The sequence below is a fragment of the Sphingobium sp. GW456-12-10-14-TSB1 genome (assembly GCF_059424385.1).
In genome coordinates this window covers 1,186,374-1,298,341 of record NZ_JBWKZI010000001.1, presented here as the reverse complement: position 1 = coordinate 1,298,341, position 111,968 = coordinate 1,186,374, and the positions used below count along the sequence as shown (strand labels likewise).

Sequence of the window (111,968 nt, the reverse complement as noted above, 5' to 3'; positions counted from 1 at the left end):
GGCATCCTCGCCACCCGGCGCGGACAGGATGGACAATAGCTGGTCGGCCCTGGCCTGATAGGTCGCGTCCCTGGCTGCGCCAACGGTCGGCCACAGCGCCAGCCCCAGCAAGGCAAGCGCCGCGACGAGCATCTTCATGCGTCGATCGCTTCTTCGTCCACCGCCGCTGCATTTTCCTGAATGAAGGCGAAGCGGTGCGCCGGATTGGTGCCCATCAGCCGGTCGACCAGATCGCGCACGCTGGCGCGGTCCTCGACATCGGCGGGCAGGGTGATGCGGATCAGGCTGCGGGTGGCGGGGTCCATCGTGGTCTCGCGCAACTGCATCGGGTTCATTTCGCCCAGCCCCTTGAAGCGGCTGACCTCGACCTTCTTGCCCTTGAACTCCTTGCGCAACAGTTCCTCGCGATGCGCGTCATCCTTGGCATAGAGGCTCTTGCCGCCCGCCACGATCCGGTAGAGCGGCGGCTGCGCGAGATAGAGATGCCCGCGCCGCACCAGTTCCGGCATCTCCTGAAAAAAGAAGGTCATCAGCAGCGTTGCGATGTGTGCGCCATCGACGTCCGCGTCGGTCATGATGACGATGCGCTCATAGCGCAGATTGTCGGGGTTGCAGTCCTTGCGCGTGCCGCAGCCCAGCGCCAGGATCATGTCGGCAATTTCCTGATTGGCCAGGATCTTGGCAGTATTGGCGGATGCGACGTTCAAAATCTTGCCACGCAGGGGCAGGATCGCCTGCGTCTTGCGGTCGCGCGCCTGCTTGGCCGAGCCGCCCGCCGAATCGCCTTCGACCAGGAAAATCTCCGTGCCGTCGGGATTGTCGGTCGAACAGTCGGTCAGTTTGCCGGGCAGGCGCAGTTTGCGCGCGCTCGTCGCGGTCTTGCGCTTGACGTCCTTTTCCTGCTTGCGCCGCAGCCGATCATCCATCCGGTCGATGACATAGGCGAGCAGCGCCTTGCCGCGATCCATATGATCGGTGAGGAAATGGTCGAAATGGTCGCGCACCGCATTTTCCACCAGTCGCGCTGCGTCCGGGCTGGTCAGGCGGTCCTTGGTCTGGCTTTGAAATTGCGGTTCGCGAATGAATACCGACAGCATGATTTCCGATGACGTCATGATGTCGTCGGCGGTGATGTCCTTGGCCTTTTTCTGGCCGACCAGATCGCCAAAGGCGCGGATGCCCTTGACCAAAGCGGTGCGCAGCCCCGCTTCATGCGTACCGCCATCAGGCGTCGGGATGGTGTTACAGTACCAGCTATAGCTGCCATCCGACCAGAGCGGCCAGGCGACGGCCCATTCGACCCGGCCAGCAATGCCGGGAAAATCCTGGTTGCCGGTGAAAAACACACTGGTCGCGCATTCGCGATTGCCGACCTGTTCCTTCAGATGGTCGGCAAGGCCGCCGGGAAACTGGAACACGGCTTCCGCTGGCGTATCGTCGCTGATGAGCGAAGGATCGCATTTCCAGCGTATCTCGACACCCGCGAACAGATAGGCCTTTGACCGGGCGAGGCGATAGAGGCGCGCCGGTTTGAACTTCTGCTCGCCGAAAATGGCCGTGTCCGGCGTGAAGCTGACGGACGTGCCGCGCCGGTTGGGCGCAGCGCCCACCTTTTCCAGCGGGCCGAGTGGCAGGCCCTGCGAGAAGCTCTGGCGGAACAATTCCTTGTTGCGGGCGACCTCCACCACTGTTTCGGTCGACAGCGCGTTGACGACGCTGGCCCCCACGCCATGCAGGCCGCCCGACGTGGCATAGGCCTTGCCCTCAAACTTGCCGCCCGAATGGAGCGTCGTCATGATGACTTCCAGCGCCGACTTGCCGGGAAATTTCGGATGCTCGTCGATCGGCATGCCGCGGCCATTGTCGATGATGGTCAGGCGGTTGCCCGCCTCCAGCGTCACCTCAATCCGCGTGGCATGACCCGCCACCGCTTCGTCCATGCTGTTGTCCAGCACTTCGGACGCCAGATGGTGCAGCGCGCGCTCGTCCGTGCCGCCGATATACATGCCAGGGCGACGACGGACTGGTTCCAGTCCTTCGAGCACTTCAATGGCGGAGGCATCATAGCCGGAGGAGGATGTGGGCTGGGCTGCGAACAGGTCATCGGACATGATTGCAAGCTATAGGCAGGCGGGCGATCCGCGCAAGCACTGTGCTGAAATGGCAACAGCAACAAAATGTTGCATTGCGATGTGAAACAAAAGCGCCGTTCGATCCGTTAGCGGAGCGCAGTTGGGTTTCGATACCCGATCAGGCGAGGAGATTTTTTCAATGTTTTTCAACCGTATCGCGCCGCTTGGCGCCACCCTGGCGCTCGCTCTGGCGGCGGCCCCCGCCTTCGCACAGGATAGCGGCCCGGTCGATTGGACTGGCCCTTATGTGGGTGGGTCGTTCGGCTATAATTTCCAGAAGAGCGACGGCGCAGAGCATCTGCGCTTCGATACCAATGCCGACGGCAGCTACAATGACACGGTGACCACCATCACCGGCGCCAATGCCTTTTCGCCCGGCACTTGCGGCGGCGCAGCGCGCGGCCCCACCCCGGCGTCGGGTTGCGACGATGACAAGGATGCGATCGGCTGGATGGGCCATGTCGGTTATGACATGCAGTTCGGCGGCATCGTCGCCGGTGTCGTCGCCGAAGCGGGCAAGGCCTATATCAGCGACAGCGTGACCGAATATTCGACCACCCCGGCCTTCTACACCATGACGCGGCGGATCGACTGGAACGGCAATCTGCGCGCGCGCCTGGGCTACACCACGCCCAGCGGCATCATGCCCTACATCACCGGCGGTCTTGCCTATGCCAAGGTCAAGAACAGCTTTAGCACCAGCAATGGCGCGAACAGCTTTACCTCGGTCAATGCCAAGGAAGACGCATGGGGCTGGACCATGGGTGGCGGCCTTGAAGCGAAAGTGTCCGACAATTTCTCGATCGGCGCGCGCTATCTGTGGACCCGCTATAATGTCGACGATTATCGCGTCGATGTCGGTGCGGGGACTGCGCCCGCCACCAACCCGTTCCTGATCACCCCGTCGGGCGGCACGAGCATGAACCGTGGCGACAAGTTCGACACGCAGAGCGTGATGGTGACCACCAGCTTCCGCTTCTGATAGATGGCATGAAAAAGGGGCCGGTTCCTACGCAGGAACCGGCCCCTTTTTTATATCCGGATCAGATGGTCAACGCACCCTTGGGCCGCCGAAAGGCAGCGGCGGGGGCGGGCGGCGGGTGCCGCGCGGCAGTTGCGCCTGATAGGCGCGGCCGCAATGTTCGACGCAATAGGGAAAGCCGGGGTTCACCGGCTCGCCACAGAAATGGAAGTCGGGCTCGCCCGGATGCCCCATCGGCCATTTGCAGATCCGCTCAGTGAGGTCGAGCAACGACGTCTTGCCCGCGATTTCCGCGCTGGGCTTGGCCGGGACCAGGCGACGGGGCGGCGCGGGCGGGATCGGCGCCTGCTGATCGCCCGGACCCTGACGCAGGAAACCGCCCGGCCCGACCGACACGATGCGCGGCTGCGGTTTGGCGGCAGCATCTTCAGCAACGGGCGCTGGCGCAGGCGCGGCAGGCGCTGCGGCGGGCGTGAAGGCGCGGACGGGGGCAGGAGCTTCGGCCACCGGCGCGGGCGCAACCGGGCGCGGCGCGGCCTCTGCCTCGACCGCCGGAGCGGGGCTGGCTGGCTTGCGCGGCGGTGCGGGTGCCTTTTTGGGCGCGTCATTGGCCTTGACCGGCGAAGGACGCGATTGCAGGCCCAGGCGGTGGGCCTTGCCGATCACCGCATTACGGCTGACGCCGCCCAATTCCTCGGCAATCTGGCTGGCGGTCAGGCCGCGTTCCCACATACCCTTGAGCTGGTCGATACGCTCGTCGGTCCAGGACAATGAAACACTCCTCAAAATATCTGGCTGCGCCCCTATATGGGGAGCCGGTGCGCAGGTTCAAATCCGTGAACAGCGCCCTTGCAGCAAATCCTCTCAGCCGATAGTCGATCCATCCATGAACGACCAGCCCAAAATTAGCCCGACCGCGCCCGCCACGCCGCCATTCCCCGAACCGGGGGTGCCGGTGATTCGCAACATCAACTGGGCGGGCAGTTGGGCGCTGTATCTGAAGGAAGTGCGCCGCTTCATGAAGGTGCAGCTTCAGACGGTGTGGGGACCGGCCATCACCACCCTGCTGTTCCTGGTCATCTTCATCGTCGCGCTGGGCGGCAGCGGCCGCACCGTGATGCTGCGCGGGCAGGCGGTGCCGTTCGCCGATTTCGTCGCACCCGGCCTGATCATCATGGGCATGATCAACGCCTGCTTCGCCAATGCGAGCTTTCCGCTGATGGTGGGCAAGGTGCAGGGAACGCTGGTCGATTATCTGATGCCGCCTATTTCCGTGGGTGAATTGCTGGGCGCACTGGTGGCGTCATCGGTCACGCGCGCGCTGTTCGTGGGGTCCGCGCTGTGGGCGGCCATGGCGCTGTGGCCCGGTGTCCATGTCACCCCCGCGCATCTGTGGGCGGTGCTGTGGTTCGCCCTGATCGGCACCAGCTTCATCGCCTTTCTGGGCGTGCTGACGTCCATTTGGGCCGACAAGTTCGATCATAACGCCGCGGTCACCAACTTCGTCATCGGTCCGCTGGCGCTGCTGTCGGGTACTTTCTACTCGATCGACCGGCTGCCGCCCTTTTTTCAGGGGATCAGCCACGCCAACCCGTTCTTCTATATCATTTCGGGCTTCCGCTATGGCTTCGTCGCGGCGGCCGATACCAACATCGTGGTGGGCAGCAGCGTATTGCTGGCGCTCAATATCGGGCTTGGGACGCTCTGCTACACGCTGTTGAAGCGCGGCTGGAAGATCAAGGCGTAACCGTCAGGAAAAGGCGGCGAAGATCGGCATAAGCGCGCTGAGGACGATGAGCATCACGATCGCCAGCAGCCAGTGATGCCAGCGGGGCAGGGCGTCATCGCGATGGTCTTCGTCCCAGGGCCACATCAGCGGTTCGATCCGCCGGTCCGGGTGACCGCCTGGCCAGTCTCGATCATCGCAATCTGCATAAAATCATCATCACCCGCGGCAAGACCGACGCCCTAGCATGCGCCGGGGCGTTGCAAAAGCATCTGCGGAGCCGCCTGCGTTCAGGCGATGGTTACATTTCTCTGCCACAGCGGCTGCGATACCGCTTTGCAGCAAGAAAGATTGATGATGAAGATCGCCATAGTGTTCGGCACCCGCCCCGAAGCGATCAAGATGTTCCCGGTGATCCACGCCCTGCGCGCGCGGCCCGGCGTGGAAACCCGCGTCATCGTGACGGCCCAGCATCGCGGCCTGCTGGATCAGGTGCTGGAGATTGCCGGGATCGTGCCGGACGTCGACCTTGACGTCATGGTCCCGAACCAGACGCTCGACGGACTGACCGCCAAGCTGATCGTCGAACTGGGCAAGGCGTTCGACGCCGAAAAGCCAGATCGCATCGTCGTTCATGGCGACACGCTGACTACCATGGTCGCGAGTCTGGCGGCCTATTATCGCAAGATCCCGGTTGCCCATGTCGAGGCGGGATTGCGCAGCGGCGACATCCACCACCCATGGCCCGAAGAGGTGAACCGCCGCGTCGTCGCCTGCATCGCGGACATGAATTTCGCACCGACGCAGGCGGCTGCCGATGCGTTGTTGCGCGAAAGCCGGGACGCGGCGGGCATCCACATTACCGGCAATACCGTGATCGACGCGCTGCTCGCGACGCGCGACCGGGTGCTGGCCGATCCGTCGCTTGCCAGCGGTCTCGATGATCTTGCCGCGCGTTTCGCTGGCAAGCGGATCATCGCCGTCACCAGCCACAGGCGCGAAAATTTCGGCGGCGGCATGGAGGCGATCGCCCGCTCCATTGCCGACATCGCGGCGCGGCCTGACGTCGCGGTGATCTTCCCGGTCCATCCCAACCCCAATGTCCGCCCGATCATGGACGCAGTGCTGGGCGGCCTGCCCAATGTCGCGATGATCGAGCCGCTTGATTATCCGCATTTCGTGCGGCTGCTTGATCTCTGCACCCTCGTCCTGACCGATAGCGGCGGTGTGCAGGAAGAAGCGCCCTCGCTCGGCAAGCCGGTGCTGGTGATGCGGGAAACGACCGAACGGCCAGAAGGGGTGGAAGCCGGGACGGCGAAGCTGGTCGGAACCGACCGCGCGCTGATCGTGCGTGAAGTGCTGGAGTTGCTGGACGACAAGGACGTCTATGACGCCATGGCGCGGGCGCATAATCCGTTCGGTGACGGCCATGCGGCGGAGCGGATTGCCGGCGTTATCGCGGGATAGAGCGTCATAATCTCCTCTCCCGAAGGGGAGAGGCAACGAGACTTGGCAGCTTGCTGCCTTAGTCGCAGTGGTGAGGGCGTCCGCCCTGACGTTGGCGCACAGCCCCCTCATCCAACTGCGCCTAACCGATCCTCCGGATGCGGTAAGGCTCCATATCCTTCTCCCCCAGGGGGAGAAGGTCGATCTTGGTGCCACCGTTACCGAAATCTTCAGCATTTCCAGGCAGAAACTGCGGCAAATCTTAGCCTCATAAGGACTGCCTGTTCATGCCCGTCGACACCAAGCAGAAGGTTTCCGTCATCGGCCTTGGCTATATCGGCCTGCCGACCGCAGCCCTGATCGCCCGTGGCGGCGCGCAGGTGGTTGGCGTGGACGTGTCCGCCCATGTCGTGGAAACCGTCAATTCGGGCCGTGTGCATATCGAGGAAGTCGATCTTGACGGACTGGTGCAGGGCGTCGTCGCGCGCGGCAATCTGCGCGCCAGCCTGGAGGTCGAGGAAAGCGACGTGTTCATCATCGCCGTGCCGACCCCGGTGGCGGAAGATCGCGCGCCCGACATCAGCTATGTTCTGAAAGCCGCACGCACGATCGCCCCGGTGCTGAAGGCGGGCGACACGGTGATCCTGGAATCCACTTCGCCTGTCGGCACGACCGAAGCGATGCGCGACGTCATCGGCACGATGCGCCCCGACCTCAAAATGCCCGGCAAGGGCGTGCAGGGCGACATCGCCATCGCCTATTGCCCGGAGCGCGTTCTGCCCGGCCGTATTCTGGTCGAGCTGATCGACAATGATCGCTGCATTGGCGGCATCACGCCGCGTTGTGCGCGCAAGGCGCTGGGCTTCTATCGCCAGTTCGTGCGCGGCGCGTGCATCACCACGACGGCCCGCGCGGCGGAGATGGTCAAGCTGGTCGAAAACAGCTTTCGGGACGTCAACATCGCCTTTGCCAATGAATTGTCGGTGATCGCGGAGAATATGGACATCGACGTATGGGAAGTGATCCGGCTGGCCAACCGCCATCCGCGCGTCAATATCCTTTCCCCCGGTCCCGGCGTCGGCGGCCATTGCATCGCGGTCGATCCCTGGTTCATCGTCCATGGCGACCCGGAAAATGCCCGCATCATCCGCACCGCACGTGAAGTGAATGACGGCAAGACCGACTATGTTGTGGCCAAGGCGTCTGACATGATCGATGCCTTTGCTGGCGAGGATGTTGCCTGTCTGGGCCTGGCGTTCAAGGCGAATATCGACGATTTCCGCGAAAGCCCGGCGGTCAAGGTCGCCGCGCGGCTGGCCCGTCGCTATGGTCGCCGGATCAAGCTGGTCGAACCCTACGCCCAAGCCCTGCCGATGGAATTTGCCGGGACGGGCGCGGAACTGATCGATCTCGATACGGCTCTGGAACAATGTGGCGTGTTCGTCATTCTTGTCGATCATGACATGTTCAAATCTGTCCCCGTCGATGAACGTGTCGGCAAGGCCGTTTATGACACCCGCGGCATCTGGCCCGATCAGCCGCGCCGCTTCGCCGAACCGGCACCGGGGCGCATCGCCGTCTGACGACCGGCCATCGGGCGCGACCCGTCGCGCCTGTGGTTGCCTTCGTCGTGCCGCACCGCTACCCCCCGGCCTCAATCGGGCCATAAGGGGGCAGAAGTGCAGATGACCATCAGGCAGATCTATGCCGCGATGAGCGGTTGTGCGTTGCTGTCTGCCTGCGCGAGCGTCGAGCAGGCACCGCGCGGTGACGAGGCCTATGCGATCATTCCGCCAGCGCCCGCCATCGGCGCGGATTACCGCCTGTCCCCCGACGATGTGCTGCGCATTCAGGTCTATCATGAGCCGGACCTTTCGCTGGAGGATGCGCAGGTGAGCGCGGCTGGCATGGTGCGGATGCCGCTGATCGGGGATGTGCCGGTTGCCGGCCTGTCATCTGGCGACGCGGCCGACCGGATCGCCGATCGGCTGGGTCAGCGCTATCTGGTGTCGCCGCAAGTCACCATATTCGTGAAGAAGGCGGTTGGCCGCCGCATCACCGTGGACGGGGAAGTGCGGGAACCGGGCCTGTTCCCGGTCGACGGGCGCCTGACGCTTAGCCAGGCGGTGACGCTGGCCAAAGGGCCGACCCGGCTCGCCAGCCTCTCGCAAATCATTGTCGTGCGGCAGATTGACGGGGAACGGCAGGCCGCGATGTTCGATCTTGCCGCTATTCGCCGGGGCAAGGCGGCCGATCCCGAAATCCTGCCCGGCGACATGATCATTGTCGGCCTGTCGCGGGCGAAGGCGATATTGGGCGGCACCTTGCTGGCCGCGCCGGCGCTGGCCGCCGGGTTCATTGCCCTGGACGGGAAGAATTGATGAGCGGACCGGACACCATGGCGTCTGACGGAATCGGGCTGGGCGAGGGCCGCGCCGCCCGTTTCGCGGCCGCCACCCGCCACGGCTGGGCCGTGCTGCGCCGCCATCGCGTCATCCTGTTCGTCACCATGGCATTGTGCCTGCTGGCGGGCGCGCTGATCATCCTGATGTCCACCCCGGACTATCGTGCCACGGCATCCGTTGAGGTGCAGGACGTGCCAGCGGGGGCCGCCGGGTCAAATGCGCAGGCCGCGACCCATGGCGCGCCGGGCGACATCGAATCGCTGATGCAGACCGAACTGGAAGTGCTGCGCAGTCGCGCGCTGGCCGAAGAGGTCGCGCGCGATCTGGCGCTGGTCGGCACCCCTACATTTTTTGCGGGCATGGACCGCAAGCGCCCGACCGAAGGGGCAGGCAGCCTGACCCAGCGGCAGGTCGAACAGGATATGGTCGTGCGCCTGCTGCGCGATAATCTGGAGGTCGATCTTCCCGGCAAGTCGCGCGTTCTGCGCATCAGCTTCGTCAGTGCGGACCCGGTCCTGTCCGCGCGCGTCGCCAACAGCTATGCCGACAGCCTGATCCGCGCGGACCTGAAGCGCGGCTTTGAATCGGGCGTGCAGGCGCGCCGCTTCCTGCTGGGCGAACTGGACGGGGCGCGCAAGGATCTGGCGCGGGCCGAGCGCGATCTGGCGGTCTATGCCGCACGCACCAGCGGGGCGACGGACGATGGCGATGATACGCAGCGCCCGCCGCAAGGCACGATCGCCGCGCGTCTCGCCCAGTTGAACGCCTATCGCGCGCAGGCGCTGGCGGATCGGATCGCGGCGCAGAAGCGGTGGGAGGGCGCACGTCGCGCCAGTCCTGAAACGCTGCCCGAAGTGCTGGGCAATGGCGCGATGCAGAGCCTGATGACGAGCCGCGCCGAAGCGCGCGCCGCCATTGTCGAGGAACGGCAGTTCCGCAAGGATGCCCATCCCGACATGCGCGAGGCGCGCGCCCGTCTGGCGGCGCTGGACGATCAGGCGGAGGCGATGGCCAACACCATTCGCGCGTCGCTGCGCGAACAATATGAGGTTGCGGTGCATGGCGAAACCCAGATTGCGGCGGAAATCGCTGATCTGGAGCGGCAGGCGCAGGCCGAACGCGGGCGCGACGTGCAGACGGGCATATTGGAGCGGTCTGTCGATACCTACCGGATGCTGCACGACAGCCTGCTCCAGCGCTATCGCGACATGGCGTCGCAGGCGGGATTTCAGGCCGGTCGCATCCAGCCGCTCGATCGCGCAGCCGTGCCGACCCGGCCGTTTTCGCCCCGCATCGGCATGACATTGCTGCTGGCGTCGCTGGGCGGGATGGCATTGGGCCTGCTGCTGGTCGCGGCGCGGCACATGTTCGATGATGCTGTAACGTCCGCCGATACGCTGACCGAACGGGTCGGTCTGCCGCTGCTGGGGTCGGTGCCAGTGACAGGCGACGCCCCGCAGCCGGTCGATATTTTCACGCCGCTTGCGTCATCGCTGCTGCTGGCGTCGGCGGACGGCCTGCCGCGCTCGATCCTCGTCACCAGCGCGCAGGAGGGGGAGGGCAAGTCACTGACCCTGCATGCGCTGGCTCTCGCCTTGGCGGGCCTGGGCAAACGGGTGCTGGTGGTGGATGGCGACATGCGCCGCCCGGTCCAGCACAGCCTGTTCCGCCTGCCAGCCGGTCGCGGCATCAGCGCGTTGCTGACCGGGCAGGCCAGCGCCGAAGAGGTTATCGTGGAAACCGGCACGTCTGGCGTGGCGCTGCTCCCCTGTGGCGCGGTGCCGCCCAATCCGGCCGAACTGCTGGCGACCCCGGCATTCGAAGCGCTGCTACTGGCCGTGCGCGACAGTTATGACACGGTGCTGATAGACGCCCCGCCGATCCTGGGCGGGACCGATACGCTGCTGCTGGCGGGCAGGGTGCAGGCCAGCCTGCTCGTCGTCGAATGGGGGCGCAACCATCATGGTGGCCTGCGCGCCGCCGTGGACCGCCTGCGCCGGGCAGGCGGCACGATCATCGGCGCGATCCTGACCAAGCAGCAGGGGCGGGCAATGGAATATGATTATCACCGCGGCGGGTGAGGGAAATGCAAATATCCGTTCGAAACGAACGGAGGCTGTGTTAAATCGCCATCAGGCCCGCGCCATCAGCCCTTCGACCAAGCCGTCGAACAGGCGCTTGCCATCGGTCGCGCCATGGGCAGCCTCGATCACCCGTTCGGGGTGCGGCATCATGCCCAGCACATTGCCCCTGTCGTTCAATATCCCCGCAATGTTGCGCGCCGAACCGTTGACATTCTCCGCATAGCGCAACGCGACCCGGCCTTCGCCTTCCAGCCGGTCGAGCGTCGCGTCGTCGGCGAAATAATTGCCGTCATGATGCGCGACCGGATAGGAAATCGTTTCGCCCGCTGCGTAGCGGCTGGTGAAGGCACTCTGCGCATTGTCCACGGTCAGCGCGACGTCGCGACACACGAAATGCCCACCGGCATTGCGCAGCAGCGCGCCGGGCAGCAGGCCGCTTTCGGTCAGCACCTGAAAGCCGTTGCAGATGCCCAGCACGAACACGCCGCGATCGGCCGCCTGCGCCACCGCCTGCATCACCGGCGACCGCGCCGCCATGGCGCCGGACCGCAGATAGTCGCCATAGGAAAAGCCTCCCGGTACGCCGATCAGGTCGATGTCGTCGGGCAGTTCGGTATCGCGGTGCCACACCATGGCTGGCTTCGCGCCGGTCGCAGCCTCGAACGCCACTGCCAGGTCGCGGTCGCAATTGCTGCCCGGAAAGACGATGACGGCGCTCTTCATGGCTCAGGCGACCTTTTCGATGCGATAATTTTCGATCACTGTATTGGCAAGCAGCTTGCGGCACATGCCGTCAATATCCTCGTCACTGGTGCCATCGGCCAGGTCCAGTTCGATCAACTTGCCCGCGCGCACGTCATTGACGCCGTCAAAGCCCAGGCCTTCCAGCGCATGGTGGATCGCCCGGCCCTGCGGATCGAGGACACCGCCCTTGAGGGTGACGAAAATGCGGGCTTTCATGAGCGGCGAACTCCTTGAGACGGACAGGGCCGAACCGTGCGGTCCGGGGGATCGACTTTGCCGCTCCCCTAGTCCCGGTGTGGCGGGGTGGCAAGCCATTATGCTTTTGTTAGCATCTCATCCGATACTGTCATGGCGCAGAAATCCGGGGGGAGCATGGGGATGTCCGGGGTGGCGCTGGCGATGTTTGTCGGGCTGTTCGCTTGGGGGCAACAGATTGTGGGCTATGACGACCCGCAGGGAAAGGTGCAGCTTGCCCTGCTCGCGACCTTCAGCCTAGGCCTGACGATCGGCTATCGCGCCAGTCGCTGAGCGTCTTTTTCAATGCCAATTGCCTGTCCCTTGCGCTAGGCGATCGCTATGGACCCCGAATATCTCTATTACGCCTGCGCCTTCATCGCCGTGGCCATATCGGGCCTCGCCAAGGGCGGCTTTGCCGGGGTCGGCGCACTGGCCATGCCGATCATGGCGCTGGGCGTGGACCCGGTACGCGGCGCAGCCATAATGCTGCCCATCCTGATCGTGCAGGACGCCGTCAGCGTCTGGGCATTCCGGAAAAGCTGGGACGGCCATATCTTGCGGGTGATGCTGCCCGGCGCGGCGGTCGGCGTGACGCTTGGCTATCTGTTTGCCGCGCAAGTGCATGAAACCACAGTGCTGGGCGCATTGGGCGTGATTTCGATAGTGTTCGGGCTGCAACGGCTATGGGTCGAGCGGGGCGGGGCGATTGTGCTGCCGTCCACATCGCCCGATTGGGTGGGCATGCTGCTCGGCGTCGCCAGCGGCTTTTCCAGCCAGATCGCCCATGCCGGTTCGCCCCCGTTCCAGATGTGGGTGCTGCCCAGGCGCCTGCCGCGCGACATGCTGGTCGGGACTACGGCGGTCGCCTTCGCAGTCATGAACTGGATGAAGGTGCCCGCCTATGCCGCGCTGGGCCAATTCACGCGCGGCAATCTGACGGCGACCGCCATGCTGCTGCCGGTCGCGATCGTTGCGACGCTGGCGGGCGTCGCGCTGGTGCGGCGGGTGGATGCCGCCCGCTTCTACACGCTGATCTATGTGCTGATGGTGCTGCTGGGCATCAAGCTGGTCGCTGATGCGCTGATGGCGTAACCCATAACCGTCATGCCGGACTTGATCCGGCATCCAGGGCGGCTTTGCGCCAACTCTGGATCCTGACTTGCGTCAGGATGACGGCGGATCGAAGGACTTATTCCTTCTCGCGCTTCTTGCGATGCGTGTCGAGGTCGAGCACCGTGGTGTCCAGCCCTTCGGGCAGCAGGCCCAGGCGGCGCGCCACTTCCTGATAGGCTTCCACTTCGCCGCCCAGATCGCGGCGGAAACGGTCCTTGTCCAGCTTCTCGTTGGTCGCAGCGTCCCACAGGCGGCAGCCATCGGGGCTGATCTCGTCGGCCAGAATGATGCGGCTGTAATCGCCGTCATAGAGGCGACCGAACTCCAGCTTGAAGTCGATGAGGCGAATGCCGATCCCGGCGAACAGACCGCACATGAAGTCGTTGATGCGGATCGCCATGTCGGCAATGTCGTGCATCTCTTCCTGCGTCGCCCAGCCAAAGCAGGCGATATGCTCTTCGGAAATGAGCGGGTCGCCCAGCGCGTCATCCTTGTAGCAATATTCGATCAGCGTGCGGGGCAGCTGTGTGCCTTCCTCGATCCCCAGCTTCTTGCTGAGCGATCCGGCGGCGACGTTGCGCACGACGACTTCGATCGGCACGATCTCCACCTGACGCACCAGCTGCTCACGCATGTTGAGGCGGCGGATGAAGTGGGTCGGTACGCCGATCTGGCCGAGCAGCGTGAAGATATGCTCGGAAATCCGGTTGTTGAGCACGCCCTTGCCGGAAATCGTGCCCTTCTTCTGCGCGTTGAAGGCGGTTGCGTCATCCTTGAAATATTGGATGATCGTGCCCGGTTCCGGGCCTTCATAAAGGATCTTTGCCTTGCCTTCGTAAATCTGGCGGCGACGGGCCATGCGCGTTCCTGTCTGGTCAAAAATACTGCGCCCCGACAATCGCGAATCGAGAAGGATCAGCGGGTGCCGGGGCTGCTTGGGCCTCGCCCATAGAACAAAGCGGGCGGGGGTGCAATTGGTGCGGCCCTTACAGCACGTCGCCGAACATCGCCCATAGCAACGCCATCCACGCCACCATGCCGATCGCGCCGATGATGACGCCTGATCGGGCGCGCAGGGTTGCGGCCAAACCGCGCGGCTCATCATCATCATCGATCATGCGCCGTTGTTAGCCGTCCGCGGTCTCCGGCTCAACCCGCGCCGTATCGCGATCCACCGCCATCAGCCGCCCGGTAAAGCATTGCCGCCACCAGCTGATGTCCTGCTTTTCAACGCTATCCATCATGGCGCGCCAGCGACGCTTGCGTTCATCCAGCGGCATGGCGAGCGCGCGCAGGATAGCGTCGGACATTTCCTCCGGGCTGTAGGGATTGATCAGCAGCGCGTCCTTGAGCTGCATTGCGGCCCCGGCAAAGCGCGACAGGATCAGAACGCCCGGATCCTCCGGGTCTTGCGCCGCGACATATTCCTTGGCGACCAGATTCATGCCATCGCGCAGCGGCGTGACCAGCCCGATCTTGGCGCTGCGATATATGCCGGCGAGCTTGTCGCGCGGGTAGCCCTGATTGACGTAGCGGATGGGCGTCCAGTCCACATCGCTATATTCGCCATTGATCCGCCCGGCGAGGGAATCGAGCGCGGCGCGTATCTGCTGGTAGCTTTCGACTTCGCCGCGCGAAGGCGGCGCGATCTGGGTCAGCAAAACCTTGCGATGCTGGTCGGGATGGTCCTTCAGAAAGCGGGCATAGCCGTTGAAGCGCTCCTCCAGCCCCTTGCTGTAGTCCAGCCGATCGACGCCGACGATCATCGAGCGGTCCTGAAGCGATGCGCGTATCTGCCGGAGCATGTTCTGCGCAACCTCGCTTTCGGCTGCTTCGGCAAATTCCTTCGCGTTGATCCCGATCGGGCAAGCGACCGCCTGGATCGTCCGGTCGCCAACGGTGATGAAATCGCCGTTCACCGTACCACCCATCTCCCGCTCGGCATAATGACGGAAGGATTCGAGCCATTCTTCGGTATGGAACCCCACGACATCATAGGCGAACAAGGTGCTGACCAGCTTGCTGTGATGGGGCAGCGACACGAGCAGTCGCGTGGGTGGCCAGGGGATGTGCAGGAAAAAGCCCATCTTGTTGCGGTGGCCGCGGTCACGCAGCATCTGGCCCAGCGGGATCATGTGATAATCATGAACCCAGATGACGTCCTCCGGCTCGATCAGCGGCGCTGTGGTATCGGCAAAGCGCTGGTTGACCCGGTTATAGCCGCCCTCGAAATCGCGGGCATATTCGGCCAGATCGATGCGGAAGTGAAAGAGCGGCCACAGCGTCTTGTTGGCGTACCCGTTATAATATTCGTCGACATCCTGTTCTTCCAGGTCGATCGTCGCAGTCTTGACCCCGTCATCCTCGTAAAAGCCGATATGGCCGGTGAAATTATCGGTGATTTCGCCCGACCAACCGATCCATGTCCCCCGGCTTTCCCGCAACGCCTGCGCCAGCGCGACCGCAAGTCCGCCCTGATTGCCCGACTTGTTGGGTCGGGACACGCGGTTGGAAATGACAATCAGGCGACTCATCGCATCACGCTCCAGGGTTTGCTCAACAAGACGGCGCAGTTGATGATGCCGACGAGCGAATAGGTTTGAGGATAATTGCCCCACAATTCCCCGGTCACAGGATCAATATCCTCGGACAATAATCCTGCGGCGGTGCGTCGGCTCAGCATCTCTTCGAAAAGGGTGCGGGCTTCTTCCGTACGACCGGTGCGATGCAGCGCTTCGATCAGCCAGAAGGTGCAGACGTTGAACGCAGTCACCGGCTCGCCGAAATCATCGGGCGCGCTGTAGCGCAGCATGTCGTTGCCACGCCGCAAATCCGCCTCCAGCGCGGCCAATGTGCCGGTGAACATGGGATCATCCGCGCTCAGGAAACGCAGATCGAGCAGTTGCAGCAGCGATGCGTCGCGCGAATCATCCTCGAAATTCGCCGATATGGCCTGGCTGTCCTCTCGCCACGCCGCATCGATGATGCGCGCCTTCATCGTGTCGGCGCGGTTCTGCCAGTGCGCCGCGCGCAGGGGCAGGTCCAGCGCCAGCGCGGCATGGGCCAGCCGATCGCACGCCGCCCAGCACATCACCGCACTATAGCTGTGGACATGGGTGCGATTGCGCAGTTCCCACAAACCCGCATCCGGCTTGTCATAGACGCTCCAGGCCCGCTCGCCTACGGCCTCCAACGCCTCGAAATCGGCATGGCCCGCCATGCGCAGCAGTCGCCAGTCGATAAAGCCCTGCACCGACGACAGGACGATCTGGCCATAGGCGTCATGCTGGATCTGGCTGTAGGCGGCGTTGCCGACCCGCACCGGGCCCATGCCACGATAGCCGGGCAGTTCGTCCGCCTCCCACTCGGTCAGCGTGGCGTTGCCGCGCACGTCGTAAAGCGGCTGGATATGCCCGCCCTTTGCGCCATCGACGATGTTGCGCAGATAGACCAGATAGGTTTCCAGCACATCCAGAGCGCCCAGCCGGTTGAGTGCTTCGACGGTATAATAGGCGTCGCGCACCCAGCAGTAGCGATAGTCCCAGTTGCGACCCGAATCGGCATGTTCGGGGATGCTGGTCGTCAGCGCCGCGACGATCGCGCCGGTTTCTTCATGCTGGCACAGTTTGAGCGTGATCGCGGACCGGATGACCGCTTCCTGCCATTCCGCCGGGATGGCGAGGCCGCGCACCCACAGGCGCCATTCCTCCACCGTGTCGTCCAGCATCCGCTGGAGCGCCGGGCGCAGGGCGTCCGAAAATCCTTCGTCAGGCCCCATGAAGAAATGGGCGTCCTGCTCCAGCCGGAACCAGCTTTCCTGCGCGATCAGGCCGATCGGCGCGTCGGTCGACACCCGCATCGCCATGTAGGACAGGACCATGCGGATATGGTTGGAGCCGTAATTGATCGGTACCTTTTCCGCATTCCAGGCCGTCGTCGGGCGCAGGCGCACTCTTATGCGCGGCGATCCGGCCACCGGGCGCGCGATCCGGGCGAAGGCGACCGGGCGATACATGCGGCCCTTATGCTTGTGGCGGGGGCAGAAATCGAAAATTTCGATGACGTTGCCCTGCGTGTCGCTCTGCCGCGTGACCAGAACGGGGGTGTTGCGCAGATAATATTGCTCTACCGCAACGCAATTTTCCAGTTCGATCGCCCAGAAACCGATCGCGGCGTCATCATCCCAATCAGCATCGTCGAGCAGCGCGGAAAAGACCGGATCGCCATCGACCCTGGGAACGCAGGCCCACACCATCCGACCGGCCCGATCGATCAGCGCCGATGCCTGGCAATTGCCAATCGGCCAGAGGTCCAAATTGCGGGCGTTGCCGCCCAATATTGGGTGAGTATTGCTGTTTATCGCACTGCCCCTCATGCTTTTTGGCAAATTGAGGGGGCACGGATCATGCGAGCCGTGCAACCCCCTCTCGCAGATAATGCCTGACGGCGGCAACCTGTTCCAAATTATATGCCGCTCGCGTTTGTCGCACAGGTCCGACCAATATGCCAACCCCGCCCAGTTCGGCGGCCGCGGCAAAGCCTTCCTCGTCGGTCACGTCGTCGCCGATAAAGACCGGCACACCGCCCGCCATCGGCCCTTGCGCCATCAGCGCATGGACCGCGCTGCCCTTGTCCGCGCCACCGGGCCGCAATTCATAAAGCATCTTGCCCTGCTGAAGCGCCAGACCGTCCTGATCGGCCCATTGGCGGGCCAGCGCATGCGCGGCATCCTGCCAGGCAGGAGCGCCGCGATAGTGCAGCCCGACGCTGATCGATTTGCGTTCGACCAGCACGCCGGGCTTGTCGGCGGCAAAGGCGTTGAAGGCGGCTTCGGCATCATCGATTGCCGCGAGGCGCGTTGGCGCGGCGATGGCGCCGCCGGGACGGGCAAATTCCAGCCCATGGGTGCCCGCCAGCAGGAAGTCAGCAAAGCCAAGGGTGCGCAGCGTTTCGATCGACCGCCCGCTCACGATCGCCAGTCGCCCGTCCAGCCTTTCCCGCAGCGCCAGGAGCAACTGCACCAGTCCATCATCCACAATCACCCCGTCGGGGGTGTCGGTAATGGGCGTGAGCGTCCCGTCAAAATCCAGGAACAGCGCCGCGTCGGTCAACAAGGCGGGCGGGGGCGGGGGGAGGGGATGATCTGACACGGGCGCAAAGTGGCGCTTTACCGCCAATTCGCAACCCCTGTTGTGCAGCCCCTTGTCGTTTTTACGCGCCGCACCGGCTGTCATCGGACCAGGGGGCCGACCAATGGATCGAATGCAGCACGCGAAATGCCTGCATGATCCGTGCAATCAGCCGGTCGATCCCGGCGCTGGCTGCGCGATGATGGTCCGTCCACAACCGGGCGTCATACTGGTCGCGCATGGTCGCGATCCTTTCGATTGAAATGGTGCATGTGTGCGAAGCGACCAATGCGCCTGTTCCGTAACGACATCCAACAAAAGCATGGACAGTGATAATAAGCTCCCCTTATGGAAAGCCATGTCCGCCTTGCCTCCGCTTTCCGCCGTTCGGGTGTTCGAAGCCGCTGCCCGGCTCGAAAACTTTACAGCCGCCGCGCAGGAACTGGGCATGACCCAGGCGGCGGTCAGCTATCAGGTCAAGTTGCTGGAGGACCGGCTGGGGCTGAGCCTGTTCCAGCGCGCCGGCCGCCGGGTGCTTCTTACCGACAAGGGACGGGAAATCGCGCCGGTCATCATCCGCGCTTTCGACCAGATGCGACAGGGCTTTGCCGCTCTGGCGCAGGATCATTCGATGGTCCTTACCATCAGTTGCACCAATAGTTTCGCCCATCTCTGGCTCGCCCCCCGGATCGGCGCGTTCCAGATGCGTCATCCGGGGCTGGCGGTGCGCATCCAGGCCGAGGATGCGGTGGTCGATCTTGCCCGCACCGGCGTGGATCTGGCGATTCGCGGGGGGAAGGGCAATTGGCCGGGGCTGGAGGCGCGGCTGTTGACGCACAACCGCCTGGCGCCGATGTGCAGCCCGGACTGGCTGGCGCGCCATGGTCCGGTCGCCGATGCGCAGGCGCTTCATGCCCTGCCGCGCCTGTCGCCCGACGACATGTGGTGGCATGAATGGTTCGCGGCCATGGGGGTGGAGGCCGATCCGGCAGGCGGGCCGCCGGGCATCGCGCTCGACAGCCAGGTGATGGAAGGTCGTGCCGCGATCGGGGGGCAGGGGATCGCCATCCTGAACCTGTTTTTGTGGAAGGCGGAGGTAGAGGCGGGCCTGCTGGTCGAAGCCATGCCATCCTATGTCCGCGAGATCGCGAGCTACTGGATCGTCTATCCGCCCCATGCTCGCAATACGCCCAAGGTGAAGGCGTTTCGCGACTGGATCAGCGCCGAATTCGTCGCCGCCATCGCCGATGACCCGCAGGGACGCTACTTGCCCCGTGACGAATGATGCGTATGTTCATGCGCATGTTTTATGAAGGAGTTGGTTGTGACCAGGCATGAACGGATCGGGACGCGCAAGGCGACCAACCTGTCGCTGGATATGGCGCTTGTCGCAGAGGCGCGGGCGTTGGGAATCAACTTGTCCCGCACCTGTGAAGACGCGCTGGCCAAGCAAATCGCCGCCGAACGCGGACGCCGCTGGCAAGAGGAGAATGCCCAGGGCATTGCTGCTTCCAACGCCTATGTCGAAAAACATGGCCTGCCGCTCGAAAAATATCGCATGTTCTAATGGCAAGATTTAGCGCGCATCGCCTGTCCGACGGTAGTTGGGTTCTGGATTGCCAGGCCGATTTGCTCGATCATCTGACGACCCGATTCGTTGTACCGCTCATCCCTATTGCCGACGTTGGCACACCCATGGCGCGCCTTAATCCGTATTTTCAGATTGAAGGCGAAACGCTGGTCATGATGACCCAGTTTGCGGGGGCGGTTCCGGCCCGGTCGCTTGGGCAGCCGGCCTTGTCGCTGCACGATCATCAGGACGTGATAGCCGCCGCGCTGGATATGCTGCTGGTGGGATTTTAACGCTGCGGTTCGATCCCGGCCAAATCTCCGTTTCCGTTTCGTCCCCGTGCTGCTATCCCGCGCGTAATGACCGATTTTCGCGATCCTTTCGACAATATCAAGGACCATCCGTTCGACGCGGCGCTGTCGCAGCGTTATCTCGTCTATGCCCTGTCCACCATTACCGCGCGGTCCTTGCCGGATTTGCGCGACGGGTTGAAGCCGGTGCATCGCCGCCTGCTCTGGGCGATGCGGCTGCTCAGGATGGAGCCGTCCGGCGCGTCGGCCGACGTGCTGGTCGCCAACCCTGCCCGCAACGGCACAAGCTACAAGAAATGCGCCCGCGTCGTGGGCGACGTCATCGGCAAATATCACCCCCATGGCGACAGCAGCGTTTATGATGCCATGGTGCGGTTGGCGCAGGATTTCGTCCTGCGCACGCCATTGGTCGACGGGCAGGGCAATTTTGGCAATATCGACGGCGATAATGCCGCCGCGATGCGCTATACCGAAGCGCGCCTGACCCAGCCTGCCGCCGACCTGATGGCGGGGCTGGACGAAGGTACGGTCGATTTCCGCCCGACCTATAATGGCGAGGATGAAGAGCCGGAGGTGTTCCCCGGCCTTTTCCCCAACCTGCTTGCCAATGGTGCCAGCGGCATTGCGGTGGGCATGGCCACCAGCATTCCGCCGCATAATGTGACCGAAATACTCGATGCCGCCAGCTTGCTGATCGACAATCCCGATACGGATCATGCGGCGTTGATGGCAGTGGTGAAGGGGCCGGACTTCCCCACTGGCGGCGTGCTGGTGGATAGTCCCGCAATCATTGCCGAAGCCTATGCCACGGGACGTGGCGCGTTCCGTACCCGTGCGCGCTTTTCGACCGGCAAGGATGATCAGGGCGTCTGGGAACCGACCGGCATAGAGAAATTGAGCGGCGGCACCTGGCAGTTGATCGTCAGCGAAATTCCCTATCAGGTGCAGAAGGGCAAGCTGATCGAGCAGATCGCGGCCCTGATCAACGACAAGAAGCTGCCGATCCTGGAAGATGTGCGCGATGAAAGCGATGAGACGATCCGCATCGTCATCACGCCCAGGAACCGCAATGTCGATCCGCAGGTGCTCAAGGACAGTCTCTACCGGCTGACCGATCTGGAAAACCGCTTTCCGCTCAACCTGAACGTGCTGGACGCCACCCATACGCCGCGCGTCCTGGGGTTGCGTGCGGTGCTGATCGAATGGCTCAAGCACCAGATCGACGTGCTGGTCCGGCGCGCGCAGCATCGCCTTGCCAAGATCGCCGATCGGCTCGAACTGCTTGATGGCTATATCATCGCCTATCTCAACCTTGACCGGGTGATCGAGATCATCCGTACGGAGGATGAGCCGAAGCTGGTGATGATGGACGAATTTGCCCTGACCGACCGGCAGGCCGAAGCCATTCTCAACATGCGCCTGCGGTCCTTGCGCAAGCTGGAAGAGATGGAATTGCGCCGCGAACATGCCGATCTGGTGGCGGAGCAGGAGGATCTGCAAAAGCTGGTCGAAAGCCCGCAGCGCCAGCGGACCAAGCTGAAGCGCGACATTGCCGCGCTGCGCAAGCGCTACGGCCCCGACACGGCCCTGGGCCACCGCCGTACATTGGTGGAGGAAGCCGGGCCCGCACGGGACATCCCGCTGGAGGCGATGATCGAGCGCGAACCGATCACCGTCATTCTGTCCGAACGCGGCTGGATCAGGGCGATGAGCGGCCATCGCGATCTGGCTGCCGCCGATACGCTCAAGTTCAAGGAGGGCGACGGTCCCCAATTCGCGTTCCATGCCTACACCACCGACAAGCTGCTGCTCGCGACGTCCACCGGGCGCGTCTATACGCTGGGGTCGGACAAGCTGCCGGGCGGTCGCGGCTTTGGCGATCCGGTGCGATCGCTGGTCGATATGGACAATGAAGGCGCGATCGTCGCCTTCATGCCCGCACGGGCTGGCACGGAATTGTTGCTGGCGTCTTCCGACGGGCGTGGTTTCATTGCGGCGGTGGCGGAGATCATGGCGGAAACGCGCAAAGGGCGTCAGGTCGTCAATGTCCGCACCGGCGCCAGGCTGGCTGTCATCCGCCCGGTCGCGCCGGGGTCGGACAGCGTGGCCGTGATTGGCGAAAACCGCAAATTGCTCGTTTTCTCGCTCGACGAAATGCCCCGCATGGCGCGTGGGCAGGGCGTGCAGATGCAGCGCTATCGCGATGGTGGTCTGTCGGACGCCATCACTTTCCGCCTGGCCGACGGACTTAGCTGGGCGATGGGGGGCGAGACCGGGCGGATGCGAACCGAATCGGACATGACGCCGTGGAAAGTGGCGCGCGGTGCGGCTGGCCGCATGCCACCCACCGGGTTTCCGCGCGACAATCGCTTTTAATGACCATTTTTTACAATGATCGGCGCATCGTTTCCTGAAAATTTACCGCTTCCCGATATGGCCAAGGCATGGAATCCATTTCTGTGCGCAACTGGCCAGTCGGAAGGACCAGCAACGCCCCTGTTGCGGGGGACGCGGAGGCATATCCATCCTTCGTCATAGCGCCGAGCCAATGGCTGGCCGCCATGTCGCAGGCGGCAGCGATTTTATCCCATGATGACAATCTGTTGTCGGTGGTCGAAGCCAATGACCGTTTCTTGCAGGCGTTTCGCCAGCATCAGGAAAAGGACGGGGCCATCAGCCAGGCCGCGACCGTGTGGCGCGATCGCATCCTGAAATTCATTCAGACGAATCACGTTGCAGACAGTTTTGAAATTCGCCGCGATGGCAAATTGGGGCCGGAATATTTCATGTGCACCATCGGCCGCTTGCCTGCCGATGCGGACCATCCCGAACTTTACCTGTTCACCGCGACCGATCGTACCAGCGAAAGGACGGTCGAGAAGAATCTGCGCCGCGAACTTCTGTCCGACGGGTTGACCGCGCTGCCCAATCGCACCGGCTTTGGCGAAGAGATTGACGACCGGATCGCCAATTCGGTCTGGCCCGAAAATGCCCAATTCGGCATCATCGCGATCGACCTTAGCCGGTTCAGCCGGGTCAATGAATCGCTTGGCCCGATGGCTGGCGACGAATTGCTGATCACGGTCGCCAAGCGACTGAAATCCAGCCTGCGGCAGGGCGATGTGCTGGCGCGGATCGGCGGCAATGATTTTGCGATATTCGCCCGTCTGAACAATGGCCTGTCGGATGCTCTTCACATCGTCCAGCGGATCAAGGAAGCGCTGAGTTCGCCGATCCGGCTGAGCGACCTGCAAATCCGGGTGGATTGCGCGATCGGCTGTGCCCTTTCCACCAGCCTGAGCGATGACCCCGATGACATCGTTCGCAAGGCGCAGGCAGCGGTCAAGATCGCCAAATGCAGCGGCAAGGTCGAAATATATCGCAACGGTGTTCTCAAGGAAGCGCAGCGCCGCTTTTCGATCGAGAGCCGTCTGCGCGACGCATTGGCGCAGGGTGGCCTGTCGCTGGCCTATCAGCCGCTGATCCATCTCCATACCGGAGAGATTACGGGGTTCGAGGCGCTCGCCCGCTGGGACGATGCGGAATTGGGGCATGTGTCCCCGGTCGAATTCATCGCCGTGGCCGAAGAAAGCGGCCTCATCACGCCGTTGGGCCGATGGGCCGCCTATGAAGCGGCGCAGGCATTGTCGCGCTGGGACGCAAGGTTCGGCCAGCCCATGCCGGTCGGCGTCAACGTCAACCTCTCGCCGATCCAGATGGCGCGGGACGATGTCGCGTCGATGTTTGAAGAAGCGCTGCGCTATTCCGGCATTGCCGGGCATCGCCTGACCGCCGAAGTCACTGAAAGCGCAATCATCGCCGATCCCGACAAGGCCCGCAAATTGCTGTTCGCGCTCAAGGATTTGCAGATGCCGATCGCGATGGACGATTTCGGCACCGGCTTTTCCAACCTGGCCAGCCTGCACAGCCTGCCGATCGACATATTGAAGATCGACCGCAGTTTCGTGTCGAACATGCTGGAGGATCGCGACAAGACGGTCATCGTCCGCACGATCCTCTCGCTGGCGGAGTCGCTCAATCTCAAGGTCACGGCCGAAGGGATCGAGACGCAGGAACTTGCCCATGCGCTTCAGCAATTGGGATGCTGGCAGGGGCAGGGCTATTATTTCGCCAAGCCGATGGCCGAACAGGACGCCTTCGACTATTGGCGCGCACGCTGGAATTTCGAAACGGTCTGATCGGCAATAGCGTCAACCCGCGCGCCGTCCGGGAAACCTTCCGCGACCCACATATCCTGCACGACATTCAATGCCCTGGCGACATCGGGGCCGGGGGGCAGTCCGCGCGCGATCAACGCGCCACCGCCGATCGGCAGTTTGGGCGGCGTCCAGTCGTCCAGGGCGGAGAGAGGCGACAGATCAGCATCGGCATCCAGCAGCAACCTGTCGATCGCACCTTCGACCCCGATATGCCACGCGAGCGCCCGAATCGGCATATCGCCCAAGCCAGCCTCCAGCGCCGTCGTCAGTCGTTTGCGCGCCTTGTTCGACAGTTTGAGCCGCGCGCCGACCAGATCGGCCCGCGCCGCATCGGGCGGCAGCAAGGCCGCGAGCCGCCGCAGCGCCGATGGTGCAATGCCAGCCGCGGCCTCCCGCGCTATCAACCGCTCCAGCCGGTAGATCCCGGCGCGGTCGACTTCAGGCAAAACCGGCGTCAATATCCCGCCATCGACCATCAGCCGCAACGCATGGATCGGCGCGGCGACCCCCAGCAATTTGAGCAATTCATCGGCAATCCGCTCCCGCGACAGCGCCATCAGGCTGTTGGCCGCAGCGACGCAGGCGGCATAGGCCATATTGTCCAGCTCATCGTCGCCATAGCGCGCCAGAAAGCGGAAATAGCGCAGGATGCGCAGATGATCTTCGGCAATGCGTGCGTCGGCATCGCCTATGAAACGCAATCGCCGCGCTTCCAGATCGGCAACCCCGCCAAAATAGTCGGTGATCTCCCCGCTCAGCGGATCGGCATAAAGGGCGTTGATCGTGAAGTCCCGCCGCGCCGCATCCTCGCGCCAGTCATCCGTATAGGCGATGGTCGCGCGCCGCCCGTCGGTGCTGACGTCGCGGCGCAGTGTCGTAATCTCCACCGGCCAGCCGGCGATGACGGCGGTGATCGTGCCATGGTCGATACCGGTCGGTACCGCCTTTATCTCTGCCGCCTTCAGCCGGTCGAGCACGTCCTGGGGGGCAAGCGTGGTGGCAATATCCAGATCATTGACCGCAAGCCCCAACAAGCCGTCGCGCACCGCGCCGCCGACGTAGCGGGCCTTGCCGCCCGCCGCATCCAGCGCCGTCAGCAAATTATCGAGACCGGGACGATGCCGCCATGGCGCATCGGGCAGCACCACGCTCATAATGCGCCCAGCCGGTGTGACAGGTTTGCCAGGATGGCGGCGGTCACGCCCCATATCCGCCGTTCCTGCCACAATATCTCATAATAATGCCGCACCGCCCCTTCAAATTCGACGGCATGCCGGGTCCGGTTCGCCGGGGCCAGCGCATAGGCGAGGGGCAGTTCGAACCAGTCGGCCACTTCGCTTTCCTGCGGCTGCAAGGGCAGGTCGGGCGGAATGACCGCCAGTACCGGGATGATGTCGAACCCGGTAAAGGTATGATAGCGGTCGGACGTGCCGATGACCTGCGCCAGATGCGGCGGCAGGCCGATTTCCTCCTCCGCCTCGCGCAGCGCCCCGGCAATCTCATCGGCATCGCCGGGATCGACGCGGCCGCCGGGAAAGGCGACCTGTCCCGCATGCTTGCGCAGGCGTTCCGACCGCTGGGTCAGGATCAACCCCGGTTCGGGCCGGTCGGTGATGGCGACCAGTACGGCGGCGGGGGCGAGCGCGATGTGCCCGTCGATGCGGGGATCGCGCATGTCGGATGACAGGATGGTGCCATCGCGGCCATGACCTTCGGCCAACGCGGCGCGCAGCCGCTCGGCCAGGGTCATGCCCCGCCGTCCAGCGGAAAGAAAGCGCCGTTGCTCCACAGGCCGATCCGCTCGGCGCCCTCATCCAGCGCCATGTTCACCAGTTCATAATAGACGCTGCGCACGACCAGCGCCTCCAGCCCCGCGCGGACATGAAGATAGGGGTGTGGCCCGTCCGCCGTCTCACGGAGCAGCAGCGCATTGTCCGGCCCCGCCGCGACCAGATCGCCGGTGTTCAGCCGGAACGCCAGCGCCCGTTCGCGTCCTTCGCCTTCGCTCTTGAGTTCCACCGCGACAAAGGGGGCATCCTCGACTTCGATGCTCAGCTTTTCGACCGGGGTGACCAGCACATAGCTGCCGTCCGCTTCTCGCCGCAATATGGTGGAAAACAGGCGGACCATTGCCTCGCGCCCGATTGGCGATCCCTGGTGAAACCAGGTTCCGTCGCGCGCGATCCGCATGTCGCTGTCGCCGCAATGGTCGGGATTCCATTTCTCCACCGGCGGGAGTTTTTTTTCGGCAAGCAGGCGCGCAATGTCGCTGAGCGACAGGTCGGCAAGGTCGGGTAGCGGGTCCATCGGCATAGGCTATGCAGATAGGATCGCAGCGCCCCGATGGCAAAGGGGAATCAGGCGATGACGCTAATATCGGGACCAAGCATCCCCACGCCGCCCACAGCGCGGCCATCGACCGACAGCGCCAGCAGACGCCGTTGCTCGACCGGGCCGGGCGCACGCCATCCGCTCGTGTCCTGGGCACTAAAGCCCCAGAAGCGGCCATAATATTCCGGGTCGCCAATCATCATCAGCGGCGCTGTTCCCTGCGCCTTTGCAGCCGCCACGACAGCGTCCATCATCGCCCGGCCATGGCCGCCGCCCTGATGCGCGGGGGCGACCGCTACCGGCCCGACCATGATATAGGGGCATTGCGTGCCGTCATCCTGCGTCAGCACGACCGGCCAGCTTTGCAGCGATCCGATCAGCGCGCCTTGTCCATCCACCATCGCGAAGGAAAGAGCGGGAATCCAGGCGACCGTCCCGCGAATCAGATAGGCCGTCCGTGCATGCCGATCGACGCCGAACGCTTCGTCGAGCAGACGCTCGATCGCGTCTGGCCGCTGGCTTTCGAGAGGGACAATCATAGACACGTCTTGCCGATCCGCGATCAATGGCGCATGGACCGCGCCGGGAGCGGCGGGCTTTACCGCCCGCATCGCAAAATGAAAGACTAAACTGGCCCCGTCTGACAGCAGGGAAGGGCCGGATATGGCAGGCCATGCAGACTGGATTTGACGATTTTCTGACGCTGGAGGTCAATAACCTTCATGTCGACGTACTGACCGGCATTTATTCGGAGGAGACGCATCTCCCCCAGCCGCTGCGTATCTCCATCCGCGCGCGGCTGGCGATCGCCGATCATTATGATCCGGCGACCCCGCTGACGCAGTCCAAAAACTATATGGACCTCAAGCATGCCGCCTCGACCGCCTTGCCGGACGGTGTGCATTTTACCCTGATCGAAGCCGTGGCCGACCATATCATCGACACCATCTTCCTTCAGGGCGACAATGTGACCCATGTGGAAGTGAAGATCGTCAAGCTGGCCCTGTCCGAACGGGGCGAGGAAATCGGCATCACCTTGGGGCGCAGCCGGAAATAGACGCGGCGTGCTCCCGCGCAGGCGGGAGCCCAGTCGAAACGCCACAACTGGCCTCCCGCCGGCGCGGGAGTACGCCGTTTACCCCTTCTTGATCAGGCCGATCTCGATCAGCCGTTCGGTCAGATAGTCATGTGCGCTGATCGGCGGATCGCGGCGCGGATTGGCCTCGCTCACGCATTGCGGCAGCGCGTCGATCATCACGTCGGGGCGCAGGTGCAGGAAGAAGGGCATCGAATAGCGCGAATGGCCGCGCCGTTCCGGCGGCGGATTGACCACGCGATGGCTGGTCGATGGCAGCATATGGTTGGTCAGTCGCTGGAGCATGTCGCCGACATTGATCGCCAGCGCGCCGGGCGGGGGCACCACCGGCAGCCAGTTGCCGTTGCGGTCCTTGAGCTCCAGCCCGCCTTCCTCCGCCCCCAGTAGCAGGGTGATCAGGTTGATGTCCTCATGCGCGCCCGCGCGGATGCCGGGTGCTTCGGGCGAGACAGGTGGATAATGGAGCAGCCGCAGGATTGAATTGCCGCGGTCGATCGGCCCGTCGAACCAGCGTTCCTCCAGCCCCAGATAGATCGCGATGGCCGACAGCAATTCCGCCCCCACCCGGTCGAATTCGGCATAGAGTTTGGTAAAGACGGGGTGGAATGCGGGCAGTTCATCAGGCCAGACATTGGGCGGCATCGTTTCTGCCAGTGGATCGCCGGGGGGAAGATCGCGCCCGACATGCCAGAATTCCTTCAGGTCATTCTCGCTCGCGCCCTTGGCGATTTCCGTGCCGAACGCGGTATAGCCGCGCTGACCGCCATTATATTTGGCGTCATAGGCGCGCTTGGTCGCTTCAGGCAGGGCGAAAAAGTCGCGCGCCAGCATCCATCCCGCGTCGATCAGCGCCGGGTCCATGCCATGATCGCGCACCATCGCAAAGCCGAATCGCTGGAAGGAATCGCCGAACCCTTGCGCGAAATCCGCCTTGCTCAATTCCGCCATAGACAGGACGGGCACCTGATCCAGCACCGATTGCGACACTTTATTCTCTCCGAAATTAGGGGTCTGAAACTATGGGGACGGGGCGCGCAACATAAGGATGGTTAAGCGATATTCCCATCCTTGATCGCGGCGGAGCGGTGATGCAAGGAGGCAAAATGAACTATTGGCTGATGAAATCGGAACCCGATGTTTTTTCCTATGACGACCTGGTCGCCAAGGGGAAAGCGGAATGGGACGGCGTGCGCAATCACGCAGCCCAACTCAACATGAAGGCGATGCGCCGGGGCGATCTCGCGCTGTTCTACCACAGTAATATCGGGGTAGAGGCCGTGGGCATCATGGAGATTGTCGAGGAAGCGGCCCCCGACAGCACCGACGATAGCGGCAAATGGATTGCGGTCCATGTTCACGCCCGCGAAAAGCTGGCCAAGCCCGTCACGCTCAAGACGATGAAGGCCGATCCCGCGCTGGCCGGCATGGTTATGTTGCGGCAATCGCGCCTGTCAGTCTCGCCCGTGTCAAAGGCCGAATTTGATCATATCGTCGCCTTATCAAAGGCTTGATACTCAAAAAACGTTCCGGTTGCGTTACACGCAATTGCAGGGGCGCTTTTTGCGATTGCCGCTTTGCTGCGCTGCGACATAAAACCGTCCCAACAGAAAAGAACATTCAAGAGGTGTTTGATCGGCATTCACAAGGAGTTTACCCATGCGAATGCTGTCCAAATTTGTTGCCGCCAGCGCCCTCGGCGCTTTTGTTGCCATCGCTGCCCCCGCTCAGGCTGAAGACGCTGCCAAGCAGCGCTTTTCCCACGAAGGTTATACTTACGTCTATGACGTCAAGGAAACCAAGTCGGGCCGCGTCATTTCCGGCCGTCGTTTCCCCGACGCAGTTGCCTTCAATCTCTCTGTCAAGGACGGAAAGGTTTGGGGCATGTCGGGTGGCCAGCAGGTCAGGTTTTCGGTGGATGAAGCCCGCGGCGCTGCGTCGAACTAAGCTCTACAAGGCTTAAGCGAATGAAAGGGCCGCTTCCGACGGGAGGCGGCCCTTTTTCATAGGCTGGAGTTAACGGCAGCGACGCTTGCTGTCGACTTCCTTGCCCAGCAGGCCACCGCCCACCGCGCCCAATATAGTGCCGGTCGTGCGCTCACCGCGCGTGTCGATCGCCCGGCCCAGCAATGCGCCGCCAGCAGCGCCAATGATCAGGCCAGTCGTGCCGTCCGATTTACGGCAATAGGTCCGGCCATCGCGTCCGCGCCATTCCTTGTACCGATAATGTTTGCGTGCCTGCGCACCGTCGGTCGGGACGGCCATGGACATGGGGATGGCCAGCGATACAGCGGCCAGGGCGAGTAGGGCTTTACGCATAAGTTTCTCCTCCGAATGCGTGGATTTGCCGCTTGAACCCCTGCACCTTGACGCAGGTTGCATGAACAGGGCACAACGAGATAAGCCACTGTTTATCCATCGCTAAATTTTGAGGCGAACGGAAGCGGCGCAGGGACGAACCGGCGGTTCAGCCATCATTTGGTATGGTTATCCAACGCCCGGTCGGGCTGGCGGCCTTCAATTTGAAGAGAGCGAAAAAGTTATCCACAGCTTTATGACGCTTTGGCTACGGACCGTTGCCGATTCTGCTTTGCACGACTCGGTTTTGGTGAGACCTTCCTTGTATCGGAACAGTTGGGAACGGAGCGATCCGTTTCCGAGAATCCTTGGTAAAACAGGAATTTAACGCTGTACCGAAGGTCCGCTGGAAGATGTCTTTCGCGAGGGCGACATCAACCGACGGATCGGTCCAAAAGACCGTAGCCGGGTACGCGCGAAAGTGAACGTCGGGCTTCGGATATTGCGGACCAGAGCCAGCCTGGCTGCCCTTGGCCCAAGCTGGAGCAGTCCTTGGCAAACAGGCTTTCGGGCCAGTGCCAGGACAACGCCGGGCCGATGATCGCCTCTCGCCAGAGAAGCGGATCGCATGACCCGACGGCAGTGGGGACCGACAGCAATGTCGGCCCCCATTTTGCGTTTGGGGCTTCGCTTTCAACGCAAGGGGGATGGCCTGACTGGTGCCGGATGCAGGATTTGAACCCGCGACCTTCGGTTTACAAAACCGCTGCACTACCACTGTGCTAATCCGGCGCCTCAGTCAGGCGACACGCCCTTACTATCAGATGACGCCGAACGTCCAGCCCTCCGTTGCAGCAATTTTTGGATCGAGCGCGGCTGGCGCCCATAGCCCAGCCTGTCCCGCCACCGCCCGCATCCACGCCGCGGTCAATATGGCGTCTGCGCCATGGTCGTCCGGCATCGCGCCCTCATGCCGTTTCGACCCGATCGTCTCCAGCGCGTCGTTCAGCGCTGGCAGATCGCGCATCTTGGCTCGACCCTTGGCTCGCCCGGCGGCCGACGCGGCAAGGCTGGTATAGATTTCCACGACCAGCGATCCGTGCATGGGCAAGGGATCGAACGGCCATATGGGCACCGTGCCCCGCACCCGGTGCAGCAATCGCATGCCGGCAAAGCTTGCCTTGGCCACCTGCGCCGCGCCGATCGCGTCATAGACGGTCGAGGGTTTGCCGCCGCCGCCGGCCAGATACAGCGCCTCGCACGCGCGATTATGCATATAGTCGGCCTTTACCCCGTCCGCCTTGCCGAAATAGAAATGCCGCCGGTGCGCGACCTCCAGCAGGCTCGCCGCGCCCAGATCCTCGTCCGGGCAGAGCCGATCGACATAGGCCCAGAAGTCCGGCCCATTGTCGGGCACAGTGTCGCCCGGCAGATAGCCGCCGCGCGCAACGAAGGGCGGCGCAAAGCTGAAATCGAACCCGAACAGGGTAGGGGCCTCACCAGCTGTTGCGATCAGCCAGTCCACCACATCGGTTCGCGACCAGACCCCGCCGGGCGCGGGCACCAGTCGGGGCGCTTCCCGCCCCGTGTCGCACAGCGCGACCGCAATCCCCTTGTGCCGCGCGCCCTTGGCCCCGGACCAGTCGATCGCGGCAAAGCGCGTAAAGTCAGGCGTCACCCCGCGCCGCGCTCCGCCCGCAACCGCTCCCAATAGGCGATCCGCTCGGCAATCCGTGCCTCATAGCCCCGGTCCGTCGGCGCATAGAAGCGTTGCGGGGTCATGTCGTCCGGCCAGTAATTCGCCCCGGAAAATCCGTCCGCCGCGTCATGATCATATTGATAGCCCTTGCCATAGCCGACATCCTTCATCAGCTTGGTTGGCGCGTTCAATATATTCTGCGGCGGCATCAGCGATCCGGTATCGCGCGCTGATTTGAACGACGCCTTCATCGCCATGTAGGCGGCGTTGGATTTGGGCGCGGTCGCGCAATAGAGGCAGGCCTGGACGATGGCCACTTCGCCTTCGGGACTGCCCAGAAAATCATAGGCTTCCTTGGCTGCCAGGCACTGGACCAGCGCCTGCGGGTCGGCAAGGCCAATATCCTCCGCCGCAAAGCGCACCAGTCGGCGCAGGACGTAGAGCGGCTGCTCCCCGGCAACCAGCATCCGCGCCATATAGTAGAGCGCGGCCTGCGGATCCGATCCGCGCAGCGACTTATGCAGGGCGGAGATGAGGTTGTAATGCCCCTCCCGATCCTTGTCATATACGGCGACCCTGCGGTGGAGCAGGGCGGACAGTCCTGCCGGATCGAGCGGCTCTGCTATGTCGATCGCATAAAGCGTTTCGACCTGATTGAGCAAAAAGCGCCCGTCGCCATCGGCGCTGGCGACCAAAGCCTCGCGCGCATCGGCGTCCAGCGGCAGGGGACGCCCCGTCACCGCTTCTGCCCGGTCCAGCAATTGTTCCAGCGCCGCGGCATCCAGCCGCCGCAGGATCAACACCTGCGCCCGCGACAGAAGGGCTGCGTTCAGTTCGAAGCTTGGATTTTCGGTGGTCGCGCCCACCAAAGTCACCGTGCCATTTTCGACGAAGGGCAGGAATCCGTCCTGCTGCGCCCGGTTGAAGCGGTGGATTTCGTCCACGAACAAGAGGGTCTTGTCGCCGCGACGGCCATGTTCTTTGGCGGCGGCAAAAACCTTCTTGAGGTCGGCCACGCCCGAAAACACCGCCGAAATGGGTTCGAACCGCATGCCCACCGCATCGGCGAGCAGCCGCGCCGTCGTGGTCTTGCCAGTGCCCGGCGGTCCCCAAAGGATGATGGATGACAAACGTCCCGCCGCCACCATCCGACCGATCGCGCCATCAGGCCCGGTCAAATGCTCCTGTCCCACCACCTCCGCCAGGGTGCGCGGTCGCAAGCGGTCGGCAAGCGGCGCGGCATCGCTGACAGGCTCAGCGCCGGTCAGCATGTCATCGGAAGCGAAAAGATCGGCCATGCCGGTTGATATAGGGACGAAAGCCCGTTCAGGGAACCGGGCTGGATCGCGGCATCATGCCCTGCTCGCGCTGGCGGATGATGCGCAAATAAGTGTCGACCAGCGCCTGATTGACCTGATCCCACCCGTTACGCTCCGCCCGTGTCTGCGCCGCAGCACCTGCCTGCCCGCGCGCGTCGCCATTCAGGCAATAATCCTGCAGGGCGTCGGCAAAGGCGCCGATCGCGCCGGGACGGATCAACCGTCCGGTCACCCGGTCGCTCAGCAGGCTTTCGCTGCCCGTCGCCCGCGCCGCCACGGTAGGCACGCCGCACGCCATCGCCTCCAGCGTGACATTGCCGAAGGTTTCGGTCACGGACGGATTGAACAGCATATCCATGCTGGCGACCGCGCGGCCCAGGTCAGCGCCTTGCTGGAAGCCGGTGAAGATGGCACCGGGCAGGCGGTTCTGGAACCATTCGCGCGCCGGGCCTTCGCCGACCACCAGCACCTTGTGCGCCACTTGGCGCGCCGCAAGCTGATCGATCGTGTCGGAAAACACGTCCAGCCCCTTTTCCATCACCAGACGGCCGATGAAGCCAATGGCGGGTATGTCGTCATATATGCCGATCGAACGCCGCCAGCCCAGATCGCGCCGACCCGGGTTGAAAATCTCCCGGTCGATGCCGCGCGTCCATATGCCGACATCATAGCTCATCCGCTGTTCGCGCAGCAGTTGCGCCATCGATTCGGATGGCGCGACGATCGCGTCGCAGCGACGATAGAAGCGGCGCAATATCCCTTCGATGACCGGCTCCAGAAAGGCCAGGCCATAATAGCGCGGGTAGGTTTCGAACCTTGTATGCACCGATGCGACCGTCGGCAAACCATGCTGCCGCGCCCAGCTGAGCGCGCGGTGGCCCAGTGGGTCGGGACTGGACAAATGGACCAGATTGGGGGCGAACGCCTTGAGATCGCGGCGCACCCTGGAGGACATGGCGTAGGGAATCCGATATTCCTTGCGTCCCGGCACCGGCACGGACGGCGTGCTGATCAGATCGCCAGCGGGGGCAAAGGCGGGCGTATCGGTGGTGGGCGAATAGACCCGCACGGCCGCACCCTGCCGCAGCAGATAGCCCACGAAGCGATTGAGCGCCTGATTGGCCCCATCGCGCACATAATTATAATTGCCGCTGAACAGGGCAATGCGAAGGCCGCTAGCATCCATCGCGCCCCCTTAGCCGAAGAAAAGTGAAAACCCAAGGGAACCGGGTAACCCCTTGGGAATTATGCCCTTCGTTAGGTTTGGGACACCGGCTGACGCGGTTGCGCCCATGGGTAAGAGGATGCTCCTATGTCGCAGACATTCCGTAAAGGTGCGCGAGTCAGATGGAATTGGGGGCAGGGCGTCGGCCGGGGACATATAACGGAGCGGTTCGACCGTCCGGTGGAGCGCCATATCGAAGGCGTACCCGTCCGTCGCAACGGGTCGCCTGCGAACCCCGCCTATCTGATCCATGCCGACAATGGCGCGCAGGTGCTCAAGCTTAGTTCGGAAATCCAGACCGCCTGACGCCAATATGTTGCAGCCGGCATCTCGCATGAGCGGTACGGCCATGGCATGAAAGGGCATGGACACACCCTTCATGACCATCGACGCGCTGCTCGTCGGCACGCCCGTTCCCTTTCGCGACGGCGACTATAGCGCGATTGCCAAAACGCCGGTCGCAGGCCCGGTGCAGATTACATGGGACGGCTTCGTGGGTAATCAGGTTGCCGACCCGATCCATCATGGCGGCTGGGACAAGGCTGTCCATCTCTATCCGCAGGATCATTATGCCTGGTGGCGCGACCGCAAGGCCGGCCAGCCATTGCTCGACGCGCCTGGCGCCTTTGGCGAAAATATCGCATCGCGCGGGATGACAGAGCATCAGATTTGCCTGGGCGACCGCTTCACGCTGGGCAGCGCCATCGTCGAGGTCAGTCATGGTCGCCAGCCCTGCTGGAAGCTCGATCACCGATTCGCCGCGCGCGACGTGATGGCGACCATTGTGAAAACGGCCCGTTGCGGCCTCTATTTTCGCGTTATCGAGCAGGGGGAGGCGCAGGCTGGCGGCGTGATGACCCTGATCGAGCGCCCGCTGCCGGATTGGAGCATTGCCCGCGTCTTTGAACTGTTGATCGGCGGTGGTCACAAGAAAGACCCGTCAGCGGTTCTTACCCTTGCCAACACCCCCGTCCTTGCCGAAGCCTGGCGCGAGCGGGCGCGCAAGCTGGCGGCCTAGTGACCGAAATCTGAAGTCGACCACATTAGGGAAGCGGCGCTTCCACCCGGTCGCCATGGCTTTTCGGGGTCGAATTGACGAGGATGTCCACCGGCGCTGCGCTGCGGTTCTGCGCCTGATGCGGTACGCCGGGCGGAATTTCGATGCCTTGGCCCGTACGCAGCAAATGGGTGACGCCGTCTACCTCCATCGTCAGTTCGCCTGACAGGACATAGAAGAACTGGCGCGCGCGGACATGATAATGGCGCATCTCGCTCGATCCGGGCGCAATCCGTTCGGTAATCACCGACATGTCGTCGCGCTTGACCAGATGCCATCCGTCATTCACCTCGCCCCAGACATAATGGTCGGCGCTAGATCGGTCGATGGGGACGGGATGAGGCGCGGCGGCGGCGGCAGCAAGGGTGATGAGGATGTGCATGGCGCCTTGAACGAACCATTCAGGCAGGTCCGCCATGCCACTGGCGCAGGGCCAGCGGCCACCCTATAGCTATCCCATGACATCAAACGATAAGAAGGTTTCGTCCCCCAAGCGCCCGGCTCGCGACAAGGTGCGTCCCGCCGGTTTCCCCACCCGCAATGAGGTGATGGATTTCATCACCACGTCCGACCAGCCAGCGGGCAAGCGCGAGATCGCCAAGGCTTTCGGCCTTAAGGGCCAGGAAAAGATCGCCCTCAAAGCCTTGCTGAAGGATATGGCCGATGAAGGCTTGATTGACGTCGGCCCGGCGCGCGCGTTCCACAAGCTGGGCGGCGTGCCCAAGGTTACTGTGCTGCGCATCATCGATGTCGACGACACCACCCTGATCGCGACGCCCGAACGGTGGGAAGCCGAAGGCCAGCCGGCCCCCCGCCTGCGCGTGGTGGAGCGGGGCAAGCGCGGTGCGCTGACCATTGGCGACCGCATCCTTGCCCGCACCGAAGAAGCCGGGAAGGGCTGGATTGCCCATCCGATGAAGAAGCTGCCCAAGGCGACCGAGATGCTGCTGGGCGTGGTCGAGGAAATGGCCGACGGCAAGCTGTGGCTGCGCCCGGTCGACAAACGCATCCGCAAGGACATGCCGATCAGCGATGTCGGCACCGCCAAGCGCGGCGATCTGGTGCTGGCCGAACCAACCGGCCGTCCGCCCCGGATCAGCGCGCGCGTCACCGACATTCTGGGCGACCCCTTCGCGCCGCGCAGCTTCAGCATGATCGCCATTCACAAGCATGGTATCCCCCATGTTTTTCCCGACGCGGTAGAGGAAGAAGCCGTCACGGCCTCCGCCCTTCCGCTTCACGCGGAGAAGCGGGAGGATCTGCGGCATTTGCCGATCGTCGCCATTGATCCGTCCGACGCGCGCGACCATGACGATGCGGTCTGGGCCACCCCGGACGAGGATGAAGCCAATCCCGGCGGCTTCCGCGCGATCGTCGCCATCGCCGATGTCAGCTATTATGTCCGGCCTGGCAGCGCGCTCGACAAGGAAGCGCGCAAGCGCGGCAACAGTGTGTATTTCCCCGATCTGGTCGTACCGATGCTGCCGCACCAGCTTTCGTCGGACATGTGTTCGCTCCGCGCGGGTCAGGATCGTGCCGCCATGGCCTGCCATCTGGTCATCAACGCCGCTGGCAAGGTGACGTCATGGCGCTTCTCTCGCGCGATCATCCGCGTTGCCGCTGTGCTCGCCTATGAGGATGCGCAGGCCGCGATCGACGGCAAGGCCGATCATCCAATGCTCGACATCGCGCTCAGGCCGCTTTGGGCCTGCTGGGCGCTGCTGCACAGGGCGCGCGAGAAGCGCGAACCGTTGGCGCTTGACCTGCCCGAACGGCGCGTCGTGCTGGACGAATGGGGCAAGATCGTCAGCGTCGCTGTCCGCGAACGGCTCGATGCCCATATGCTGATCGAAGATTATATGATCGCGGCCAACGTCGCCGCGGCCAAGGCGCTGGAGCAGAAGAAAGCGCCGGTCATGTACCGCGTCCACGAGCCGCCCAGCCGCGACAAGCTGGTCGCGCTCAAGGATTATCTGGCGACGTTCGACATCGAATTCGCGCTTGGACAGGTGATCCGCCCCGCCACTTTCAACCAGTTGATCAAGCGGGTCGGGGAGGCGGAGGAAAAGCCGCTCATCATGGAGCAGATCCTGCGTAGCCAGACCCAGGCCTATTACAGCCCGGTCAATATGGGCCATTTCGGCCTGGCGCTCGGTTCCTACGGGCATTTTACCTCGCCCATTCGCCGCTATGCCGACTTGCTGGTCCATCGCGCGCTGGTGGGCGCCTATGGTCTGGAACTGCCCGCGCCCAAGGGCAGCAGCATCCCCGCCAAAACCGCGCTGAGTGTCGAGGATTACGAGAATATGGGGCGCGTCGGCGAGATGATCAGCCAGTTCGAGCGCCGCGCGATGGAGGCGGAGCGCGACACGGTCGATCGCTACGTCGCGGCTTTTCTGGCGGCCCATGTTGGTGAAACGGTTAAGGCGCGGATCACCGGCGTCCAGAATTTCGGATTTTTCGCGACGGTCGAGGAATTGGGCGGCGACGGGCTGGTGCCTGTATCGACCATGGGCAGCGAACGCTTTTTCTATGATGAGGCAGGCAAGGCGCTGGAAGGCGTGGAAAGCGGCGATCGTTATACGGTAGGCCAGCGGCTGGAACTGCGACTGGCGGAGGCCGACCCGATCAACGGTTCGCTCCGCTTCGAACTGCCCGATACGCCGCCTTCACGGGGCGGCCCGGTCAAGCGCGATCGTACCCGTCCGGGCAGCCGCACTCATCGCGGGCGGCCGGTCAATATCCGGCATATCGGCTCGAAGCGGGGCAAGCATAAGCGGTAGCCGTCATCCTTACGGGTACGCGGGACGATGAAGCGGTGGAGCGCGCTCGTCACCGCCTTGCCAGGGAGGATTGATCGGCAGGATCAGCTCAGCCGGTCGATCGCTTCGGCGTCGAGCCCGCCCGGAATGATCATGATGGGGCAGGGCATGCGTCCCGCGTCGGCCCCGGCAAAATGCGATACCAGCGTGCCGGGCGGGCCGCTGGCTGCCGCGCCCAGCACCAGGGCGGCGACATCCTCCATCTCGTCCAGCGTTTTGCGTACGACGGCCACCGCATCCCCCTGCCGCACGGTAATGCTGGGGCGGATGCCGGACTCGTCGGTCAGCGTGCCTGCCGCGCTCGTCACCAGCGCTTCGGCGCGTTGCAGCGCCTCATCCTCCATCGTCGCCTGCACGCCGCCCCACTGAACGAACTCGGCCGGGGGAATGAGGGCAAGGATACGGACCGCGCCACCCGTTTGCGCAGCGCGTCGCGCGGCAAAACGCAGGGCCGTTTCCGCTTCGGGCGATTCGTCCACGACAACCAGATATGTCCGCACTTCCATCGCCCCCCATGTCGCTTTGATGGCCCCGGCAGGGGGTCATTTTCGGTCCAACGAACCAGTGCGGTGAAATGTGGGCCATATTTGCCCCTTCCGCAAGCGCTCGCTTGACCGATCCGGCGAATGGGTGAAAACGGGCAGCCATTGGCGCGCGCCGTAGAGATAAGAAGAGGCCCCGAACGCATGAGCAAGACGATCCAGATGCCCGCTTTGTCCCCGACCATGGAGGAAGGGACTCTGGCCAAATGGCTGGTAAAGGAAGGGGATACGGTATCGTCCGGCGATCTGCTGGCGGAAATCGAAACCGACAAGGCGACGATGGAATTTGAAGCGGTGGATGAAGGCGTCATCGCCAAGATCCTCGTTTCCGAAGGTTCCGAAGGCGTCAAGGTTGGCACCGTCATCGCCATTATCGCTGAAGAGGGCGAGGATGTGGAGGCGGCGGCTGCCGGCGGCGGCAAGCCCGCGCCAAAGGCCGATCCTGTCCCCGCCAAGGCAGAGGCTGCGGCACCCGCCGCTGCCGCGCCGAAGGCTGACGCCGTGCCCGCTGCGCCAGCCTCCAGCGACAAGCGCGTCAAGGCCAGCCCGCTGGCGCGCCGCCTGGCGCAGAGCAAGGGGATCGATCTGGCTGTGGTTTCGGGGACTGGCACCAATGGCCGTATCGTCAAGAGCGATCTGGACGGCGCAAAGGAAGGCGTCGCCGCACCGGCTGCCGCGCCCGCGTCGGCTCCCGCCGCCAAGGCAGAGGCGGCAGCCCCGGCGCCCGCCGCTGCCAGCGGCGCGCAGGATTTCGGCATCCCGCACGAAGTGGTCAAACTCAGCGGCATGCGCAAGACGATCGCGCGCCGCCTGACCGAGTCCAAGCAGCAGGTGCCGCACATCTATCTGACCGTCGACATTCAGCTCGACAAGCTGCTCAAGCTGCGCAGCGAGCTCAATGCGGGCCTGGCCAGCCGCAAGGTCAAGCTGTCCGTCAACGACCTGCTGATCAAGGCGCTGGGCGTCGCGCTGATGGAAGTTCCCGAATGCAACGTGCAGTTTGCGGGCGACCAGATGCTGCAATTCAAGCGCGCCGACATCAGCGTCGCCGTGTCTATCCCCGGCGGTCTCATCACCCCGATCGTGACCGGCGCGGATGGCAAGGGCGTTGCCGCGATCTCGACCGAGATGAAGGATCTGGCCGATCGCGCCAAGGCAGGCAAATTGTCGCCCAACGAATATCAGGGCGGCACTGCATCGCTCTCCAACATGGGCATGTTCGGCATCAAGCAGTTTGAAGCCGTCATCAACCCGCCCCAGGGCATGATCATGGCGATCGGCGCAGGCGATAAGCGGCCCTATGTTGTCGACGACAGCCTTCAGATTGCGACGGTCATGTCGGCCACCGGCAGTTTCGACCATCGTGCCATTGACGGCGCCGATGGGGCGCGCCTGATGAAGGCGTTCAAGGAACTGATCGAGAATCCGATCGGCATGCTGGCCTGATGGGGCATATGGACGAACAACCGCCGGAAGCCAGTCCGGCGGTGCGCGTCATCGCCATGCCCGCCGATACCAATCCCTATGGGGACATATTCGGCGGCTGGTTGATGAGCCTGATGGATTCGGCCGCGGGATCGGTCGCGGCGCGCCACAGTCATGGCCGCGCCGTCACCATCGCGGTGGAAGGCATGACCTTCCTGCGCCCGGTCGTCGTGGGCGATGAAGTTTCGGTGTTCGCGTCCCTCAAGTCGGTCGGGCGCACGTCGATGAAGATCGACGTCGAAGCATGGCGTCGTACGCGCCACGACGATCGCAGTTATCGCGTTACCCGCGCGACCTTCACCTTCGTGGCGATTGGCGAGGATCGCCAGCCCCGTTCCGTTCCGCCGATTGCGGAAGCCTAATATACCAGAAGCGAGTGTGACCCATGGCTGATACCTACGATCTCATCGTCCTTGGCTCCGGCCCCGGCGGCTATGTCGCCGCGATCCGCGCCGCGCAGCTTGGCCTGAAAACCGCCATTGTCGAGCGTGAAAATCTGGGCGGCATCTGCCTCAACTGGGGCTGTATTCCCACCAAGGCGCTGCTGCGGTCGGCCGAGATTTTCCATTATATGCAGCACGCCAAGGATTATGGCCTGGCGGCGGAAAAGATCAGCGCCGACATCGAAGCGGTGGTGAAGCGCTCGCGCGGTGTCGCCAAGCAGCTTAATCAGGGCGTGACGCACCTGATGAAGAAGAACAAGATCGCCGTGCATATGGGCGATGGCAAGCTGACCGGAAAGGGCAAGCTGACCGTCACCAAGGACGGCAAGTCCGAAGAACTGACCGCCAAGCATATCATCATCGCGACGGGCGCCCGCGCCCGCGACCTGCCGCAGCTCAAGGCCGACGGCAAGCGCGTGTGGACCTATCGCCACGCCATGACGCCACCGGAAATGCCGACCAAGCTGCTCGTCATCGGTTCCGGCGCGATCGGCATCGAATTTGCCAGCTTCTATAACGACATGGGCGCTGACGTGACCGTCGTGGAGATGATGGACCGGATCGTCCCTGTCGAGGATGCCGACGTTTCCGCCTTCCTTGAAAAGGCAGTCAAGAAGCAGGGTATGACCGTGCTGACCGGCGCGAAGATCGAGAAGATCGCGACCAGCGACAAGGGCGTGACCGCGACGATCAAGGACAAGGCTGGCAAGGCGATAGAGGCCGAATATAGCCATGTCATCGTCGCCATCGGCATCGTCCCCAATGTCGAAAATCTGGGTCTGGAAGATGTCGGCGTCGAACCCGACCAGCGCTATCATATCAAGACCGATGCCTATGGCCGCACCAATGTCGAGGGTTTCTGGGCGATCGGCGATGTGACCGCTCCGCCATGGCTTGCGCACAAGGCGAGCCATGAGGGCGTGATCGTGGCCGAAGCCATCGCGCAGGCGCTGGGCAACAAGGATGTCCACCCCCATGCGATGGATGTGCGCAACATCCCCGGCTGCACCTATTGCCATCCGCAGATCGCCAGCGTCGGCCTGACCGAAGCAAAGGCCAAGGAAGCGGGTTACGAGGTCAAGGTCGGCATGTTCCCGTTCATCGGTAATGGCAAGGCAATCGCGCTTGGCGAAGCGGAAGGCTTCACCAAGACCGTGTTCGACGCCAAGACCGGCGAGTTGCTGGGCGCGCACATGATCGGCGCGGAAGTCACGGAGATGATCCAGGGCTATACGATCGGCAAGACGCTGGAAACGACCGAGGCGGAACTGATGCACACGGTATTCCCGCATCCGACCATTTCGGAATCGATGCATGAAAGCGTGCTGGCGGCCTATGGCCGTGCGCTCCATATCTGATCGCTGGACAGCGGTAAAAGGCGCGGGGGCTTTGGCTCTCGCGCTTTTTTGCGTCCTGGGCGTTGCGTTGATGCAGCGGGCGGGATGGCTCGACTGGCTGAATGTCGGGCTGATGGGCTGGGCGGGGACGGCGCGGGACGGCGATATTGGTCGCCATCTGACGCCGCTCATGCGGTTGGCGACTGCGATCGGCGATACGATCGGCAGGCTTGCGATATTGGCGCTGGTTCTGCCTGCGCTGCTCTGGTTGCGTCGCCGCGGCGATGCGCTGTGGCTTGCCCTGATGATGGCGGGCGGGACGGCGCTCAACCTGATACTCAAACAGATTTTCGCCGCACCGCGCCCGGACCTGCTGCCCCATCTCGACATCGTCCATAGCTATAGTTTTCCCAGCGGCCATGCGGCGGGCAACATGATGATGTTCGGCGCGCTGGCCATGCTGGCGCGGCGGCGGGGCGGCTATTGGGCGGCGGGCATGATGATCGCGTTGATCGGAGCCAGCCGGGTCTGGCTCGGCGTGCATTGGCCAAGCGACGTCACCGCCGGATGGATCGAGGGGCTGGGCTGGCTCGCGCTGTGCCGCGTCTGGCTACCAGCGCGGCGAGGGTAGCAACAACGCCCGCGTTACGCTGTCATGTGGCGGCATGCCGTCGCTGGTGACGAAACCATGGACCCAGAAACTGTCATAGGCACTGGCCGCCGCAATGAGCAGCAGCAGGCAGGCCGAGGCGGCAAACAGAGTGCGCGCGCCGCGCACGGCCCGGTCGGGGGAGAGCGCCAGCAGCACCAGCGGCAGGATCGGCAGGAAATAGCGCCCCTGCGTTCCCTGAATGAAGTCCGCGCCCGGCGGCGTGCCGGTCAAGTACATGGCGGTTTCGATCAGCACCGCGACGCCGCCGGCGACCGCCAGCCACCACAGGCGTTGCACCCCGCCAAAGCGGGCCTCCGCGCCGCTGAATATCGCCGCCGCCAGCATGACCGCCGCCAGCGGGTAGGCGATCAGCGGCAGCAGGATGGCGTTCCAGCCGAAGCGTCCGACGATCTGGAGCGCATAGACCGGCGCGCGCTCGATCACGCTCGACGTCAGGATGCGGACATAAGCGACGGGATCGTTCAGGATCACCGCCAACTGGTCGGCCAGTGGCGCGGTCAGCACGCTCTCACCCGTCTTGCGCGACATGATATGATAGAGCGCCTGACTGCCGCCAGAATATTTCATCCAGCCGATGAAGGCGGCCGCGCCCAGCGCCATCGCACCCAGGATCAGCCACATCCGCATGTCCCGCCGATATTGGGGCCAGCGCAAGCCTGCCGCCATCAACGGCAGATAGACGCCCTTGGCCAGCGCCAGCAACGGCGCCCCCAGTAGCAGTCCCGCCGATCCCCGACCCATGAAGCCGACGCGCAGCGCCAGCGCGAGTCCCAGGAAACCCATGCCGTTGATCACGGCATCGGGCGACATCGATCCGATCTGATAGGCAAAGGTGGGCAGCAGCGCCGTGCCCAGCATTGCCATCCGGCCAAAGGGCAGCAGCCGTAGCGCGGCGATCAGCAGCGCCAGCGCGACCAGCGCGTTGACGATCCGCCCGGCATAGAAACGGCCCAGTCTTGGCAGTCCCAGCGCGTCGCCGATCAGTAGGCCCGCAGCGCCCGGTGCATAGAGTGTCGGCGCATAGCTCGCGACATTGGGAAATTCGGCAAAGACGGTGCCAGGCCGCGACGCATCCGCATTCCAGCTATTTCCCAGCTTTGTCGCATCGAACCTGCGTACAGAGGCTGGCACGTCGGTGGGAAAATCGACGGCGTGGAGGTCGATGGCCGCGCGGGGCAGCGCCGCGCCGATCGCCTCACCATGTTGGGTTGTCAGCACGCCGCCTTCGGACAGAAGCAGCGCCTTCATATAATGCTGATTTTCGTCCGGCGCCTGAAACGGCGGGGTTGCCAGCGTGAAGAACAAGGTTGCAAGGCAGATCGCAACCAGCAAAAAATGTTCGAGCGCAGACCATGGCGCGGCGAACAGCATGTCGCCGCGCACTCCCTGCGCCATCCCGATCCGTTCGTTCCGCATGACAGCCCTATGCCTTTGCCTTGTCTCCGACAGGCAATAGGCCGCCAGCCCTTAACATTTCGCGCCGGTAAATGAATTTTGCCGGATCATGACCGGAACGGGAAAGGCCCGGCCGCTTTGGAAGCAACCGGGCCTTGTCCTTTTTCGCAGCGCTGAAAAAGATCAGCCGCTATAATACATGTCGAATTCGACCGGCGAAGGCGCCATTTCCCAGCGATACACTTCAGGCCATTTCAGTTCCATATAGGCGTCGATCTGGTCCTTGGTGAACACGCCGCCCTTCAGCAGGAAGTCCTGATCCTTTTCCAGGCTTTCGAGCGCTTCGCGCAGCGAGCCGCACACGGTCGGCACCTTGGCCAGTTCCACCGGCGGCAGGTCGTACAGATTCTTGTCCATGGCTTCGCCGGGGTGAATCTTGTTTTCGATCCCGTCGATACCGGCCATCAGCAACGCGGCGGTGGCGAGGTAGGAGTTGGCAAGCGGATCGGGGAAGCGGAATTCGACGCGCTTCGCCTTGGTGCCCGCACCATAGGGGATACGGCACGAAGCGGAACGGTTGCGCGCCGAATAGGCGAGCAGCACGGGGGCTTCAAAGCCGGGCACCAGGCGCTTGTAGCTGTTGGTGGTCGGGTTGGTGAAGGCGTTGAGCGCCTTGGCATGCTTGATCACGCCGCCGATGAAGAACAGGCAGGTATCGGACAGGCCGGCATAGCCGTCACCGGCAAAGGTGTTCTGGCCCTTGTTCCAGATCGAAATATGCGTGTGCATACCCGAACCATTGTCGGCCTTGATCGGCTTGGGCATGAAGGTTGCGGTCTTGCCATAGGCCTGGGCAACCATCTTCACGACATATTTGTAGATCTGGATGCGGTCGCAGGTTTCGACCAGCTTGCCGAAGGTCAGGCCCAGTTCGTGCTGGCTGCCGGCGACTTCATGGTGATGCTTGTCCATGGGCAGGCCCATTTCCATCAGCGTGGTCACCATTTCGGCGCGAATGTCGGTGGTCACGTCGACCGGGCCGACCGGGAAATAGCCGCCCTTGGCGCGGGGACGGTGACCCATATTGCCGCCGTCATATTTCGTGCCGCTGTTGGTGGGCAGTTCGATATCGTCCAGCTTGTAGAAGCTGGAATTGTAGGTGTTGTCGAATTCGACGCTGTCGAACATGAAGAATTCAGGTTCCGGGCCGATATAGACGGTGTCACCGAGGCCCGTCGACTGGAGGAACATTTCCGCGCGCTTGGCGGTCGAACGCGGATCGCGCGAATAGAGCGAACCATCTTCGGGTTCGACGATGTCGCACACCAGGATCATCATCGGCGTCGCGCTGAACGGATCGAAGAATACCGCGTCCAGATCGGGCTTCAGGATCATGTCCGATTCGTTGATTTCCTTCCAGCCCTCGATCGAGGAGCCGTCGAACATCAGGCCGTCAGTCAGCTCATCTTCGCCAATGACGTTCGCGCACATCGTCAGGTGGTGCCAGGTGCCCTTGGGATCGGTAAAACGGACATCGACCCACTCGATCTCCTTTTCCTCGATCATCTTGAGAATGTCTTTTGGCGTATTGGCCATGTGCGCTTGCCCTTCTCGTTTATTACCCCCCCGAAGGGGTAGATGGATGCCCGTTGTTCCGTCGCCCCGATGCCGGGATGACCAGAATTTGCGTGAAATCAGATCGCGTCGCTGTCCCGCTCGCCGGTGCGGATCCGCACGGCGCCCTCGACGTTGGAAATGAAAATCTTGCCGTCGCCGATGCGTCCGGTCTGCGCTGCGGCGCAAATCGCCTCCACCACCCGGTCGGCCAGCGCATCGTCGACGACGACTTCCAGCTTCACCTTGGGCAGGAAATCGACGACATATTCAGCGCCGCGATAAAGTTCGGTATGACCTTTCTGGCGGCCAAAGCCCTTGGCTTCGGTCACGGTAATGCCCGACACGCCCACTTCGTGGAGTGCTTCCTTCACCTCGTCCAGCTTGAACGGCTTGATGATGGCTTCGACTTTTTTCATCACTAGTATTCCCAACCCATAACGCACGACAGAATGCGGGTGCGACCCGCATTCCTCTCTCCTCAAGTGACGTTCGTCATGCCCCCCAAAAGGCCAGGCGCCGTCCCTCTTGATATCCAATTACCGTGCCAAATGGCGAATCGCTAGAACATGCTTTCGGCGATGCAGCAATCTTTGTCCATATTGCCCGGATTCAGGGCATTTCCCTGCCAGGCTGCCCGTTTTTTAAGCAGTCGTTGGCGCGCGCTCAGCTATAGGGCGGCGCATCCAGTCCGGCAGGGCTCTTCGTGAAAATCTCGCATCCGGTTTCGGTAATGCCGATACTATGTTCGAACTGGGCGGACAGGGTGCGGTCGCGCGTTACCGCCGTCCAGCCATCTTCCATCATCCTGACGCCGGGCTTGCCGATATTGATCATCGGTTCGATCGTGAAGAACATGCCGGGCTTGAGTTCCGGGCCCGTACCGGGGCGGCCGATATGCACGACCTCCGGGCTGTCATGAAACACCCGGCCCAGGCCATGGCCGCAAAAATCACGGACCACGCCATAGCGGTGCTTTTCGGCGTGCCGCTGGATCACATGGCCAATGTCGCCCAGATGGTTGCCGGGCTTTGCCTGCTCGATGCCCAGCATCAGACATTCATAGGTCACCTCGACCAGCCGCCGCGCCTTGATCGGCGCATCACCCGCGATGAACATGCGGCTGGTGTCGCCATGCCACCCATCGACCAGCGGGGTAACGTCGATATTGACGATATCGCCGTCCTTCAGCCGATAATCGCCGGGGATGCCGTGGCAGATGACGTTGTTGATCGATGTGCAGCAACTATGGGTATAGCCGCGATAGCCAAGCGTCGCGGGCACGCCGCCACCGTCCAGCGTCATCTGGCGCACGATGTCGTCCAGTTCGCCGGTCGTCACGCCCGGTACGACATGGGGCACCAACGCATCGAGTATCTCGGCCGCCAGCCGTCCGGCGCGGCGCATGCCTTCAAAACCCGCCGCGTCATATAATTTGATCGCGGCCGAACGGGAAATCGGCGCATCGGCCGTCATCGTCATATATTCGGTCATGACATGACTATAGGGGCACCCGCGCCATAATGCGAGAGGGGCGGCCAGTGGTCCGATCCCGATATTCGATTGAGCGTGAGGGGATGTCACACGCGCATGCCCGATACGCAGCGGACCATCAGAAATATTTGATTTCCAGCGGGCTTTACGATGTCAAAATCAATCCACTAGGCAGGGCGCCATGCGCAGGCTATGGACGCGCCATGGCCGATCCTACCCGCATCTGGACCGCAGCGCTGATCGTGATCGGCGACGAAATCCTGTCTGGCCGCACGCAGGACAAGAATATCAGCCAGATCGCGACCTGGCTCAATGTTCAGGGCATCCGCCTGCGCGAAGTGCGGGTGGTGGCGGACGATAGCGACGCCATCGTCGAATCAGTCAACATCCTGCGCGCGCGCAACGATTATCTGTTCACCACCGGCGGCATCGGCCCGACCCATGACGATATAACCGTCGATGCGATCGCGGCGGCGCTGGGCGTGCCGGTGGAAGTGCATCCTCAGGCGCGGGCGATGCTGGCGGGCTATTATGAAACGCGCGGTGGGCTGACCGAAGCGCGGCTGCGCATGGCGCGGGTTCCCGCCGGGGCCAGCCTGATCGAAAACCGCATGTCGGGCGCGCCGGGTATCCGCCATGGCAATATCTTCATCATGGCGGGCGTGCCGCACATCACCGCCGGGATGCTGGACAGCCTGACCGGCACGCTGGAGGGCGGGCTGCCGCTGCTGTCCGCCACGATCGGCTGCTGGGTTGCAGAGAGCGAGATTGCCGACCTGCTGGGCGCGGCGGAGCAGGCGCATGAGGGATGCCAGATTGGCAGCTATCCCTTTTTCCGCGAAGGGCGCACGGGCGCGAACTTCGTCGTGCGTTCGACCGACGCGAGCGCGCTCAACCAGTGCCTCACGGCGCTCAGCACGGCGCTCGAACAGGGCGGATGGCCCGTCATCCCGAACGGGATCTAAAGGTCAGCGCTTCGCCGCAAACCAGATGACATGGCGCGGCCCCTTGCCATTGTCGCGCGCCTTCACCGCCACTTCGTCGACGGCAAATTTGGCATTGCGCAGGCGGCGGGTGAAGGCATCGTCCGACCCGGCCGACCAGACGGCCAGAATGCCGCCGGGGCGTAGCGCATCGCGCGCAATCGCGAGTCCCTGAGCGGAATAGAGCCGGTCATTCGCCACCATGGTCAGCCCGTCAGGCCCATTATCCACATCCAGCAGGATCGCATCATAGCTGCTCCTGCCGTCCGCGATCACGCTCGCCACGTCGCCCATGACGAGTTCGACGCGCGGATCATCCAGGCATCCGGCAGCCAGATCGACCATCGGGCCACGCGCCCATGCGATGATTTCCGGCACCAGTTCTACCAGCGTGATCCGCGCGTCGGCGGGCAGGATCGCCAGCGCTGCGCGCAGGGTAAAGCCCATGCCATATCCGCCGATGAGCAGATGAGGCGCCTTGCGGCCCGCCAGCCGCTCGATCGTCATGACCGCCAGCGCCTTTTCCGACCCGCTCATACGGCTGCTCATCAATTCGTTGCGATCCAGCACGATCATGAAGTCGCCGCCCCGGCGGTAGAGCTTCAATTCCTCCCCGCCCGGAATGGCGGCGGAGCCAAGATATTCGCGCGGGATCATGCTGGTGTCTTTCCTGGATGATATGTCGCTGGCGCGCATGGCAGCTTGGCAAGCCCCGCGCAAATGCTACAGGCATTCGCAGATGCCGTCTTGCGATGGCCAGACCTATCGAACGGCAGGCAGTTCCTTTTTTCATGCGCTATTTTCTCGACACTGAATTTAACGGTTTTGGCGGTGGGCTGATCAGCGTCGCGCTGGTTCCCGAACATGGCGACCAGGAATTTTACGTCGCGCTGCCGCTGCCGGACGATGTCGAGCCATGGGTGGCGCAGCATGTCGTCCCCTATCTGCGCCATGTGCCGCCGGGCATATATCTGGAACTCAACCGGGCGGATGCGGCCGATCATGTCGCCGCCTATCTGGAAGGGGATGATGATCCGCTGATCATCGCCGACTGGCCGGAGGATCTGGCCCATTTCTGCGCTTTGCTGGTGAAGGGGCCGGGCCTGATGGCGGGGGTCGATTTCGGTCTGCGGCTGGAACTGATCAATGCCGCGGGCTTTAGCGCGGCCGCCAACAGCCGGGTGCCGCACAACGCCCTGCACGACGCGCGGGCGCTGCGGGATTTCTACCTCGCCGATTGAGGCGCAGCGGCGCGGCCGACCCGCGCCCGCTCCAGCCACCACAGCAGCGCGCTTGCCAGCAACCAGCCGATCGCGAACGGCCAGGGCGATCCTGGGACTGACTTGCCCATGGCGGCCTTGTCGCCCGATGCTGGCGGGCGCAGCATCAACATGGCGTCCCGATCCCGCGCGGCCCGCATCACCGGCAGGGCATTGGCAGGCTGGACGTAGAAGGGCGTGGCCTGGCCATCGCCCGCCCGGCGCAGCTGATGCCAGCCAGCCTTGTCGGGCCAGAAGGCGCCGCATCCCGCTACCGGCAACAGGTTTGCCATCCGTCCATCCGGGCCTTCGACCTCAGCAGGGGTGGTCAGGCCGCACAGGATCATCCGCTCGCCCGCCCATCCCGGTGTCGTGATGGGCGTCATGCCGGGGGCGGGGCGTGCAACGGTCGCCAGCATCGCGCTCCACCAGTCGCCATGCAGCCCCCGATGGCCCGTCAGCGTCAGCGCATAGCTGTCGATACCAGTGAACAGCGCAACTCGCCCGCTATCAACCGCCCGCCAGGCCGCCAGCGTCACGCCACCCGCATCTCGCAGCAAGGGCACGGCGTTCTCACCCTCCGGCGTCAGGCCAAGACGGCTGATCTCCGGCAGCATTTCGTCGGGCAGGGCCAGGTCCGCTGGCCTGTCGTCGCTGCCGATACCCTGCCGGGTGCGCGCGATGGTGGGAGCAAGGGGCTTGGGCAGGGCGAGGGGAACCAAGCCACCCTTGCCCGTCAGGCCAAAGCCCAACGCCTGCCATTGTCCGCGCGTCGTCGCGTCGATCGGCCCGCTGGGGTGCAGGATCAGCCCCAGCCCGTTGCGCGCCGCGTCCATCAGCACGCCGCGCCGCGCTGCCCAGCTGCGGTCATCGACGATCGCTGCGTCGAACTTGCGGAGCGTTGCGCCGTCCATCGCGATCGGCGCGTCGCCCAGCGCAATGCCGCCCCCCGCGCTCATTTGCGTTGTCACGGCAAAGCCAGCATCGGCAGCCCAGCGGCGCAGATATTTGACTTCGGCATTGGGCGCTGCCGACAGGATTAGCAGGCGCGGGGCTGGGCTGTCAGCGACCAGTAGCGGGACGCTGGCCTGTTCGACGGTGCGGCGGCCATCGCGCACGCGCATGGTGAACAGCACGGCCCCAGCGGCGCGCGCGGTGCCGGTCAGCGCAAAGCGCCCATCGGCGTCGGCCTGAACGCTGTCCGTCACTTGCCCGGCCGGGTCGAGCAATTCGACGGTGGCGCTGGGGAGGGCGCTCAACTGCCCGCCCAGGCTGAAGCTGCTCCCCGGCGCGACGAGCGTCGGCGGGGCAACATGGCTGATACCCTGACGCAGAGGGCGCGGCTCAAAACGGACGGCGACTCGCTTTGCCGCTTCCATGTCGCGCGGCGGCAGGCCGTCGCCCAGTATGATAATCTCGCTGGTGCCGGGGTGCCGCCGCAAGGCGGTCGCAAGATCGGGCACATGTTCGCCAGGGCGAATGTCGGGCGCTTCGGGCAGCAGGACCATAGGACCAGCCGCCAGACGAGACGTGCCGCGTGTCGCGATCCGCAGCGCGTCGCTGCTCATGGTCGTCGCAGGGGGAAATAGCGTCAAAAACAACAATATTCCGCACACCGGCTGGAGCAGCAGCAGCGCGATCAATCGCCTGGGCGACGGCGCGCTTGCGCTACGATGCCACAGGATCAGACGAACGCTCGCCACAATCATGGCCGCGCCCAACAGGATGGCGGTCATCCATGCGGCGGTCATGGCTTGCCCCCTCCTATCGCCCCAAGATAGCGCGCACCGCCAGCATCGGCGGGACGGCGGCGGGCAGGCTGGGCCGGCGGTCGTTCCATGGCGGTCCAGAGAAGGGCGCGCAACTTGGCGCGGCAGGGCAGACAGGCGGGATCGCGGCGGACGGCGTCGATCGCCCCTGAAAGCGCCAGCGGATCGGGCAAATGGGCGGATTGCCCCCGCGCCCAGCGGTCGAGCGCATCCAGCGCGATCGGCCCCCGGATCGCGCCCGGCCCATCGCCCAGCGCGCGCCAGGCCGCCGCAGCGGGACCGTCCCGTCCTTCGACCGGGCTGATCGCCAGAACGCGGCTGGCCAGCCCCTCCCGCTTGCCGGTCATGCGGCGACTGGGGTCGATCGGTGAAAGTTCCGGCCCTACCCGCGACAGGAAGATGCGGGTCGCCTGCTGCACCTCCTTGATGAAACGCAGCGCGCGATAGGCAAAGGGCAGCGCCAGATCGGGATGGCCTTGCCTCAACTGCACCTCGGACTGCCACATTTCATCGACCGCTTTCTTCAGGATGGCGCGGGTTTCGGGATCGAGGCTGGACGCGGGCGAATCATCATGCGCGTGGCCAAAGTCCGCCAGCACATCCTCCGGCGCGCCAAAGCCCGGCGCGGGTCGCCGCGGTGCGCCGCCATGGTCATGGCCATGATCATGGCCATGATCGTGCCCTTCATCGTGATCGTGGTCGTGATCATGATCATGGTCGTGCCCTTGATCGTGGTCATGGCCATCATCGTCGCTATGCTGTTCGCCATGATTGGGGGGCGGTTCCGGTTCGCCTTCCTCTTCGCCGCCCAGAAACTGGCTGTAACGGCCGCGCAATATCCGTTGGTCGCTGCCGATGCTGGCGGAACGGGCAAGATAGCGATCGGCGGCAAGGCGGCGCTTCTGCTTGAGGAGCGCTTCAGCATCGATGATGATCTGTCGCTGACTGCGGAAATAGGCAGGCAGGGTGATGTTGACCATGCCCTCCAGCCCGCTGCTTTCGGGCTGCCTGGACGATGGCCAGCGCAGGATCAGGCTGGGGCCGCGCACTTCCTGCGCAGCGGGTTGCCGCATGTCGCGCACGATGAGTTGCACCACCATGTCGCCGCCCGCGCTAAACCCAAGAGCGCCGAAATCCAGTCGGGGGCTGAAACGTCGATCGCGTGGCGGGCCGCTGCCCGAAACCGCTATTTCGCGCTCGCTGAAGGTCACATTCTCGCCCTCGCCGATTGCCAGCGTGACGCGGAGCCGCGCGGTGGCGGCGACGCCATAATCGTCCGTGGCGGCAAAGACCGGGGTCCAGTTGCGCTGACCGGCCTGTACCATCGTCAGGCTGGCGGCCGGGCTGATCGCGCGCACCTGTGGTGGACTGTCGGCAATGGCGTCGACCCGATGGAGAGGCGGCGTCGGGCCACGGCCCGATGCGGGATCGACGCGATAGAGGAAGGAGGCGTCGAGCAGGCGGCTGGCGATCCAGTTCGGGCCGTCGCGGCGCAGGGCGATGGGCGCGCCCCCGACCGGCAGGATCGCCGGGACAGTTGCTTGCGGATCAAAGCGCAGCGTCCATTCGATCCGCGATCCAACCGGCGCGCGCGCGTCCAGCGATGCGGAATCGCGCGGCGGCAGCCCGGTATAGGCAGGCGGGATGATCCGCAGATTCTGCGCGGTCAGACGCGGGATGCCGGGCGTTGCGGGCAGCGCTTCCGTGCTGGGGGCCAGCGTCGGTGGCCCATGACCGGGGCGTGGCCAGAACAGCGCGAGGCCGACCGCGATCAAGCCCATGATCCCCGCGAGCAGGATCAGGCGGCGCGACCAGTCGGGACGCAGGCTGTCGGGACTGTCGCGGTCGATCCTGCCGAGCAGCCGCGCCTGCTGGAGCCGCTCAAGCGGGCCAAGTAGAGCAGGGTCGGCGAACAACAGGTTGGCGCTGTCCTCCATGTCCGGCCGGTCGCGATCCAGCGCATGGACCAGCCAGGCTTGATCATAGCGCCGGGCACGATAGCGCGCGGCAAACAGGGCGATTGCCGCTGCGATCATGGCGGCCGCAACGGCGGCGATGATGCCCGACAAGCGCCAGCCAATGGCCGCAAGTCCCACGACCAGCGGCACGGCGAGGGCGAGACTGTCGGCCATCACCCGATATTTTGCGGGAGCCGTCCAGCGGGCGAGCAGATCGTTCGCACTCATGGACTGATACCCCGGCTGCGGCGGGTCGCCAGCCAGCGTTCGGCGATCAGCAGCGCCGCAATCAGGATCGCCAGCCACGGGCGCATATCCTGCGGCGGCTGATCATAGGCGCGTCCGCCAGTCAGCGGCGCATAGTCGGCGGCGGCAACCCGCGCTGGCGGCGGCGGGGCCGGGGTCAGCACGGCACGCAGACGGGTGGGGAAATCGGCGTCCAGCAGGGCCGGCATCATGGCCGGGGTCAATGGACGGGTGAAGCGCAGCAGCCGCCCCTGGCCCAAAGGCATAGCCTCTACCAGCGGTGCGCCGAGTGCGTCACGCCAGAGCGGCGCGCGCGGCGTGTCGGCCGGAACCAGCATGTCTGACGCGACCAGCGCCGTGCCGCCCTGCTTGATCCAGCGGCTCAGCCCGTCCGGCACTGTCCCGCCGCCCAGCCAGATCAGAACATGGCGCTGGTCCGGCAGTGGCGCATCGATCGCGCCTGTGTCGATCGCGGCATCCCGACCAGCGGGTTGCCATGCCAGCGCGGCGGCGCGCAGGTAGCGGATGCCGCCGCGATGCTGCGCATCATATCGGATCGCCAGCGGCGCTATTGGGGCAGGCTGGGTACGCGGGGCAGGCATGGCGCCCGGCGAGATCCGCCATTCCGGCTTGCGCGACAGGCGGAGACGGTCGGCATCCGCCCCTTCGATGACCTGCGGCGTGATGATGGTCAGCGGAACATCGGCAGGCATTTCCGCGTCAAGCTGACGGATCAGGCTGGCGACGGGGAATGGGCCGGATGGCGACGGCTGGTCGATCGACGGAAAGCCGGGGGCCAGCCAGACCGATCGGACATCGCCAATGGGCGCACGGGCGGGATCGACACCGGGGACCAACGCCGCGACGGGCCTGCGGTCTCCGGCCCCGAACAGCACGGGCTGGGCAAGCCACAGCGCGACCAGCGCCAAGAGGAGGAGGCGCAGCAGCAGCAGCGGCCATTCGTCGAACCGCAGCCGCGATCGAGGCCGGGGCTTTTGCCGCAACCAGCGCAAGGCGGCGAAGTCGGTCGGCACCTGCTCGCTGCGCCGGGCGATATGGATGACCAGCGGGACGATGAGCGCCAGCAGCGCGGCCAGCGCGCCGGGCAGCAACAGGGCTGGCGTCATTGATATTCCGCCGCTTCATGCGCGCCGAACAGGCGGCGCAGCGGCACGTCGATCGGCTGGTCGAGCATGTGGGTGGCGTAACGGATTCCCACCGCGTCCAGCCGATCATGCAGCGCATCGCGCGCCGCCCCGAAACGGGCAAGAAATTCGCTGCGTAGGGCGGGACCGTCCGCCAGCAATTCCTCGCCCGTTTCGGGATCGCGGAATCGATAGCCGCCATCGAAAGGAAAATCGCGCTCGGCCACCGTCAGCATTTCGATCAGCAATGTCTCGCGACCCGCCGCCGCCAGCTTTTCCGCCAGTTCGACCGCGCCGGGATCGAAACAGTCGCTGAGCAGAATGACCAGATCGCGCGCGCCGATCCGCTCCCACACCGGGCCAAGCTGGTCCTCCGGCGCAAAGCCGCCGACCGCGTTCACTCCAATCAGTTCCAGCAGCAGCCGGTCCCGCTGCCGTGCGCCACTGGCGGGCGGTAACAGCGCCAGACCCTGATCGCTCAGCGCCATCCAGCCAAAACGATCGCCCTGCCGCATCGCCAGATCGGCAATGCAGGCCGCCAGTCCTTTTGCGGCGTCGAAGCGGCTATAGTCCGGGCGCGCGGCATCGGCCTGCGTCATCGAAGCACTGGCATCCATCAATATCCACACCGCGACCGGGCTTTCGCGCTCCGCTTCGCGCACGAAGAATTTGTCGGACCGGGCGTAGAGTTTCCAGTCGATCTGGCGCAATTCGTCGCCGCGCTCATAGGCACGATATTGAGCGAATTCGAGGCCCGCGCCCCGGCTGTGGCTCTGGTGCAGCCCGATGCCATGCGATCCCACCGCCCGGCGCGTGACGAGGCGCAGGCTTTTCAGCCTGTTCCGCACGTCAGGGGGGATGAAATCGACCATGCGCGGTTCAGCTAAGCGGTACGGCACGCAGCAAGGCGGCCACGACATCGTCTGCGCTACGCCCCTCTGCCTCCGCCGCAAAGGACAGGAGCAGGCGGTGGCGCATGACCGGCGCGGCGAGCGCAATAATATCCTCCCGCGTGGCGGCAAGCCGCCCATGGAGCAATGCGCGCGCCTTGGCCGTCAGGATCAGCGACTGGCCAGCGCGCGGTCCCGCGCCCCATTTTACATATTTGCGGATCTCGTCGGGCGCGCCATCGCCGGGGCGACTGGCCCGCACCATGCGGGTGACCCAGCGGAGCAGATCGTCGCTGAAATGCACCTGACGCACCCAGGCCTGGAGGGCCAGCACTTCATCGCCATGCATCACGGCGGGAACGGCGTTCGCCTTCGCGCCTGTGGTCTGGGCCAGAATATCCTGTTCTTCCTGCTCGGTCGGATAATCGACGCGGATGTGCAGCAGGAAGCGGTCCAGCTGCGCTTCGGGCAGTGGATAGGTGCCCGCCTGTTCCAGCGGGTTCTGCGTCGCCAGCACGAAGAAGGGCGCAGGCAGCCGGTGCGTCACGCCGGCATAGCTGACGGTCTTTTCCTGCATCGCTTCCAGCAGCGCGGCCTGCGTTTTGGGCGGGGTGCGGTTGAGTTCGTCGGCCAGCAGCAGGTTGGTGAACACCGGCCCCTTCTGGAAACGGAAGCTGCGATGGCCGGTGCCATGATCCTCCTCCAGCAGTTCGGTGCCCAATATGTCGCTGGGCATCAGGTCGGGGGTGAACTGGACGCGGCGAAAATCCAGCTTCAGCGCTTCGCCCAGCGACCGAACCAGCAATGTCTTGCCCAGTCCCGGCACGCCCTCCAGCAGGCAATGGCCGCCCGCAAGCAGCCCGATCAGCAATTGTTCGACGACTTCAGTCTGCCCAACGATCGCCTGGCCAATTGCGGCGCGCAACTCGGTCAGGCGGGCAAGCTGGCCCTGAATATCGGCTTCGGTGATGCTGGTCATAGACGGTCCCTTACTGGGCAATTTCATGCTTACCGTTCAACCCGCGCCTGTCGAAGGGGCGTCCTTCTTGAAGGGAAGAACAAGGCTTCGACAGGCACAGCCCGAACGGGGTTTAATTGGAGGCGTAAAAATTATCGATCACACCGATAGCGCATACATCACGATATTGACGCCGAACCGGGTGTTATCCTCGGCCAGGAACCGCTTGTTGCGCCAGTCATAATCCCATTCGCAGCCATAATCCTTGTTGCTGTAGAGCACGCCCAGCCGCCCCTCTATCTCTATCCCTTTCAGATAGTCATGAACCAGATCGTCGCCCCAGCCATTCAGTTCGAAGCCGGTATTGGGCGGGCCGTCAAATTTGAAGAAGGACCGATAGAGCGGGTGCGTATTGGGCAGTTGCTTGAGCGCCTTGCTGCCGAAAATCTTGGCCATCTGCGCTTCGAACGACCGGGCGAACAGGCCGTCAATATCGTGGTTGCAATCATCGACCAGCACGAACCCGCCATTGCGGACATAGCGTTCGAAATTGCGCCGTTCTGCCGCCGAAAACTCGACCAGCTTGTGCCCGGCCAGATAACAGAAGGGCGCGGTCAGCATCCTGGGGTCGGACAGGGCGATGACATGCTCCTTCGGGTCCACCCGCAATGTCGTATAGTCGATCAGCGACGTGATCAGGTTGGACGGCATCCGCTGGTCGACATCCCAGTCGCCCGAATCATATCGCAGTCGCGTGAACCAGAAATCATAGCCCCCCGCGGCCGCGAGCGGTCGGGCCAGCATTGCACTGGCCAGACCGCCCGCCATCAACCGAAGGAACTCGCTCCGCGTCATATCGCGCGAACTGGCCTCACACCGCGTCCGACAGCGACGTGAAGGTAAAATCGCGCAGCTTCATCGGCGGCACGATGATCGGCGTGTCCGCTTCGTCGCCCTTCACGCGGACGGGTTTGCCCAGCTCTTCGACATTGTTGAGCATGATGACCGGGGATTCGTTGAAGCGGAAATTCTTGATCGGATATTTGATCTGGCCATTTTCGATATAGAAGGTGCCGTCGCGGGTCAGGCCCGTCAGCAGCACCGTCTGCGGATCGACCATGCGGATATACCAGGTGCGCGACACCAATATGCCCCGCTCGGTCGTGCGGACCAGATCGGCGGTCGATTTGGTGCCGCCGGTCATGATCAGGTTGCCGGGCTGCGCCATGGCGGGCTTGCCCTGCTTTTGCGACCAGTAGCGCGAATATTCCATGTTCACGAGCTTGCCATTCTCGACGATCGGCATTTTCGTGCGCGGCAGGCCTTCCTCATCCCAGGGATAGACGGCGGCGCCCGGATAGGCCGGGTCGGCGAAGAAGTTGACCTGCGGCCCGAACACCTGTTCGCCCAGCTTGTTGCCGCCACCCTTTTTCGACAGGAAGCTGCGGCCTTCGTCGGCGGAGCGAGCGTCGAAGAAAAAGAACATGAACTGAATGAGACCAGCGGCAGCCGCCGGTTCCAGAATGACGGTATATTTGCCCGGCTCCAGCGCCTTGGCGTCGGCTGACGCGCTGGCCTTGCGCATCGCGATGCGAATATCCTCGCTTGCGTTGAAGTTGGCGACGTCCTGCACATTATGCCCGACCCAACCGGAGCCGCGCCCATCCTCGGTGCGGACGGTGCAGGTATAATCGGCGCTTGTGCCGGTCTGATACCCGTAATTGCCCTTGCTGTTGAGGAAGGCGACGAACCCGGCCTGATCCTCAAGATAGCCTGCCGCGACCAGCTTTTCGGCGCGGCATGGCGCGATCGAATCGCTCGCCACCTTGGCGCGATAGGCGGCGGTAATCCCGGCGGTCGCGGGGCTGAATGTCGGGGTCGGCGTGTAGGTCTGCTTGTCGACGGCAGGCATGAATTCCGGGTTTTCCGGGGCTAGCTTCGCCAGTTCCTCCGCCCGGCGCACCACGCGCTCCAGCGCGGCGTCGTCAAACTGGTTGATGGTCGCGATGCCGACCCGTTTGCCAAAGGCGACCTGCACAGACAGATCGATATTGTCGGTAATGCCGGCGGTCGACACATCGTTGCGGGCAAAGCGCACATTGCCGCGGGTCGAACCGGTCAGCTGCGCGGTGCATTCGTCCGCCTTGGAAAAGCCCACGACCTTGGTCAGGATCGCCTTGGCCTGTGCTTCGGAAAGGATGCTCATATTTTTCTCTCCCTGACCGATCAACCGAGCGAACGGGCGGTGTTGATGACGTTGATGCCGTTGAAACGCGCGGTGCTGGAGCCGTGCGATACGGCCGAAACCTGCGCGGGCTGGCCCTTGCCGTCGAAGAAGGAGCCGCCCAGGCGATAGTCGCTGGCGTCGCATACGCCCGCACAGGCGTTCCAGAATTCCGGTGTGCGGATCTGGTAGGCGACATCCTCGATCTGCTGGGTGATCTTGCCGTTCTTGATCTCGTAGAAGAGCTGACCGCCAAATTGCGCATTATAGCGCTGCTGGTCGATCGAGAAGCTGCCGTCGCCGATGATGTAGACGCCATCTTCGACATTGGCGATCATGTCGGCGACGCTCTGCTTGGCCTTACCGGGTTCCAGACTGACGTTCGCCATGCGCTGGAACTGGACGTTGGACCAGCTGTCGGCATAGCAGCAGCCGTCGCTTTCGCTCTTGCCCTCGATATGCGCCTGATCGCGGATCGCCTGATAGCCGACCAGCTTGCCGTCGCGGATCAAGTCCCACTTCTTGGTCTTGACGCCTTCATCGTCATAGGCGACCGCGCCCAGACTGCCGGGCTGGGTCTTGTCCGCGACGATATTCACCTTGTCGCTGCCATATTGGAAATGGCTCTGCATCTTGTCCATCGTGGCAAAGCTGGTGCCCGCATAATTGGCTTCATATCCCAGCACCCGGTCAAGTTCGAGCGGATGGCCGACCGATTCGTGGATGGTGAGCCAGGTGTGCGAAGGATCGAGCACCAGATCATATTTGCCGGGCTTGACCGAAGGCGCCTTGATCTTCGCGCGCGCCTGCTTGGCGGCGGCGATCGCATCCTCCTTCATGTCATAGCTGTTGCCATAGACGGTGACGCCATTGGGCAGCACGGTCTTGCCGGACGCTGCGCCGTCCAAGTATTCAAAGCCCAGCCCCATCGGCGCGGACAGGCCTTCACGGACGCGGAACTTGCCCGTCGTCTTGTCGACGGCGGTGACTTCCATCGGCGCCCAGATGCGGTGCACATCCTGGTCGATATAGCTGCCATCGGTGCTGGCGAAATATTTCTGCTCATTGACCAGGAACAGGATGGAGCGGATGAAGTCCGCGCCTGCGTCCATGGCGGCGGCGTTCACGCCCATCAACAGGTCGACCTTGTCCTTGATCGGCACGGTCATGCTGTTCTTGACGATCGGCGTGCGCCAGCTGACTTCACCCGCGCCCTTGACCGGGGCAAGCTGGACCGGGGCGGACTGGGTGGGCGCATTGGCCTTTGCAATGGCGACGGCCTCGGCCGCTGCCTTGGCCACGGCTTCCCTTGTCATATCGTTAGTGGCGGCAAAGCCCCAGGCGCCGTTTGCGATCACGCGGATGCCAACGCCGGTCGATTCGGTGTTGACGACATTTTCGACATTGCGTTCGCGGGTGATGACGAACTGGCGCAGGTAACGGCCAACGCGCACATCGCAATAGGTTGCGCCAGCGCTCTTGGCGGCATTCAACGCCGCGTCTGCCAGTGCCTTCTTCACGGTGACGTCGATGGCGCTGTTCAGTTCCTCCGCGGCAATCACCTTGCCGAACATCGAAGGCAGGATCAGGCCGCCTATGCCCATGGTGCCAAAGGCCAGGAAATCTCTTCTGTGCAAGGTTCGTCTCCACCTGCAAATGCCCGCGTCAAGCGGGTCGGATTGTGCTTGGGATGCGGCCGGTTGGCCGTACCGATGGGTGGGATCATCGCGGCAGGGCAGGGCTGGGTCAAACATCTTTTACGACTGCACAACTTTGCCTTGCCCGCTTTCGACATATGACATCTGTCGAAAGATGCTGGCCATGGCAGGGCAGGCCGCACGTTGCGTGGACGCAACAAATCGGGCCGCGCACGGCCTTTTCCCCTGGCGGGGTGGATCATATCCGGATGCTGTGAAGAAATGTGGTCGGGGAAAGAGGATTCGAACCTCCGGCCCCTGCCTCCCGAAGGCAACGCCTAGCGCCGCAGGGCGCGGAAATCCTCATTTAGACCGCGATAACCGCGCGGACCATAGGGGGAACGACTCGGCAAATGGGCCGATTTTCACCGGAGCTACACCGGAGAAGGAAACGGCGCAATCGCGTGGTTTCTGCACGTGCGCCCGGCCGCGCACCGGGGGTGCGTGATGGCCCTTCTGAACAAGCCCAGAGAGGCCCAGCGCCACGTCGACAGGTGGAACGAGCGCTATCCGGTCGGGCAGGCGGTCACCGTCCGCCGCGACAATGGCGCGACCATCACGACGAAGACCCGCTCGCCAGCCGAGCTGCTGTCAGGCCATTCCGCAGTCGTCTGGCTGGACGGGATCAGCGGTTGCTACCTGCTCAACCGGGTCACGCCCGTCACGGAGGCATCATCATGACCGACAACATCCTTAAGCACGTCACCACGCTCCCGCTGTCGCGGATCACGAAGGGCGATAACCCCCGTCGCTACTTCGACCAGGCCAAGCATGACGAACTGGTCGCCTCGTTCCGCCTGCGCGGCATTCTCCAGCCGCCGATCGTCCGCCCGGTCGCCGGCGCAGAGGGAACCTACAGCATCGTGGCAGGCGGGCGTCGCTACAATGCTGCTATCGAAGCGTTCGGTCCCGACGCTGACATACCTGTCATCATCCGCGAGATGACCGATCAGGAGGCGCTGGAAGCGGCCATCGACGAAAACGACATTCGTGATGACACATCCGAAACCGAGCAGGCAGACGCTGCTGTCCGAGCGCTCGCAGCCTGCCAGGGCGATCGCTCTGAGGCGGCGCGGCGGCTGGCATGGTCGCTGGCAAAGCTCGATCGACGGCTGGCGCTGGCCAACCTTGCCGAGCCGGTCAAGGTCGCGCTCGACGAACGCCGGATCAAGGTCGGGCATGCCGAGCTCCTCGCGGCAGTGCCAGCCGACAAGCAGGAGAAGGCGCTCAACACGATTCTGGGTGCTGGCCTGGGCGTCGCCAAGACGCGCGAGTTGCTGATGCGGGTGACGCAGAGCCTTGTCGGGGCGCAATTCGACAAGGCCGAGTGCACCACATGCCCGTTCAACTCCGCATCGCAGCGCGCTCTGTTCGCTACCCATGTCGATGACGGCTTCTGCACGAACGCCGGATGTTTCAAGCTCAAGACGGAAGCGGAGGTCGCCGCCAGCGCGCCCTCGGTTGAACAAGTTGCCTCGGATGCACAAAAGCCGGGAAACCTTAAAGCGCCTGTCACGCCCAAAGTGGGTACTATACCCGCTTCGCCGGTCGATCAGGTAAAAGCAGCAAAGCCAAGCGCTCCGCCAGCTGTGCCGCCAGTAACTCCGAAGGTGACAGCCGAGACGATCGCCAGCCGCGTCACGGCCATGCGTGAAGCCGCCTGGCGCACTGCCCTAATCCAGGCCGTGGAAGGTGACCCCGACATCGCCACCGCGTTCGACGCGATCCTGCGCGACACCTGGCAGGTGGACCGGCCGTTCCTCTCGAAGTTCGGGAAGGACGAGCTCAAATTCATCGCGCAGGAATGCGGGCTGGTCGATCACATGGGCGCGAAGGTCTTTGCCAAACTGCTCGAAGCCAAAACCGACAAGATCGTCGATGGCATGTTGAACGCCACAGGCTTCAGCTGGGCCGGGCGTCTGCCCAGCGCGATCACGCTCGATGGCAAATACAGCCCACCGCCCGCCGGCGCTGGCCTTGGCGCGCACCATGCCCACCCTGAGAAAGTCTGACCCATGCTCATCACCAGCCTGCTTCCTCTTCTGTCCCGCTATTCGCTTGGCTTCGACCTCGTTGCCGGTCCGGACGGCACCGTCACGCTCACCGTCATCCCTCGAAAGGCAGTGGGCGCGAAATCCAATCCGGAGGCGGGCGAGGTCCGGCCGATATCCATCACTGCCACGGCGGCGGAGATCGACGAGGAGCTTGCCAAGGGCGAGGACGGGGCACTCGGTCAGCTGATCGCCGTGCGCAAGGGGTTGGGCGACCAGATCGCCGAACAGCGCGCGGCGGCGGAGGCCACAAAGGCGCCCGCCAAGTCGAAAAAGGCCGAGCCTGCCAAGGCCGCGCCAGCACCGGCCGCGTCATCCGAACCCAGCGCTGCACCCAAGCCCGGCGAACCGACCAGCCTTTGGGACGACTGACACTTCTCACCCGATCCAGGAAGACTGCACATGCAAATCAATCAGCTCACCCGCGCCTATCGCTATGACGGGATCGACCTTCCCATTCCGCCGCACCTCGCCGCAGATCCGCAGGGCCTGCGCGCCTATCACGCCACCCTCTACCCCGCGATCCTTAATGCCGAGGCGGTCGATGCCGGCGTGACGAATAATGTCCACGTCACCGAGTACCGGCGCGCAGTCGGCACCAAGGGATAGCTGTGGTCGCCGCGATACCGCCCGCGCCCCGAAAGACGCTCCTCGAATGGATCGAGCATGACGATGGCAACGAAACCAGTCCTTCCATCCCCAAGTGCAGCGAGCAAGCAGCAGCCCTTCACGCGCAAATCCTCGTCTCGCAGGAAAGCCGGGGCGAACCGATCCAGCCGCCTCCCGGCCTCCATCTCGCCCCCCTCGGCTGATCTGGCCGGGCGGACGGTCGCCCTGTCACCCGATGTGCAGACGGCGTTCGACGGTCCGCTCGGGGCGCATCACAGGGTGCTCGGCCATTGGGCGGCGGCGCAGGACGATGCGCCCCGGCTCTACACTCGCGGGGAAGCGCGCCAGCGGATCGAACGGGTGTTCGATTCGGCAGTGCTGGAAATCCTCAATCCGATCGAGATCGTGGATTTGCGGGCGGCGGTGCTGGAGGGCGAGGACGGCCGGCCGCCCGCGATCGCGCTCATCTGCGACAGCATAGGCCAGATGAACCTCGGCTGGATCGAGAAGTCGAACGCGCTGCGCAACGCCATCCTCGATCAGGTAGCACCGGTCGGGATGCAGGCGGCGGCCTATCAGGCGATTGCGACGACGATCAACGCGGCAGCTCCGATGATCGGCTTCGAGGATCTGATGGAGGAGCTGTCCGTCTATTATTGGGATGGCTCCATCGGCGATGAAGGCGCGCTGGTTTCAATCAAGGAGTGGCGCGGGCTGGCAGATGACGAGATCGATGTCGAGCAGCTGCCGTCGGGCGTCATGGGGAGGCGTCCCGCGTGGATGTTCGCGTCCAACGCCTACCCGTTGAAGAAGCTGCCTGCCGGGCTGGCCAAGAGGATACGGCGACTGCGCAAAGCGCGCGTGGCGCTGGACGCTTTGGAAAACACCGATAACGCCTGGTGCTACAACAGCGATTTCATCCTCGATTATCTGCCCGAATACGAGGATCACGGCATGCTGCCACCGATGACGATCGTCCCGTTCGACGTGTTCGCGCGTGAGATCGACGACGTTGCGCGACCCTGCATGGAAAACGGCTTCAACGATATCGTTGGCCTCTACCAGATGCCGGCCCCGGCCGCGATCGATCAATGGTTCGCGTCTCTTAAGCTTGGCGCCGAGCTGCTGCTTGCGGCGCAGGATCTGATCGACACCAACCCCTTTCAACCGTGAGGCTCTATGTTCAATCATTCCACACAATTTGAATCTACGCCCGGCGGGCTGGTGCTGACCAATGCCATCCTGCTCTACAGCGCCGAAGGCCGATACATCAATTCGCGCGAGGGTGCCGCAGCGTTCGCCAGCATCCACGACGTCGAGCAGCGTGAAGCCGGACCGATGATCGCAGCTGGCTCGCCCTTGACCCGCGCGCACCTGCGTCAATGGGCAAAAGCCTTGGACCGCGCCGCGCCTCCCGAGATCCTGCCCGCCAATGTGTTGGTGGCCCATGCCGATCTTCTTGTCTGGTGGGTGCCGGCTCAGGTGCGGCTGGCCTATTTCGACCTGTCCGGACCGCCGAAAGGAATGAAGGTGCTTGCCCGGCGCACCAGCGTACAAGTTCCGTATCCAGCGCAATTGTTTGTCGCCAGCCGCAAGGGGTTCGGGGTCTACGCCCTGCCGACTGACGAGCGGCCGACCGGCGAGACGAAACTGCTGCACAGCCCGGTACTGAATGTCTATCTCACCGGCCAGCTATGCTGGGGTAATATCGTTCGTCCCAAGGCGCTGACGATCGCGTCGATCCCTGAATATGAGCGGGCGATATTCGAGTCCTGGTCTACCCATCCCAATATCGGACAGGAATTGACCGTGACGGGCAGGGGCGGGCTGGTGAAGCTCTGGGATGATCTCGCCGCGACCGGGGCGAAGCGCTTTCCGGTGAAGCGGCTCAAGCCCTTCAACCCGGCCAGCAACCGGCAGGCCTTGAAGGTGCCTGTCACCCTGGGCTCCTTGATCGCGGAAAGGACATCGGCATGACGATCCTCGCAGATGATCCGACGGCCGCCGCCGTCCTCGCCCAGATGCCATGCTACCCGGTGCCGCCGTCTGGCCGGTCGCCCGCCATCGATGCGCTACGCGGCGCGCGCGCGGGGCAGGGGCTTGCGATCGGGCAGGCTGGCGTGATGCTCATCTTGCGCCGGCCGTGGTTGGCGCTCGACACCTATCTCACCAATCGGCCTCATGCCTATCTGCCTTTCGGCGCTGGCGAGAAGGAGAGATGCCAGTTACGATGCGGCCTGATCCCGTACGAGCATTTCGCTCAGATCCTGGATCACCTGCGCGCGGCGCTCCCCAATGAAGCGGCGGCGTTTGTGATCTGGAACGAGACGACGCGCGAGTTCGCGGTCGAGTATCCTCACATCGATGACGCAACGCCTTCGCGGCTGGTCTATCGCACGCCGATACTGTCGGCCGACTGGCATGTCGTGTGCGACGTCCATAGCCATGGCACCGGCCCGGCCTTCTTCAGCCGCACCGACAATGAGGACGACGCGCACGCGACGAAAATATCTCTCGTGTTTGGCAGGCTCGATTGGCCGGACGGGTTCGTCATGGAATCGCGCCTCTGCGCCGCAGGCATGTTCCTGCCCATTCCCCGAATTCCGTTCGCAGGAGCCGATCATGCAGCCTGATATGTCACAACGCCATTACCTGCGCCCGTCGCTCGGAGATCGCGCCATCAACGTCATGCTGGTCGGATGCGGCGGCAATGGCGCGCAGATGCTTATGGGGCTGGCGTCGCTGGACACGGCGCTTCGCGCGATCTCGTCGCGGTCGCTGAATGTCACCGTCGTGGACGACGACATAGTGAGCGAGGCGAACCTTGGTCGACAGCCCTTCTATCGTTGCGACCTCGGCAATTCGAAGGCTCGTACTCTCACCGAGCGGATCAACCTGGCCCACGGGCTGTCGTGGAGGGCAGTGCATGGCCGTGCGCCAGCCGACATAGGGCTGGAGAGGATCGATCTGCTCATCAGCTGCGTCGACACCGCGTCGGCTCGGCGTGGCCTTGGCGCTGCGATGCCGGACGACGCTCCCGCACCCATCTACTGGATGGACCTGGGCAACCGCGCGACGGATGGCCAGTTCCTGATCGGATGCCCGAAGGCGTCGACCGGTGAAAAGGCGGATCGACTACCGACCGTGCTGGAATATTTCCCGGAATTAATGGACGAGACTGCCGCCGAGGATGACACGCCCAGCTGCTCGGTTGCCGAAGCACTGGAGCGGCAATCGCTATTCATGAACCGCGTTGTCGCCAGCCATGCGCTCGCGCTGCTGTTCGACCTGCTGGGACGCGGCTCGATCGGCCACGCTGGAGCCTTCATCAATCTGGCGAGCGGGCAGGCGATGCCGATCTCACTGCCCCAACCGATGGAGAAGGCGGCATGAACGAGAAGTGGGACGATAGTGGCGTTGGCTGCGCTGTCTTGTTGGCGTTCTTCGCCGGGTGCTGGTTCACACAGTGGATGATGTCATGATCCCCCATATCTGCACATTCAGCGAGCCAGAGGACTATCGCATCACGGACGGCACGACAGTCTGGCATGGTGACACGCCTCGAAGAGGAGACCCGGATCGGCAAAGGCGGGACCCTGGCGGCGCAGCTGTCGCGGCTCGACCTGATCGTTCTCGACGAGCTCGGTTATCTGCCGTTCGCCCGCTCGGGAGGGCAGTTGCTGTTCCACCTCATCAGCAAGCTTTATGAGCGGACCAGCGTCATCATCACCACGAACCTCGCCTTCGGCGAATGGCCGACCGTGTTCGGCGATCCCAAGATGACCACGGCGCTGCTCGACCGCGTCACCCACCACTGCGATATCGTCGAGACGGGCAACGACAGCTGGCGCTTCAAAAACCGCAGCTGACAGCCACCTTCGGCGCCTTCAAAAATCTATCTTGCGCTGCGCGCGCCTCCGGTCGGGCTACGCCCGCCCTCCGCCGCACGCAGCGCAAGGCCATCTTCAACAAACCAGCATCATATTATCTGAAAAGGGGGTCCCTCTTCGACGCCGATCGGGGGTCCCTTTTGAACGCCGTTTGACAGAAATGGGCCAGTATTGCGATAGCGACTGGCACAGCATCAAAAAGCCCGGCTGGATTTGCTCGACGTTCGGCGAGTTCGTCGGCAGCAAGCATGATCCGTTCACCCACTGGATGCCCGTCCCGGGCGGTCCAGCCGTGGATGAAGCGACATGAGCGCCGCCCTTCCGGAAATCGCGGAGCGCATGCAGCGCGCCATCCTCAATGGACGGGGCATCCGCCTCGAAGCCGATGACGTCGTCCTGTTGGCGGCGATCGGCGTCAATGACCTCGTCCAGACCGAAAACGCCAAGATGTTGAGAGAGCAATGCGTAACCCGAACGATGAAGAACCGCTCTATTCAAGGGGGACAACCCGCCTTGGAGGGCCAAAATACTGGCTCGGCCGAGACCGCCGCTCCGACGGTACGCTCCGTTCCCCCAACCTCTACATCTTCTGGTACGACGCGGAACGCGGACACGTCCGGTCTCGCTCGACGCGCACAACGGATATCGGGCAGGCCGAACAGAGACTCGACGCCCTCTTCCTAGAGCGGGAGCGAGGGCAGCGCATCTGCGACGAATGCGGTCAGCTGATCGTCGGCGCACCGCCGCATCCGCTGGTCGACGCCATGTCCAACTATCTCATCTCGGTTCGCAAGAAGCCCTCGCTTACTTCCATCAAGGCGCGGCTGGCGCATGTTTCGAACTATCTGATCGAGACCGACCGACTCGATACCACCTGCGACCAGGTCAACGAGGAGTGGATCGACGATTTCCGCGACTGGGCGTTCGAGGTGCCGGTCGTGTCGACAGCAGGCAAGGTGCTGGGTGATCGCAGCGCCGGCACGGTGGAAGGATCGGTCCGCGCGCTGAGCGCCGCGATCAACCACGCCAACGGGCGCGGCGACACACCCTATGCCGCTGCGTTCCAGGCCAAGAAGCCGGACGAGGTGAGCGAGACCCCGGCCTATCGCGCAGACGTCGCCAAGCTGGCGGAGATGTTCAACTACTGCCTCCGCCCGCCGCGCAGCGCTGGCATGAGCGACAAGGCCTATGATCGCCAGCTGGCCTACCGCGAGGCGCTGCTGCGCTTCCTGCGCGTGAGCGTCGCGACCTGGTGTCGGCCGGACGCTGCCTATGACGTGTCGACCGCACCGGAGCGCCGCCAGTGGTACCCCGACATCCGGGCGCTGGCATTGAACCAGCGCGGCCGACCACAGACGAAGAAATATCGTCCTGTCGTGCCTGTGGCCCACCAGTTCGCCGAGCAGCTGAAGGCGGCACCGGTCGGCTTCTACGTCGGGCCCAAGTCGATTCGCACCGCGTTCGAGGCGATGCAGCACGAGCTGTCCCTACCGCGCGATGGTGAGACCGGGCAGAAACTGATTCGCCGCTCGATCGCCAAGCTGGCGCGCAGCCGACTAGGCGAAGCGCTTTGGGTGGAAGGGCAGATGATGCTGGGTCACCGCGTCCACTCGAAGACGTCCGACATCTATGCGGCCTTCGAAGCGGGCTATCTGACCAATGCGCTCGCAGTCACCGAGCAGATTATCAACGAGATCGAGGCGAAGGCGCCGGGTGCCTTTCGCCGGGATGTCACCGGACTTAAGATCATCCATGGAGGACGAAATGCTTAGAAAAGTTGGTCGGGGAAAGAGGATTCGAACCTCCGGCCCCTGCCTCCCGAAGACAGTGCTCTACCAGGCTGAGCTATTCCCCGACCGATGCCGAAGCCGCGATGAGGCGACCCCGTAAGGCAGGCCGCAGCCTATAGAGGCGGCTTTTCAGGCTGGCAAGCGGCCAGAGCGGCTTTTTTTGCGTCTTACAAAAGCCCAGCCGCGCGGAAGCTGAACCGGCTTTCCCCGGCCTCTATCATATGGTCGGCCAGCCGCATGTCGAGCGGGCGGAGCCGCCGGGCAAGGGTGCGGGTCAGGGCGATGTCGGCCGGACGGGGCAGGGCGACAGCAACGCCGGGCCGTCGCTGGTGAAGCGCCAGCCACTGCCCGTCCAGCGCCAGCAACTGGCTGACGACGGCGCGCCAGTCGTCCGCCAGCGGCACGCGGTCGCGCGGGCGCCAGGTGGCGTCAAGGATGATCAGGTCCAGTCCGGCCATGCGGGAAATGTGACGCGGGCCGGTTTCGCCACGCCAGCCCAAGCCGCGCCATTCTGGTTGAATAGCCCCCTATTCTGATCCGGAATGAAGGGGAGATTGGCTGGCGGGACTGCCTGGGCTACAGCGGGCGGTGACCCACAGCCTTCATACAGGATGCCCGCCCTTGCGCGACACGATGCCCCACTATGAGCAGCAATATATAGACCTGATGCGCCATATCTGGCGTCATGGCGACGAACGGATCGACCGCACCGGGGTTGGCACCCGGTCGATCCTGGGTGCGACGATGCGCTTTTCACTGGCTGACGACGCGGTGCCGCTGCTGACGACCAAGCGGGTTTACTGGAAGGTCGCAGCCCGCGAGATGCTGTGGTTCCTGTCGGGCGACACCAATATTCGCGAACTGGTGCGGCAGGGCGTCCATATCTGGACCGACTGGCCGCTGGATGCCTATCGCCGCGCCACCGGCGAGGCGATCGACCGGGATGCGTTCGAGGCGCGAATCATCGAGGATGAGGCGTTCGCATTGAAATGGGGCGATCTGGGGCCGGTCTATGGCGCGCAATGGGTCAACTGGCCGCGTTACGAGGCGGCAGGAGATGGGCTCTACCGGCGCGCGGAGAAAGGGCATAACCAGATTGCCGATCTGGTCGCGGCGATCCGGTCGACGCCGGGGTCTCGCCGCCTGCTGTTTACCGGATGGAACGTGGCGGAAGTCGCCAATATGGCGCTGCCGCCCTGTCATATGACCTATCAGTTCCAGGTCGCGAATGGGAAGCTCAACGGCTTGCTGTTCCAGCGCAGTTGCGACCTGGGGCTGGGCTTTGCGTTCAACATATTCGGCCTGTCGATGATCACCCGGATGCTGGCGCAGCAATGCGGTCTGGAGCCTGGCGAGGTGGTCTGGCAGGGTGGCGACGTCCATCTGTACCTTAACCACGCTGCATTGGTGGAGGAGCAGATGGAGAGAATTCCGTCGGGCGCGCCAAAGCTGCGGATCAATCGGCGACCTTCGGACATTTTCAGCTACGCGATCGAGGATTTCGAGGTGACTGACTATACGCCGCAGGCCCATATTGCTGCGCCGGTTGCTGTCTAGGCCGACAGTGAGCCGAACATAGCGACACGGAAAAATGGGTAAGGAAGGCTTGCCTTTCGCAGCGACGTAATATAATGTTATTGGCAAGCAACATTATTGCGATGCAGCATAGGAGGCAGGATGACCGATCCCCACGATTCGGCAGGATTGCAGGGCAAGGCCGGGCATAATCTGCCCCCGCTGCGCCTACACGTTCCCGAACCGCCAGCCCGGCCCGGCGAGAGCGCGGACTTCACCCATTTCGACATTCCCGCTGCCGACGCGGCACCACGGCCAGACGAGACGGCGCAGCCCGCGACGATGCGCGACATGGCCTATGGGCTGGTGCGCGTGCTGGATGAAAATGGCGCGGCGGTGGGCCAGTGGAATCCCAATCTGCCCCCTGAAACGCTGTTGCGGATGCTGCGCACCATGGCGCTGACCCGCGCGTTCGACGCGCGCATGTTCCGGGCGCAGCGGCAGGGCAAGACCAGTTTCTACATGAAGTCGACGGGTGAGGAAGCCGTGTCGATCGGCGCGGCGCTGGCGCTGGACCGCGACGACATGTGTTTTCCCAGCTATCGCCAGCAGGGCATATTGATCGCCCGCGACTGGCCGATCATCGACATGATGAACCAGATTTATTCGAACAAGGGCGACCGGCTGAAGGGCCGCCAGCTACCCATCATGTATTCGGCGCGGGATGCCGGATTCTTCTCGATCTCCGGCAATCTGACCACCCAATATCCCCAGGCGGTCGGCTGGGCGATGGCGAGCGCAGCGCGCGGGGACACCCGGATCGCGGCGACCTGGTGCGGCGAAGGATCGACGGCCGAGGGCGACTTTCACAGCGCCTGCACCTTCGCCAGCGTCTATCGCGCGCCCGTCATCATGAACATCGTCAACAACCAGTGGGCGATCAGCAGCTTTTCGGGCTTTGCCGGAGCGGAGGCGACGACCTTTGCCGCGCGCGCCGTGGGCTATGGCATTGCCGGGCTGCGCGTCGATGGCAATGACGTGCTGGCGGTCTATGCCGCGACCCGCTGGGCCGCAGACCGGGCGCGCGCCAATGCCGGGCCAACGCTGATCGAACATTTCACCTATCGGGTGGAGGGGCACAGCACATCGGATGATCCGTCCGCCTATCGCTCCGCCGAAGAAAGCAGCCTGTGGCCGCTGGGCGATCCGATCGCGCGGTTGAAGCAGCACTGCATCGCCCTTGGCATCTGGGACGAGGACCGCCACGCCGCGATGGACAAGGAATTGGCCGAACTGGTCCGCGACGCCGCCCGCGAGGCGGAAAAGAACGGCATCCTTGGCCATGGCCTCCACCATCCGATGGAAAGCATGTTCGAGGATGTGTTCGAGGAAATGCCCCGGCACCTGAAGGAACAGCAGCAGCAGATGCTGGACGAATGGAAGGCGGCGGGGCTGTGATGGCGCATCATCATTTCCTCTCCCCGGCGGGGAGAGGATACCGTAGCTCAGCAGCTTGCTGCTTAGCGAAGGTTGGAGAGGGGGCTGCGTGGTCCCGTCTTTCAACCGCCGTTCACCCTCTCCCAGCTTCGACTAGGCGGCAAAGCCGCCAAGTCTGCGCAACCCTCTCCCTCAAGGGAGAGGGAAGGATGTGCCATGACTGACACGACACAGATGAACATGATCCAGGCGATCAACAGCGCCATGGACGTGATGATGGAACGCGACCCCACCGTCGTGGTGATGGGTGAGGATGTCGGCTTTTTCGGCGGCGTGTTCCGCGCCACCGCCGGGTTGCAACAGAAATATGGCAAGAACCGCGTGTTCGATACGCCGATCACCGAATGCGGTATCATTGGCGTGGCGGTCGGCATGGGTGCCTATGGCCTGCGGCCCGTTCCGGAAATCCAGTTTGCCGACTATATCTATCCCGCGCTCGACCAGCTTGTGTCCGAAGCGGGGCGGCTGCGCTATCGTTCGGCGGGCGAGTTCATCGCGCCCATGACGGTACGATCGCCCTTTGGCGGCGGCATTTTCGGCGGGCAGACGCACAGCCAGTCACCCGAAGGCATTTTCACCCATTGTTCGGGGATAAAGACGGTCATCCCGTCCACCCCCTATGATGCCAAGGGACTGCTGATCGCGGCGATCGAGGATAATGATCCGACGATCTTCTTTGAACCCAAGCGCATCTATAACGGCCCGTTCGATGGCGAATATGACACGCCGGCGACCAGCTGGGCCGGGCATCGCGATGCGCAGGTGCCGACCGGCTATTACCGCATCCCGCTGGGCAAGGCGCGGATCGCGCGGGCGGGCGGGGCGCTGACCATCCTGTGCTATGGCACGATGATCCATGTCGTCGAACATACCGTTGCGATGCTGGGGCTGGACGCGGAGATCGTCGACCTGCGCAGCCTCGTGCCGCTCGACATCGAAACGATCGAAGCGTCGGTGAAAAAGACCGGCCGCTGCCTGATCGTGCATGAAGCGACCCGTACCAGCGGTTTTGGCGCGGAGCTGCTGGCGCAGGTGCAGGAACGCTGCTTCCACTATCTCGAAGCGCCGATCGAGCGGGTGACCGGGTTCGACACGCCCTATCCGCACAGCCTGGAATGGGCCTATTTCCCCGGCCCCGTCCGCATCCGCGAAGCCATCAACAAGATCATGAAGGATTGAGCGCCATGGCTCTGTTCACATTCAAGCTGCCGGACATCGGCGAAGGCATTGCGCAGGCCGAAATCGTCGGTTGGCACGTCAAGGTCGGCGACCGGGTCGAAGAGGACCAGCCGATAGCCGACATGATGACCGACAAGGCGACGGTCGAGATGGAAAGCCCGGTCGCGGGGACCGTCGTGCGACTGGCGGGCGAGGAGGGCGATCAGGTGTCGATCGGCAGTATGCTGGTCGAGATCGAGGTGGAAGGCGAGGATGTCGCCGCGCCGCCGCCATCGGTGGAGGCGATCGAGGCGGAAGTGCCGGGTGAGGCGGTTATCGAGGAGCCGACATCCATTCGCCCCGCGATCGAGCCGGGTGCAGGCGCTGAGCCTGTCGAACGGCCCAGCCGAACCGAAGGAGAGGCGGCGTCGCCTGCGGCTGAGCCGAAGGCTTCGACTTCGCTCAGCCCGGACGGAAGCGGGCATGAGGCTTCATCCCCCATCCTCGCCTCTCCAGCCGTCCGTGCCCGTGCGAAGGATCTGGGTATCGATCTCGCGCAGGTGAAGTCGGCGGGCGATCATATTCGCCATGCCGACCTCGATGCCTATCTGCTCTACGGACAGGGGCAGGGCTATCGCGCGGCGGGAAAATCGGCGCGCCGCCCCGACGAGCAGGTCAAGGTCATCGGCATGCGCCGCCGGATTGCGGAGAATATGGCCGCGTCCAAACGGCACATTCCCCATTTCACCTATGTCGAGGAAATCGACGTCACCGCGCTGGAAGCCTTGCGCGAACAGCTCAACGCCAGCCGGGGCGATAAGCCCAAGCTGACCATGTTGCCGCTGCTGATCGTCGCCATCTGCAAGACTTTGCCCGACTTTCCGATGCTCAACGCCCGTTATGATGATGAGGCGGGCGTGGTCACGCGTCACGGATCGGTTCATCTGGGGCTGGCGACGCAGACCGATGCGGGGCTGATGGTGCCGGTGATCCGCGACGCGCAGGACCGCAATGTCTGGCAGTTGGCGAGTGAAATCCGTCGGCTGGCCGACGCTGCCCGGTCGGGCAAGGCCAAGTCGGAGGAACTGTCCGGCTCTACCCTGACGCTGACGTCGCTTGGTCCGCTGGGCGGGATCGCCACCACGCCGGTCATCAATCGGCCCGAAGTCGCGATCATCGGTCCCAACCGCGTGATCGAGCGGCCCGTTTTTCGGGGCAAGGAGATTGTCGCAGCGAAGCTGATGAACCTGTCGATCAGCTGCGACCACCGCGTCGTCGATGGCTGGGACGCGGCAAGCTATGTCCAGGCTGTCCGCAAACTGCTCGAAAATCCCGCTCTTCTGTTCGTGGATTGATAATCAGCGCATAGTCGCGCGATAGCTTAGCCGTCCGGCATGGCCGGGCGGCACCGCTTGCGGCAGCGACCAGCGGATATGGGTGACGTCTGCCGCCACGGCGCGGCGCGTGCCGCCCAGGGGCGTGGGCAGCCATAGCTGATCCATCCGGCCCCAATGCGCGCCGCCATCGACGGACACCTGCATCGTCGGATCGGTCGGGTCGATCTGCATGCCGCGCGGCAGCGAGCGAACCACGGCCTGATCGCGCAGCGGCGCGTTGCCCGCATTGCGCCAATGGACGATGACGATCAGCTGATCGCCGGGCGCGACCTTGTCAGCGCTCGCCAATATGCGGCGGGACCGTCCGTTGACGTCGGTTGTTACCCGTTCGACAAACATCTGCGTGTCCAGTTCGACGCCCGGTTGCGCCGATGCGGCGTGCGGCACGGCAAGGCCGCTCAGCGCGATGATCCATGACAATGTGGCGGCTTTCATGCCTGTCCCCGTTCTGCGTCCCCGTACCCATCCTAGAACGGCTGAGCCAATATTTGGTTAAGCGACTGTTTTTCCGCGATCAGCCCGCGATCGGAGACGCTTTGCAAATTGACGCCCGCTGGCGGCGAGCGCACATCTGGCGGGTCTTTCGACCGGAGAATCAATCCACCGTGAAACCGCCGGAACAGCTGGAAATCAACCGCAGGCGCGACCGGCTGCTCGCGTCGATCGCGCTGACGACGGGGATCGGGCTGATATTGGCGCTGCCCTTTGCGCTGCGCGCGGGCGCGGAGTTTTTCCTGCCGCTGACCGCCGCGCTGGTGATCGCGATCGCGCTGGTGCCGCTGCTGGAATGGATGGAGCGGCGCCGGTTGCCGTCGGGGCTGGCCGCGCTGCTGGCGGTAATCGGCTTTCTGATCGTGGCCAATACCGCGCTGGTGCTGATCATCGTGCCAGCGACCGACTGGTTCCGTATCCTGCCGCAGCGCTTGCCACAGATACAGGCGAACCTGGCCCCGCTGATCGATTTTTACTCCAATCTCCAGCGCTTCGTCGATGAAACGGTGCAGATGCTGGCGACAGGGCCGGTTGCAGCGGCGCAGACGGCGACGGTCGACACGCCGCGTTCCCTGCTGCAATTTGCCGCCACATCGGCCCCGGCGGCGATCATCCAGATGGTGTTCGCGCTGCTCATCATCTATTTCTTCCTGGCGGGCTGGACCCGCCTGCGGCGGCGCACGATCAACAGCCGGGACAGTTTCGACGGCGCGCTGGCGGTGGCGCGGGTGATCCAGAATGTGGTCGACGCCACATCGGCCTATGTCATCACCATCGCCGTCATCAACCTGTGCCTGGGGCTGGCGGTCGCGCTGGCGCTGTGGCTGATCGGGATGCCATCGCCCCTGATGTGGGGCGGGATCGTCGCGCTGCTCAACTTCATCCCCTATTTCGGCCCCATGCTGGCGGCGGTGCTGCTGGCGCTGGGCGGGCTGATGGTATTTGACGATGTGTGGGTCGCCATGATGCCCGCGGCCTTGCAGGTCGGTTTCCATCTGGTCGAGGCGAACGTCATCACGCCGACGGTGCTGGGGCGGCGGCTGACGATGAACCCGCTGCTGATTCTGGTGTCGCTCACTTTCTGGGGCTGGGTGTGGGGGACGCCGGGCGCGCTGCTGGGCGTGCCGCTGCTGATCATCATCCAGACCGTCGTTTCTGCCGCGGGCACGCCGGATATCGCCGGTTTCCTGTTCGAGCAGGGGACGCTGACGGTCGCGCCGCGCAAAGAAAGTGACGAGAATGCGAAAACAGCCGAAACGGACGGTTGACAGTCCCGGCGGACGCACATAGACGGCGCTTCCACACCGAACGCGGGTGTAGCTCAGTTGGTTAGAGTGCCGGCCTGTCACGCCGGAGGTCGCGGGTTCGAGCCCCGTCACTCGCGCCACTTTCCTTGACAGGAAGGTGGGAATAAGGTGGATCAGACAGCATCGTCTGGGGAGTGAAATCCCGAACGGATGTCACCCTGCGCGGGTGTAGCTCAGTTGGTTAGAGTGCCGGCCTGTCACGCCGGAGGTCGCGGGTTCGAGCCCCGTCACTCGCGCCACTTTCCTTCATCGGAAAGTGTTTTCTTCGATACATGGTCGGCTTTAGCGCCAGCGCCCCGTCTCCATCCAGGCGAGCAGGCGGCGCAGCGGCAGCACCCATATCCACACGATCCCCAGCACGACATAGATCGGCGTCTGCGCCCATACCGGCAGCGTGCCGATGATGCCGGACAGGCTGGCCACCATGACCGCCCATAATGCGATCAGCCCGACAATCGCCAGCATCCCGACCGGCTTGCGCCAGCTGGGCTGATGATAATGGCGCGGGTCTATGTTCATGCGACAGCTCCTGCGGCGGAAAGGCCTTCGATCAGTTCCACTTCGGTCAGTACCATGTGCAGCGGCAAGTCCCACGGGTCGGCCGGAACCATATCCTGTTCCTGCACCGACCAGGCAATGCCGATGCGCAGCGCGTCGGGCAGGCGGGCAAAGGCGCGGTCATAGTAGCCGCCACCCTGACCCAGCCTGTTCATCGCCCGGTCGAACCCGACCAGCGGGGCGATGATGACGTCCGGCGTCACCGGGCCATCGCCGGGCGCGGGGTGGCTGGTGCGGAACGGGCCGGGCAGCAATATGTCGTCAGGCTGCCAGCGCAGGAAATCCATGCTGCCCAGCCGATCCAGCACGCGCGGCAACGCCACGGTCTTGCCCATGGCGATCAGTTGCTGCGCCAGCCGCTGCGCCGGGGCTTCATCGTCCAGTCCCATATAGAGCGCTACCACCTGCGCGTCCGCGATGCGGCGCGCGAGGGGGGAAGGCAGCACCTTGAACGCCAGCCGGTGCGCCAGCGGGTCAAGCGTCGATACGAACGCGCGGCGGCGATCGCGGGCGATCTGGCGCAAGCTCGTCTTGTCGATGGTGTCGCCGTTCATTCGTATCTCTGCCCGTTCGCTATGATGTTCCCGTACAGGCTGAAGCCCAGTCCTGCCCTATGCACCATGTTCCCGCCTGTGCGGGAGCACGTCTATATTTGGATCGCTTGCGTTGGAAGGGTGACGGGACCGCCTTGGCCGTTTGCTGGAAAATCCTCTGACGCCTCAACGTCAGGTGGGGACCATGTAGATCGGGCCGGAACCCGCCCAGGAACAGCCCCCTAGGATGTGATTATCGCCTCAGGGATGTTCGCTAAAGCTCGTACCAGGCAGTACCCGTCCACCCCAATCTAGGCGTCCGTGGCGCGGGCGGCAAGCCCGGTGCGCAGCTTTTCTATCCGCGCCGCCAGTGCCTCTATCGCCTGCGCTGCCGGTTCGTCCTCCGCTTCCAGCGCCAGCCTTTGCTGGCGGGCTGCGGTGTCGCGGCGCATGTCGTTCAATTCGTCGGCCAGGAACAGCGCGGCGAACAACAGGCTGCGCACCTCCGTCATGCCCGGCGCGCCCTGCTGCGCGGCTTTCGCCTTTTCCTCGATCAGGCTGGCGAGATGGGCGAGATGCGCCTCCTCCCCATCGCGGCATCTGATGTCATAATGACGCCCGGCTATGTGCAGCGTGGTTTCAGCCAATGGTCCGGCCCTTCAGATCGGCAATCAGTTCATCGAGCGACCGCAGCGCCGCGCGCGCGCCGTCCACATCCATATCCGGTTCGCCACTTGACGGTGAGGAGGGGGGCGGGGCCGCCACAAGGCGGGCCACATCCTGTTCGAGCCGACCCACTGCACGTTCCAGCGTGCCAATTGCCTGCATCATGCGCTCGCTTGCCATAGCCTGTGCATAGCGAAACTTGATGCGGTACAAAAGCGATCATTGGGCGGACAAGAAGCCGCTTTCCGGCCCGCTGCGGTTGACGCATGGGGCTTGACGCGACAAAGGAGGCGCGATCTCGACTCGCCCGTACAGCTTGCGGGGAGGCCCGTCCTGCTCAGGAAAGACACACGCTGCCGATGACCGTTTCCGATAAGTCGCTCGCCAACGCCATCCGGGCGCTCTCCATGGACGCGGTGCAGGCCGCCAATAGCGGCCATCCGGGCATGCCCATGGGCATGGCCGACGTCGCGACGGTGCTGTTCAGCGATTATCTGAAATTCGATCCGACCCAGCCCAAATGGGCCGACCGGGACCGCTTCGTCCTGTCGGCTGGCCATGGCTCGATGCTGATCTACAGCCTGCTGCACCTGACCGGCTATGCGCGCCCGACGATCGAGGACATCGCCAATTTCCGCCAGTTGCACAGCCCGTGCGCAGGGCATCCTGAAAATTTCGAGCTGGCTGGCGTGGAAGCGACCACGGGTCCGCTGGGTTCTGGCCTTGCCACTGCCGTCGGCATGGCGATTGCCGAGCGGCACCTGAACGCCCAGTTCGGCGACGCGCTGGTCGATCACCGCACCTGGGTGATTGCCGGTGACGGGTGCCTGATGGAAGGCATCAACCATGAAGCGATTGGCCTGGCCGGTCACCTGAACCTTGGCCGCCTGATCGTGCTGTGGGACGATAACAAGATCACCATCGACGGCGCTGTCGACCTGTCGAGCAGCGAAGATGTCCGCGCCCGTTACGAAGCGACCGGCTGGCATGTCGTGTCGTGCGATGGCCATGACGTTGCCGATGTGCGCCGCGCTCTGGCCGAAGCGGTCGCTGATTCGCGTCCTTCGCTGGTCGCCTGCGCCACCAAGATCGGCTATGGTTCGCCCAACAAGGCGGGCACGTCGGGCGTCCATGGGTCCGCGCTGGGCGAGGCCGAAGTCGCTGCCGCGCGCGAATTTCTGGGCTGGGACGCAGCGCCCTTCGTTATCCCTGCGGACATTGCCGCGGCATGGCAGGCGATTGGCGCCAAGGGCAGCGACGTTCGCGCCGCCTGGGAAGCGCGCCTTGCAAGCGATGCAAAGGGCGCGGAATTCACGCGCCGCATGGCTGGCGATCTGCCCGATAATTTCTCGCTGGAAGCCTATATCGACAGCCTGATCGCCGCGCCGCAAAAGGTAGCGACCCGCAAGGCAAGCGAATTGGCGCTCGGCGCGATCAACGACCTGTTGCCTGAAACACTGGGCGGTTCGGCAGACCTTACCGGCTCCAACAATACCAAGACCAAGTCGACCGGGCCGCTGACGCGCGATGATTATGCGGGTCGCTATGTCTATTATGGCATTCGCGAATTCGGCATGGCCTGCGCGATGAACGGCATGGCGCTGCACGGCGGGGTCATCCCTTATGGCGGCACCTTCCTCGTCTTTTCGGACTATATGCGTGCTGGCATCCGCCTGGCCGCGCTCCAGCAGCAGCGCGTCATCCATGTGCTGACCCATGACAGCATCGGCCTTGGCGAAGATGGCCCGACCCATCAGCCGATCGAACATGTCATGTCGATGCGGATGATCCCCAATCTGGACGTCTATCGCCCCGCCGACATTGTCGAGACGGCGGAATGCTGGGAACTGGCGCTGAAGGATGCGACCGGCCCGTCGGTGCTGGCGCTCACCCGCCAGAACCTGCCGCAGTTGCGCACGGAAAAGAGCGAAAATCTGTCGGCCAAGGGCGCCTATCGCCTGGTCGCCGCGACTGCCGAGCGCAAGGTGGTGCTGATCGCCACCGGCTCCGAAGTCGAGATCGCAGTCGATACCGCCAGGGCGCTGGAAGAACAGGGCATTGGCGCCGATGTCGTTTCCATGCCCAGCTGGACGCATTTCGACGCGCAGCCGCAAAGCTACAAGGACGACCTGCTGCCGCACCATGTGCTGCGCGTGTCGATCGAGGCGGGCACGACCTTTGGCTGGGAACGCCATACCGGCATCGCTGGCCTGCGCTTTGGCATCGACAGTTTCGGCGCGTCCGCGCCTGCCGAAGCGCTTTACGACCATTTCGGCCTGACGGCCGCAAAGATTGCGCCGCAGATCGTGGCCGCTCTCAACAACTGACCGAACAACAACTTGCGGAGGCTAGTGCAGTGGCAACGAAGGTAGCAATTAACGGTTTCGGACGTATCGGTCGCCTGGTGGCGCGCGCCATTCTTTCGCGCACCGACCATGATCTTGAACTGGTCAGCATCAACGACCTGGGCGACGCCAAGGCGAACGCCTTGCTGTTCAAGCGCGATTCGGTGCATGGCAACTGGAAGGGCGACGTCAGCGTCGATGGCGATTTCCTGGTCATCGACGGCAAGCGCATCGCCGTGACCGCCGAGCGTGACCCCGCCAAGCTGCCTCACGCGGCGCAGGGCGTGGAAATCGCCCTGGAATGCACGGGCATCTTCGCAGACAAGGCCAAGGCCAGCGCCCATCTGACCGCTGGCGCCAAGCGCGTCGTCATTTCCGCGCCCGCAACCGGCGTGGACAAGACCATCGTGTTCGGCGTCAACCATGACGCGCTGACCGCTGACGACATCGTCATTTCCAACGCCAGCTGCACGACCAACTGCCTGGCGCCGCTCGCCAAGGTGCTGCACGATGCCATCGGCATCGAAAGCGGCTTCATGACGACGATCCACAGCTACACCAACGACCAGAACACGCTGGACCAGATCCACAAGGATATGCGCCGCGCCCGCGCCGCCGCCCTGTCGATGATCCCGACCACCACGGGCGCCGCCCGCGCGGTGGGTGAAGTTCTGCCTGCGCTCAAGGGCAAGCTGGACGGTTCGTCGGTGCGCGTGCCGACCCCGAACGTGTCGGTCGTGGACCTGAAGTTCATCCCCAGCCGCGCCACCACGATCGAGGAAGTCAACGGCCTGCTGAAAGCCGCAGCCGACGGTCCGATGAAGGGCGTTCTGGCCTATACCGACGAACCGCTGGTTTCGATCGATTTCAATGGCGACCCGGCATCCTCTACCGTCGACAGCCTGGAAACCGCGGTCATCGACGGCAAGCTGGTCCGCGTGCTCAGCTGGTACGACAATGAATGGGGCTTCTCCAACCGCATGATCGACACCAGCGGCGTGGTGGCAAAGTTCCTGTAAGGGAAGCGGGGGCGGGTAAAACCGTCCCCTTTTTGTTGAGAAGCAACAGGGAATATCCATGACCAAGCCGTTCAAGACACTCGATGAGATGGGCGACATTCACGGCAAGGCCGTGCTGGTGCGCGAGGATCTGAACGTGCCGATGCAGGACGGCTCGGTCAGCGATGACACCCGCCTGCGTTCGGCCATGCCGACCGTGCTGGAACTGGCCGATCGCGGTGCCAAGGTGCTGATCCTGGCCCATTTCGGCCGTCCCAAGGGGCAGAAGAACCCGGAATATTCGCTCTCGAAGATCACCCGGCCCCTGACCCAGGTGCTGGGGCGCGAAGTCCAGTTCATTCCCGATTGCCAGGGTGATGCAGCGGCGGACGGCATTGCCGTGATGCGCGCCGGTGACATAGCGATCCTGGAAAATACCCGTTTCCATCCGGGCGAGGAAAAGAATGATCCCGCCTTGGTCGATGCGATGGCGGCCATCGCTGATTTCTACGTCAATGACGCTTTTTCCGCCGCGCACCGCGCCCATGCCTCGACCGAAGGGCTGGCGCACAAGCTGCCGTCCTTCGCCGGGCGCGCGATGGAGCGCGAACTCGATGCGCTGCAAGCCGCGCTGGGCACGCCGGTCAAGCCGGTCGCCGCCGTCGTCGGCGGCGCGAAAGTGTCGACCAAGCTTGACGTGCTGAACCATCTGGTCACCAAGGTCGATCATCTGATCATCGGCGGCGGCATGGCCAACACCTTCCTCCATGCGCGCGGTGTCGATGTCGGCAAATCGCTGTGCGAAAAGGATCTGGCCGACACCGCCGAAGCCATTTTCGACGCGGCGGAAGCGGCCGGTTGCACCATCCATCTTCCCTATGACGTGGTGGTAGCCAAGGAATTTGCCGCCAACCCGCCCTCGGTCCGCACCTGCAACGTCCATGAGGTTGCGGATGACGAAATGATCCTCGACGTCGGCCCTGCCGCTGTCGAGGCGCTGGCCGATGTGCTCAAGACCTGCCGGACGCTCGTATGGAACGGGCCGTTGGGCGCGTTCGAAATTGCGCCGTTCGACACGGCGACCGTCGCGCTGGCCCGCACCGCTGCGGCACTGACCAAGGAAGGCCAGTTGACCTCGGTCGCTGGCGGCGGCGATACTGTGGCGGCGCTTAACCATGCAGGGGCAGCAGCCGATTTCACCTTCGTCTCGACGGCCGGCGGCGCTTTCCTGGAATGGATGGAAGGCAAGGATTTACCGGGCGTAAAGGCTTTGATGGTCTGACGACCCGGTCAACGGTAGCGCCGTTTTGGAGAGGGCAGCGCTATCCCATTCAAGAGAGAGTATGTGCAGATGCTGGATCAGGTTCAGAAACAGAAGATTGCGACAGGCGAAGGCTTTATCGCCGCACTCGACCAGAGCGGTGGGTCGACGCCCAAGGCGCTCAAGGGCTATGGTATCGAAGAAGGTGCGTGGGCCAATGACGAGGAAATGTTCGGCCTGATCCACGCGATGCGCAGCCGCATCATCACTTCGCCCGTGTTCACCGGCGACAAGGTGCTGGGCGCGATCCTGTTCGAGCGCACGATGGACGGCACCGTCGATGGCAAGCCGACCCCGCAGGCGCTGATCGAGCGCGGCGTTGTGCCCTTCATCAAGATCGACAAGGGTCTGGAAGATGAGGCGAACGGCGTTCAGGTGATGAAGCCCAATCCCGACCTGGACGTGCTGCTCCACCGCGCCAAGGCGCTGGGCGTGTTCGGGACCAAGGAACGCTCGGTCATCAACCTCGCCAACCGCGAAGGCATTGCCGCCGTGGTCAAGCAGCAGTTCGAGATCGGTCAGCAGGTATTGGCAGCCGGGCTGATGCCGATCATCGAACCCGAAGTGAACATCAAGTCGCCTGAACGCGCCGAAGCCGACGCGATCCTGCTCGACGAACTGCTCAAGGCGCTCGATGCGCTGCCCGCTGATCAGCAGGTGATGCTGAAGCTGTCGCTGCCGGTCCAGCCGGGCCTGTTCGACCCGCTGGTCGATCACCCCCGCGTCCTGCGCGTTGTGGCCCTGTCGGGCGGTTTTGCCCGTCCGGAAGCCTGCGTCGAACTGGCGAAGAATCGCGGCATCATCGCCAGCTTCAGCCGCGCGCTGCTCAACGACCTGCGCCACCAGATGAGCGATGATGAATTCAACGCCTCGCTTGGCGAAGCGATTGACGAAATCCACGGCGCGTCGGTCGCGAAAACGCCTGTCGCTGCCTGATTGCCGGTCGGGCGGGCGCAGGCCCGCCCGGCCCCCCCTTTCGCGCTCCTCCGCTATGGGTTAAGCGCGAAGCATGACCGATTTTACAGATGAAGAGCTGGCGCTCGACCCGCATTTCGCCGACCAGTTCGAACAGGGTTTCCGCCCGGCCTGCCAGCTTTATCTGATCTCCCCGCCCACCATCGACGCCAGTTTCGTCGACACGCTGGCCACGGCGCTGGACGGCGGGGATGTGGCCGCGTTCCAGTTGCGGCTCAAAGGGCTGGAAGAGGACGCGATTGCCGCGCTCGCCACGCCGTTGCAGGCGCTTTGCGAGCAGCGTGATGTAGCGTTCATCATCAACGATAGCGTCGCTTTGGCGCAGCGCCTGGGCGCGGACGGCGTGCATCTGGGGCAGGGCGATGGCGACCCGCGGGAGGCCCGCAAAATCCTTGGCCCCAAGGTGCAGATTGGCGTCACCTGCCATGACAGCCGCCATCTGGCGATGGAAGCGGGGGAGGCGGGGGCCGACTATGTCGCGTTCGGTGCCTTCTATCCCACCAAGACGAAGGCAGTGTTGCACCATGCCGAACCGTCCATCCTGGGGTGGTGGACCACGCTGTTCGAACTGCCCTGCGTCGCAATCGGCGGGGTGACGGCGGAAAACGCAGCGCCGCTGGTCGCGGCGGGGGCGGATTTTCTGGCGGTCAGCAGCGCGGTGTGGAACCATCCGGGGGGGCCGGGCGCTGGCGTTGCAGCCTTTGCCGATGTGCTGCAACAGGTCCGTAACGGAGCGTCGGAACCCAAATGATCATCGTCCATCACCTCAACAACAGCCGGTCGCAACGCATTCTCTGGCTGCTGGAGGAACTGGGCGAACCCTATCAGGTCATCCGCTACGAACGCGACCGCAAGACGATGCGTGCGCCAGCCACGTTGCGGGCCATCCATCCGCTGGGGCGCTCTCCGGCGGTGCAGGTGGATGGCCATGCGCTGATCGAAACCGGCGCGATCATGGACTATCTGGTCGCCCGCGCAGGCCGATTCGGCCCACCGGCAGACGCGCCGGGGGCGATCCGCTACCGCCAATATATGCATTATGCCGAAGGATCGATGATGCCGCCGCTGCTCGCGCTGCTCATCATAGGCAAGCTCGGCCTGCTTGGTCGCCCCGCGCGGCCCACGGTGCAACGCATGCTCGATGATCATCTCGACTGGCTGGAAAGCGAACTGGCGTCGCGTCCCTATTTCGCCGGTGACAGTTTCACCGCCGCGGACATGATGATGAGCTTCCCGATCGAAGCGTCCCGCGCGCGCGGCGGCCTGAACGGTTCGCGGCCCGCGATCATGCGCTGGCTGGCCGAGATGCAGGCACGCCCCGCCTATCAGGCGGCGCTGGCGGCGGGCGGCCCCTATGCCTACGCCTGATCGGCGTTGTGTCCCTGCCTATATCCATCCGGCTATCGACAGTTGCTGCCGCGTGACGTGCGAATGTCCTCCACGACAAAAAGCCCCGCTTGTGCGGCGGGCCGCTTCCCACTAAATCGCCCCCATGACATCGACCAACGACATTCGCCGTTCCTTCCTCGACTATTTCGGGGCCAACGGCCACACCATCGTTCCCTCCGCGCCGCTGGTGCCGCACAACGACCCGACGCTGATGTTCGTCAACGCCGGGATGGTGCCGTTCAAGAATGTCTTTACCGGCCTTGAAACCCGCCCCTACAAGACCGCGACGTCGAGCCAGAAGTCGGTCCGCGCGGGCGGCAAGCATAACGACCTCGACAATGTCGGCTATACCGCGCGCCATCATACCTTCTTTGAAATGCTGGGCAATTTCAGCTTTGGCGACTATTTCAAGGAACAGGCGATCACCCATGCCTGGACCCTGCTGACCAAGGAATGGGGGCTTCCGGCCGAAAAGTTGACCGCCACCGTCTATCACACCGATGACGAGGCGTTCGACCTGTGGAAGAAGATCGCCGGCCTGCCCGATCACAAGATCATCCGCATCCCGACGAAGGATAATTTCTGGGCAATGGGCGACAGTGGCCCCTGCGGCCCCTGTTCGGAAATCTTCTACGATCATGGCGACCATATCTGGGGCGGCCCTCCCGGCAGTCCGGAGGAAGATGGCGACCGCTTCGTCGAGATCTGGAACCTGGTGTTCATGCAATATGAGCAGGAAGCCAATGAGATCGTCAGCGAATTGCCCAGGCCGTCGATCGACACCGGCATGGGTCTGGAGCGGATCGCCGCCGTCATGCAGGGCGTTCATAACAATTATGACACCGACACGTTCAAGGCGCTGATTGCCGAAAGCGGCGCGATCACCAAAACCGCGACCGATGGTGACCTCCAGGCCAGCCACCGCGTCATCGCCGATCATCTGCGCTCCACCAGCTTCCTGATCGCAGACGGCGTGCTGCCCGCCAATGAAGGTCGCGGCTATGTGCTGCGCCGGATCATGCGCCGCGCCATGCGCCACGCGCACATCATCGGCGCCAAAGACCCGTTGATGTATCGCCTGGTCGGCAGCCTCGTGTCCGAAATGGGCGGCGCCTATCCCGAACTGGTCCGTGCCCAGCCGCTGATCGAGGAAACGCTGCTGCGCGAGGAAACCCGTTTCCGCCGCACGCTGGAAAACGGCCTGCGCCTGCTGGACGAAGCTACCGCGGGCCTGGGCGAAGGCGGCACGCTGCCTGGCGAAACCGCGTTCAAGCTCTACGACACCTATGGCTTCCCCTACGACCTGACCGAAGATGCGCTGCGCACGCAGGGGCTGGGCGTCGACCGCGCGGGTTTTGACGCCGCCATGGCGGAACAGAAAGCCGCCGCCCGCGCCGCGTGGAAAGGATCGGGCGAGAAAGCCTCGGACGACATCTGGTACGACATTGCCGAAACGCTCGGCAGCACCGAATTTGTCGGCTACGCCTCCACCAAGGGTGAGGGCGAAGTGCAGGCCATCGTCAAGGACGGCGCGCGCGTCGATAGCGCTGGCGTGGGTGACACGGTCACCATCATCACCAACCAGACGCCCTTCTATGGCGAAAGCGGCGGCCAGATGGGCGATGCGGGCCTCATCGCCTCGCTTGGCGGCCTGTCGGCAAAGGTGGAGGATACCGCCAAGCCGCTCGGTCGCCTCCACGCCCACCGCGCCATGATCGAGGCGGGGAGCGTCAAGGTCGGCGACACGGTGCAGTTGAGCGTCGATGTCGATCGCCGTGACCGCATCCGCGCCAACCATAGCGCTACCCACTTGCTCCATGCTGCGCTGCGCAGGGAATTGGGCGCGCATGTGACGCAAAAGGGCAGTCTGGTCGCTGCCGATCGGCTGCGCTTCGATTTCTCGCATCCTGACGCCCTGACCCATACGCAGATCGCGCGGATAGAGGCGGATGTGAACGCGCAGATTCGCCATAATGAAGAGGTCACGACCCGCCTCATGACGCCCGACGACGCCATCGCGGCGGGCGCGATGGCGCTGTTTGGCGAAAAATATGGCGATGAGGTCCGCGTCCTTTCGATGGGTAGGGGGGACGACAATCATTATTCGGTCGAACTGTGCGGCGGCACCCATGTCCGCGCGACCGGCGACATCGCCCTGCTCAAGATCGTATCGGAAAGCGCCGTTTCCAGCGGCGTCCGCCGGATCGAGGCATTGACCGGGGAGGCCGCGCGCCTCTGGCTGGTCGATCGTGAGGACAAGCTGCGCCAGTCCGCTGCCACGCTCAAGACCGCGCCGGAAGATGTGCCGGCCCGCATCGCCGCGCTGGTGGAACAGAGCCGCAAGCTGGAGCGTGAACTGGCCGAAGCGAAGAAGGCGCTGGCTTTGGGCGGCGGCGCATCGGGCGCGGCCCCGGCAGGTCCCGAACAGGTCGGCACTGTCAGCTTCATGGCGCAGGTCATCGAAGGGCTGGACCCCAAGGAATTGCGCGGCATCGTTGACGGCAATAAAAAGACGCTGGGTAGCGGCGTGTCTGCGATCGTAGCGGTGGTCGATGGCCGCGCGACCATTGCCGTGGGCGTGACCGATGATCTCACCGGCACGATCAGCGCGGTCGATCTGGTGCGCATCGGCGTCGAGGCGCTGGGCGGGAAGGGCGGTGGTGGCCGTCCCGACATGGCGCAGGGCGGTGGCCCGGACGGCGACCAGGCGGCGGCGGCGATCGACGCGGTCAAGGCCAGGCTTGCGGGGGTTCCCGGCTAACCTCATGGCCATATTCAACCGCGATTCCGATGATGAAGTCGCCCGCGGCGCTCGCGCCGTGGTCGTCCATGCCGAAACCCACGGACCGGAACGCCGGGACAGCGACGCAAGGCTGGAGGAAGCGGGCGGTCTGGCGCTTGCCATCGGCATAGACGTGCGCGCGGCGCAGGCTTTCCGCGTGCGCGATCGCAAGCCTGCGACACTGTTCGGCAGCGGTCAGGTGGAGCAGATCGCCACGCTGGTGAACCAGGAAGAGGCGGAGCTGGTCATCGTCGATAACGCCCTGTCGCCGGTTCAGCAGAGCAATCTGGAAAAGGCGGTCGGCGCCAAGGTCATCGACCGGACCGGCCTGATCCTCGAAATTTTCGGCGAACGGGCCGCCACCAATGAAGGCCGGTTGCAGGTGGAGCTTGCCCATCTCGACTATCAGGCAGGGCGCCTGGTGCGCAGCTGGACCCATTTGGAGCGGCAGCGCGGCGGATTCGGCTTCCTTGGTGGCCCCGGCGAAACCCAGATCGAGGCGGACAGGCGGATGATCCGCGACCGGATGGCGAAGATCCGCAAGGAACTGGATCAGGTCACCCGCACCCGCGGCCTCCACCGCGCCCGGCGGCAGCGCGCACCCTGGCCAGTGATCGCGCTGGTCGGCTATACCAACGCTGGAAAATCCACGCTTTTCAATCGCCTGACCGGGGCTGACGTCATGGCGGAGGATCTGCTCTTTGCAACGCTCGATCCGACCATGCGCCAGATCGCGCTTCCCGGCCTCGACAAGGCGATCCTGTCTGACACGGTGGGTTTCGTTTCCGACCTGCCGACCCAGCTTATCGCCGCCTTCCGCGCGACGCTGGAGGAAGTGCTGTCCGCCGACCTGATCGTCCATGTGCGCGACATTGCCCACCCCGACAGCGATGCCCAGCGCGACGATGTGCTGGACGTGCTGAGCGAGTTGGGCGTGGCCGGGGAGGGCGCGCTAGACCGCGCCCAAGACGAGCCTGCCGCGCCGCCGATTATCGAGGCGTGGAACAAGCTGGACCTGCTCGACGCGGAAGCCGAAGCGCTGGCGCGGGAAACCGCATCGCGCCGCGACGATGTCGTGATCCTTTCGGCGCTGACAGGGGAAGGTGTCGCCGACCTGCAACGTGCCATCAGCACCAAGATGACCGCCGGTGCCAAAGTCTATGGCCTGCGCATCGCGGCAGCTGACGGCGCGGCGCTGGCCTGGCTCCATGAGCATGGCGAAGTGCTGTCGAGCGACGCGCAGGGCGAGGAAACCCGTGTCGAAGTGCGGCTATCGGACGCCGCCTTCGCACGGTTCGGAAAGCGTGGGCAGGGGTAGGGCTGGCGTTACGCCAGCGCCTTCTCGACTACGCCGACTGCCTGTTTCAGCGATCCCGCGCGGTCGCAGCTATGACCGCATTTTTCCTGCTGATATTGCAACTTGTGCAAAATATCCCGCGCGGCATCGACATTGCCGAGCTTAATTTCGGCGATGGCCAGCCCCGACATCGCGCCGGGATGGCCGTTGCGACCGCGATAGAGGCTCTGTTCGAAATAGCGACGGGCAGAAGCGGCATCACCCAGGCCCAGCTTGGTCACGCCTTTCAGGAATCGCGCCTCGCGGCTGGGCGTTTCGCCAATCACGGTTGCAAGCAGCTTGTCGGCCTGCATCAGATCACCCGATGCGATCAACTGCCGCGCCTGATCCAACGACGTCGAGCGATTGCCGCCCTTAAAATTGTCCGGGCCAAAGCCTGTGATAGGCACCACGCCCATCGGACTGCCGGCGTCGAAATGAATGCCCGAAATGCCGGTGCCATTTTGCTGGGCATAGGCAGGGACTGCCACGGCACACAGGAGTGGGAAAAGGATCGTCAGGCGCATCGCAAATTCCTCCAACATATCTGGAGGTTTAGGCTATGCCATTGTCAAGCAGCTGTCAAATATGAGTTTTAATTCCAAACCTTTTCTGGACTATGTCTGGCACCGATGCGCCCTTTACCACGCTCGGAACATCACCAGCGCGTCGACATAGCCAAGGGCAGGATGATCAAACACTTCCGGCAACCGCCCGACCACGGCAAAGCCCATATCCTGCCACAGAGCCACCGCACGTACATTGGACGACACCACGAAGTTGAACTGCATCGCGCGAAAACCCAACGCCCGTGCAAGATCGAGCGAAGCGGCGCACATGCGGCGCGCGACGCCGCGTCCGGTTGCGTGCTGCGCCACGACATAGCCGGCATTGGCGACGTGTGCGCCGCCGCCCATCTGATTGGCGCGCACATAGAATATGCCCAGAACGGCGCCGTCTTCCTCCAGGACGCGCACGGTGCGATCGGACGAGAGCCAGAGGGAGAGGGCGGCTTGCCGCGTCATATCGCGCGGGATGGCCAGCGTTTCGCCCGCGCGAATCACTGGCTCCAATATCGCCCAGATTGCGTCATGATCGGCAGGCGAAATCGCGCGGATCACGCTGGCATCCCCGCGCGCTTGGCCTGCTGCCACAGCGCTTCCTTTTCAGTGAGCGGCAGAGCGGTAAAGGCCTCTCCAGCTAGCGTTTCCATGATCCGGAACCGCCGGTCGAACTTGGCATTGCCCGCGCGCAGAGCAACTTCCGGGTCAACCTTCAAATGCCGTGCGAGGTTGACGACGGCAAACAGCAGATCGCCCACCTCCTCTTCGCGCTCGGCCTGTGTCGTCGCGCCCTGCACCTCGTCCAGTTCCTCGACGATCTTGGCGATCGCGCCATCGCTATCGGGCCAGTCGAACCCAGTCCGGGCCGCGCGCTTCTGCAATTTTTCCGCGCGCAACAATGCGGGCAGGGCGATCGCTACCCCGGCCAGCGCGCTGGGATCAGGCTCCTTTTCGGCCCGCTCAGCCGCCTTGATCGCTTCCCACTGGGCATGGCCGTCCTCCCGCGCCAGGCCGTCGCCAAAGACGTGCGGATGCCGCCGGATCATCTTTTGCGTGATGCCGTCGATCACGTCCTGCAAGCTGAAATGCCCGGCCTGTTCGGCCATCCGGCTGTGAAATGCCACTTGCAGCAGCAGATCGCCCAATTCGTCGCGCAACGCCACCATGTCGCTACGCTCGATCGCGTCGGCAACTTCATAGGCTTCCTCGATCGTGTAGGGCGCGATCGAGGCGAAATCCTGCTCGATGTCCCACGGACAGCCCGTATCGGGATCGCGCAACTGCGCCATGACATTGGCGAGCGGCATGATGTCGGCGGGGCTGGCTTTGGACATGGGGAACCTGCGATGATGATGGAGTCAAAATGGCGATAGTGGCTCTGCCGGGGGATGACCAGACAGGCGTGATCTTAGTCCGATAATATATATTATGTTAAATCACATATCATCTGCGCCTATGTTCGGCTCAGTGTCGGCTTTGCCTCAATCCTCCCGGATCAGGCTGGTTTTCGCCGTGTCCTTCATCCGCACATAGACCACCAGCGAGATGGCGATCATCACGCTGACATAGATGTAGAATGCCTGCTCCATACCGGCTTGCTTGAACCATAAGGCGACCAGTTCCGCCGTCCCGCCGAACATGGTGTTGGCCAGCGCATAAGGCAGCGCGACGCCCAGCGCGCGGATATGCGCGGGAAACAGCTCGGCCTTCACCACGGCGTTGATCGATGTATATCCGGTGACGATCACCAGTCCCACCATCACCAGCAGCCCTGCGACCAGCGGGTTCTTGGTCACCGCCAGCGTCGCAAAGATCGGATAGGTGCAAAGCACGCCCATGACGCCGAAGCCGATCATTAGCGGCTTGCGCCCGATCCGATCCGACAGCGCGCCAGCAACGGGCTGTAACAGCATGAAAACAAAGAGCGTCGCTGCATTGATCTGCGATGCCGCCTCCCGGCTCAACCCGCTCGTATTGACCAGGAATTTCTGCATGTAGATGGAATAGGCATAGAAAGCGATCGTGCCGCCAGCGGTCAACAACATCACCGTCGCGGTTTCACGCGGGTGCTTCGTCAACAATTCGACGAAGCCCGATTTCGGCGCGCCCTCGGCCTTCGCCACGGCAAAGCTCTGCGTTTCCGCCAGCCCGCGCCGCAGCCAGAACACAATGACCGCCAGCCCCCCGCCAATGAAAAAGGGTATCCGCCAGCCCCATGCATCCAGTTGCGCCTCGCTCAGTACGGCCTGCAACACCAGCAGCACGCAGATCGCGACCAGTTGCCCGGCGATGAGCGTCACATATTGAAAGCTGGAAAAAAAGCCGCGCCGGTTCTTGCCTGCCATTTCGGAGAGATAGGTCGCACTCGCGCCATATTCCCCGCCGATCGACAGCCCCTGCATCAACCGCGCCAGCACCAGCAGCAAGGGCGCTGCGACGCCGATCGTCTCATAGCCTGGCGTCACCGCGATCAACAGCGATCCCGCACACATTAGCGCGACCGACAGCGTCAACCCGCTCTTGCGCCCGTGCCGGTCGGCATAAACGCCCATCAGCCATGCGCCGATCGGTCGCATCAGGAAACCGACGGCGAAGATGCCCGCCGCGCTCAGCAACTGGGCTGTACGGTCCTGGCTGGGAAAGAAATGCGGTGCGAAATAGAGGGTGAAGGCGGCATAGGCATACCAGTCATACCATTCGACCAGATTGCCCGTCGAACCGCCGATAATGGCTTTCAGCCGCTCGCGCTGGGTCGGGGCGCCAGTTTCTAGTGGGGCGGTCATGGCGTCAGCACCATTTCGCCATTCTGCACGCCCCAGCTTTTCAGGCGGGACAGCATGTTCATGCCGATCACATTGACCTCGCCAAAGCTGGATGACACCACGACGGGCAGATCGGTCGTTACAATCGGACCGACGACCAGGCTGGCGATGCTGGATCGCCGCGCTTCCACCTTGCCATTGGCGGTGGTCATGACGACGCCGGGCGCGCCGACGTCATAGTTGAGGCCAGACGCGCGCGCGGTATTTTCCGACAGCGCGGTGATGGTCGCGCCGCTGTCTATCAGGAAACGGGCAGGCGTGCCATTGATCGTCGCTTCGACCCAATAATGGCCATCGGGCGCTACGGGAATGCGGATCGACTGGCCTTGCGCCTTGGCTGGCGGCAGCGACGCCGGGCTTTCATCGACAAGATCGCCTTGCTCTGCCCAACGGCCGGTCAGATAGCCTTCGTCCTGCGCCAGTTTGAACAGGCCGAGCAGCCCGGCAAAGATGGCGACCCATAACAACGCCATGCGGAGCACGCCGCCCCAGGCCAGCCGCCGACCGATAAGCGCGGAGCCGACCAGCACCAGTGCCAGCACATACCAGATGGTTGATGCCGCCTGATCGCCGCTGTCCATCAATCCCCCTGCTCCACCGCTTCCAACATTATCACCATGCCGTCATAGCCTGGCTCGACCCCGCTGGGGAGGGTGCGGCGCAATGTCGCATAATCCATGCTCTGGTCCATATGGGTCAGGATCGCGCGACCGGGCCGGGCGGCGGCGATGCCATCCAGCGTCAGCGCCAGATGGGGATGGGTGGGGTGCGGCTTTTCCCGCAGCGCGTCCACCACCCACACATCCACCCTGTCGTACAGCGCCAGCATATCGGGCGTCAGGTCATGAAAATCCGTGGCATAGGCGACGGACCTGCCGCCATGGCTGAAGCGAAAGCCGGTCGAATAGATTTCGCCATGCGGCTGATCGACGCAGGCAATGTCGATGTCGCCGATCCGCAGGCCATCGGGCAAGATCCGCCCGTCGACGGTCGGGTGATAACCGTTGCGCCCTTCAAAGGCATAGCCGAAGCGCTGCCGCAGCAGGTTGAGCGTTTGCGATCGGGCATAGCCGGGCAGCGGCACGCGGCGATGGTGAAACAGCTGCCGGACATCGTCGATGCCATGGCTGTGATCGGCATGGTCATGGGTCCACAAGATCGCGTCGATCGCAATCACATCGGCCGCGAGCAACTGGGCGCGCATGTCGGGCGATGTATCCACCAATATTCGCGTCGTCGCGCTTTCGACCAGAATGGACACGCGGGTACGGCGGTTTTTCGGTTCGGTGGGATCGCACGCCCCCCAATCATTACCGATGCGCGGAACCCCCGACGATGTGCCGCTGCCCAGGATGGTGAGTTTCAGGCTCATGCCACCTTCTTGAACAAGGTGCGGAAATTGGTGGAGGTAGCCGCGGCCAGATCCTCCAGGCTTTCGCCGCGCAGATTGGCGAGGAATTTGGCCGTGTCGGCGACGAAGGCCGGCTCACAGGGACGCCCGCGATGCGGCACCGGCGCCAGAAAGGGTGAGTCCGTTTCCACCAGCAACCGGTCGATCGGCAGGCGCGCGGCGGTTTCCTGCAAATCCTTCGCGCTCTTGAAGGTCACGATGCCCGATATGCTGATGTAGAAGCCCAGTTCCAGCGCGGCGTCGGCAAAGGCGCCGCTGGCGGTGAAACAGTGGATGACGCCGGTATAGGCTCCCTTCCCCATCTCGTCACGCATCACCGCCAGCGTATCTTCCTCCGCATCGCGGGTATGGACGATCAGCGGCAGGCCCGTTTCGCGGGCGGCGACGATGTGCGAGCGGAAGCTGCTGCGCTGCCGGTCACGGTCGCTATGGTCATAATAATAATCCAGGCCCGTCTCGCCGATGCCCACGACGCGGGGGTGCGCTGCGCGGGCGACCAGTTTGGCGGTGTCGATATGGGGATGCTCGTCCGCCTCATGCGGATGGATGCCAACCGTCGCCCACACGTCCGGCGCGCGGATCGCAGTGTCCAGCACCGCGTCCCACTCGCTTTCGCGCGTGGCGATGTTGAGCATAAGGTCGATGCCGGACGCGCGCGCGCGTTCCAGCACATTCTGCTGATCCTCGATCAACCCCTTGTAATTCAGGTGACAATGGCTGTCGATCAGCATGGGTTCACCCGTCCGCTTCGGTCAGTTCGAGCCTGGGAAAGAGCGGCTTGGGCGCGGCGAGGGTGAAGTCGCTCTCGGCCAGTGGCGAATACCAGTGATCGCCGATCGCGTTGTAGCTGCGCTTGTCGGCGGGGATGCCCATATGATCGAGCAGCGCGGTCGCGCTGGCGGGGATGACCGGCAGGACCGCGACGGCCAGTTGCGCGATCGCGATGTAGAGCGTCGCCAGCACCGTCTCCATCCGCTGCGGGTCGGTCTTGCGCAATGACCATGGCGCCTGGGCGTCGATATATTGGTTACAGGCAAAGGCGGCGCGCAGCCATGCGTCGATCGCGACGGACGGCGCGAGATCGGCCATGGCGGCAGGCATGTCGGTACGCACGACCCGGTCGATCAGATCGAACAACTCGCTGTCCGCCGGATCATGTCCGTGGATGGCCGGCAGTCTGCCGTCCAGATTCTTGGCGATGAAGCTCAACGTCCGCTGCGCCAGATTGCCGAACGCATTGCCCAGATCGCTGTTGGAGCGCTGGACGATCGCCTCCGCGCTATAGCTGCCGTCATTGCCGAAAGTGACCTCCGACAACAGGAAATAGCGCAACTGATCCACACCGAACCGATCGGCCAGTTCGATCGGGTCGGCGACATTGCCGACCGATTTGGACATTTTCTCGCCCCGGTTGAGCAGGAAGCCATGACCAAAAATCTGCTTGGGCAAGGGCAGCTTCGCGCTCATCAGAAAGGCTGGCCAGTAAACCGCATGAAAACGCACAATATCCTTGCCGATAATATGCGTGATGTCGCCGCCTTCCGCCCAATATCTTGCCATGCGGTCGGCATCATCGGGATAGCCGCAGCCGGTCAGATAGTTGGTGAGCGCGTCAACCCACACATACATGACATGACCATCGCTGCCGGGCACCTTGACCCCCCAGTCGAAGCTGGTGCGCGAAATGCTCAGGTCCGAAAGGCCGCCTTCGACGAAACGTAAAATCTCGTTGCGGCGGCTGTCCGGACGGATGAAATCGGGCTGGCTTTCGTAGAGCGCCAGCAATTTGTCCTGATAGTTGGACAGGCGGAAGAACCAGCTTTCCTCGACCGTCCATTCAACCGGCGTGCCCTGTGGCGAAAGCTTGGCGCCCCCTTCCCCGTCGGTCAGTTCCTTTTCGTCGTAAAAGGCTTCGTCGCGGACCGAATACCAGCCCTCATACCGATCCAGATACAGGTCGCCATTGGCCTCCATCGCCTGCCAGATGGCCTGGCTGGCGCGATGGTGCGCCGCTTCGCTGGTGCGGATGAAACGATCATGACTGATGTTAAGCCGATCGTTCATATCACGGAAATAGCCCGACATTTCATCGGCCAGCGCGACGGGTTCGATCCCCCGGTTCCGCGCCGTCTGCGCCATTTTCAGGCCATGTTCGTCCGTGCCGGTCTGAAAGAAGACGTCGCGGCCCATCATGCGCTGGAAACGGGCGATCGCGTCGGTCGCGATCACCTCATAGGCGTGGCCGATATGGGGGCGGCCATTGGGATAGGAGATGGCGGTGGTGATGGTATAGGGCTGGGACATGCGATGTCCCTAGCGGCTGTTGCGTCGGGCGGGAAGCCGCTTTTCAGGCCGATGGTGGCGCAAGCGCCGCGACATGGCCGGCCAGTTCAAAAACCACCGCCGCCGGATCGAGCGACAGGATCACCGCCCCGCTCGCCAGATGCCGCGCTTTTTCCCAATGGTCGAGCGCCACGCCGAGCGCGGACCCGCTGCGATGCCGCGCGGCCTGCGCGATGAAGGCGGGCGCGCGTTCCAGAAACGCCTCATAGCGCGGCTTGGCCGATTTGATCGCCAGCGCTTTGGCCAGCGCCAGTCGCTGCCGATTGTCCCGGTCGCCATCCTGCGCGATCCGCGCCATCGCGCTTTCTATGTCCGCCAGGTTCAGGCCCAGATAACGCAGCGCCTTGCCCGGCGACCCCTCGCCCGCGCGGATCAGGGCGTCAATCTCTGTCGGGGACAGGCTTTCATCCTTGCCGCGCAGGATGGCGCGCATCGCCCCGTCGCTCAGCGGATCGAAACGCAGCGTGCGGCAACGCGAACGGATCGTCGGCAGCAACCGGCCCGGCGCGTGGCTGACCAGCAGGAAGATCATGTCGGCGGGCGGCTCTTCCAGATTTTTGAGCAACGCATTGGCCGCGCCTCGCTCCAGATCGTCGGCACTGTCGATCACCACGATCCGCCGGGTCGAAAGCGACGGCGCGGACTGAAGCAACCGTTGCAGTCCGCGCACCTGATCCACGCTGATGTTGCGCGCGGTGACGCCATCCTTTTCCAGCGGGAACAGTTCGGCATAATCGGGATGGGCGCTCGCTTCGATCAGGCGGCGAACCGGGTGGCTTTCCGGCACGTCAAGTCCCGACCCCACCACCGGCGGGCCAGCGGCGTCCGCCAGCAGACGCAGCGCCATCGCGCGCGCGAAGCTGCCCTTGCCGATGCCCTTTGGCCCGCTCAATATCCAGCCATGATGCATCCGCGCGCTGGCCGCCGCGTCGATCAGCGTGCTGGCCTGCGCGTCATGGCCCAGAAGGGACGTCATGGCAGCAGATCCGCCAGCGCATCGATCAGGCGGGCCGTGACCGCGCCGGGTTCGCCGGACGCATCGATCGCGCGGAACCGCGCCGCCTCGTCCGTCGCGAAACGAGCGAAGGCATCCGCCACGGCGCGATGAAAGCTTTGGTCGCGGCCGCCAATCCGGTCCGATGCGCCACCATCCCGCACGCGTGCCCGCGCTTCGGCCTCACCCGCTGGCAAGGTCAGGAACAGGGTCCGGTCAGGCAGAAAGCCCTCACTGCCGATCCGGTGCAGCGTCACAATGTCCGCGTCGGACAGCGCCCCCTGCCCCTGATAGGCCCGGCTTGAATCGAGAAAGCGGTCGGACAGCACCCACGCTCCCCGCGCCAGCGCCGGGCGGATCGTCTTTTCGATATGATCGGCCCGCGCCGCAGCAAACAGCAAAGCCTCCGCCCGCGCGCTCCAGCGATCCGCGCCGCCCGTCAGCAACAGCGAACGGATCGCTTCCGCGCCTTCGCTGCCGCCCGGTTCGCGCGTTTCCACGACCTCCAGCCCGCGCGCGCGCAGAGCGGCGGCAAGGGCGCGTAACTGGGTCGATTTGCCAGCGCCCTCTCCGCCTTCCAGCGTGATGAACCGCCCTTCTATCACCCGAACAGCGATTTCAGGCCATTCCACAACCGGCCGAACATGCCCGCTTCAGCGACATCCGCGCCAGCAACCAGCGGCATAACCTGCGGCGGCGTGTCGGGCGTGGATACGATCAGGTCGGCAATCTTCTGCCCTTTGGCGATCGGCGCCTTGATCGGGCCGGTATAGACCACTTTGACGGAGATATTCGTCGATGCGGTGCGCGGCAGCGTGACCGCCAGATTTTGCGGCGTGACCAGCGGCACGCTGGTCGCGCTGCCCAGCTGGACGTCAGCGGTTTCGACAGTCGCGCCCTTCTTGAACAGGGGCTGCGCCTTCCACGCCTTGAAACCCCAGTCCATGAAGCGGACCGATTCCTGGATGCGCCCGTTAAAGCTGCCCAGCCCCGCCACCACCATCACCAGGCGGCGGCCATCCTGTTCCGCCGATCCGGTAAAGCCATAGCCCGCTTCTTCGGTATGGCCGGTCTTGAGGCCATCGGCCCCCGCGATCTTGCCCAAAATCGGGTTGCGATTGCCCTGCGCAATGTCCGCGCCGCCCATCGTCTTGCCCCAGGTGAAGGAACGGGTGGCGTAGAAACGCTTATAGAGATCGGGCGTTTCCTCGATCGTTCCTTGCGCCAGCTTGGCCAGATCCTCGGCGGTCACATAGGTCACGCCTTCGTCCGGCCAGCCATTGCTGGTGCCGAAATGACTGTTTTTGAGGCCCATGCGCTTGGCCTCCTCATTCATCAGCGCGACGAAAGCCTGCTCGGTCCCGGCAATCCCTTCGGCCAGAACGACGCAGGCGTCATTGCCGGACAGGGTGACTATGCCGTGCAGCAGATTTTCCACCGATACCTGCTCGCCCGCCGACAGGAACATGGTCGAACCGGCAGCCGGGCCATGCCACTGCTTCCAGGTTTCCGGGCGTACGGTGAACATGGTGTCCAGCTTCAATTCGCCCTTCTGGATCAGGCGGAAGGCGACATGGGCGGTCATCATCTTGGCCATGGATGCCGGTGGCATCTTCGTTTCGCCGCCCTTGTCATACAGTACCGCGCCCGACGACAGATCCTTCATATAAGCGATCGGCGCTTCGCTGGTGTAGGGCGGCGCCGCTGCGGTCAGCGGCTGGGCCAACAGCCCGGTGAAGAGGAGGACTGCGACGGACTTGTTCATGGGGCTGCCTTCAAATGGGATGGAATCGCTTGGGTGGTGCGCGATGTCTATCGCGCGTCATTAGCCATGATGCGGCCATTCTCAAACCCCTTGGCTGCGGCGGCGCGCACACCAGCCTGTGCGGCGTCCTGCGTGGGATAGGGGCCAAAGCGCACCCGCCACACGCCGTCGCCCTCCACTGCCCTGGCGCCGATGCGCTTCGCCAGCGTTTCGGCGCGGGCGCGGGATGAGAAGGCAGCGACCTGCACCACATAAGTCCGGGCGGCGGCTGGCGCGGCGGCAGAGGCAGGAGCAACTGGCGCAACAGGCGTTGGCGCCGATGGCGCGCCCGCCTTTTCCACCACGAAGCCATCCTGCCTTGCGGGCGTTGGCGCAATTCCGCGCTTCTCTGGGCCGCGGACCGCCCTGGGCGGCGTCTTGGCGCTTGGCCTTGCTACGACCTTTGCCTTTGCGGGCGTTGCTGCGGGACGGGCGGGCAGCTTGGCCCGCAGCGCGGTCAGCAAGGCGGGCGGGGTTTCCAGCCGCTCTGCCACCCGGCCATGGCTGCGCAGCGCAACCCGTTCCTGATCGGGCGGGCTGACGCGCCGCACCCGCACCGCCGCCGCGCCGTCGTCGATCACGCCCAACTGCTCCGCCGCGCCGCGCGACAGGTCGATGATCCGGTCATTGGCGAAAGGTCCGCGATCATTGACCCGGACCAGGATGGTCCGTCCGGTATCGAGCGCCGTCACCTCGACATAGCTGGGCAGCGGCAATGTCTGGTGCGCGGCGGTAATCGCCTCCGGCACGAAGGTTTCGCCATTGGCCGTCTTGTTGCCCTGCAACTCCTCGCCATACCAGCCGGCATAACCGACCGCATCATAGTTAGGCGCGTCTTCGGGCGTATAGGTGACCTTGCCGACGCTGTAGGGCGCGCCAATCATCAGGGGGTCATCGGATACCATCGCGCCCTGCGCCAGCGGGCGCGGCGATGATGCGGGCGGCGGTGGCACGGGCGGCTGCTCCCCGCCGCTGCACGATGCCAGCAATAGTATAAGCCCGGCCGCCAGAGGCAGCCTCCCCCCCTTATTTGACCGCATCGGCCAGCAACCCCACAGACAGAGCATAGAAATTGGAACAGTTATAATCCAGAATTGCCCGGTAATTGCCGGTCAGCAGATAGGCGGTCTTGCCCGGCCCGTCCGGCTCCAGCAGCGTCGCCATCACCGTATCGGCGGGCCAGGCGCCGCTTTGCGGGGTAAGGCCCAGCTTGCGCCATTCGGCCATGGTCAGCCATCGGCTATGCCGGTTGAATACGCGCGGGCAGCGCGCCGGATTGGTCTTTGCCGCCACGCTGGCGCGGTTCAAGCTGGACGGCACGGAGACCGCCACACCCCAGGGTTGCCCGCGTCGCCATCCGGCCTGCACGAAATAATTGGCGATCGACGCCAGTGCATCCGCCTCACTGGTCCAGATGTCCGCCCGCCCGTCGCCATCGCCATCCTTGGCCAGCCGCAGATAGACCGACGGCAGAAACTGGGGATAGCCTGTCGCCCCGGCCCAACTGCCGACCAGGCGGCTGCGCGGCACACCATTGTCCAGCATCTTCAACGTCGCCAGCAGTTCCGGCTCGAACAGGGTGCGCCGACGCCCCTCATGCGCCAGCGTTGCCAGCGACCGGATCAGGTCGAAATCGCCGACATAGCTGCCATAATTGGTTTCATGGCCATAAATGGCGACCATGATCTCCTCCGGCACGCCGGTTTCCGCCTCTATCCGGGCCAGACGCGCGCGATTGGCCTGATAGGCGGTCTGGCCGCGCCTGATCCGCGCGGCATCGACATGCTGGCGGCGATAGGGTTCGAAATTGGGGATGGGCGAATAAGCGCCACCGCCGGGCTGCGTCTGGTCCAGCGCGATGACCCGTGGATTGGGCGTCAGCGTCGCAAACACGCTGTCCAGCGTCGCGTCACTGATCCCCATCGCCCGCGCCTTGGGTCGCAGGCTTTCCAGATAGGCGCGAAAATCCATCACATCCTGTGCCTGCGCAACCCCCGGCACAACAGTGCCAGCCGTTACGCCAGCCAGCCCCAGCAACAGCGAAAATACAGACGAACGCAGAGAATCTCTCATCCCCCCGTTGTTGCACAGGCCGGACGGCAGGTGAATCCCCTTAATGGCAACTATGGCCCGTTTAGACGACGAACCGAGCCCCAGGCGATTTTTGCGCTTGGCAAGCCAGCACAGCGCGCTAGGAAGCGAGGCGACGGAAGGGTGGCAGAGTGGTCGATTGCAGCGGTCTTGAAAACCGCCGATGTGCAAGCATCCGTGGGTTCGAATCCCACCCCTTCCGCCAATATCGCATCTCGCTAGAGGTTTTGACGCGCGGCCTATCCGGCCTCGCGGTGCTCAGGCGTAGGTTCCGGGCGCAATCCGTTTCAGGCTGATTTCGCGTTGCGGGGTTGGGTCCACCGTGCTGACCGATGGCTCGGCGATCACCGCCAATGGGTCTATCTCTCGGCTCAGCAACAGGCCGCAACGCTCCACGCCGCACCAGATCACCGTGCCGCATACTTCCAGATAGTCGGCAATCACCGTAACGCGCGCGCCGATCGGCGGTAGATACAGGCCGGTGACGAGCGCGCCGTAGGAGGAGATATTCAGGATGGTGACGGGTTCGGTAACACCGTCCCATAAAAGCGTCGCGCGGGCATTGGCTATGAAGCGGCTTTCGCGGCGACGTTGGACCTGCGGCCTGTAATGGATGCTGTTCATCGCTGTCTCCCGGTTTCCCCCCAGGATCAGATGTGAATCTGTCGCAGCAATCTTGCAGAAGCGATAAGCGGGCTGGTTAACAGGGGGGCAGCTATGAACGGGTCTCTGCCCCCCCGATTGGAAATCAGGCCAGCGCGCCGTGGCAATGCTTGTATTTCTGGCCCGAACCACAGGGGCACGGCGCATTGCGACTGATGTCCAGATTGGCGAATTCGCCGGCCGGGACCGCAGGCGCGCGCGGGATCGTCGTCGTGATCCCGCCAAATGTCCCTGCATCGAAATCGGCGCTGTTATCTTCGCCGGAGAAAGGATCGATATGGGTCGTGATAAAATCAGGTAGCACGGGCAGGTCGAATTCGGGCAGCGGCGCGTCCATGCGGAACTGCACCCGCGCGATCGATCCCGTCACATCCTCCCGGATATTTTCCAGCATCCGCTCGAACAGGGCAAAGGCTTCCTGCTTATATTCGTTGATCGGCGTCTTTTGCGCATAGGCGCGCAGATGCACGACCTGACGCAGCGCATCAAGCGTCGAGAGATGCTCTTTCCAGTGATGATCGAGGCTCTGGAGCAGGATCGACTTTTCGATCATGTGCCAGTCCGCAGGATCGACCTCCCGCACCTTGTCCGCGACGGTTTCGTCGGCCAGGGCGGAGAGCCGCTCCTCGATCATTTCAGGGTCGACCGCATCTTCGGCCAGCCAGGCGTCGAAATCCGGCTCAAGGCCCAGAATTTCCAGCGTTCGCGCCTTCAGCTTGGCGATGTCCCATTGTTCGGGATAGGTGCCGGGCGGGCAGCTGCTGCCGACAATGTCGTTGACCGTTTCATGGCGCATGTCGGTGACGACATCGTCGACCGTCTCTGCATCCATGATGTCGGACCGCTGCTCGTAAATCACCTTGCGCTGGTCGTTCATGACGTCGTCATATTCGACGACCTGCTTGCGAATGTCGTAGTTGCGCGCCTCGACCTTCTTCTGCGCGGTCTCGATCGCCTTGCTCAGCCATTTGGACGGGGGCAGCGCTTCGCCATCTTCCAGGTTGGACCGGATCATCTTGGCGAACATTGTGTCCGGGCCAAAGATGCGCATCAGGTCGTCGTCCAGGCTGAGGTAGAAGCGCGACAGGCCAGGATCGCCCTGACGCCCCGAACGGCCGCGCAGCTGGTTGTCGATACGGCGGCTTTCATGCCGCTCGGTCGCCAGCACGAACAGACCGCCGGCCGCCAGCACTTCGGCTTTCTCCGCCGCAATTTCCGCCCTGATCGCTTCGATCGCGGCGTCGCGCTCCGGCCCTTCGGGCATGTCGCGCAATTCATCCTCGACCCGTAGTTCCAGATTGCCGCCCAGCTGGATGTCGGTCCCGCGCCCGGCCATGTTGGTGGCGATCGTCACCACGCCCTTGCGCCCGGCCTGCGCCACGATATGCGCTTCGCTCTCATGGAAGCGCGCGTTCAGCACCGCGTGCGGCACGCCTTCCTGGTTGAGGAATTCGGACAGCATTTCGGACTTTTCGATCGACACGGTCCCGACCAGCACTGGCTGGCCCTTTTCCGAATGTTCCTTGATCGTGCGGGCAATGCCGCGGAACTTGTCCTCGATATTCTTGTAGAAACTGTCCTGCTCGTCGATCCGCTGCACCGGCTTGTTGGTGGGGATGGTGACGACGTTCATCTTGTAGATTTCGTAGAATTCGGTCGCTTCGGTGGAAGCGGTGCCGGTCATGCCCGAAATCTTGGGATACATGCGGAAATAATTCTGGAAGGTGACCGACGCCAGCGTCTGGTTCTCCGGCTCGATCTGGACGCCTTCCTTGGCTTCCACAGCCTGATGCAGCCCGTCGGACCAGCGGCGTCCGTCCATCATGCGACCGGTAAATTCGTCGATGATGACGACCTTGCCGTCCTTGACGATATAATCGATGTCGCGGCGGAACATCACGACCGCGCGCAGCGCCTGGTTCACATGATGGACGACCTGCGTATTCTCGAAATCATAGAGGTTGCTGCCCTGCAGCAACCCCGCCGCCTCCAGCAGCCGCTCGATCTTTTCGGTCCCCTCTTCAGTCAGGGTGACGGAACGCTGTTTCTCGTCCTTTTCATAATCGGATTCGTCGATCTGCTTCACGATCGCATCGACCGCGACATAGAGTTCCGACTTGTCGTCGGTCGGCCCGGAAATGATCAGCGGCGTGCGCGCCTCGTCGATCAGGATCGAGTCCACTTCGTCGACGATGGCGAAATTGAAGGGGCGCTGGACCATCGACGCGCGGTCATATTTCATATTGTCGCGCAGATAGTCGAAGCCCAGCTCGTTATTCGTCGCATAGGTAATGTCGGCGGCATAGGCGGCGCGGCGCTGATCCTCGCTGATGTTCGGCACGATCACGCCGGTCGTCAGCCCCAGGAAGCGATAGACCTGCCCCATCCATTCGCAGTCGCGGCTGGCCAGATAGTCGTTTACGGTAACGACATGGACGCCCTTGCCCTCCAGCGCGTTGAGATAGGTGGCCAGCGTCGCCACCAGCGTCTTGCCCTCACCCGTCCGCATTTCGGCGATTTCGCCGCGATGCAGGACGATACCGCCCACCATCTGCACATCGAAATGCCGCATGCCCAGCACCCGGACGGCAGCTTCGCGTACCGTTGCAAAGGCTTCCGGCAGCAGGTCGTCCAGCGTCTCGCCAGCGGCCAGCCGTTCACGAAAACGCACCGTCTGCGCTGCCAGATCCGCGTCGTTCAGCGCCTGAACCGATGGCTCGAACGAGGCGATCTTGTCGACGATCTTGCCCAGCGACTTCACATAGCGTTCGTTGGACGATCCGAAGATGGACTTGGCGAGGGCGCCGAACATGCAAATTCCTGACTTTACGGGGATGTGCGGGGCGAAAACGCCCCGCACGCAAATATGCGCCGCGATTTAGGGTGTGGGCGTTGGATAGTCAATTCGCTCAAGTGACACACTCCGGCAGGCCATCAAAGCGCCAATGCTCTGGCTACCAACCCGGTCGGGTCCGCAAGCGGATTCCGCCAGTCCGCTCGACCGGGATGAGAGACCGTAACGACCCTTCGGCCATCCAATGCTTGATGGCATTCGCTAGCCCATCCCCGATCGTTGGTTTCGCGATAACTATCGATGAGTTGACTCGCGCCGAGACGCTCTCGAACCCGCGTCCGGCTGTCCCGCCGAAACAGAGTAAAGCCGTGACGTTCAGGCTGTCGATTACGGCCTGATGCACCGGCCAACAATCCCGGATCAATTGCGCTTTCTGTTGCCGTAACGCAGCTTCGGAAGAGGTTCGGACAAATATAAGGTTGCTCGCTGGGACTTCTCTTGGCGCCAGTTTGAGCCGTGCCAACATATGCAATATCCGAGGCTGCATACCCCATGTTCCTGGGGCAGCGCCTTGCCACGACTCATCAGCATAGGCCGACCATGAAGCAGGCTGCGTCCAAAATTGGTCAATATCGGCAGCGACAGTTTCAGAAACCTGATCAACAGGATTTCCACCAGGATTCAGGCCGAGAATATACAGGTCGCTCTTTTTTGAAAAAGCTGATCTACCGGAATAGAATACTGACCCGGATGATTGTAGTATATTTGGAGCGATTGCGGACAGTGCTTGGTCTATTGATGAATTATCGCCACGCTTGATTTCAATGGTCATAACTCCTGCACTCCCTCGGCTACACGGTATCACCTAATCATTGCTAAACGGGAAGGTAAGGCAAGTGAAAGTTGCTAAACGACCAAGTATCTGATTTATATTGTTTTTTTGATGGAAAGTTGCCCTGTATTATTTGCTTCGTATCTCGTATCGGGTTGCCATGAGCAAGCCCTCCCCCCTCGCCCCCGCCGCCTTTCCGGCCCTGCCTCCGATCGCAGGTGTGACGCTGCGTCGCGCCCGTGCCGGATACAAGGCGTGGGAGCGGTGCGACCTCACCTATGTCGAACTCGACGCAGGCACGGCGGTCGCTGGCGTGACGACGCAGAGCAAATGCCCCTCCCCCGAAGTCGAATGGTGTCGGGACGCCATTCCGCTGGGGTCGGCGCGCGCGCTCGTCGTCAATGCGGGCAATGCCAATGCTTTCACTGGCCATCGCGGTCGCGCGGCGGTGGAGGCGATCGCGGCCAAGGTCGCCAATCACCTTTCCTGCAAGCCCTCGGACATATTCGTCTCCTCGACCGGGGTGATCGGCGTGCCCTTGCCCATCGACAAGGCAGAGGCCGGTCTTGAAGCGGCCTTTGCCGCCGCCCCCTGCGGCTGGGAAGATGCCGCCAACAGCATCGGCACGACCGACACTTTCGCCAAGGGCGCCCATGTCTCCGCCATGATCGGGGGAACGCGGGTCGATCTGGTCGGCATCATCAAGGGGTCGGGCATGATCGCGCCGGATATGGCGACGATGCTCGGCTATATCTTCACCAATGCCACGATCGACCCGGCGCTGCTGCAATCCATGCTCTCGGCCGCCAACACTCGCAGCTTTTCCTGCATCACGGTCGATAGCGATACGTCGACCAGCGATACGGTACTGGCCTTTGCCACCGGCAAGGCAGGCAACGCGCCGCTCACCAGCATGGACGATACAGGCGCCGATGCCTTTGCCGCCGCGCTGGCCGATCTGTGCCGCCAACTTGCCCATCTCGTCGTGCGCGATGGCGAAGGCGCGACCAAATTTGTCGAGATCAGTGTCGAGGGCGCAACCAGCGACGACAGCGCGCACAGGATTGCCCTGTCGATCGCCAACTCGCCGCTGGTCAAGACGGCGATTGCAGGTGAGGACGCCAATTGGGGCCGTGTCGTCATGGCGATCGGCAAGGCTGGCGAACCGGCTGATCGCGACCTGCTCTCCATCCGTTTCGGCGCGACTCAGGTGGCGACCGGCGGCCTGGCGGTGAAGGGCTATGACGAAGCGCCGGTTGCCGCGCATCTGAAGGGGCAGGACATCGTCATCGGCGTCGACCTGGGGCTGGGCGAGGGCCGCGCGACGGTGTGGACCTGTGACCTCACCCATGGCTATATTTCGATCAATGCGGACTATCGCAGTTGATGCTGGAACTGCACGCCCCGGTCGTCGCGCTGATGCGCGATGTGGCCCGCAATGTCGTGATGCCCCGCTACCAGAATCTGGCGAGCAGCGAGATCAGTGAAAAGGCGGATGCCGACGATCTGGTCACCATCGCGGACAAGGAAAGCGAAATCCGGCTGGCCGAGGGGCTGGCCGCGATCCTGCCCGAAGCAGGCATTATCGGGGAGGAAGCCTGCGCTGCCGACCCTTCGATACTCGACCGGGCGGGCGATGGTCTCAACTGGATCATCGACCCGATCGACGGCACCGGCAATTTCGCTGCCGGCAAGCCGCCCTTCGGCATCATGATCGCGCTGGCGGATGCCGGGACGACGCTGGCCGGCTGGATTCTCGATCCGATCAGCGGACGGCTGTGCCATGCGATGCTGGGCGGTGGCAGTCATATCGATGATGAACGGGTGCAGGCGCGTGAAAGTGGCGGTGCTTTGCCGATCGCAGCGCTGGCGGTCTATTTCATGACGCCGGACGAGCGCGCCGACATCGCCCTACGGTCGCAGGACAGGTTCGCGCTGGTCGATATTCCCCGCTGTGCGGCCGAACAATATCCCCGGCTGGTGCTGGGACAGAATGATGTGTCGGTGTTCGCCCGCACCCTGCCATGGGACCATGCGGCGGGCACATTGTTCCTGAATGAAGCGGGCGGTTGCTGTCAGCGGCTCGATGGTACCGCCTATGTCGTGGGCGACATGCGCCGGGGTCTGCTCGGTGCATCCTCGCCAAGGCTGTGGGACATGGCGGCGGAACTGCTGTTTCGCTGATCATCCGGACGTCGTATCCGTTACGACGCCCGGACCACCTGATCAGAGGGCGCCTTCGATCCAGCTCTTGAGCGCGCTCTTGGGCGCTGCGCCAACCTTGGTCGCCGCCGGTTCGCCATTTTTGAACAGGATCATCGTCGGGATGCCGCGCACGCCATATTGACCCGGCGCATCGGGATTTTCGTCGATATTGACCTTGGCGATCGTCAGCTTGTCACCCAGCTCGTCGGAGATTTCCTCCAGAGCCGGGCCGATCATCTTGCACGGGCCGCACCATTCGGCCCAGAAATCGACAAGCACGGGCTTGTCGGAATCGATCACGTCAGCCTTGAAGCTGCTGTCGGTAACTGCCTTGGTGGCCATGACTATAATCTCCTTGTCTTGAAGCGGTATCTAGGGCGTGCACGCATCCGGCTCAACGGGTCAGAGCGGCAAATTCTCCTGCGCAGGGACAAAGCCCGGCTTGTGCGTTGCCAGCAGGGCGGGCGGCAGGGTGATGAGCCGCGCGGCACTGGTGTAAAGCAGTCCCGCTTCGATCGTCCGGTCGGGGAAGATGACAGCCAGCGCGGCGGCATAGGCGGCCATCTGACGGACATGTGCCGTGGGCACCTCGTCCACGCCGATCGGCGCGATCCGTCCGGTCTTGAAGTCCACCAACTGGATGCGATCCGGGCCAACACATAGCCGGTCCACGGTTCCGGCGATTACCGCTTCGCCAACCACCGCCGCTATAGGCGCTTCGGCGAGCGCATCGGGGCTGAACAGGTCGGCAAAATCGGGTGCTTCGATCACCTGTAGCGCCTGCGCGACAATATCCTGCCGAACCGCCGCATCGTCCGCCCCCTGCTGGAGCAGCCAGCGGTCGGCGGCGTCCCGGCGACGTTCAGGCTCGACACCTGGCAACCGTTCGAACAGGGCATGGAGCCATCGCCCTCGCTCCGCAGCCGCGCGCATCGCGGGCGTGGGCGGCGGATAAGGCACGTCGTCCTCGACCGGCGCGGACGGGGCGAGCGGACGCGGCGGGCGCGCTTCCACTGGCGCGGGCCGACGCAGCCAGTCGGGTATGTCGGCGGCGACTTGCTCCTGCGGGGCTTCCGGCTCTGCCTTCCGCGATGGCAAATCCTCCGTCCCCAGCCAGCGCCGCCTCGCGCCCCATAATGGGTCCGCCTCCCACTCCGCGCCCAGCGAAGCCATCGCGCCTTCGACCGCCGCGAACCAGCTTTCAGGCTTCACTTCGCCCTTCGCCCTTGGTCCCAGCGATCCGGCGACGATCAGTTTTTCCTCCGCGCGGGTCAGGGCGACATAGAGCAGCCGCCAATGCTCCTCCCGCTCGACGGAGGCGGCCTGCTCGGCCACCTCGCCGATCGGCCCCTGCCGCTCCGGCTTGCGCGGGGCAAGGATGGGCAGGCCGTTCCAAAGCAGCGCATCCGCGCGATTGCCCGCATCGGGATCAAGGCAGGCATCCGCCAATATGACGACGGGCGCCTGCAACCCCTTGGCGCCGTGCACCGTCAGCAGGCGCAGCATGTCGCCCTGCGCCGCCGCATCGCGCACGATGTCGACTTCGCCCCGGTCGAACCAGTCGATGAAGCGCTGGAGCGAGGGATGGTCGTCACTCTCGAACGCCAGCGCCGCGTTGAGCAGTTCCTCGATCGGATCGACCGCTTCGGCTCCCAGTCGTTCGATCAGGCGACGGCGGCCATCCATCGGCCCCGACAATATCCCCTCCAGATAGCGATAGGGCGTCGTCAGGTCCGCAACCGCCAGCAAATCGCGTAAGGGCTTGAGCGTTTCTTCGTCCTGCGTCTGGAGCAGGTGCCGCCACAGTCCGGTCTTGCGCCCGATCAGCCGGTGCATCAATTCGTCCTGGGTCCAGCCGATCAGCGGCGAAACTAATAGCGACGCCATGTTCAGCTCGTCGTCGGGTTGCACCGCAAAGCGCAGTGCGGCCAGCAGATCGCGCACCGCCAGCGGCGCATTGAGCCGTAGCCGGTCGATCCCGGCAACCGCCACCTTCTCCTCATAAAGCCGCGCCACGATCAGCCGGGCCAGTTCGCTGCGGCGACGGACCAGGATCATGATGTCCCCTGCCCGCACTGGACGCCCCCGGCTTTCGAGCATCACCCCGTCGTCGATCCATTGCCTGATCTGTTGCGCGATCTTCTGCGCCAGCACCCGCTCCTGATCGGCGGCCCAATCCTCCTCGCCCTCGGCCTCGCCGGACAGGTTGGCGACGACCGGCTTCCACAGCAGCACTTCGCCCGGATGCCGGTTGGCGCTGATATGATGGACGTCGCCCGCCTCCAGCCCCAGCCGATCGGCGCGCAGGGTCGAAATGGTGCGGTCCACCACGTCCAACACCGCCGGGGTCGAACGGAAGCTCTGGTCGAGAGACAGGTTGTGAAAATCGTGACCGCTATTGTCGGCATCCCGCTGGAACAGGATTTGCGCCGCAGCGAAATTGGCCGGGCTGGTCCCTTGAAAGCCGAAGATGGCCTGCTTGAAATCGCCGACGGTGAAGATTGTCCGCACCTTGTCGCCCGGCTGCCACTCGCTTGCGAAAAATTCCTCCGCCAGCGTCCTCACGATGCGCCATTGGGCGGCGTTGGTATCCTGCGCCTCGTCCACCAATATATGGTCGATCCGCTGGTCCAGCTTGTACCGGATCCATTCCGCAATCCCGTCCTGCTCCAGCAGCGCGGCGGCGCGGGCGATCAGGTCGTCGAAATCTACAGCACCGGCCAGTTGCTTGGCCTGCGCATAGGCCCGCGCATAGGCCCGCCCGGCATGGAGCGCCTGCCCCAGCAGCGCCGCATAATCGGCGCGCAGCTTCATCGCGATCAGCTCGGCGCAGCGGTCGTAGAGCCGGGTCGCCATTTCGGCATAGCCATCGACCGGCGGCACCCACCCCTTCGTCAGCATGATCTCGCCATCCGCCTTGGCCCAAGCGCGATGCAGGTCGGACAGGGTGGCGGCCCGGCCTGCCGGGTCAAGCGCGCGCCACGCGGCAATCCGGTCGCACCGTTCCAGCCCGCGGCTCTTGCCCCATTGCACATTCACCTGCACGATCTGGTCGAGCGTGCGCATATCGAAGCTTGCGTCCGCGCATTGGTCGGCCAGCCATTGGTCGATGTCGCCCTCCGGCAGGCCAAGTTCGGCCATGACCCAGGGCGTGATCGCATCGGGCAGATATTCCAGTGCATCGCCCTTCGCCGCGCACCGCAGAAGATAGTTTTCCGCCCCACCCTCGCCCAGCCGCAGACTGATCGCCTGCAACGCCGCGAACAGTGCATCGTCGCGCGTCTCATGCGCGCGCACCACCATGTCGGCCAGCGTCTGCCGGGCGAGATTGGTCTGTTCGCGCTGGTCGAGCGGCCTGAAGCCGGGCGTCAGGTTTGCCTCCAGCGGAAAGGCGGTCAGCAATTGCTGGCAAAAGCCATGGATTGTCTGGATACGCAGCCCGCCGCCGGTCGACTCCAGCACTTCGGCGAACAACCGCCGCGCAAAATCGCGCGCATCCGGCCCGGACTCCTCGCCCAGCGCCTCCAGATCGGCGAACAGCCTCTTGTCGTCCATCTGCACCCAGGCGGCGAGCCGGTCATGGATGCGATCGGCCATTTCTGCCGCGCCAGCCTTGGTAAAGGTCAGGCACAATATATTTTCCGGCCGCACCCCTTGCAGCAGCAGGCGGAACACGCGTGCGGTCAGCACATGGGTCTTGCCGGTCCCTGCCGACGCGGACAGCCAGACATGCGCGTCCGGTGCGGCGGCGCGGGCCTGGTTGCCCTGCAAGGGTTGCAGCGCCTTAGCCATCGTCGCGGCCATACCATTCCTCCAGCCGCATCAGCTGGTCATAATCGCCATAATTGGCGACTTCGGGGTTGATTTCCGCACGGAAGGGCGCCGTCCCCAGCAGGAAGGCCTGCGCCAGCTCTTCAAACTGTTGATGGACCCTGGCGGTAAACTGGTCCGTGACGATCTTGTTGCGCGCGCCCATCGGATCGACCGGACTTTCGCGATAGCCGAACTGATCGCCCTTCTTGGCGAGCGACCAATACTCAAAGCCGCCTGCGGTCCTCTTCCCCGTAATGCAGTCAAACCCGCCATTTTCCGCGATCACGCCCAGCAGCCCCAATTGCAGCGCAAAGCCCGCCTTCACCTGCGCTGCGCTGGGCGGCTTGCCGGTCTTGTAGTCGATAATGCCTAGCGTGCCGTCGGGCAGGCGGTCGATCCTGTCCGCCTTGCCCATCAGCGTCACCTCGGCAATGTCTGCGCGCCCTTCCTTTTCGACGGCAAGGATGGTGCGCCCTTCCGCCTTGTCGCGCACCACTTCCGCCGCGATCCAGCGGATCGCCTCGATCAGGCGCGGCTGCCACAGCGCGCGCAGCAGCGGATGGACCTCTGGCCGGTCGAACATGGCGCGGGCGCGCGCTTCCAGATCGGCGGGGTCCAGTATCCCGGCTTCCGCCCACTGCTGCAGGATGTCATGCACCGCCGTTCCGCGCCAGGCCGGTCCGGCATCGGCATCGACCGGGTCAAGCCGTGCGAGCCGCAGTATGCGCCGGGCGTAGAATGCGAAAGGATCGGCCTTCAACCGGTCCACATCGGTGACGGGGATGACGGTTGGGCGAACCGATGCAGGCGGCGCGGGTGCGGGGCGGCCTTCAGGGTTATGGATAGCGGGCGTATCGAGGGTACGCGCCAGCACGGCATAGCTATCCGCCACTTTCCATTGCGGCCCCGCCATAGCCTTCAGTCGTAACCAGAGCCGCGACGCCACCGCCGGGCCACCACTCCCGCGTT

The 111,968-nt window shown here is 63.7% G+C and carries 112 protein-coding genes, 5 tRNA genes and 1 other RNA gene (2 of these 118 cut by a window edge); 53 read left to right on the top strand and 65 right to left on the bottom strand.

All coding sequences use genetic code 11. From position 1 onward, the window contains the following. Both AC07X9_RS06350 and parE read right to left on the bottom strand, forming a co-directional pair. A protein-coding gene (locus AC07X9_RS06350; protein WP_017182339.1) for a serine hydrolase crosses the window boundary here: on the bottom strand, positions 1–138 show its 5' portion. The gene continues 1,137 nt to the left of window position 1, outside the view; only the first 138 of its 1,275 coding nucleotides appear in the window; its start codon is at positions 136–138; the stop codon falls past the left edge of the window. Then, entirely contained in the window at positions 135–2,111 is a 1,977-nt protein-coding gene (gene parE, locus AC07X9_RS06345) for a DNA topoisomerase IV subunit B (protein WP_017182338.1), read from the bottom strand. Before parE ends, AC07X9_RS06350 begins: the two co-directional genes overlap by 4 nt. A 160-nt stretch (positions 2,112–2,271) precedes the next feature. On the opposite strand from parE, the gene AC07X9_RS06340 reads away from it, so the two are divergent. Further along, positions 2,272–3,114, top strand: coding sequence for an outer membrane protein (locus AC07X9_RS06340; protein ID WP_017182337.1), 843 nt, complete (start codon positions 2,272–2,274; stop codon positions 3,112–3,114). A gap of 69 nt (positions 3,115–3,183) precedes the next feature. On the opposite strand, the gene AC07X9_RS06335 is transcribed toward AC07X9_RS06340, so the two are convergent. Then, a complete protein-coding gene (locus AC07X9_RS06335) occupies positions 3,184–3,885 on the bottom strand; it encodes a GcrA family cell cycle regulator (protein WP_017182336.1) in 702 nt (233 codons plus the stop codon). A gap of 115 nt (positions 3,886–4,000) precedes the next feature. Between AC07X9_RS06335 and AC07X9_RS06330 the strand changes: the two genes are divergently transcribed. Next, a complete protein-coding gene (locus AC07X9_RS06330) occupies positions 4,001–4,861 on the top strand; it encodes an ABC transporter permease (RefSeq protein WP_017182335.1) in 861 nt (286 codons plus the stop codon). Between the two features lie 3 nt (positions 4,862–4,864). On the opposite strand, the gene AC07X9_RS06325 is transcribed toward AC07X9_RS06330, so the two are convergent. Beyond that, the gene (locus AC07X9_RS06325; protein WP_017182334.1) at positions 4,865–4,987 is read right to left on the bottom strand and encodes a hypothetical protein; all 123 of its coding nucleotides are present in this window, start codon (positions 4,985–4,987) and stop codon (positions 4,865–4,867) included. A gap of 210 nt (positions 4,988–5,197) precedes the next feature. Between AC07X9_RS06325 and wecB the strand changes: the two genes are divergently transcribed. The 4 genes from wecB to AC07X9_RS06305 all read left to right on the top strand — a co-directional run bounded on the left by wecB (position 5,198) and on the right by AC07X9_RS06305 (position 10,772). Next, positions 5,198–6,307, top strand: a complete 1,110-nt coding sequence (gene wecB / locus AC07X9_RS06320) for a non-hydrolyzing UDP-N-acetylglucosamine 2-epimerase (protein WP_026002249.1) — start codon at positions 5,198–5,200, stop codon at positions 6,305–6,307. 266 nt (positions 6,308–6,573) lie between these two features. Next, positions 6,574–7,869, top strand: coding sequence for a UDP-N-acetyl-D-mannosamine dehydrogenase (gene wecC, locus AC07X9_RS06315; RefSeq protein ID WP_017182331.1), 1,296 nt, complete (start codon positions 6,574–6,576; stop codon positions 7,867–7,869). Positions 7,870–7,971: 102 nt separating this feature from the next. Beyond that, positions 7,972–8,667, top strand: a complete 696-nt coding sequence (locus AC07X9_RS06310) for a polysaccharide biosynthesis/export family protein (protein WP_086485657.1) — start codon at positions 7,972–7,974, stop codon at positions 8,665–8,667. After that, positions 8,667–10,772, top strand: coding sequence for a GumC family protein (locus tag AC07X9_RS06305; protein ID WP_026002248.1), 2,106 nt, complete (start codon positions 8,667–8,669; stop codon positions 10,770–10,772). Before AC07X9_RS06310 ends, AC07X9_RS06305 begins: the two co-directional genes overlap by 1 nt. A 51-nt stretch (positions 10,773–10,823) precedes the next feature. Here AC07X9_RS06305 and purQ read toward each other — a convergent pair whose 3' ends face one another. Next, positions 10,824–11,498 carry a phosphoribosylformylglycinamidine synthase subunit PurQ gene (purQ, locus tag AC07X9_RS06300; protein WP_017182328.1) on the bottom strand — a complete coding sequence of 225 codons (675 nt, stop codon included), beginning with the start codon at positions 11,496–11,498 and terminating at the stop codon, positions 10,824–10,826. Between the two features lie 3 nt (positions 11,499–11,501). Beyond that, entirely contained in the window at positions 11,502–11,735 is a 234-nt protein-coding gene (purS, locus tag AC07X9_RS06295; protein WP_017182327.1) for a phosphoribosylformylglycinamidine synthase subunit PurS, read from the bottom strand. Between the two features lie 162 nt (positions 11,736–11,897). Here purS and AC07X9_RS06290 point away from each other — a divergent pair, with 162 nt between their 5' ends. Beyond that, entirely contained in the window at positions 11,898–12,047 is a 150-nt protein-coding gene (locus AC07X9_RS06290; protein ID WP_167383157.1) for a hypothetical protein, read from the top strand. 48 nt (positions 12,048–12,095) lie between these two features. Continuing rightward, positions 12,096–12,848 carry a sulfite exporter TauE/SafE family protein gene (locus AC07X9_RS06285; protein WP_017182325.1) on the top strand — a complete coding sequence of 251 codons (753 nt, stop codon included), beginning with the start codon at positions 12,096–12,098 and terminating at the stop codon, positions 12,846–12,848. A 97-nt stretch (positions 12,849–12,945) separates the two neighbouring features. Here the strand turns inward: AC07X9_RS06285 and purC are convergent, their stop codons facing one another. From purC to AC07X9_RS06255, 6 genes are all read right to left on the bottom strand, one after another. Then, the gene (gene purC, locus AC07X9_RS06280; RefSeq protein ID WP_017182324.1) at positions 12,946–13,728 is read right to left on the bottom strand and encodes a phosphoribosylaminoimidazolesuccinocarboxamide synthase; all 783 of its coding nucleotides are present in this window, start codon (positions 13,726–13,728) and stop codon (positions 12,946–12,948) included. Positions 13,729–13,855: 127 nt separating this feature from the next. Then, the gene (locus AC07X9_RS06275; RefSeq protein WP_017182323.1) at positions 13,856–13,987 is read right to left on the bottom strand and encodes a hypothetical protein; all 132 of its coding nucleotides are present in this window, start codon (positions 13,985–13,987) and stop codon (positions 13,856–13,858) included. Positions 13,988–13,996: 9 nt separating this feature from the next. Further along, positions 13,997–15,403 (bottom strand): alpha,alpha-trehalose-phosphate synthase (UDP-forming), encoded by a 1,407-nt coding sequence (otsA, locus tag AC07X9_RS06270; RefSeq protein WP_017182322.1) that lies wholly within the window; start codon positions 15,401–15,403, stop codon positions 13,997–13,999. Beyond that, a complete protein-coding gene (locus AC07X9_RS06265) occupies positions 15,400–17,244 on the bottom strand; it encodes a glycoside hydrolase family 15 protein (protein WP_254908053.1) in 1,845 nt (614 codons plus the stop codon). The genes otsA and AC07X9_RS06265 overlap by 4 nt, the downstream gene beginning before the upstream one ends. A gap of 28 nt (positions 17,245–17,272) precedes the next feature. Then, on the bottom strand, positions 17,273–17,983 hold the full coding sequence (otsB, locus tag AC07X9_RS06260; RefSeq protein WP_017182320.1) for a trehalose-phosphatase: 711 nt from the start codon (positions 17,981–17,983) through the stop codon (positions 17,273–17,275). Positions 17,984–18,080: 97 nt separating this feature from the next. Then, positions 18,081–18,239 carry a hypothetical protein gene (locus AC07X9_RS06255; protein ID WP_017182319.1) on the bottom strand — a complete coding sequence of 53 codons (159 nt, stop codon included), beginning with the start codon at positions 18,237–18,239 and terminating at the stop codon, positions 18,081–18,083. A 117-nt stretch (positions 18,240–18,356) separates the two neighbouring features. Between AC07X9_RS06255 and AC07X9_RS06250 the strand changes: the two genes are divergently transcribed. From AC07X9_RS06250 to AC07X9_RS06230, 5 genes are all read left to right on the top strand, one after another. Further along, the gene (locus AC07X9_RS06250) at positions 18,357–19,283 is read left to right on the top strand and encodes a LysR substrate-binding domain-containing protein (RefSeq protein ID WP_017182318.1); all 927 of its coding nucleotides are present in this window, start codon (positions 18,357–18,359) and stop codon (positions 19,281–19,283) included. A 24-nt stretch (positions 19,284–19,307) separates the two neighbouring features. After that, positions 19,308–19,565: a type II toxin-antitoxin system CcdA family antitoxin gene (locus AC07X9_RS06245; protein ID WP_017182317.1), complete on the top strand. Its 258-nt coding sequence runs from the start codon at positions 19,308–19,310 to the stop codon at positions 19,563–19,565. Further along, entirely contained in the window at positions 19,565–19,861 is a 297-nt protein-coding gene (locus AC07X9_RS06240; protein WP_017182316.1) for a CcdB family protein, read from the top strand. Before AC07X9_RS06245 ends, AC07X9_RS06240 begins: the two co-directional genes overlap by 1 nt. Before the next feature lie 66 nt (positions 19,862–19,927). Next, a complete protein-coding gene (parC, locus tag AC07X9_RS06235; RefSeq protein ID WP_017182315.1) occupies positions 19,928–22,255 on the top strand; it encodes a DNA topoisomerase IV subunit A in 2,328 nt (775 codons plus the stop codon). 68 nt (positions 22,256–22,323) lie between these two features. After that, positions 22,324–24,078, top strand: coding sequence for a putative bifunctional diguanylate cyclase/phosphodiesterase (locus tag AC07X9_RS06230; RefSeq protein WP_017182314.1), 1,755 nt, complete (start codon positions 22,324–22,326; stop codon positions 24,076–24,078). Here AC07X9_RS06230 and AC07X9_RS06225 read toward each other — a convergent pair. The 4 genes from AC07X9_RS06225 to AC07X9_RS06210 are packed head-to-tail and all read right to left on the bottom strand — an operon-like array spanning position 24,042 to position 26,969. Next, complete coding sequence (locus tag AC07X9_RS06225) at positions 24,042–25,253, bottom strand: CCA tRNA nucleotidyltransferase (protein ID WP_017182313.1); 1,212 nt, start codon at positions 25,251–25,253, stop codon at positions 24,042–24,044. The two genes, AC07X9_RS06230 and AC07X9_RS06225, sit on opposite strands and share 37 nt — an antisense overlap. Then, complete coding sequence (locus tag AC07X9_RS06220; RefSeq protein WP_017182312.1) at positions 25,250–25,849, bottom strand: CoA pyrophosphatase; 600 nt, start codon at positions 25,847–25,849, stop codon at positions 25,250–25,252. The genes AC07X9_RS06225 and AC07X9_RS06220 overlap by 4 nt, the downstream gene beginning before the upstream one ends. Further along, a complete protein-coding gene (locus tag AC07X9_RS06215) occupies positions 25,846–26,412 on the bottom strand; it encodes a DUF1285 domain-containing protein (protein ID WP_017182311.1) in 567 nt (188 codons plus the stop codon). The genes AC07X9_RS06220 and AC07X9_RS06215 overlap by 4 nt, the downstream gene beginning before the upstream one ends. A 44-nt stretch (positions 26,413–26,456) precedes the next feature. Then, positions 26,457–26,969 carry a GNAT family N-acetyltransferase gene (locus AC07X9_RS06210; RefSeq protein ID WP_017182310.1) on the bottom strand — a complete coding sequence of 171 codons (513 nt, stop codon included), beginning with the start codon at positions 26,967–26,969 and terminating at the stop codon, positions 26,457–26,459. A 134-nt stretch (positions 26,970–27,103) separates the two neighbouring features. Between AC07X9_RS06210 and AC07X9_RS06205 the strand changes: the two genes are divergently transcribed. Next, the gene (locus AC07X9_RS06205) at positions 27,104–27,487 is read left to right on the top strand and encodes a dihydroneopterin aldolase (RefSeq protein WP_017182309.1); all 384 of its coding nucleotides are present in this window, start codon (positions 27,104–27,106) and stop codon (positions 27,485–27,487) included. Between the two features lie 78 nt (positions 27,488–27,565). Here the strand turns inward: AC07X9_RS06205 and AC07X9_RS06200 are convergent, their stop codons facing one another. Next, positions 27,566–28,513 carry an isopenicillin N synthase family dioxygenase gene (locus AC07X9_RS06200; RefSeq protein ID WP_017182308.1) on the bottom strand — a complete coding sequence of 316 codons (948 nt, stop codon included), beginning with the start codon at positions 28,511–28,513 and terminating at the stop codon, positions 27,566–27,568. A 116-nt stretch (positions 28,514–28,629) separates the two neighbouring features. On the opposite strand from AC07X9_RS06200, the gene AC07X9_RS06195 reads away from it, so the two are divergent. Next, positions 28,630–29,037 (top strand): EVE domain-containing protein, encoded by a 408-nt coding sequence (locus tag AC07X9_RS06195; protein WP_017182307.1) that lies wholly within the window; start codon positions 28,630–28,632, stop codon positions 29,035–29,037. 151 nt (positions 29,038–29,188) lie between these two features. Beyond that, complete coding sequence (locus tag AC07X9_RS06190) at positions 29,189–29,470, top strand: hypothetical protein (protein ID WP_017182306.1); 282 nt, start codon at positions 29,189–29,191, stop codon at positions 29,468–29,470. Between the two features lie 69 nt (positions 29,471–29,539). On the opposite strand, the gene AC07X9_RS06185 is transcribed toward AC07X9_RS06190, so the two are convergent. The 5 genes from AC07X9_RS06185 to AC07X9_RS06165 all read right to left on the bottom strand — a co-directional run bounded on the left by AC07X9_RS06185 (position 29,540) and on the right by AC07X9_RS06165 (position 34,025). Then, the gene (locus AC07X9_RS06185; protein ID WP_017182305.1) at positions 29,540–29,842 is read right to left on the bottom strand and encodes a glycine zipper 2TM domain-containing protein; all 303 of its coding nucleotides are present in this window, start codon (positions 29,840–29,842) and stop codon (positions 29,540–29,542) included. 696 nt (positions 29,843–30,538) lie between these two features. Next, a tRNA-Thr gene (locus AC07X9_RS06180) sits at positions 30,539–30,613 on the bottom strand. 28 nt (positions 30,614–30,641) lie between these two features. Next, positions 30,642–31,499 carry a hypothetical protein gene (locus tag AC07X9_RS06175; protein WP_026002238.1) on the bottom strand — a complete coding sequence of 286 codons (858 nt, stop codon included), beginning with the start codon at positions 31,497–31,499 and terminating at the stop codon, positions 30,642–30,644. After that, entirely contained in the window at positions 31,496–32,818 is a 1,323-nt protein-coding gene (locus AC07X9_RS06170; protein WP_017182233.1) for a replication-associated recombination protein A, read from the bottom strand. The genes AC07X9_RS06175 and AC07X9_RS06170 overlap by 4 nt, the downstream gene beginning before the upstream one ends. A gap of 28 nt (positions 32,819–32,846) precedes the next feature. Beyond that, the gene (locus AC07X9_RS06165) at positions 32,847–34,025 is read right to left on the bottom strand and encodes a glycosyltransferase family 4 protein (protein WP_017182232.1); all 1,179 of its coding nucleotides are present in this window, start codon (positions 34,023–34,025) and stop codon (positions 32,847–32,849) included. A 126-nt stretch (positions 34,026–34,151) separates the two neighbouring features. On the opposite strand from AC07X9_RS06165, the gene AC07X9_RS06160 reads away from it, so the two are divergent. Then, positions 34,152–34,370: a hypervirulence associated TUDOR domain-containing protein gene (locus AC07X9_RS06160; RefSeq protein WP_026002237.1), complete on the top strand. Its 219-nt coding sequence runs from the start codon at positions 34,152–34,154 to the stop codon at positions 34,368–34,370. A gap of 58 nt (positions 34,371–34,428) precedes the next feature. After that, positions 34,429–35,082, top strand: coding sequence for an MOSC domain-containing protein (locus tag AC07X9_RS06155; protein WP_086485656.1), 654 nt, complete (start codon positions 34,429–34,431; stop codon positions 35,080–35,082). A 25-nt stretch (positions 35,083–35,107) separates the two neighbouring features. On the opposite strand, the gene AC07X9_RS06150 is transcribed toward AC07X9_RS06155, so the two are convergent. Beyond that, positions 35,108–35,539 carry a cupin domain-containing protein gene (locus tag AC07X9_RS06150; RefSeq protein ID WP_017182229.1) on the bottom strand — a complete coding sequence of 144 codons (432 nt, stop codon included), beginning with the start codon at positions 35,537–35,539 and terminating at the stop codon, positions 35,108–35,110. 40 nt (positions 35,540–35,579) lie between these two features. Here AC07X9_RS06150 and rnr point away from each other — a divergent pair, with 40 nt between their 5' ends. Then, positions 35,580–37,904 (top strand): ribonuclease R, encoded by a 2,325-nt coding sequence (rnr, locus tag AC07X9_RS06145; protein WP_026002235.1) that lies wholly within the window; start codon positions 35,580–35,582, stop codon positions 37,902–37,904. An 83-nt stretch (positions 37,905–37,987) separates the two neighbouring features. On the opposite strand, the gene AC07X9_RS06140 is transcribed toward rnr, so the two are convergent. Beyond that, positions 37,988–38,443 (bottom strand): universal stress protein, encoded by a 456-nt coding sequence (locus tag AC07X9_RS06140; RefSeq protein WP_026002234.1) that lies wholly within the window; start codon positions 38,441–38,443, stop codon positions 37,988–37,990. Positions 38,444–38,629: 186 nt separating this feature from the next. Here AC07X9_RS06140 and AC07X9_RS06135 point away from each other — a divergent pair, with 186 nt between their 5' ends. Genes AC07X9_RS06135 through AC07X9_RS06120 form a run of 4 tightly spaced genes read left to right on the top strand, consistent with a single transcriptional unit; the run spans position 38,630 to position 42,381 of the window. Then, on the top strand, positions 38,630–39,931 hold the full coding sequence (locus AC07X9_RS06135) for a pyruvate dehydrogenase complex dihydrolipoamide acetyltransferase (protein ID WP_017182226.1): 1,302 nt from the start codon (positions 38,630–38,632) through the stop codon (positions 39,929–39,931). Continuing rightward, the gene (locus AC07X9_RS06130) at positions 39,931–40,332 is read left to right on the top strand and encodes an acyl-CoA thioesterase (RefSeq protein WP_017182225.1); all 402 of its coding nucleotides are present in this window, start codon (positions 39,931–39,933) and stop codon (positions 40,330–40,332) included. The genes AC07X9_RS06135 and AC07X9_RS06130 overlap by 1 nt, the downstream gene beginning before the upstream one ends. A gap of 23 nt (positions 40,333–40,355) precedes the next feature. Further along, positions 40,356–41,771, top strand: coding sequence for a dihydrolipoyl dehydrogenase (lpdA, locus tag AC07X9_RS06125; protein WP_017182224.1), 1,416 nt, complete (start codon positions 40,356–40,358; stop codon positions 41,769–41,771). Continuing rightward, the gene (locus tag AC07X9_RS06120; protein ID WP_017182223.1) at positions 41,749–42,381 is read left to right on the top strand and encodes a phosphatase PAP2 family protein; all 633 of its coding nucleotides are present in this window, start codon (positions 41,749–41,751) and stop codon (positions 42,379–42,381) included. Before lpdA ends, AC07X9_RS06120 begins: the two co-directional genes overlap by 23 nt. Here the strand turns inward: AC07X9_RS06120 and AC07X9_RS06115 are convergent. The 4 genes from AC07X9_RS06115 to map all read right to left on the bottom strand — a co-directional run bounded on the left by AC07X9_RS06115 (position 42,361) and on the right by map (position 46,926). Further along, positions 42,361–43,839 (bottom strand): DUF2142 domain-containing protein, encoded by a 1,479-nt coding sequence (locus AC07X9_RS06115; RefSeq protein WP_017182222.1) that lies wholly within the window; start codon positions 43,837–43,839, stop codon positions 42,361–42,363. The genes AC07X9_RS06120 and AC07X9_RS06115 overlap by 21 nt on opposite strands. 162 nt (positions 43,840–44,001) lie before the next feature. Continuing rightward, positions 44,002–45,414, bottom strand: a complete 1,413-nt coding sequence (glnA, locus tag AC07X9_RS06110; protein ID WP_017182221.1) for a type I glutamate--ammonia ligase — start codon at positions 45,412–45,414, stop codon at positions 44,002–44,004. Positions 45,415–45,512: 98 nt separating this feature from the next. Then, positions 45,513–45,851 carry a P-II family nitrogen regulator gene (locus AC07X9_RS06105; RefSeq protein ID WP_017182220.1) on the bottom strand — a complete coding sequence of 113 codons (339 nt, stop codon included), beginning with the start codon at positions 45,849–45,851 and terminating at the stop codon, positions 45,513–45,515. Positions 45,852–46,098: 247 nt separating this feature from the next. After that, positions 46,099–46,926 carry a type I methionyl aminopeptidase gene (gene map / locus AC07X9_RS06100; RefSeq protein ID WP_017182219.1) on the bottom strand — a complete coding sequence of 276 codons (828 nt, stop codon included), beginning with the start codon at positions 46,924–46,926 and terminating at the stop codon, positions 46,099–46,101. A 203-nt stretch (positions 46,927–47,129) separates the two neighbouring features. Here map and AC07X9_RS06095 point away from each other — a divergent pair, with 203 nt between their 5' ends. Beyond that, positions 47,130–47,891 carry a competence/damage-inducible protein A gene (locus tag AC07X9_RS06095; protein WP_017182218.1) on the top strand — a complete coding sequence of 254 codons (762 nt, stop codon included), beginning with the start codon at positions 47,130–47,132 and terminating at the stop codon, positions 47,889–47,891. A 3-nt stretch (positions 47,892–47,894) separates the two neighbouring features. Here the strand turns inward: AC07X9_RS06095 and AC07X9_RS06090 are convergent, their stop codons facing one another. Next, positions 47,895–48,566 (bottom strand): spermidine synthase, encoded by a 672-nt coding sequence (locus AC07X9_RS06090; protein WP_026002232.1) that lies wholly within the window; start codon positions 48,564–48,566, stop codon positions 47,895–47,897. Between the two features lie 134 nt (positions 48,567–48,700). Here AC07X9_RS06090 and AC07X9_RS06085 point away from each other — a divergent pair, with 134 nt between their 5' ends. Further along, on the top strand, positions 48,701–49,150 hold the full coding sequence (locus AC07X9_RS06085; protein WP_017182216.1) for a hypothetical protein: 450 nt from the start codon (positions 48,701–48,703) through the stop codon (positions 49,148–49,150). Here AC07X9_RS06085 and AC07X9_RS06080 read toward each other — a convergent pair. The 8 genes from AC07X9_RS06080 to AC07X9_RS06045 form a co-directional block, all read right to left on the bottom strand. Next, positions 49,135–50,919, bottom strand: a complete 1,785-nt coding sequence (locus AC07X9_RS06080; RefSeq protein WP_017182215.1) for a carboxypeptidase-like regulatory domain-containing protein — start codon at positions 50,917–50,919, stop codon at positions 49,135–49,137. The genes AC07X9_RS06085 and AC07X9_RS06080 overlap by 16 nt on opposite strands. Further along, positions 50,916–53,123 carry a DUF4175 family protein gene (locus AC07X9_RS06075; protein WP_017182214.1) on the bottom strand — a complete coding sequence of 736 codons (2,208 nt, stop codon included), beginning with the start codon at positions 53,121–53,123 and terminating at the stop codon, positions 50,916–50,918. The genes AC07X9_RS06080 and AC07X9_RS06075 overlap by 4 nt, the downstream gene beginning before the upstream one ends. Continuing rightward, entirely contained in the window at positions 53,120–54,268 is a 1,149-nt protein-coding gene (locus AC07X9_RS06070; protein ID WP_086485655.1) for a BatA domain-containing protein, read from the bottom strand. Before AC07X9_RS06070 ends, AC07X9_RS06075 begins: the two co-directional genes overlap by 4 nt. Further along, positions 54,265–55,158 (bottom strand): DUF58 domain-containing protein, encoded by an 894-nt coding sequence (locus tag AC07X9_RS06065; RefSeq protein ID WP_017182212.1) that lies wholly within the window; start codon positions 55,156–55,158, stop codon positions 54,265–54,267. Before AC07X9_RS06065 ends, AC07X9_RS06070 begins: the two co-directional genes overlap by 4 nt. A 7-nt stretch (positions 55,159–55,165) precedes the next feature. After that, complete coding sequence (locus tag AC07X9_RS06060) at positions 55,166–56,155, bottom strand: AAA family ATPase (RefSeq protein ID WP_086485654.1); 990 nt, start codon at positions 56,153–56,155, stop codon at positions 55,166–55,168. A 138-nt stretch (positions 56,156–56,293) separates the two neighbouring features. Further along, entirely contained in the window at positions 56,294–56,989 is a 696-nt protein-coding gene (locus AC07X9_RS06055) for a DUF4159 domain-containing protein (protein ID WP_043145735.1), read from the bottom strand. A 16-nt stretch (positions 56,990–57,005) separates the two neighbouring features. Further along, a complete protein-coding gene (locus tag AC07X9_RS06050; RefSeq protein ID WP_019053550.1) occupies positions 57,006–58,340 on the bottom strand; it encodes a TldD/PmbA family protein in 1,335 nt (444 codons plus the stop codon). A 20-nt stretch (positions 58,341–58,360) separates the two neighbouring features. Beyond that, positions 58,361–59,995, bottom strand: a complete 1,635-nt coding sequence (locus AC07X9_RS06045; RefSeq protein ID WP_026149784.1) for a TldD/PmbA family protein — start codon at positions 59,993–59,995, stop codon at positions 58,361–58,363. Between the two features lie 507 nt (positions 59,996–60,502). Between AC07X9_RS06045 and AC07X9_RS06040 the strand changes: the two genes are divergently transcribed. From AC07X9_RS06040 to AC07X9_RS06000, 9 genes are all read left to right on the top strand, one after another. Continuing rightward, positions 60,503–60,736, top strand: coding sequence for a hypothetical protein (locus tag AC07X9_RS06040; RefSeq protein ID WP_086485653.1), 234 nt, complete (start codon positions 60,503–60,505; stop codon positions 60,734–60,736). After that, positions 60,733–62,067, top strand: coding sequence for a PRTRC system ParB family protein (locus tag AC07X9_RS06035; protein ID WP_086485652.1), 1,335 nt, complete (start codon positions 60,733–60,735; stop codon positions 62,065–62,067). The genes AC07X9_RS06040 and AC07X9_RS06035 overlap by 4 nt, the downstream gene beginning before the upstream one ends. 3 nt (positions 62,068–62,070) lie before the next feature. After that, complete coding sequence (locus tag AC07X9_RS06030; protein ID WP_086485651.1) at positions 62,071–62,478, top strand: PRTRC system protein E; 408 nt, start codon at positions 62,071–62,073, stop codon at positions 62,476–62,478. Between the two features lie 30 nt (positions 62,479–62,508). Next, complete coding sequence (locus AC07X9_RS06025; RefSeq protein WP_086485650.1) at positions 62,509–62,715, top strand: PRTRC system protein C; 207 nt, start codon at positions 62,509–62,511, stop codon at positions 62,713–62,715. A 57-nt stretch (positions 62,716–62,772) separates the two neighbouring features. Further along, a complete protein-coding gene (locus AC07X9_RS06020) occupies positions 62,773–63,888 on the top strand; it encodes a hypothetical protein (RefSeq protein ID WP_495197980.1) in 1,116 nt (371 codons plus the stop codon). Between the two features lie 6 nt (positions 63,889–63,894). Beyond that, entirely contained in the window at positions 63,895–64,692 is a 798-nt protein-coding gene (locus tag AC07X9_RS06015) for a PRTRC system protein B (protein WP_086485648.1), read from the top strand. Continuing rightward, entirely contained in the window at positions 64,689–65,348 is a 660-nt protein-coding gene (locus tag AC07X9_RS06010; protein WP_086485647.1) for a PRTRC system protein A, read from the top strand. The genes AC07X9_RS06015 and AC07X9_RS06010 overlap by 4 nt, the downstream gene beginning before the upstream one ends. Further along, positions 65,338–66,108, top strand: a complete 771-nt coding sequence (locus AC07X9_RS06005) for a PRTRC system ThiF family protein (RefSeq protein WP_086485646.1) — start codon at positions 65,338–65,340, stop codon at positions 66,106–66,108. Before AC07X9_RS06010 ends, AC07X9_RS06005 begins: the two co-directional genes overlap by 11 nt. Positions 66,109–66,203: 95 nt before the next feature. Continuing rightward, positions 66,204–66,584: an ATP-binding protein gene (locus AC07X9_RS06000; protein ID WP_254908097.1), complete on the top strand. Its 381-nt coding sequence runs from the start codon at positions 66,204–66,206 to the stop codon at positions 66,582–66,584. A 96-nt stretch (positions 66,585–66,680) separates the two neighbouring features. Here the strand turns inward: AC07X9_RS06000 and AC07X9_RS05995 are convergent, their stop codons facing one another. Next, positions 66,681–67,067, bottom strand: a complete 387-nt coding sequence (locus tag AC07X9_RS05995; protein WP_176342109.1) for a hypothetical protein — start codon at positions 67,065–67,067, stop codon at positions 66,681–66,683. Here AC07X9_RS05995 and AC07X9_RS05990 point away from each other — a divergent pair. Further along, positions 67,067–68,377 (top strand): hypothetical protein, encoded by a 1,311-nt coding sequence (locus AC07X9_RS05990; RefSeq protein WP_254908051.1) that lies wholly within the window; start codon positions 67,067–67,069, stop codon positions 68,375–68,377. The two genes, AC07X9_RS05995 and AC07X9_RS05990, sit on opposite strands and share 1 nt — an antisense overlap. Before the next feature lie 6 nt (positions 68,378–68,383). On the opposite strand, the gene AC07X9_RS05985 is transcribed toward AC07X9_RS05990, so the two are convergent. Both AC07X9_RS05985 and AC07X9_RS05980 read right to left on the bottom strand, forming a co-directional pair. After that, positions 68,384–68,460 (bottom strand) — tRNA-Pro (locus tag AC07X9_RS05985). A 102-nt stretch (positions 68,461–68,562) separates the two neighbouring features. Beyond that, positions 68,563–68,853, bottom strand: coding sequence for a JAB domain-containing protein (locus AC07X9_RS05980; protein ID WP_037514321.1), 291 nt, complete (start codon positions 68,851–68,853; stop codon positions 68,563–68,565). A gap of 175 nt (positions 68,854–69,028) precedes the next feature. Here AC07X9_RS05980 and thyA point away from each other — a divergent pair, with 175 nt between their 5' ends. From thyA to AC07X9_RS05960, 4 genes are all read left to right on the top strand, one after another. After that, a complete protein-coding gene (thyA, locus tag AC07X9_RS05975; protein ID WP_037514323.1) occupies positions 69,029–69,952 on the top strand; it encodes a thymidylate synthase in 924 nt (307 codons plus the stop codon). 120 nt (positions 69,953–70,072) lie between these two features. Beyond that, complete coding sequence (locus AC07X9_RS05970; RefSeq protein WP_017182390.1) at positions 70,073–71,368, top strand: 3-methyl-2-oxobutanoate dehydrogenase (2-methylpropanoyl-transferring) subunit alpha; 1,296 nt, start codon at positions 70,073–70,075, stop codon at positions 71,366–71,368. 213 nt (positions 71,369–71,581) lie between these two features. Continuing rightward, complete coding sequence (locus tag AC07X9_RS05965; RefSeq protein ID WP_017182389.1) at positions 71,582–72,586, top strand: alpha-ketoacid dehydrogenase subunit beta; 1,005 nt, start codon at positions 71,582–71,584, stop codon at positions 72,584–72,586. 5 nt (positions 72,587–72,591) lie between these two features. Next, a complete protein-coding gene (locus tag AC07X9_RS05960; RefSeq protein ID WP_017182388.1) occupies positions 72,592–73,920 on the top strand; it encodes a dihydrolipoamide acetyltransferase family protein in 1,329 nt (442 codons plus the stop codon). 3 nt (positions 73,921–73,923) lie between these two features. On the opposite strand, the gene AC07X9_RS05955 is transcribed toward AC07X9_RS05960, so the two are convergent. After that, positions 73,924–74,397, bottom strand: coding sequence for a hypothetical protein (locus tag AC07X9_RS05955; protein ID WP_017182387.1), 474 nt, complete (start codon positions 74,395–74,397; stop codon positions 73,924–73,926). 170 nt (positions 74,398–74,567) lie between these two features. On the opposite strand from AC07X9_RS05955, the gene AC07X9_RS05950 reads away from it, so the two are divergent. The 3 genes from AC07X9_RS05950 (at position 74,568) to AC07X9_RS05940 (ending at position 76,000) form a co-directional block, all read left to right on the top strand. After that, entirely contained in the window at positions 74,568–75,722 is a 1,155-nt protein-coding gene (locus tag AC07X9_RS05950) for an AI-2E family transporter (protein ID WP_026002257.1), read from the top strand. Positions 75,723–75,764: 42 nt separating this feature from the next. Next, positions 75,765–75,841 (top strand) — tRNA-Asp (locus AC07X9_RS05945). 82 nt (positions 75,842–75,923) lie between these two features. Next, positions 75,924–76,000: transfer RNA gene (locus AC07X9_RS05940), tRNA-Asp, on the top strand. Positions 76,001–76,043: 43 nt separating this feature from the next. Here the strand turns inward: AC07X9_RS05940 and AC07X9_RS05935 are convergent. The 5 genes from AC07X9_RS05935 to AC07X9_RS05915 all read right to left on the bottom strand — a co-directional run bounded on the left by AC07X9_RS05935 (position 76,044) and on the right by AC07X9_RS05915 (position 77,683). Next, positions 76,044–76,280: a DUF2842 domain-containing protein gene (locus tag AC07X9_RS05935; protein ID WP_017182385.1), complete on the bottom strand. Its 237-nt coding sequence runs from the start codon at positions 76,278–76,280 to the stop codon at positions 76,044–76,046. Next, the gene (locus AC07X9_RS05930; protein ID WP_017182384.1) at positions 76,277–76,873 is read right to left on the bottom strand and encodes a 5-formyltetrahydrofolate cyclo-ligase; all 597 of its coding nucleotides are present in this window, start codon (positions 76,871–76,873) and stop codon (positions 76,277–76,279) included. Before AC07X9_RS05930 ends, AC07X9_RS05935 begins: the two co-directional genes overlap by 4 nt. Positions 76,874–76,995: 122 nt before the next feature. Then, positions 76,996–77,152, bottom strand: a non-coding RNA gene (ssrS, locus tag AC07X9_RS05925) — 6S RNA. Between the two features lie 11 nt (positions 77,153–77,163). Beyond that, on the bottom strand, positions 77,164–77,499 hold the full coding sequence (locus AC07X9_RS05920; RefSeq protein ID WP_017182383.1) for a cell division protein ZapA: 336 nt from the start codon (positions 77,497–77,499) through the stop codon (positions 77,164–77,166). Next, positions 77,492–77,683, bottom strand: coding sequence for a hypothetical protein (locus AC07X9_RS05915; RefSeq protein ID WP_026002256.1), 192 nt, complete (start codon positions 77,681–77,683; stop codon positions 77,492–77,494). Before AC07X9_RS05915 ends, AC07X9_RS05920 begins: the two co-directional genes overlap by 8 nt. A 194-nt stretch (positions 77,684–77,877) precedes the next feature. On the opposite strand from AC07X9_RS05915, the gene tkt reads away from it, so the two are divergent. From tkt to hflX, 8 genes are all read left to right on the top strand, one after another. Continuing rightward, positions 77,878–79,845 (top strand): transketolase, encoded by a 1,968-nt coding sequence (gene tkt / locus AC07X9_RS05910; protein ID WP_017182381.1) that lies wholly within the window; start codon positions 77,878–77,880, stop codon positions 79,843–79,845. A 29-nt stretch (positions 79,846–79,874) separates the two neighbouring features. After that, the gene (gene gap, locus AC07X9_RS05905; protein WP_026002255.1) at positions 79,875–80,882 is read left to right on the top strand and encodes a type I glyceraldehyde-3-phosphate dehydrogenase; all 1,008 of its coding nucleotides are present in this window, start codon (positions 79,875–79,877) and stop codon (positions 80,880–80,882) included. A gap of 58 nt (positions 80,883–80,940) precedes the next feature. Next, the gene (locus AC07X9_RS05900) at positions 80,941–82,143 is read left to right on the top strand and encodes a phosphoglycerate kinase (protein WP_017182379.1); all 1,203 of its coding nucleotides are present in this window, start codon (positions 80,941–80,943) and stop codon (positions 82,141–82,143) included. Between the two features lie 69 nt (positions 82,144–82,212). Continuing rightward, on the top strand, positions 82,213–83,118 hold the full coding sequence (locus tag AC07X9_RS05895) for a fructose bisphosphate aldolase (protein WP_017182378.1): 906 nt from the start codon (positions 82,213–82,215) through the stop codon (positions 83,116–83,118). A gap of 73 nt (positions 83,119–83,191) precedes the next feature. Continuing rightward, positions 83,192–83,908, top strand: coding sequence for a thiamine phosphate synthase (gene thiE, locus AC07X9_RS05890; protein WP_017182377.1), 717 nt, complete (start codon positions 83,192–83,194; stop codon positions 83,906–83,908). After that, positions 83,905–84,525: a glutathione S-transferase family protein gene (locus AC07X9_RS05885; RefSeq protein WP_017182376.1), complete on the top strand. Its 621-nt coding sequence runs from the start codon at positions 83,905–83,907 to the stop codon at positions 84,523–84,525. The genes thiE and AC07X9_RS05885 overlap by 4 nt, the downstream gene beginning before the upstream one ends. Before the next feature lie 124 nt (positions 84,526–84,649). Next, positions 84,650–87,307, top strand: a complete 2,658-nt coding sequence (alaS, locus tag AC07X9_RS05880) for an alanine--tRNA ligase (RefSeq protein WP_017182375.1) — start codon at positions 84,650–84,652, stop codon at positions 87,305–87,307. 4 nt (positions 87,308–87,311) lie between these two features. Further along, positions 87,312–88,646, top strand: a complete 1,335-nt coding sequence (gene hflX / locus AC07X9_RS05875; protein WP_017182374.1) for a GTPase HflX — start codon at positions 87,312–87,314, stop codon at positions 88,644–88,646. A gap of 8 nt (positions 88,647–88,654) precedes the next feature. Here hflX and AC07X9_RS05870 read toward each other — a convergent pair whose 3' ends face one another. The 13 genes from AC07X9_RS05870 to AC07X9_RS05810 all read right to left on the bottom strand — a co-directional run bounded on the left by AC07X9_RS05870 (position 88,655) and on the right by AC07X9_RS05810 (position 100,674). Then, positions 88,655–89,191 (bottom strand): tetratricopeptide repeat protein, encoded by a 537-nt coding sequence (locus AC07X9_RS05870; protein ID WP_229380627.1) that lies wholly within the window; start codon positions 89,189–89,191, stop codon positions 88,655–88,657. 114 nt (positions 89,192–89,305) lie between these two features. After that, entirely contained in the window at positions 89,306–89,818 is a 513-nt protein-coding gene (locus tag AC07X9_RS05865; protein ID WP_017182372.1) for a GNAT family N-acetyltransferase, read from the bottom strand. Continuing rightward, the gene (gene mazG / locus AC07X9_RS05860; protein WP_017182371.1) at positions 89,782–90,561 is read right to left on the bottom strand and encodes a nucleoside triphosphate pyrophosphohydrolase; all 780 of its coding nucleotides are present in this window, start codon (positions 90,559–90,561) and stop codon (positions 89,782–89,784) included. Before mazG ends, AC07X9_RS05865 begins: the two co-directional genes overlap by 37 nt. A gap of 147 nt (positions 90,562–90,708) precedes the next feature. Continuing rightward, entirely contained in the window at positions 90,709–92,010 is a 1,302-nt protein-coding gene (locus tag AC07X9_RS05855; RefSeq protein ID WP_017182370.1) for an MFS transporter, read from the bottom strand. Continuing rightward, positions 92,007–92,630, bottom strand: coding sequence for a retropepsin-like aspartic protease family protein (locus AC07X9_RS05850; protein ID WP_017182369.1), 624 nt, complete (start codon positions 92,628–92,630; stop codon positions 92,007–92,009). Before AC07X9_RS05850 ends, AC07X9_RS05855 begins: the two co-directional genes overlap by 4 nt. Continuing rightward, the gene (locus AC07X9_RS05845; protein ID WP_017182368.1) at positions 92,630–93,421 is read right to left on the bottom strand and encodes an MBL fold metallo-hydrolase; all 792 of its coding nucleotides are present in this window, start codon (positions 93,419–93,421) and stop codon (positions 92,630–92,632) included. The genes AC07X9_RS05850 and AC07X9_RS05845 overlap by 1 nt, the downstream gene beginning before the upstream one ends. Continuing rightward, positions 93,418–94,191, bottom strand: coding sequence for a TatD family hydrolase (locus AC07X9_RS05840; RefSeq protein ID WP_017182367.1), 774 nt, complete (start codon positions 94,189–94,191; stop codon positions 93,418–93,420). Before AC07X9_RS05840 ends, AC07X9_RS05845 begins: the two co-directional genes overlap by 4 nt. A gap of 4 nt (positions 94,192–94,195) precedes the next feature. After that, on the bottom strand, positions 94,196–95,764 hold the full coding sequence (gene metG / locus AC07X9_RS05835) for a methionine--tRNA ligase (protein WP_017182366.1): 1,569 nt from the start codon (positions 95,762–95,764) through the stop codon (positions 94,196–94,198). Positions 95,765–95,807: 43 nt separating this feature from the next. Further along, on the bottom strand, positions 95,808–96,779 hold the full coding sequence (locus tag AC07X9_RS05830; RefSeq protein WP_017182365.1) for a DNA polymerase III delta subunit-related protein: 972 nt from the start codon (positions 96,777–96,779) through the stop codon (positions 95,808–95,810). Next, a complete protein-coding gene (gene tmk / locus AC07X9_RS05825; protein WP_017182364.1) occupies positions 96,776–97,402 on the bottom strand; it encodes a dTMP kinase in 627 nt (208 codons plus the stop codon). Before tmk ends, AC07X9_RS05830 begins: the two co-directional genes overlap by 4 nt. Then, the gene (locus AC07X9_RS05820; RefSeq protein WP_017182363.1) at positions 97,399–98,562 is read right to left on the bottom strand and encodes a D-alanyl-D-alanine carboxypeptidase family protein; all 1,164 of its coding nucleotides are present in this window, start codon (positions 98,560–98,562) and stop codon (positions 97,399–97,401) included. Before AC07X9_RS05820 ends, tmk begins: the two co-directional genes overlap by 4 nt. Before the next feature lie 47 nt (positions 98,563–98,609). Further along, positions 98,610–99,641, bottom strand: a complete 1,032-nt coding sequence (locus AC07X9_RS05815; protein WP_026002254.1) for a septal ring lytic transglycosylase RlpA family protein — start codon at positions 99,639–99,641, stop codon at positions 98,610–98,612. Beyond that, positions 99,628–100,674, bottom strand: coding sequence for a lytic murein transglycosylase (locus tag AC07X9_RS05810; RefSeq protein ID WP_037514318.1), 1,047 nt, complete (start codon positions 100,672–100,674; stop codon positions 99,628–99,630). Before AC07X9_RS05810 ends, AC07X9_RS05815 begins: the two co-directional genes overlap by 14 nt. 135 nt (positions 100,675–100,809) lie before the next feature. Here AC07X9_RS05810 and AC07X9_RS05805 point away from each other — a divergent pair. Continuing rightward, a tRNA-Ser gene (locus AC07X9_RS05805) sits at positions 100,810–100,897 on the top strand. A gap of 53 nt (positions 100,898–100,950) precedes the next feature. Here the strand turns inward: AC07X9_RS05805 and AC07X9_RS05800 are convergent. The 3 genes from AC07X9_RS05800 to AC07X9_RS05790 all read right to left on the bottom strand — a co-directional run bounded on the left by AC07X9_RS05800 (position 100,951) and on the right by AC07X9_RS05790 (position 104,981). Then, positions 100,951–101,316, bottom strand: coding sequence for a PilZ domain-containing protein (locus AC07X9_RS05800; RefSeq protein WP_017184401.1), 366 nt, complete (start codon positions 101,314–101,316; stop codon positions 100,951–100,953). 124 nt (positions 101,317–101,440) lie between these two features. Further along, positions 101,441–104,167, bottom strand: coding sequence for a preprotein translocase subunit SecA (secA, locus tag AC07X9_RS05795; protein ID WP_017184402.1), 2,727 nt, complete (start codon positions 104,165–104,167; stop codon positions 101,441–101,443). A gap of 142 nt (positions 104,168–104,309) precedes the next feature. Next, the gene (locus AC07X9_RS05790) at positions 104,310–104,981 is read right to left on the bottom strand and encodes a hypothetical protein (RefSeq protein ID WP_140159570.1); all 672 of its coding nucleotides are present in this window, start codon (positions 104,979–104,981) and stop codon (positions 104,310–104,312) included. A 160-nt stretch (positions 104,982–105,141) separates the two neighbouring features. Here AC07X9_RS05790 and argJ point away from each other — a divergent pair, with 160 nt between their 5' ends. Continuing rightward, positions 105,142–106,368 (top strand): bifunctional glutamate N-acetyltransferase/amino-acid acetyltransferase ArgJ, encoded by a 1,227-nt coding sequence (gene argJ / locus AC07X9_RS05785; protein ID WP_086485644.1) that lies wholly within the window; start codon positions 105,142–105,144, stop codon positions 106,366–106,368. Next, on the top strand, positions 106,365–107,165 hold the full coding sequence (locus AC07X9_RS05780; RefSeq protein WP_167383154.1) for an inositol monophosphatase family protein: 801 nt from the start codon (positions 106,365–106,367) through the stop codon (positions 107,163–107,165). The genes argJ and AC07X9_RS05780 overlap by 4 nt, the downstream gene beginning before the upstream one ends. 42 nt (positions 107,166–107,207) lie before the next feature. On the opposite strand, the gene trxA is transcribed toward AC07X9_RS05780, so the two are convergent. The 3 genes in view from trxA to addB are tightly spaced (at most 60 nt apart) and all read right to left on the bottom strand, a layout consistent with a single transcriptional unit that may run on beyond the window. Then, complete coding sequence (trxA, locus tag AC07X9_RS05775; RefSeq protein ID WP_017184405.1) at positions 107,208–107,528, bottom strand: thioredoxin TrxA; 321 nt, start codon at positions 107,526–107,528, stop codon at positions 107,208–107,210. Between the two features lie 60 nt (positions 107,529–107,588). Then, entirely contained in the window at positions 107,589–110,990 is a 3,402-nt protein-coding gene (addA, locus tag AC07X9_RS05770; protein ID WP_017184406.1) for a double-strand break repair helicase AddA, read from the bottom strand. Beyond that, positions 110,971–111,968 carry the 3' end of a double-strand break repair protein AddB gene (gene addB / locus AC07X9_RS05765; RefSeq protein ID WP_017184407.1) on the bottom strand. 1,972 nt of this gene lie beyond the right edge of the window, so the window shows 998 of its 2,970 coding nt (coding positions 1,973–2,970); its start codon lies beyond the right edge, outside the window; its stop codon occupies positions 110,971–110,973. The genes addA and addB overlap by 20 nt, the downstream gene beginning before the upstream one ends.

Bases quoted from the DNA above. Each gene is read 5' to 3' on its own strand.
- parE (WP_017182338.1), bottom strand. From the start codon at position 2,111: ATGTCCGATGACCTGTTCGCAGCCCAGCCCACATCCTCCTCCGGCTAT.
- AC07X9_RS06340 (WP_017182337.1), top strand. From the start codon at position 2,272: ATGTTTTTCAACCGTATCGCGCCGCTTGGCGCCACCCTGGCGCTCGCT.
- AC07X9_RS06330 (WP_017182335.1), top strand. From the start codon at position 4,001: ATGAACGACCAGCCCAAAATTAGCCCGACCGCGCCCGCCACGCCGCCA.
- AC07X9_RS06325 (WP_017182334.1), bottom strand. From the start codon at position 4,987: ATGTGGCCCTGGGACGAAGACCATCGCGATGACGCCCTGCCCCGCTGG.
- wecB (WP_026002249.1), top strand. From the start codon at position 5,198: ATGAAGATCGCCATAGTGTTCGGCACCCGCCCCGAAGCGATCAAGATG.
- wecC (WP_017182331.1), top strand. From the start codon at position 6,574: ATGCCCGTCGACACCAAGCAGAAGGTTTCCGTCATCGGCCTTGGCTAT.
- AC07X9_RS06310 (WP_086485657.1), top strand. From the start codon at position 7,972: ATGACCATCAGGCAGATCTATGCCGCGATGAGCGGTTGTGCGTTGCTG.
- AC07X9_RS06305 (WP_026002248.1), top strand. From the start codon at position 8,667: ATGAGCGGACCGGACACCATGGCGTCTGACGGAATCGGGCTGGGCGAG.
- purQ (WP_017182328.1), bottom strand. From the start codon at position 11,498: ATGAAGAGCGCCGTCATCGTCTTTCCGGGCAGCAATTGCGACCGCGAC.
- purS (WP_017182327.1), bottom strand. From the start codon at position 11,735: ATGAAAGCCCGCATTTTCGTCACCCTCAAGGGCGGTGTCCTCGATCCG.
- AC07X9_RS06290 (WP_167383157.1), top strand. From the start codon at position 11,898: ATGTCCGGGGTGGCGCTGGCGATGTTTGTCGGGCTGTTCGCTTGGGGG.
- AC07X9_RS06285 (WP_017182325.1), top strand. From the start codon at position 12,096: ATGGACCCCGAATATCTCTATTACGCCTGCGCCTTCATCGCCGTGGCC.
- purC (WP_017182324.1), bottom strand. From the start codon at position 13,728: ATGGCCCGTCGCCGCCAGATTTACGAAGGCAAGGCAAAGATCCTTTAT.
- AC07X9_RS06275 (WP_017182323.1), bottom strand. From the start codon at position 13,987: ATGATCGATGATGATGATGAGCCGCGCGGTTTGGCCGCAACCCTGCGC.
- otsA (WP_017182322.1), bottom strand. From the start codon at position 15,403: ATGAGTCGCCTGATTGTCATTTCCAACCGCGTGTCCCGACCCAACAAG.
- AC07X9_RS06265 (WP_254908053.1), bottom strand. From the start codon at position 17,244: ATGAGGGGCAGTGCGATAAACAGCAATACTCACCCAATATTGGGCGGC.
- AC07X9_RS06255 (WP_017182319.1), bottom strand. From the start codon at position 18,239: ATGCGCGACCAGTATGACGCCCGGTTGTGGACGGACCATCATCGCGCA.
- AC07X9_RS06250 (WP_017182318.1), top strand. From the start codon at position 18,357: ATGTCCGCCTTGCCTCCGCTTTCCGCCGTTCGGGTGTTCGAAGCCGCT.
- AC07X9_RS06245 (WP_017182317.1), top strand. From the start codon at position 19,308: ATGAAGGAGTTGGTTGTGACCAGGCATGAACGGATCGGGACGCGCAAG.
- AC07X9_RS06240 (WP_017182316.1), top strand. From the start codon at position 19,565: ATGGCAAGATTTAGCGCGCATCGCCTGTCCGACGGTAGTTGGGTTCTG.
- parC (WP_017182315.1), top strand. From the start codon at position 19,928: ATGACCGATTTTCGCGATCCTTTCGACAATATCAAGGACCATCCGTTC.
- AC07X9_RS06230 (WP_017182314.1), top strand. From the start codon at position 22,324: ATGGAATCCATTTCTGTGCGCAACTGGCCAGTCGGAAGGACCAGCAAC.
- AC07X9_RS06225 (WP_017182313.1), bottom strand. From the start codon at position 25,253: ATGAGCGTGGTGCTGCCCGATGCGCCATGGCGGCATCGTCCCGGTCTC.
- AC07X9_RS06220 (WP_017182312.1), bottom strand. From the start codon at position 25,849: ATGACCCTGGCCGAGCGGCTGCGCGCCGCGTTGGCCGAAGGTCATGGC.
- AC07X9_RS06215 (WP_017182311.1), bottom strand. From the start codon at position 26,412: ATGCCGATGGACCCGCTACCCGACCTTGCCGACCTGTCGCTCAGCGAC.
- AC07X9_RS06210 (WP_017182310.1), bottom strand. From the start codon at position 26,969: ATGATTGTCCCTCTCGAAAGCCAGCGGCCAGACGCGATCGAGCGTCTG.
- AC07X9_RS06205 (WP_017182309.1), top strand. From the start codon at position 27,104: ATGCAGACTGGATTTGACGATTTTCTGACGCTGGAGGTCAATAACCTT.
- AC07X9_RS06195 (WP_017182307.1), top strand. From the start codon at position 28,630: ATGAACTATTGGCTGATGAAATCGGAACCCGATGTTTTTTCCTATGAC.
- AC07X9_RS06190 (WP_017182306.1), top strand. From the start codon at position 29,189: ATGCTGTCCAAATTTGTTGCCGCCAGCGCCCTCGGCGCTTTTGTTGCC.
- AC07X9_RS06185 (WP_017182305.1), bottom strand. From the start codon at position 29,842: ATGCGTAAAGCCCTACTCGCCCTGGCCGCTGTATCGCTGGCCATCCCC.
- AC07X9_RS06170 (WP_017182233.1), bottom strand. From the start codon at position 32,818: ATGGCCGATCTTTTCGCTTCCGATGACATGCTGACCGGCGCTGAGCCT.
- AC07X9_RS06165 (WP_017182232.1), bottom strand. From the start codon at position 34,025: ATGGATGCTAGCGGCCTTCGCATTGCCCTGTTCAGCGGCAATTATAAT.
- AC07X9_RS06160 (WP_026002237.1), top strand. From the start codon at position 34,152: ATGTCGCAGACATTCCGTAAAGGTGCGCGAGTCAGATGGAATTGGGGG.
- AC07X9_RS06155 (WP_086485656.1), top strand. From the start codon at position 34,429: ATGGACACACCCTTCATGACCATCGACGCGCTGCTCGTCGGCACGCCC.
- AC07X9_RS06150 (WP_017182229.1), bottom strand. From the start codon at position 35,539: ATGGCGGACCTGCCTGAATGGTTCGTTCAAGGCGCCATGCACATCCTC.
- rnr (WP_026002235.1), top strand. From the start codon at position 35,580: ATGACATCAAACGATAAGAAGGTTTCGTCCCCCAAGCGCCCGGCTCGC.
- AC07X9_RS06135 (WP_017182226.1), top strand. From the start codon at position 38,630: ATGAGCAAGACGATCCAGATGCCCGCTTTGTCCCCGACCATGGAGGAA.
- AC07X9_RS06130 (WP_017182225.1), top strand. From the start codon at position 39,931: ATGGGGCATATGGACGAACAACCGCCGGAAGCCAGTCCGGCGGTGCGC.
- lpdA (WP_017182224.1), top strand. From the start codon at position 40,356: ATGGCTGATACCTACGATCTCATCGTCCTTGGCTCCGGCCCCGGCGGC.
- AC07X9_RS06120 (WP_017182223.1), top strand. From the start codon at position 41,749: ATGGCCGTGCGCTCCATATCTGATCGCTGGACAGCGGTAAAAGGCGCG.
- AC07X9_RS06115 (WP_017182222.1), bottom strand. From the start codon at position 43,839: ATGCGGAACGAACGGATCGGGATGGCGCAGGGAGTGCGCGGCGACATG.
- glnA (WP_017182221.1), bottom strand. From the start codon at position 45,414: ATGGCCAATACGCCAAAAGACATTCTCAAGATGATCGAGGAAAAGGAG.
- AC07X9_RS06105 (WP_017182220.1), bottom strand. From the start codon at position 45,851: ATGAAAAAAGTCGAAGCCATCATCAAGCCGTTCAAGCTGGACGAGGTG.
- map (WP_017182219.1), bottom strand. From the start codon at position 46,926: ATGACCGAATATATGACGATGACGGCCGATGCGCCGATTTCCCGTTCG.
- AC07X9_RS06095 (WP_017182218.1), top strand. From the start codon at position 47,130: ATGGCCGATCCTACCCGCATCTGGACCGCAGCGCTGATCGTGATCGGC.
- AC07X9_RS06090 (WP_026002232.1), bottom strand. From the start codon at position 48,566: ATGATCCCGCGCGAATATCTTGGCTCCGCCGCCATTCCGGGCGGGGAG.
- AC07X9_RS06085 (WP_017182216.1), top strand. From the start codon at position 48,701: ATGCGCTATTTTCTCGACACTGAATTTAACGGTTTTGGCGGTGGGCTG.
- AC07X9_RS06080 (WP_017182215.1), bottom strand. From the start codon at position 50,919: ATGACCGCCGCATGGATGACCGCCATCCTGTTGGGCGCGGCCATGATT.
- AC07X9_RS06075 (WP_017182214.1), bottom strand. From the start codon at position 53,123: ATGAGTGCGAACGATCTGCTCGCCCGCTGGACGGCTCCCGCAAAATAT.
- AC07X9_RS06070 (WP_086485655.1), bottom strand. From the start codon at position 54,268: ATGACGCCAGCCCTGTTGCTGCCCGGCGCGCTGGCCGCGCTGCTGGCG.
- AC07X9_RS06065 (WP_017182212.1), bottom strand. From the start codon at position 55,158: ATGGTCGATTTCATCCCCCCTGACGTGCGGAACAGGCTGAAAAGCCTG.
- AC07X9_RS06060 (WP_086485654.1), bottom strand. From the start codon at position 56,155: ATGACCAGCATCACCGAAGCCGATATTCAGGGCCAGCTTGCCCGCCTG.
- AC07X9_RS06055 (WP_043145735.1), bottom strand. From the start codon at position 56,989: ATGACGCGGAGCGAGTTCCTTCGGTTGATGGCGGGCGGTCTGGCCAGT.
- AC07X9_RS06050 (WP_019053550.1), bottom strand. From the start codon at position 58,340: ATGAGCATCCTTTCCGAAGCACAGGCCAAGGCGATCCTGACCAAGGTC.
- AC07X9_RS06040 (WP_086485653.1), top strand. From the start codon at position 60,503: ATGGCCCTTCTGAACAAGCCCAGAGAGGCCCAGCGCCACGTCGACAGG.
- AC07X9_RS06035 (WP_086485652.1), top strand. From the start codon at position 60,733: ATGACCGACAACATCCTTAAGCACGTCACCACGCTCCCGCTGTCGCGG.
- AC07X9_RS06030 (WP_086485651.1), top strand. From the start codon at position 62,071: ATGCTCATCACCAGCCTGCTTCCTCTTCTGTCCCGCTATTCGCTTGGC.
- AC07X9_RS06025 (WP_086485650.1), top strand. From the start codon at position 62,509: ATGCAAATCAATCAGCTCACCCGCGCCTATCGCTATGACGGGATCGAC.
- AC07X9_RS06020 (WP_495197980.1), top strand. From the start codon at position 62,773: ATGACGATGGCAACGAAACCAGTCCTTCCATCCCCAAGTGCAGCGAGC.
- AC07X9_RS06015 (WP_086485648.1), top strand. From the start codon at position 63,895: ATGTTCAATCATTCCACACAATTTGAATCTACGCCCGGCGGGCTGGTG.
- AC07X9_RS06010 (WP_086485647.1), top strand. From the start codon at position 64,689: ATGACGATCCTCGCAGATGATCCGACGGCCGCCGCCGTCCTCGCCCAG.
- AC07X9_RS06005 (WP_086485646.1), top strand. From the start codon at position 65,338: ATGCAGCCTGATATGTCACAACGCCATTACCTGCGCCCGTCGCTCGGA.
- AC07X9_RS05990 (WP_254908051.1), top strand. From the start codon at position 67,067: ATGCGTAACCCGAACGATGAAGAACCGCTCTATTCAAGGGGGACAACC.
- AC07X9_RS05980 (WP_037514321.1), bottom strand. From the start codon at position 68,853: ATGGCCGGACTGGACCTGATCATCCTTGACGCCACCTGGCGCCCGCGC.
- thyA (WP_037514323.1), top strand. From the start codon at position 69,029: ATGCCCCACTATGAGCAGCAATATATAGACCTGATGCGCCATATCTGG.
- AC07X9_RS05970 (WP_017182390.1), top strand. From the start codon at position 70,073: ATGACCGATCCCCACGATTCGGCAGGATTGCAGGGCAAGGCCGGGCAT.
- AC07X9_RS05965 (WP_017182389.1), top strand. From the start codon at position 71,582: ATGAACATGATCCAGGCGATCAACAGCGCCATGGACGTGATGATGGAA.
- AC07X9_RS05960 (WP_017182388.1), top strand. From the start codon at position 72,592: ATGGCTCTGTTCACATTCAAGCTGCCGGACATCGGCGAAGGCATTGCG.
- AC07X9_RS05955 (WP_017182387.1), bottom strand. From the start codon at position 74,397: ATGAAAGCCGCCACATTGTCATGGATCATCGCGCTGAGCGGCCTTGCC.
- AC07X9_RS05935 (WP_017182385.1), bottom strand. From the start codon at position 76,280: ATGAACATAGACCCGCGCCATTATCATCAGCCCAGCTGGCGCAAGCCG.
- AC07X9_RS05930 (WP_017182384.1), bottom strand. From the start codon at position 76,873: ATGAACGGCGACACCATCGACAAGACGAGCTTGCGCCAGATCGCCCGC.
- AC07X9_RS05915 (WP_026002256.1), bottom strand. From the start codon at position 77,683: ATGATGCAGGCAATTGGCACGCTGGAACGTGCAGTGGGTCGGCTCGAA.
- tkt (WP_017182381.1), top strand. From the start codon at position 77,878: ATGACCGTTTCCGATAAGTCGCTCGCCAACGCCATCCGGGCGCTCTCC.
- AC07X9_RS05900 (WP_017182379.1), top strand. From the start codon at position 80,941: ATGACCAAGCCGTTCAAGACACTCGATGAGATGGGCGACATTCACGGC.
- AC07X9_RS05895 (WP_017182378.1), top strand. From the start codon at position 82,213: ATGCTGGATCAGGTTCAGAAACAGAAGATTGCGACAGGCGAAGGCTTT.
- thiE (WP_017182377.1), top strand. From the start codon at position 83,192: ATGACCGATTTTACAGATGAAGAGCTGGCGCTCGACCCGCATTTCGCC.
- AC07X9_RS05885 (WP_017182376.1), top strand. From the start codon at position 83,905: ATGATCATCGTCCATCACCTCAACAACAGCCGGTCGCAACGCATTCTC.
- alaS (WP_017182375.1), top strand. From the start codon at position 84,650: ATGACATCGACCAACGACATTCGCCGTTCCTTCCTCGACTATTTCGGG.
- hflX (WP_017182374.1), top strand. From the start codon at position 87,312: ATGGCCATATTCAACCGCGATTCCGATGATGAAGTCGCCCGCGGCGCT.
- AC07X9_RS05870 (WP_229380627.1), bottom strand. From the start codon at position 89,191: ATGCGCCTGACGATCCTTTTCCCACTCCTGTGTGCCGTGGCAGTCCCT.
- mazG (WP_017182371.1), bottom strand. From the start codon at position 90,561: ATGTCCAAAGCCAGCCCCGCCGACATCATGCCGCTCGCCAATGTCATG.
- AC07X9_RS05855 (WP_017182370.1), bottom strand. From the start codon at position 92,010: ATGACCGCCCCACTAGAAACTGGCGCCCCGACCCAGCGCGAGCGGCTG.
- AC07X9_RS05850 (WP_017182369.1), bottom strand. From the start codon at position 92,630: ATGGACAGCGGCGATCAGGCGGCATCAACCATCTGGTATGTGCTGGCA.
- AC07X9_RS05845 (WP_017182368.1), bottom strand. From the start codon at position 93,421: ATGAGCCTGAAACTCACCATCCTGGGCAGCGGCACATCGTCGGGGGTT.
- AC07X9_RS05840 (WP_017182367.1), bottom strand. From the start codon at position 94,191: ATGCTGATCGACAGCCATTGTCACCTGAATTACAAGGGGTTGATCGAG.
- metG (WP_017182366.1), bottom strand. From the start codon at position 95,764: ATGTCCCAGCCCTATACCATCACCACCGCCATCTCCTATCCCAATGGC.
- AC07X9_RS05830 (WP_017182365.1), bottom strand. From the start codon at position 96,779: ATGACGTCCCTTCTGGGCCATGACGCGCAGGCCAGCACGCTGATCGAC.
- AC07X9_RS05820 (WP_017182363.1), bottom strand. From the start codon at position 98,562: ATGAACAAGTCCGTCGCAGTCCTCCTCTTCACCGGGCTGTTGGCCCAG.
- AC07X9_RS05815 (WP_026002254.1), bottom strand. From the start codon at position 99,641: ATGCGGTCAAATAAGGGGGGGAGGCTGCCTCTGGCGGCCGGGCTTATA.
- AC07X9_RS05810 (WP_037514318.1), bottom strand. From the start codon at position 100,674: ATGAGAGATTCTCTGCGTTCGTCTGTATTTTCGCTGTTGCTGGGGCTG.
- AC07X9_RS05800 (WP_017184401.1), bottom strand. From the start codon at position 101,316: ATGAACAGCATCCATTACAGGCCGCAGGTCCAACGTCGCCGCGAAAGC.
- secA (WP_017184402.1), bottom strand. From the start codon at position 104,167: ATGTTCGGCGCCCTCGCCAAGTCCATCTTCGGATCGTCCAACGAACGC.
- AC07X9_RS05790 (WP_140159570.1), bottom strand. From the start codon at position 104,981: ATGACCATTGAAATCAAGCGTGGCGATAATTCATCAATAGACCAAGCA.
- argJ (WP_086485644.1), top strand. From the start codon at position 105,142: ATGAGCAAGCCCTCCCCCCTCGCCCCCGCCGCCTTTCCGGCCCTGCCT.
- trxA (WP_017184405.1), bottom strand. From the start codon at position 107,528: ATGGCCACCAAGGCAGTTACCGACAGCAGCTTCAAGGCTGACGTGATC.
- addA (WP_017184406.1), bottom strand. From the start codon at position 110,990: ATGGCCGCGACGATGGCTAAGGCGCTGCAACCCTTGCAGGGCAACCAG.